The 105,166-nt window shown below is 70.1% G+C and carries 93 protein-coding genes, 1 tRNA gene and 4 pseudogenes; 62 read left to right on the top strand and 36 right to left on the bottom strand.

What is annotated here, in order from left to right:
- From D0D15_RS07080 to D0D15_RS07055, 6 genes are all read right to left on the bottom strand, one after another.
- Window positions 1-839 (bottom strand): TIGR04222 domain-containing membrane protein (locus tag D0D15_RS07080; RefSeq protein ID WP_244214938.1); only part of this gene is annotated, 839 nt, incomplete at its 3' end.
- Window positions 817-1,530: a TIGR04222 domain-containing membrane protein gene (locus D0D15_RS07075; protein WP_094007221.1), complete on the bottom strand. Its 714-nt coding sequence runs from the start codon at window positions 1,528-1,530 to the stop codon at window positions 817-819. The genes D0D15_RS07075 and D0D15_RS07080, both read right to left, overlap by 23 nt.
- A gap of 18 nt (window positions 1,531-1,548) precedes the next feature.
- Complete coding sequence (gene msrB / locus D0D15_RS07070; protein ID WP_094007222.1) at window positions 1,549-1,971, bottom strand: peptide-methionine (R)-S-oxide reductase MsrB; 423 nt, start codon at window positions 1,969-1,971, stop codon at window positions 1,549-1,551.
- Window positions 1,972-1,993: 22 nt separating this feature from the next.
- Window positions 1,994-2,284, bottom strand: coding sequence for a hypothetical protein (locus tag D0D15_RS07065; protein ID WP_094007224.1), 291 nt, complete (start codon window positions 2,282-2,284; stop codon window positions 1,994-1,996).
- 15 nt (window positions 2,285-2,299) lie between these two features.
- Window positions 2,300-3,841: a serine/threonine-protein kinase gene (locus D0D15_RS07060; protein WP_094007320.1), complete on the bottom strand. Its 1,542-nt coding sequence runs from the start codon at window positions 3,839-3,841 to the stop codon at window positions 2,300-2,302.
- Window positions 3,842-3,860: 19 nt separating this feature from the next.
- Entirely contained in the window at window positions 3,861-4,589 is a 729-nt protein-coding gene (locus D0D15_RS07055; protein ID WP_233157393.1) for a TVP38/TMEM64 family protein, read from the bottom strand.
- 54 nt (window positions 4,590-4,643) lie between these two features.
- Here D0D15_RS07055 and ligD point away from each other — a divergent pair, with 54 nt between their 5' ends.
- Together ligD and D0D15_RS07045 are read left to right on the top strand one after the other, a co-directional pair.
- Complete coding sequence (ligD, locus tag D0D15_RS07050) at window positions 4,644-5,663, top strand: non-homologous end-joining DNA ligase (protein WP_094007226.1); 1,020 nt, start codon at window positions 4,644-4,646, stop codon at window positions 5,661-5,663.
- Window positions 5,664-5,806: 143 nt separating this feature from the next.
- Window positions 5,807-6,820 (top strand): LLM class flavin-dependent oxidoreductase, encoded by a 1,014-nt coding sequence (locus tag D0D15_RS07045; RefSeq protein WP_115944314.1) that lies wholly within the window; start codon window positions 5,807-5,809, stop codon window positions 6,818-6,820.
- Here the strand turns inward: D0D15_RS07045 and D0D15_RS07040 are convergent.
- The 5 genes from D0D15_RS07040 to D0D15_RS07020 form a co-directional block, all read right to left on the bottom strand.
- Window positions 6,757-7,962 carry a glycosyltransferase 87 family protein gene (locus D0D15_RS07040; RefSeq protein WP_233157394.1) on the bottom strand — a complete coding sequence of 402 codons (1,206 nt, stop codon included), beginning with the start codon at window positions 7,960-7,962 and terminating at the stop codon, window positions 6,757-6,759. The genes D0D15_RS07045 and D0D15_RS07040 overlap by 64 nt on opposite strands.
- 149 nt (window positions 7,963-8,111) lie before the next feature.
- A complete protein-coding gene (locus tag D0D15_RS07035; RefSeq protein WP_208646167.1) occupies window positions 8,112-9,629 on the bottom strand; it encodes an alpha/beta hydrolase in 1,518 nt (505 codons plus the stop codon).
- Between the two features lie 83 nt (window positions 9,630-9,712).
- Window positions 9,713-10,273, bottom strand: coding sequence for a hypothetical protein (locus D0D15_RS07030; RefSeq protein ID WP_094007232.1), 561 nt, complete (start codon window positions 10,271-10,273; stop codon window positions 9,713-9,715).
- Complete coding sequence (locus D0D15_RS07025; RefSeq protein ID WP_094007233.1) at window positions 10,273-11,346, bottom strand: ATP-dependent DNA ligase; 1,074 nt, start codon at window positions 11,344-11,346, stop codon at window positions 10,273-10,275. The genes D0D15_RS07030 and D0D15_RS07025 overlap by 1 nt, the downstream gene beginning before the upstream one ends.
- A 9-nt stretch (window positions 11,347-11,355) precedes the next feature.
- Window positions 11,356-12,111, bottom strand: a complete 756-nt coding sequence (locus D0D15_RS07020; RefSeq protein WP_198958310.1) for a pyrimidine reductase family protein — start codon at window positions 12,109-12,111, stop codon at window positions 11,356-11,358.
- Window positions 12,112-12,166: 55 nt separating this feature from the next.
- Here D0D15_RS07020 and zapE point away from each other — a divergent pair, with 55 nt between their 5' ends.
- Complete coding sequence (gene zapE, locus D0D15_RS07015) at window positions 12,167-13,195, top strand: cell division protein ZapE (protein ID WP_115944312.1); 1,029 nt, start codon at window positions 12,167-12,169, stop codon at window positions 13,193-13,195.
- Here the strand turns inward: zapE and D0D15_RS07010 are convergent.
- The 3 genes from D0D15_RS07010 to rocD all read right to left on the bottom strand — a co-directional run bounded on the left by D0D15_RS07010 (window position 13,098) and on the right by rocD (window position 16,711).
- Window positions 13,098-13,733 carry a phosphatase PAP2 family protein gene (locus D0D15_RS07010; RefSeq protein WP_094007236.1) on the bottom strand — a complete coding sequence of 212 codons (636 nt, stop codon included), beginning with the start codon at window positions 13,731-13,733 and terminating at the stop codon, window positions 13,098-13,100. The genes zapE and D0D15_RS07010 overlap by 98 nt on opposite strands.
- A gap of 3 nt (window positions 13,734-13,736) precedes the next feature.
- Window positions 13,737-15,110, bottom strand: coding sequence for a DUF2252 domain-containing protein (locus D0D15_RS07005; protein ID WP_115944311.1), 1,374 nt, complete (start codon window positions 15,108-15,110; stop codon window positions 13,737-13,739).
- A gap of 395 nt (window positions 15,111-15,505) precedes the next feature.
- Window positions 15,506-16,711: an ornithine--oxo-acid transaminase gene (gene rocD / locus D0D15_RS06995; RefSeq protein ID WP_094007239.1), complete on the bottom strand. Its 1,206-nt coding sequence runs from the start codon at window positions 16,709-16,711 to the stop codon at window positions 15,506-15,508.
- A gap of 153 nt (window positions 16,712-16,864) precedes the next feature.
- On the opposite strand from rocD, the gene D0D15_RS06990 reads away from it, so the two are divergent.
- The 6 genes from D0D15_RS06990 (at window position 16,865) to D0D15_RS06965 (ending at window position 25,818) form a co-directional block, all read left to right on the top strand.
- Window positions 16,865-18,949, top strand: a complete 2,085-nt coding sequence (locus D0D15_RS06990) for a S9 family peptidase (protein WP_094007242.1) — start codon at window positions 16,865-16,867, stop codon at window positions 18,947-18,949.
- Window positions 18,946-19,896 (top strand): LLM class F420-dependent oxidoreductase, encoded by a 951-nt coding sequence (locus D0D15_RS06985; protein ID WP_094007244.1) that lies wholly within the window; start codon window positions 18,946-18,948, stop codon window positions 19,894-19,896. Before D0D15_RS06990 ends, D0D15_RS06985 begins: the two co-directional genes overlap by 4 nt.
- Window positions 19,897-20,055: 159 nt before the next feature.
- Entirely contained in the window at window positions 20,056-21,462 is a 1,407-nt protein-coding gene (locus tag D0D15_RS06980) for a pyridoxal phosphate-dependent decarboxylase family protein (protein WP_115944316.1), read from the top strand.
- The gene (locus D0D15_RS06975) at window positions 21,459-22,739 is read left to right on the top strand and encodes a lysine N(6)-hydroxylase/L-ornithine N(5)-oxygenase family protein (RefSeq protein WP_094007246.1); all 1,281 of its coding nucleotides are present in this window, start codon (window positions 21,459-21,461) and stop codon (window positions 22,737-22,739) included. The genes D0D15_RS06980 and D0D15_RS06975 overlap by 4 nt, the downstream gene beginning before the upstream one ends.
- A gap of 53 nt (window positions 22,740-22,792) precedes the next feature.
- Window positions 22,793-24,496 (top strand): IucA/IucC family protein, encoded by a 1,704-nt coding sequence (locus tag D0D15_RS06970; RefSeq protein WP_425266777.1) that lies wholly within the window; start codon window positions 22,793-22,795, stop codon window positions 24,494-24,496.
- Complete coding sequence (locus D0D15_RS06965; RefSeq protein ID WP_115944317.1) at window positions 24,490-25,818, top strand: type I glutamate--ammonia ligase; 1,329 nt, start codon at window positions 24,490-24,492, stop codon at window positions 25,816-25,818. Before D0D15_RS06970 ends, D0D15_RS06965 begins: the two co-directional genes overlap by 7 nt.
- Here the strand turns inward: D0D15_RS06965 and D0D15_RS06960 are convergent.
- Both D0D15_RS06960 and D0D15_RS06955 read right to left on the bottom strand, forming a co-directional pair.
- On the bottom strand, window positions 25,778-27,010 hold the full coding sequence (locus D0D15_RS06960) for a glycosyltransferase family 87 protein (RefSeq protein WP_094007249.1): 1,233 nt from the start codon (window positions 27,008-27,010) through the stop codon (window positions 25,778-25,780). The two genes, D0D15_RS06965 and D0D15_RS06960, sit on opposite strands and share 41 nt — an antisense overlap.
- 468 nt (window positions 27,011-27,478) lie before the next feature.
- Window positions 27,479-28,444, bottom strand: a complete 966-nt coding sequence (locus D0D15_RS06955; RefSeq protein ID WP_094007250.1) for a GlxA family transcriptional regulator — start codon at window positions 28,442-28,444, stop codon at window positions 27,479-27,481.
- Between the two features lie 90 nt (window positions 28,445-28,534).
- On the opposite strand from D0D15_RS06955, the gene D0D15_RS06950 reads away from it, so the two are divergent.
- Together D0D15_RS06950 and D0D15_RS06945 are read left to right on the top strand one after the other, a co-directional pair.
- A complete protein-coding gene (locus tag D0D15_RS06950; protein ID WP_094007324.1) occupies window positions 28,535-29,227 on the top strand; it encodes a DJ-1/PfpI family protein in 693 nt (230 codons plus the stop codon).
- 152 nt (window positions 29,228-29,379) lie between these two features.
- Window positions 29,380-29,453 (top strand) — tRNA-Pro (locus D0D15_RS06945).
- Window positions 29,454-29,868: 415 nt separating this feature from the next.
- Here the strand turns inward: D0D15_RS06945 and D0D15_RS36945 are convergent.
- Together D0D15_RS36945 and D0D15_RS36940 are read right to left on the bottom strand one after the other, a co-directional pair.
- Window positions 29,869-30,156, bottom strand: coding sequence for a site-specific integrase (locus D0D15_RS36945; RefSeq protein ID WP_233157395.1), 288 nt, complete (start codon window positions 30,154-30,156; stop codon window positions 29,869-29,871).
- Complete coding sequence (locus D0D15_RS36940; protein WP_143266222.1) at window positions 30,146-30,412, bottom strand: hypothetical protein; 267 nt, start codon at window positions 30,410-30,412, stop codon at window positions 30,146-30,148. Before D0D15_RS36940 ends, D0D15_RS36945 begins: the two co-directional genes overlap by 11 nt.
- A gap of 1,081 nt (window positions 30,413-31,493) precedes the next feature.
- Here D0D15_RS36940 and D0D15_RS06925 point away from each other — a divergent pair.
- The 12 genes from D0D15_RS06925 (at window position 31,494) to D0D15_RS06870 (ending at window position 45,021) form a co-directional block, all read left to right on the top strand.
- A complete protein-coding gene (locus D0D15_RS06925) occupies window positions 31,494-32,297 on the top strand; it encodes a hypothetical protein (protein WP_094007253.1) in 804 nt (267 codons plus the stop codon).
- The gene (locus tag D0D15_RS06920; protein ID WP_094007325.1) at window positions 32,294-33,505 is read left to right on the top strand and encodes a helix-turn-helix domain-containing protein; all 1,212 of its coding nucleotides are present in this window, start codon (window positions 32,294-32,296) and stop codon (window positions 33,503-33,505) included. The genes D0D15_RS06925 and D0D15_RS06920 overlap by 4 nt, the downstream gene beginning before the upstream one ends.
- Before the next feature lie 89 nt (window positions 33,506-33,594).
- Complete coding sequence (locus tag D0D15_RS06915; RefSeq protein WP_094007255.1) at window positions 33,595-34,227, top strand: hypothetical protein; 633 nt, start codon at window positions 33,595-33,597, stop codon at window positions 34,225-34,227.
- A gap of 335 nt (window positions 34,228-34,562) precedes the next feature.
- Entirely contained in the window at window positions 34,563-35,174 is a 612-nt protein-coding gene (locus D0D15_RS35860) for a hypothetical protein (protein WP_143266223.1), read from the top strand.
- A 249-nt stretch (window positions 35,175-35,423) separates the two neighbouring features.
- On the top strand, window positions 35,424-37,376 hold the full coding sequence (locus tag D0D15_RS06905; protein ID WP_094007258.1) for an ATP-dependent nuclease: 1,953 nt from the start codon (window positions 35,424-35,426) through the stop codon (window positions 37,374-37,376).
- On the top strand, window positions 37,373-39,271 hold the full coding sequence (locus D0D15_RS06900; protein ID WP_094007260.1) for a UvrD-helicase domain-containing protein: 1,899 nt from the start codon (window positions 37,373-37,375) through the stop codon (window positions 39,269-39,271). The genes D0D15_RS06905 and D0D15_RS06900 overlap by 4 nt, the downstream gene beginning before the upstream one ends.
- 166 nt (window positions 39,272-39,437) lie before the next feature.
- A complete protein-coding gene (locus D0D15_RS06895; RefSeq protein ID WP_094007261.1) occupies window positions 39,438-40,217 on the top strand; it encodes a transposase family protein in 780 nt (259 codons plus the stop codon).
- A gap of 12 nt (window positions 40,218-40,229) precedes the next feature.
- The gene (locus D0D15_RS06890) at window positions 40,230-40,640 is read left to right on the top strand and encodes an LLM class oxidoreductase (RefSeq protein WP_094007263.1); all 411 of its coding nucleotides are present in this window, start codon (window positions 40,230-40,232) and stop codon (window positions 40,638-40,640) included.
- Window positions 40,641-40,784: 144 nt separating this feature from the next.
- Complete coding sequence (locus D0D15_RS06885) at window positions 40,785-41,279, top strand: flavin reductase family protein (RefSeq protein WP_094007264.1); 495 nt, start codon at window positions 40,785-40,787, stop codon at window positions 41,277-41,279.
- Between the two features lie 116 nt (window positions 41,280-41,395).
- Complete coding sequence (locus D0D15_RS36935; RefSeq protein WP_094007266.1) at window positions 41,396-42,457, top strand: 3,4-dihydroxy-2-butanone-4-phosphate synthase; 1,062 nt, start codon at window positions 41,396-41,398, stop codon at window positions 42,455-42,457.
- Window positions 42,458-43,352: 895 nt separating this feature from the next.
- Window positions 43,353-44,249 carry an MBL fold metallo-hydrolase gene (locus D0D15_RS06875; protein WP_158224461.1) on the top strand — a complete coding sequence of 299 codons (897 nt, stop codon included), beginning with the start codon at window positions 43,353-43,355 and terminating at the stop codon, window positions 44,247-44,249.
- A gap of 4 nt (window positions 44,250-44,253) precedes the next feature.
- Window positions 44,254-45,021, top strand: a complete 768-nt coding sequence (locus D0D15_RS06870) for an SDR family NAD(P)-dependent oxidoreductase (RefSeq protein WP_094007326.1) — start codon at window positions 44,254-44,256, stop codon at window positions 45,019-45,021.
- 359 nt (window positions 45,022-45,380) lie between these two features.
- On the opposite strand, the gene D0D15_RS06865 is transcribed toward D0D15_RS06870, so the two are convergent.
- Window positions 45,381-46,085, bottom strand: a complete 705-nt coding sequence (locus D0D15_RS06865) for a TetR/AcrR family transcriptional regulator (protein WP_094007269.1) — start codon at window positions 46,083-46,085, stop codon at window positions 45,381-45,383.
- A 173-nt stretch (window positions 46,086-46,258) separates the two neighbouring features.
- Between D0D15_RS06865 and D0D15_RS06860 the strand changes: the two genes are divergently transcribed.
- From D0D15_RS06860 to D0D15_RS06840, 5 genes are all read left to right on the top strand, one after another.
- Complete coding sequence (locus tag D0D15_RS06860) at window positions 46,259-46,513, top strand: hypothetical protein (protein ID WP_094007270.1); 255 nt, start codon at window positions 46,259-46,261, stop codon at window positions 46,511-46,513.
- Complete coding sequence (locus tag D0D15_RS06855) at window positions 46,510-48,552, top strand: hydantoinase/oxoprolinase family protein (RefSeq protein ID WP_233157397.1); 2,043 nt, start codon at window positions 46,510-46,512, stop codon at window positions 48,550-48,552. Before D0D15_RS06860 ends, D0D15_RS06855 begins: the two co-directional genes overlap by 4 nt.
- Entirely contained in the window at window positions 48,549-50,489 is a 1,941-nt protein-coding gene (locus D0D15_RS06850; protein WP_094007273.1) for a hydantoinase B/oxoprolinase family protein, read from the top strand. The genes D0D15_RS06855 and D0D15_RS06850 overlap by 4 nt, the downstream gene beginning before the upstream one ends.
- Window positions 50,486-51,235 carry an SDR family NAD(P)-dependent oxidoreductase gene (locus D0D15_RS06845; RefSeq protein ID WP_094007275.1) on the top strand — a complete coding sequence of 250 codons (750 nt, stop codon included), beginning with the start codon at window positions 50,486-50,488 and terminating at the stop codon, window positions 51,233-51,235. Before D0D15_RS06850 ends, D0D15_RS06845 begins: the two co-directional genes overlap by 4 nt.
- 508 nt (window positions 51,236-51,743) lie before the next feature.
- Window positions 51,744-52,799: an LLM class flavin-dependent oxidoreductase gene (locus D0D15_RS06840; protein ID WP_158224462.1), complete on the top strand. Its 1,056-nt coding sequence runs from the start codon at window positions 51,744-51,746 to the stop codon at window positions 52,797-52,799.
- Between the two features lie 151 nt (window positions 52,800-52,950).
- On the opposite strand, the gene D0D15_RS06835 is transcribed toward D0D15_RS06840, so the two are convergent.
- Window positions 52,951-53,406 carry an aldehyde dehydrogenase family protein gene (locus D0D15_RS06835; protein ID WP_198958311.1) on the bottom strand — a complete coding sequence of 152 codons (456 nt, stop codon included), beginning with the start codon at window positions 53,404-53,406 and terminating at the stop codon, window positions 52,951-52,953.
- Between the two features lie 81 nt (window positions 53,407-53,487).
- On the opposite strand from D0D15_RS06835, the pseudogene D0D15_RS37745 reads away from it, so the two are divergent.
- Both D0D15_RS37745 and D0D15_RS06825 read left to right on the top strand, forming a co-directional pair.
- A pseudogene (locus D0D15_RS37745) lies at window positions 53,488-53,898 on the top strand (flavin reductase family protein).
- A gap of 911 nt (window positions 53,899-54,809) precedes the next feature.
- Window positions 54,810-56,591: a sigma-54-dependent Fis family transcriptional regulator gene (locus tag D0D15_RS06825; protein WP_143266224.1), complete on the top strand. Its 1,782-nt coding sequence runs from the start codon at window positions 54,810-54,812 to the stop codon at window positions 56,589-56,591.
- 103 nt (window positions 56,592-56,694) lie between these two features.
- Here the strand turns inward: D0D15_RS06825 and D0D15_RS06820 are convergent, their stop codons facing one another.
- A complete protein-coding gene (locus D0D15_RS06820; RefSeq protein WP_233157399.1) occupies window positions 56,695-57,408 on the bottom strand; it encodes a TetR/AcrR family transcriptional regulator in 714 nt (237 codons plus the stop codon).
- Window positions 57,409-57,549: 141 nt separating this feature from the next.
- Between D0D15_RS06820 and D0D15_RS06815 the strand changes: the two genes are divergently transcribed.
- The 12 genes from D0D15_RS06815 to D0D15_RS06760 all read left to right on the top strand — a co-directional run bounded on the left by D0D15_RS06815 (window position 57,550) and on the right by D0D15_RS06760 (window position 72,021).
- A complete protein-coding gene (locus D0D15_RS06815; RefSeq protein WP_341867293.1) occupies window positions 57,550-58,419 on the top strand; it encodes an SDR family NAD(P)-dependent oxidoreductase in 870 nt (289 codons plus the stop codon).
- A 130-nt stretch (window positions 58,420-58,549) separates the two neighbouring features.
- Entirely contained in the window at window positions 58,550-60,322 is a 1,773-nt protein-coding gene (locus D0D15_RS06810; RefSeq protein WP_094007282.1) for an acyclic terpene utilization AtuA family protein, read from the top strand.
- On the top strand, window positions 60,319-61,797 hold the full coding sequence (locus tag D0D15_RS06805) for an acetyl-CoA carboxylase biotin carboxylase subunit (RefSeq protein WP_094007283.1): 1,479 nt from the start codon (window positions 60,319-60,321) through the stop codon (window positions 61,795-61,797). The genes D0D15_RS06810 and D0D15_RS06805 overlap by 4 nt, the downstream gene beginning before the upstream one ends.
- A complete protein-coding gene (locus tag D0D15_RS06800; protein ID WP_143266225.1) occupies window positions 61,794-62,288 on the top strand; it encodes an acyl-CoA carboxylase biotin carboxyl carrier protein subunit in 495 nt (164 codons plus the stop codon). Before D0D15_RS06805 ends, D0D15_RS06800 begins: the two co-directional genes overlap by 4 nt.
- The gene (locus tag D0D15_RS06795; protein WP_094007285.1) at window positions 62,285-63,883 is read left to right on the top strand and encodes an acyl-CoA carboxylase subunit beta; all 1,599 of its coding nucleotides are present in this window, start codon (window positions 62,285-62,287) and stop codon (window positions 63,881-63,883) included. The genes D0D15_RS06800 and D0D15_RS06795 overlap by 4 nt, the downstream gene beginning before the upstream one ends.
- Window positions 63,884-63,893: 10 nt before the next feature.
- Complete coding sequence (locus tag D0D15_RS06790) at window positions 63,894-64,658, top strand: enoyl-CoA hydratase/isomerase family protein (RefSeq protein WP_094007286.1); 765 nt, start codon at window positions 63,894-63,896, stop codon at window positions 64,656-64,658.
- A 17-nt stretch (window positions 64,659-64,675) separates the two neighbouring features.
- Complete coding sequence (locus tag D0D15_RS06785) at window positions 64,676-66,295, top strand: class I adenylate-forming enzyme family protein (protein ID WP_143266226.1); 1,620 nt, start codon at window positions 64,676-64,678, stop codon at window positions 66,293-66,295.
- Window positions 66,292-67,332, top strand: coding sequence for an NAD(P)H-dependent flavin oxidoreductase (locus D0D15_RS06780; protein WP_198958312.1), 1,041 nt, complete (start codon window positions 66,292-66,294; stop codon window positions 67,330-67,332). Before D0D15_RS06785 ends, D0D15_RS06780 begins: the two co-directional genes overlap by 4 nt.
- 124 nt (window positions 67,333-67,456) lie before the next feature.
- Entirely contained in the window at window positions 67,457-69,154 is a 1,698-nt protein-coding gene (locus D0D15_RS06775) for an AMP-binding protein (protein WP_094007288.1), read from the top strand.
- On the top strand, window positions 69,151-70,218 hold the full coding sequence (locus tag D0D15_RS06770) for a TIGR03617 family F420-dependent LLM class oxidoreductase (RefSeq protein ID WP_094007289.1): 1,068 nt from the start codon (window positions 69,151-69,153) through the stop codon (window positions 70,216-70,218). The genes D0D15_RS06775 and D0D15_RS06770 overlap by 4 nt, the downstream gene beginning before the upstream one ends.
- A gap of 184 nt (window positions 70,219-70,402) precedes the next feature.
- On the top strand, window positions 70,403-71,182 hold the full coding sequence (locus D0D15_RS06765) for an alpha/beta fold hydrolase (protein ID WP_233157400.1): 780 nt from the start codon (window positions 70,403-70,405) through the stop codon (window positions 71,180-71,182).
- 5 nt (window positions 71,183-71,187) lie between these two features.
- On the top strand, window positions 71,188-72,021 hold the full coding sequence (locus D0D15_RS06760; RefSeq protein WP_158224463.1) for a mycofactocin-coupled SDR family oxidoreductase: 834 nt from the start codon (window positions 71,188-71,190) through the stop codon (window positions 72,019-72,021).
- Between the two features lie 929 nt (window positions 72,022-72,950).
- Here D0D15_RS06760 and D0D15_RS06755 read toward each other — a convergent pair.
- Window positions 72,951-73,505, bottom strand: coding sequence for a TetR family transcriptional regulator (locus D0D15_RS06755; RefSeq protein WP_094007291.1), 555 nt, complete (start codon window positions 73,503-73,505; stop codon window positions 72,951-72,953).
- Between the two features lie 109 nt (window positions 73,506-73,614).
- Here D0D15_RS06755 and bioB point away from each other — a divergent pair, with 109 nt between their 5' ends.
- The 6 genes and pseudogenes from bioB to D0D15_RS06725 all read left to right on the top strand — a co-directional run bounded on the left by bioB (window position 73,615) and on the right by D0D15_RS06725 (window position 79,929).
- Entirely contained in the window at window positions 73,615-74,676 is a 1,062-nt protein-coding gene (gene bioB, locus D0D15_RS06750) for a biotin synthase BioB (RefSeq protein WP_094007292.1), read from the top strand.
- Window positions 74,676-75,935, top strand: a pseudogene (locus tag D0D15_RS06745) (adenosylmethionine--8-amino-7-oxononanoate transaminase). The gene bioB and the pseudogene D0D15_RS06745 overlap by 1 nt, the downstream one beginning before the upstream one ends.
- Window positions 75,932-77,071 (top strand): 8-amino-7-oxononanoate synthase, encoded by a 1,140-nt coding sequence (locus tag D0D15_RS06740; protein ID WP_094007293.1) that lies wholly within the window; start codon window positions 75,932-75,934, stop codon window positions 77,069-77,071. The pseudogene D0D15_RS06745 and the gene D0D15_RS06740 overlap by 4 nt, the downstream one beginning before the upstream one ends.
- A 234-nt stretch (window positions 77,072-77,305) precedes the next feature.
- Window positions 77,306-77,851, top strand: coding sequence for a transposase (locus D0D15_RS06735; RefSeq protein WP_094007294.1), 546 nt, complete (start codon window positions 77,306-77,308; stop codon window positions 77,849-77,851).
- A 144-nt stretch (window positions 77,852-77,995) separates the two neighbouring features.
- The gene (locus tag D0D15_RS06730) at window positions 77,996-79,177 is read left to right on the top strand and encodes a thiolase family protein (RefSeq protein ID WP_233157401.1); all 1,182 of its coding nucleotides are present in this window, start codon (window positions 77,996-77,998) and stop codon (window positions 79,175-79,177) included.
- Window positions 79,177-79,929: an enoyl-CoA hydratase/isomerase family protein gene (locus tag D0D15_RS06725; protein WP_094007295.1), complete on the top strand. Its 753-nt coding sequence runs from the start codon at window positions 79,177-79,179 to the stop codon at window positions 79,927-79,929. Before D0D15_RS06730 ends, D0D15_RS06725 begins: the two co-directional genes overlap by 1 nt.
- A 617-nt stretch (window positions 79,930-80,546) precedes the next feature.
- Here D0D15_RS06725 and D0D15_RS06715 read toward each other — a convergent pair.
- The 4 genes from D0D15_RS06715 to D0D15_RS06700 form a co-directional block, all read right to left on the bottom strand.
- Window positions 80,547-81,320 carry an enoyl-CoA hydratase gene (locus D0D15_RS06715; protein ID WP_094007296.1) on the bottom strand — a complete coding sequence of 258 codons (774 nt, stop codon included), beginning with the start codon at window positions 81,318-81,320 and terminating at the stop codon, window positions 80,547-80,549.
- On the bottom strand, window positions 81,317-82,363 hold the full coding sequence (locus D0D15_RS06710; protein ID WP_233157402.1) for an enoyl-CoA hydratase/isomerase family protein: 1,047 nt from the start codon (window positions 82,361-82,363) through the stop codon (window positions 81,317-81,319). The genes D0D15_RS06715 and D0D15_RS06710 overlap by 4 nt, the downstream gene beginning before the upstream one ends.
- Before the next feature lie 116 nt (window positions 82,364-82,479).
- Complete coding sequence (locus D0D15_RS06705; RefSeq protein ID WP_094007298.1) at window positions 82,480-83,622, bottom strand: acyl-CoA dehydrogenase family protein; 1,143 nt, start codon at window positions 83,620-83,622, stop codon at window positions 82,480-82,482.
- Window positions 83,622-84,488 (bottom strand): 3-hydroxybutyryl-CoA dehydrogenase, encoded by an 867-nt coding sequence (locus D0D15_RS06700; protein WP_094007299.1) that lies wholly within the window; start codon window positions 84,486-84,488, stop codon window positions 83,622-83,624. Before D0D15_RS06700 ends, D0D15_RS06705 begins: the two co-directional genes overlap by 1 nt.
- Before the next feature lie 356 nt (window positions 84,489-84,844).
- Here D0D15_RS06700 and D0D15_RS35855 point away from each other — a divergent pair, with 356 nt between their 5' ends.
- The 3 genes from D0D15_RS35855 to D0D15_RS36925 all read left to right on the top strand — a co-directional run bounded on the left by D0D15_RS35855 (window position 84,845) and on the right by D0D15_RS36925 (window position 86,628).
- Window positions 84,845-85,000 carry a hypothetical protein gene (locus tag D0D15_RS35855; RefSeq protein ID WP_158224464.1) on the top strand — a complete coding sequence of 52 codons (156 nt, stop codon included), beginning with the start codon at window positions 84,845-84,847 and terminating at the stop codon, window positions 84,998-85,000.
- A gap of 310 nt (window positions 85,001-85,310) precedes the next feature.
- The gene (locus tag D0D15_RS36930; RefSeq protein ID WP_233157403.1) at window positions 85,311-85,592 is read left to right on the top strand and encodes a hypothetical protein; all 282 of its coding nucleotides are present in this window, start codon (window positions 85,311-85,313) and stop codon (window positions 85,590-85,592) included.
- A 142-nt stretch (window positions 85,593-85,734) separates the two neighbouring features.
- Complete coding sequence (locus D0D15_RS36925; protein WP_338024610.1) at window positions 85,735-86,628, top strand: alpha/beta hydrolase; 894 nt, start codon at window positions 85,735-85,737, stop codon at window positions 86,626-86,628.
- A gap of 230 nt (window positions 86,629-86,858) precedes the next feature.
- Here the strand turns inward: D0D15_RS36925 and D0D15_RS06690 are convergent, their stop codons facing one another.
- The 5 genes from D0D15_RS06690 to D0D15_RS06670 form a co-directional block, all read right to left on the bottom strand.
- Window positions 86,859-87,191: a MaoC/PaaZ C-terminal domain-containing protein gene (locus D0D15_RS06690; RefSeq protein WP_094007331.1), complete on the bottom strand. Its 333-nt coding sequence runs from the start codon at window positions 87,189-87,191 to the stop codon at window positions 86,859-86,861.
- Between the two features lie 47 nt (window positions 87,192-87,238).
- Complete coding sequence (locus tag D0D15_RS06685) at window positions 87,239-87,976, bottom strand: SDR family NAD(P)-dependent oxidoreductase (protein ID WP_094007301.1); 738 nt, start codon at window positions 87,974-87,976, stop codon at window positions 87,239-87,241.
- A 110-nt stretch (window positions 87,977-88,086) separates the two neighbouring features.
- The gene (locus D0D15_RS06680) at window positions 88,087-89,130 is read right to left on the bottom strand and encodes an NAD(P)-dependent alcohol dehydrogenase (protein WP_094007302.1); all 1,044 of its coding nucleotides are present in this window, start codon (window positions 89,128-89,130) and stop codon (window positions 88,087-88,089) included.
- Window positions 89,127-89,546 carry an NUDIX domain-containing protein gene (locus tag D0D15_RS06675; RefSeq protein WP_094007303.1) on the bottom strand — a complete coding sequence of 140 codons (420 nt, stop codon included), beginning with the start codon at window positions 89,544-89,546 and terminating at the stop codon, window positions 89,127-89,129. Before D0D15_RS06675 ends, D0D15_RS06680 begins: the two co-directional genes overlap by 4 nt.
- On the bottom strand, window positions 89,546-91,060 hold the full coding sequence (locus tag D0D15_RS06670; protein WP_094007332.1) for a class I adenylate-forming enzyme family protein: 1,515 nt from the start codon (window positions 91,058-91,060) through the stop codon (window positions 89,546-89,548). The genes D0D15_RS06675 and D0D15_RS06670 overlap by 1 nt, the downstream gene beginning before the upstream one ends.
- 148 nt (window positions 91,061-91,208) lie before the next feature.
- On the opposite strand from D0D15_RS06670, the gene D0D15_RS06665 reads away from it, so the two are divergent.
- The 9 genes from D0D15_RS06665 (at window position 91,209) to D0D15_RS06625 (ending at window position 99,633) form a co-directional block, all read left to right on the top strand.
- Window positions 91,209-91,796, top strand: a complete 588-nt coding sequence (locus D0D15_RS06665; protein WP_094007304.1) for a TetR/AcrR family transcriptional regulator — start codon at window positions 91,209-91,211, stop codon at window positions 91,794-91,796.
- Between the two features lie 93 nt (window positions 91,797-91,889).
- Window positions 91,890-93,761, top strand: coding sequence for a sigma-54-dependent Fis family transcriptional regulator (locus tag D0D15_RS06660; RefSeq protein WP_094007305.1), 1,872 nt, complete (start codon window positions 91,890-91,892; stop codon window positions 93,759-93,761).
- A 109-nt stretch (window positions 93,762-93,870) separates the two neighbouring features.
- Window positions 93,871-94,695, top strand: coding sequence for an enoyl-CoA hydratase/isomerase family protein (locus tag D0D15_RS06655; protein WP_094007306.1), 825 nt, complete (start codon window positions 93,871-93,873; stop codon window positions 94,693-94,695).
- Window positions 94,696-94,717: 22 nt separating this feature from the next.
- Window positions 94,718-95,899: an acyl-CoA dehydrogenase family protein gene (locus D0D15_RS06650; protein ID WP_094007307.1), complete on the top strand. Its 1,182-nt coding sequence runs from the start codon at window positions 94,718-94,720 to the stop codon at window positions 95,897-95,899.
- A 15-nt stretch (window positions 95,900-95,914) separates the two neighbouring features.
- A complete protein-coding gene (locus D0D15_RS06645; protein ID WP_094007308.1) occupies window positions 95,915-96,433 on the top strand; it encodes a flavin reductase family protein in 519 nt (172 codons plus the stop codon).
- Window positions 96,430-97,551: a 3,4-dihydroxy-2-butanone-4-phosphate synthase gene (locus D0D15_RS06640; RefSeq protein WP_094007309.1), complete on the top strand. Its 1,122-nt coding sequence runs from the start codon at window positions 96,430-96,432 to the stop codon at window positions 97,549-97,551. Before D0D15_RS06645 ends, D0D15_RS06640 begins: the two co-directional genes overlap by 4 nt.
- 23 nt (window positions 97,552-97,574) lie before the next feature.
- Complete coding sequence (locus tag D0D15_RS06635) at window positions 97,575-98,753, top strand: acyl-CoA dehydrogenase family protein (protein ID WP_094007310.1); 1,179 nt, start codon at window positions 97,575-97,577, stop codon at window positions 98,751-98,753.
- Between the two features lie 8 nt (window positions 98,754-98,761).
- Window positions 98,762-99,208: a hypothetical protein gene (locus D0D15_RS06630; protein WP_094007311.1), complete on the top strand. Its 447-nt coding sequence runs from the start codon at window positions 98,762-98,764 to the stop codon at window positions 99,206-99,208.
- Window positions 99,205-99,633, top strand: a complete 429-nt coding sequence (locus D0D15_RS06625) for a MaoC family dehydratase (protein WP_198958315.1) — start codon at window positions 99,205-99,207, stop codon at window positions 99,631-99,633. Before D0D15_RS06630 ends, D0D15_RS06625 begins: the two co-directional genes overlap by 4 nt.
- A gap of 65 nt (window positions 99,634-99,698) precedes the next feature.
- On the opposite strand, the gene D0D15_RS06620 is transcribed toward D0D15_RS06625, so the two are convergent.
- The 5 genes and pseudogenes from D0D15_RS06620 to D0D15_RS06600 form a co-directional block, all read right to left on the bottom strand.
- Window positions 99,699-100,004, bottom strand: a complete 306-nt coding sequence (locus D0D15_RS06620; protein ID WP_233157404.1) for a putative quinol monooxygenase — start codon at window positions 100,002-100,004, stop codon at window positions 99,699-99,701.
- A gap of 155 nt (window positions 100,005-100,159) precedes the next feature.
- Window positions 100,160-100,332: pseudogene (locus tag D0D15_RS06615) on the bottom strand (integrase core domain-containing protein); the annotation flags it as partial.
- Between the two features lie 280 nt (window positions 100,333-100,612).
- Complete coding sequence (locus tag D0D15_RS06610) at window positions 100,613-101,380, bottom strand: SDR family NAD(P)-dependent oxidoreductase (protein WP_094007313.1); 768 nt, start codon at window positions 101,378-101,380, stop codon at window positions 100,613-100,615.
- A gap of 2 nt (window positions 101,381-101,382) precedes the next feature.
- Window positions 101,383-102,319 (bottom strand): annotated as a pseudogene (locus D0D15_RS06605) (phosphotransferase family protein).
- Window positions 102,320-102,408: 89 nt separating this feature from the next.
- Complete coding sequence (locus tag D0D15_RS06600) at window positions 102,409-103,599, bottom strand: acyl-CoA dehydrogenase family protein (RefSeq protein ID WP_094007314.1); 1,191 nt, start codon at window positions 103,597-103,599, stop codon at window positions 102,409-102,411.
- A 114-nt stretch (window positions 103,600-103,713) separates the two neighbouring features.
- Here D0D15_RS06600 and D0D15_RS06595 point away from each other — a divergent pair, with 114 nt between their 5' ends.
- Together D0D15_RS06595 and D0D15_RS06590 are read left to right on the top strand one after the other, a co-directional pair.
- Window positions 103,714-104,286 carry a TetR/AcrR family transcriptional regulator gene (locus D0D15_RS06595; protein ID WP_094007315.1) on the top strand — a complete coding sequence of 191 codons (573 nt, stop codon included), beginning with the start codon at window positions 103,714-103,716 and terminating at the stop codon, window positions 104,284-104,286.
- A 263-nt stretch (window positions 104,287-104,549) separates the two neighbouring features.
- A complete protein-coding gene (locus tag D0D15_RS06590) occupies window positions 104,550-104,873 on the top strand; it encodes a hypothetical protein (protein WP_094007316.1) in 324 nt (107 codons plus the stop codon).
- Window positions 104,874-105,166: the final 293 nt, after the last annotated feature.

Genomic DNA, 105,166 nt, shown 5'->3' with positions numbered 1-105,166 from the left:
CCCCCACACGAACTGCTCCCGCACGAGCTGCTCGATCCGCAGCCGTAGCCGTACGAGCCGCTCGTCGCCGAGCCGGACCCCCAGCGGCGGCGCGGTTTCCGTGGCGGGGGCGGCGACAGCAGGGCCGTCGCGATGGCCGGGTCCGGGTACCGGCTCAGACCGCCCAGCGCCACCTCCTTCGCGGACCAGCCCGGGGTCACGCTCGCGGCGCGCAGCGCCGCCTCACCCGCCGTCGTCCGGGCAGGTCCGCGCGCCGGGCGGTCGGTGAGCGCCCAGAGGAGCCCGGCCGGCAGCACGGCGAGCACGAACGTGCCGTCCGGGAAGGTCACGAACGCGATGACCAGGACCGCGACGAGCAGGAGCATGGCCAGCCGCCGGTTGGCGCGCACCGGGCCCGGCTGGACCAGGAGCCCGTCGCCGGCGAGCCGGTCGCGCAGCCGGCCGGACTCGGCGTGGCCGCGCATCGCGGCACGCACGTCGTGCACGGTCCAGGTGCCGCGGCCGCCGTACACGCTGGCCCAGATCGCCGCGGCCAGGCCGCCGGCCGGGGGCCGGTCACCGGTGGTGGACAGCAGTCCGGTGCTGTTCACCCGGATCCGGCCGTTCGCGATCAGCTCGGCCAGCGCGGTGTCGGTCGCCCGCGCCGGACCGCCGGTCAGGAAGCCCAGCTCGACCGGCCCCGGCGGCTGGTGCGGTCCGCCGCCGCGCCGCTTCAGCAGCCACGGGCCGAGCGTGCGCACCACGACGGGAAGCACCGCCAGCACGGCGAAGACCGGGAGGAACGTGGACGCCGGCAGACCCCAGAACGCGGGCCCGTCACCGACCGAAAGGATCGCCACCCCAGCCACCTCCGAGTCCCCCACGGGCACGTTGGCGGTTCGACGACCGGTACGCGGCCGCGGTTCCCGGCTGCCGCGCAACCCGGCGCAGCAGGCGCGCCCCCGCGACCGTGCGCCGGGGCGGCGGCACGAGTTCGGCCAGCCCGAGGACGAGCACGCCGGCCAGCATCACCGGGATGGCCGCCATCGCGTAGCCGCCGGCGAACGTGCTGGCCACGACCCCGATCAGCAGGACCCGGGACGCGATCCGGATACCGGCGGCGTCACCGGGCGCCACCACCAGACCGCGGGCCACGAGGCCGTCGACGACCTGCTCGAACGGGGTGCCCGCCACCAAGTGGACGCGCAGGGTCCGCGCGGTCGCCAGGCCGCGCCAGAACGACACCGCCAGCATCACGGCGACGGCCAGCGGATCGGCCGGGGCCTGCTGGGTCGTCGTGGTCAGCCGTCCGGCGCCGTCCACGCGGATCCACCGGCGGGCGACCAGGCCCGCGAGCACCACGTCGACGGCGCGTTCCGGCCCGCCGGACAGCACGGCCAGCTCCACCGCGGTGACCGGTTCGGTGCCGATCCGGATCCGGCGGCACCGCAGCAGCACCGGGCCGAGCAGGCGCACCACCGGCGGCACCAGGATCAGCGCCGCGTAGAGCACCACCAGTTCCCGAGCGGACAGTCCCCAGAACGCCCCCATGCGCCCCGAGCGTAACCGCTACTCGGCGGGCACCAGCCGCAGGGAGATCGAGTTGATGCAGTACCGCTGGTCGGTGGGGGTGGGGTAGCCCTCGCCCTCGAAGAGGTGGCCCAGGTGGCTGTGGCAGGTCGCGCACAACACCTCGGTGCGCACCATGCCCAGCGACCGGTCCTCGCGCAGCAGCACGGCGTCGGAGGCGGCCGGGTCGAAGAACGACGGCCAGCCGCAGTGGCTTTCGAACTTGGTGTCGCTGCGGAACAGCTCCGCACCGCAGGCACGGCACTCGTAGACACCGGCGGTCCTGGTGTCGGTGTACTCGCCGGTGAACGGCCGCTCGGTGCCCGCCTGGCGCAGCACGGCGTACTCCTCGGGGGAGAGCTGCTCGCGCCACTCCTGGTCGGATTTGACCACCTTCGGGGTGGCTCCCACGACGGGTTCCATGCGAGGTTTCATATGCGTCAGGCTACTCGGCGAGCCACTGCACGGCCCGTACCACGATGTCCCAGGAGGCGACGATCACGCCCAGGACCAGCAGCACCACGATGGTCGCCGCGATCCACCAGCGCAGGCCGCCGGCCCGGGTGCTGGACTCGGCGAACTCGGCCACGTTGTGCAGGGTGCCCTCGACGGTGAACCCCGGCTCGCAGCGCTGCATCCGGTCCAGGTGCCGCGCGAACGCCTGGGCCTCCGGATCGTCGGGGTCGAGCCCGGCCAGGTCGTCGTCGAAGCGCGGGTTGTGGCCGCTTTCGGTCATACCGACCAGGGTAGGTCAGCCGATGCGGGTGTCGGCGTCGATGCGCATGCCCTGATCGGTGTTGACGACCCGCCACGAGATGCGGCCGACCCCCGCGATGGTCACGTACATGTCCGCCGAACCGTCGGAGTTGAGGCCCTTGTCCGCGAGGATCGAGTTGTAGCCCTGGATCTCGTGCTCGGACCAGTACTGCTGGAACGCCTGCTGGCTGCCGAACACCGCCTGCGCGGACGGCGTGAGCAGCGCCCACGCGGCGGCCGACCCCTTGCCGTCGAGATACCCCTTCACGACCTGCCCGGCCTGCCCGAAGTTCACCGAACCGGTGTTGGCCGTCTTGCCCAGGTCCGCCGGGGCGGCGCTGCTGGAGGTGCTGGACGGCGCCGACGTGGTGGACGTGGTGCCGCCGACGTTGGCCTGCGAGGTGCCGGCGTTCGGCTGGTCACCGCCGTTGAGCACGACCACCAGCACCAGGACGAGCACCGCGACCACGGCCACCGCGGACCCGGCCAGCACGCCCTTGCGCTTCAGCGGTGACGGCTTGGCCTGCTGGGGCGGCTTCGGTGGCGGGATGAACGCCGCCGTCGGGTTGCGCGGGCTGCGCTGCTGCGACAGGGCGGGCGGCGCCGCGGTGGCGGCGCCGGTGCGCTGCCACGGCGGCCGCTCGGCAGGCGCCGGGGCTTCGGCGGGCACGGCCGCGGGCCGCCGGCCGCCGTTGAACAGCGGCGGCGACACCAGCGTGCCCTTGGTGTCCTTCTCGCCGTTGGCGAGCGCGGCCAGCCGGTCGCGGGCCTCCAGCATGGTCGGCCGCTCCTCCGGCTCGACCCGCAGCAGGCTCATCAGCAGCGCGGTCGCCTTGCCGGCGCTGCGCGGCGGGATGACCTGCCCGTTCGCCGCCGTGTAGAGCAGGGCGAGCTGGTTGGAGCTGTTGCCGTAGGGCGGCTGGCCCTCCAGCGCGTGGTAGAGCGTCGCGCCGAGGGAGAAGACGTCGGAGGCCGGCGCCGGGTCCGAGCCGCGCGCCAGCTCGGGCGCGAGGTAGGCCGGGGTGCCGCCGATCAGGCCGGTCTGGGTGAGCGTGAGGTCGCCCGCCGCCCGCGAGATGCCGAAGTCGGTGATCTTCGCGGTGCCGTTCTCGTCGATCAGGATGTTCGCCGGCTTGATGTCCCGGTGCACGATCCCGGCGCGGTGCGCCACGACCAGCGCCGAGGCGACCTGGTGCCCGATGCGGGCGACCTCGGCCAGCGGCAGCGTGCCCTGCTCGGCGATCACCGCGGAGAGGCTGCGCGAGGGCAGGTACTCCATGACCAGGCACGGGTCGCCGCCGTGCTCGGCGATGTCGAACACCACGATGGCGTTCGGGTGCTGGAACCGTGCCGCGTTCTTCGCCTCGCGCATCGCTCGCTGGCGCATGCTGTTGCGCTCGGCCTCGGACATGCCCGGCTGGGCGAGGATCTGCTTCACCGCAACCGAACGCTCGAGGCGCTCGTCGACCGCGCGCCACACGACGCCCATGGCGCCGCTGCCGATGTGCTCAACGAGGCGATAGTGCCCTGCGATCAGCTGACCGGTGTCGATGGGACTACTCCTCGGAAACTCTCCGCATGTGCTGGCTTGGCTCAGCGCGAACGATCTCCTCGCGCACCGGGTCGAGTGTAGCGGGCTGCCTGATACGCCCGGCGTAAGCAGTCCCGCGGGCGATTCGCGCCAGGCCAACGGCACCCGCGAGCGCGAAGGCACCGTAGCAGGCCAGCAGCGCCGGCGGGGTGCTGCCGGTGAGCGCGTCGCCCAGCACCACCACCGCGATCGTGCCCGGCAGGCTGCCCAGCACGGTCCCGATCAGGTAAGGGCGGAACCGCACCGAGAGGATGCCGCAGCAATATCCCAGTGGCGCGAAGGGAACCACCGGGATCAGCCGCAGCGACGCGATCGCGACGACACCGCCGTCGGCGAGTCGTTCGTCGACCGCGCGCACCACTTTCCGTTCCAGGTGGCGGGACACGAGGTCGCGCCCGACCAGGCGGGCCAGGCCGAACCCGAGCGCGCCGGAGACCGCGGTCGCCGTGATGGCCACCACGATGCCGAGCGCGTCGCCGAGCAGCAGTCCCGCCGCGAGGTTGAAGACGGTGCGGGGGATGGGGGCGACGGTGAGCACCGCGTAGGCGGCCAGGAACACCAGTGCGGTCACCGCGCCCGCGCCGGCGGCCCAGTTGCGCAGTTCCGCCGGGCTGGGCACCGGAAGTGTGAACGCCGCCACCACCGCCCCGGCGAGCAGGACGAGCGCGACGATCATCTTCAGGCGGCGGGGCACGACGTCCACGGTAAGGCACGCGCGGAACCGGCCCGGCGGCGCTACGGTGATCCGGTGGCAGCACGCGGTGAGGCGGTCGAATACCAGGTGGGCGCGCGCACGGTGCGGGTGTCCAATCCGGACAAGGTGTACTTCCCGGAGCGCGGGATCACCAAGCGGCAGGTCGTGGAGTACTACCTCGCCGTCGCGGAGCCCTTGCTGCGGGCGGTGGGGGAGCGGCCGACGACGCTGAAACGGTTCCCGGACGGCGTTTCCGGTGAGCCGTTCTACGCCAAACGGGTACCTCGTGGAGCGCCCGAATGGGTGCAGACCGCGCGGATCACCTTCCCGTCCGGGCGGACCGCGGACGAGGTCTGTCCCACCGAGGCGGCGGTGTTCGCGTGGGCGGCCAACCTCGGCACGCTCGACTTCCACCCGTGGCCGGTCCGGCGGGCCGATGTGGACCATCCGGACGAACTGCGCATCGACGTGGATCCCCCGGACGGATCCGGGTTCGGCGACGCGGTCCGCGTGGCGCTGGTGGTGCGGGAGGTGCTGGCGGACGCCGGGCTGACCGGGTACCCGAAGACCTCCGGCGGGCGCGGCGTGCACGTGCTGGTGCGGATCCGGCCGGAGTGGGACTTCGTCGACGTGCGGCACGCGGTGATCGCGCTGGGTCGCGAGGTGGAGCGGCGCGTGCCCGATCTCGCCACGATCGCGTGGTGGAAGGAGGAGCGCGGCGGCCGCGTGTTCCTCGACTACAACCAGGCGGCGCGGGACCGGACGGTGGCGTCGTCGTGGTCGGTGCGCGGCACGCCCCGGGCCACGGTGTCCACGCCGCTGACGTGGGAGCAGCTGCCCGAGGCCGACCCGGACGACTTCGACGTGCTCACGGTGCCGGACTGGCTGGCCGAGCACGGCGACCCGCACGCCGCCATCGACGACCGGGCGTTCGGCCTGGAGACGGCGCTGGAGTGGTACGCCCGCGACGAGCGCGACCACGGCCTGGGCGAGATGCCGTACCCGCCGGATTATCCGAAGATGCCCGGCGAGCCGAAGCGCGTGCAGCCGAGCAAGGCGCGGCCGGGCACGTGAGGTGGCCGCGGGTGGCAGGTGTGCAGCGGATCGGTGCTCACCGGCCTCGCCCGGGCGATCTTCGTGCCGGTCCGGTCCGCTCCGAGTGACGCTGCTCGCGCCGGGACCGGAACACGTGGCGGGGCCGGCGTGTTGACCAAGGCGTGAAGCTGTCCGTGCTCGATCGGTCCCGTACCCGCGAAGGTGGCACCCACGCTCAGGCCCTGCGCGAGACCGTGGCGTTCGCGCGGGAGGCCGAGGAACTGGGCTACCACCGGTTCTGGGTGTCCGAGCACCACAGCGTGCCCGGGGTGGCCGGGTCCGCGCCCACCGTGCTCGCCGCCGCCGTCGCTGATGCCACCTCGCGCATCCGCGTCGGCACCGGTGGCGTGATGCTGCCCAACCACCAGCCGCTCGTCGTGGCGGAGCAGTTCGGTGTGCTGGAGGCTCTGCACCCGGGCCGGATCGACATGGGGCTGGGCCGCTCGGTCGGGTTCACCGGCGGCGTGCGGCGCGCGCTCGGCCACGACAAGGACGACGCCGACCGCTTCGGCGAGCAGGTCCGGCTGCTGCTCGGCTACCTCGACGGCACCCAGCGCGCGTTCCCCGGGGTGCACGCCTTCCCGGCCGAGGGGCAGCCGGTCCCGGCGTTCCTGCTGGCCACCGGGGCGGGCGCGGACCTGGCCGCCGAGCTGGGGCTGCCGCTGGTCATCGGCTCGGTGCGCGGCGAGGCACCCATGATCGAGGCGATCACCCGCTACCGCGACGGCTTCGTCCCGTCGTCCCGCTGCCCGATGCCGTACGTGATCGTCTCGGCGACGGTCGCGGTGGCCGGGACGCGCGCGGCCGCCGAGCGGCTGCTGGTGCCGGAGGCGTGGTCGTCGGCCTGGTCGCGCACGCACGGCGTGTTCCCGCCGCTGCGCCCGGCGGGGGAGATCCTGGCGACCCCGATGACCGACCGCGAACGACGCTACTTCGACGACGCCCGGCAGGGGCAGATCGCCGGCACCCCGGACGCGGCGGCCGCGGCCCTGGCCGGCCTGGTGGACCGCACCGGCGCCGACGAGGTCCTGGTGACCACGAGCACCTACGACCGCGCCGAGATGCTGGACTCCTACCGGCTGCTGGCGGAGGCGGTCGCCGTGGGCAGCGCCGCCGGGTCCTTCGGCGTCCGGTAGTACAGCGCGACCGCCACGAACACCGCGAACGTCAGCCACAGGTAGGCGTTCTGGAACAGCCACGTCAGCCCGGCCGGCTGGAAGCCCAGCACCGTGTCGGCCTCGAAGCCGATCAGCGGCAGCACCCCGCCGGAGGTGATGAGCGCGGCCCCGGCCAGCCCGATCCACCCCAGCACCGACCCGCGCAGCGCGACGTTCGCCAGGCAGATCAGCAGCATCGCCAGCCACACCCAGTGGTGCACCCAGCTGTAGGGCGACACGGCCGTCGTCGCCAGGCCGCACAGCGTCGCCGCCACCAGCTCCTCACCGCGGGCGGCCAGGCGGCGCGCCAGCAGCAGGCACACCACGGCGGTCGCGGCCGCGGCCAGCAGCCACACGAGTTGCATCCCGCCGGTCACCCCGGTCGCCCGCGCGAAGAACCCGCGCAGCGACTCGTTCGCCGGGTTCTCCGGCACGCCCACGCGTGTCGGGTCCATGAACGCACCGGACCAGAACGTCACCGAGTCGCGCCACAGGAACGCGAACCCGGCCGCCACGGTCACCACGAACGTGCCCGCGGCGACGATCGCCGCCCGGTAGCGGCGTGTCACCAGCAGGTACAGCACGAAGAACGCGGGTGTCAGCTTGATCCCGGCGGCGATGCCGATCAGCGCGCCCTTGACCTTCGACGAGTCCGGCAGCGCCAGGTCGAGCAGCACCAGCGTCATGAGCAGGATGTTGATCTGCCCGAACGCCATCGTCTCGCGCACCGGCTCGCACCACATCAGCAGCGCCGCGACCGCCAGGCTGACCAGCACCAAGCGCAGATCCCGCCGGAACCGCAGCAGCGACAGCGCCGCCCACACGCCGACGGCCAGCATCGCGTAGTCACCGAGCGCGCCCACCCACGTGAAGAGTTCACCCTTCAGTGGCGCCAGCGGCGTGAACAACAGCGCGGCGAACGGGGTGTAGACGAACTCCCAGTGCCCGCGGATGTTGCCCAGCAGCGGCGTGTCGTAGACGGACACGCCGCCGAGCACGCGCTCGCCCGCGATCCGGTAGACGCCCAGGTCGAGCAGGTGCAGCAGCGCGGGCAGGTGGGTCAGGACCTCTCTGACGTACCAGAACCCGGCGACCGCGCCCAGCACGAGGACGGGCCACACGGCGATCCAGGGAATCGGTCGTCGCGCGCTGTCCCGGGGCGCCGGCGTCACAGCCGGCGTCTCGACCGCGGAAGACGGCACAGTCACTCCCAGTACTCAGTGGTCCGGCGGATGGAGGACAAGCCTAAACGGGGGCCGCGCCGGGTCCCCTAAGCGGGGCAGAGGGTGCCGTCGGCCGGGACCTTGCCGTCGACGAGGAACGCGCGCACCGCTTCGGCCGCGCACGGCGAGCCGAGCGCCCCGTGCCCGGCGCCCTGCCACGCGACCCGCACCACGCTCGGGATCTGCTGCGCCGCGCGCACCGTGCCGGTCTCCGGGGTGACCGGGTCGGTCAGGGTGCTGGTGACCAGGATCGGCGGCAGCCCGGAGGTGCCCAGCGTGGGCAGCGGCTCGGTGCGCGCCGGCCACGGCAGGCACCACACGAGCCGCTGCGTCACCAGCCCGCCGAAGACGGGGTAGCGGCCGCGCAGCTCGGTGGTCAGCCCGGAGATCCGGTCGGCGGGCATCCGCTCGACCGTGTCGTTGCACTCGGTGGCGAGCGTGCCGTCCAGGCGGGACGGCGAGACGTCCGAGCCGTTGAGCATCGGTGCGACGAACCCGGCGAGTCCGCGGACGTCGCCCGCCCGGCCGGCGTCCAGAGCCCGGGCCAGCTCGGTCCAGCGGGTGCGGTCGGCGAGCCCGGTGACCACCGCCCGCAGCGCCGTGCCCGCGCCGACCTCGGCGCCGCCGGGCAGGACCTGCGGCGCCGCGCGCAACCGGTCCATCACGGCGTTCACTGTCACCGCCGCGTCCTGGCCGACCGCCCGGCCGTAGGCGTCGAGGGTGGCCTGCTGCGCGGCGGCCAGGTCGCCGAGCACGGTGACCGTGTCGCTGGAGGGGTCCGGGATGCCGTCCATCACGAACCGCCCGACCCGCTCCGGGAACCGGGCCGCGTAGGAGATCAGCACGTGCGAACCCTCGCCGTGCGCGAGCGCGTGCAGTTTCGGCACGCCCAGCTCGTCGCGGATCTCCTCGAGATCGCCCGCGGTGCGCCAGCTGTCGAACGCCTGCTGCGCGCCACCGAGGTCGATCGCGCACTGCTGCCCGGCCTTGCGGGCGGCGTCCAGCAGCGGTTCCAGGTCGTCGTCGGCCGGGTCCTGGTTGAGCAGCTGGCTGCGGGTGTCCTCGGGCACGCACGACAGCGGGTCCGACTCGCCGGTGCCGCGCCGGTCGACGCCGATCAGCGAGAACCGCTGTAACAGCGCGGGCGGCAGCGCCGAGGCGAGCCGCGCGGCGTGGAGGGTGCCGGGCTCGCCCGCGACGTCGTTGACCACGACCAGCGGAATCGCGCCGTTGCCCGCCTTGAGGACGGACACGCGGGTCTGCACGCGGCCCGGCAGGGCGGGGTCGTCCAGTGTGGACATCACGGTGCCGCAGCTGAACCGCAGGTAGCCGGGCGCTTCGGTGCCGAGCCGGCTGCGGGTCTGGGCGTCGCAGTCGGCCCAGTCCAGTGCGGGCGAGCGCGGTTCGGTCAGCGGCGGCAGCGGCACGTCCGTGGCGGAGCTGGCCGGCGCGGAGGACACCGGCTCGTCGTTCTCCACGACCGGCGGCCGTTTCGACGGCCCCGCCGTGCAGCCGGCGAGGAGGGCCGACAGCAGCACAGCGAGCACGAGACCACGGCGCGGCACGACGTTCCTCTTTCCCTGGGTGCGTGTTCGCCCCCGAGGTTCGCACGACGCCGGTGTGCCGGGGGTGAGCGGGGTCGGTGCGCTCAGACGCCGTGGACGGTGAACCCGCCCGTGCTGAACCCGCCGGAGCCCGCGGTCCCGGTTCCGCCGGGCCGGTAGTGGCCGGGCGCGGACGACCGCCGGGGAGCCGGCCGGGCCGGCTGCGTGGGCCCGCCGGGCAGCCGGTCCAGCGCCCGGCGGGCGGCGGCGACCACGTACGGGACGTCGGGCTCGCCCACCGCGCTCAGCAGCATCTCGCGCAGCTGGCGCTGGTCGTAGCGGGCGATGAGCCCGGGCCGGACGTCCACCAGCGCCAGGATGACCACCCACGGCAGATCCCGGCCGTCCCGGGCGTTGCGGTCCGCTTCGGCCGCCAGGACCGCCCGCATGGCGTGCCAGATCTTCTCCCGCCACAGCGGGCTGGTGTGCCACGCGCGCTCCAGCGTGGTGCGCGCCCGGTCGGCCGCCTCGTCGTTCCGGGCCTGGCACATCACCCGGACGAGCGTCTCCGGCGAGCGGCGGTGGCGGCGGCACAGGTGGGCCGTCGCGAGGACGGCCAGCCGTCCCGGGCTCCGCAGCGCGTGTCGTTCGATCCGGCCGGTCATCAGCGGGTCCGCTTGACCTCGCCGTGGAAGACCGCGTCCAGGTCGTAGCGGGCGACCTCCTCGAGCTGGGCGTAGGTGCACGAGTCCGGCTCGCGGTCGGGGCGCCAGCGGATGAACTGCGCGGTGTGCCGGAACCGGGACGGGTGCCCGCCCTCGGTGTGCTCGTAGGCGACCTCGACGACCCGCTCCGGCCGCAGCGGCACCCACGGCTGCTCGGTCGAGCGCCACCGCGTGACGCCGCCGGGCAGGCGCTGCCCCTCGACCGTGCCGTCCAGCCACGGGTGCCCGGCGCCGTCGGTGATCAGGCCGGCGAACTCCTCCGCCAGCTCCCTGCGCCGCTTCACCGGGAACGACCCCACCACACCCGGGTGGTGCAGCACGCCGTTGTCGTCGTAGAGCCCGAGCAGCAGCGATCCGACGGCCTCGCCGGGCGTGGAATCCTTGTGCCAGCGCAGCCCGGCCACCACGCAGTCGGCGGTGCGCGAATGCTTGTACTTGATCATGATCCGCTTGCCCGGCTCGTACCCGGCGTCCAGCGGTTTGCCGATCACCCCGTCCAGCCCGGCGCCCTCGAACAGCTCGAACCAGTGCCGCGCGGTGGCCGGGTCGGTGGTCGCCGGGGTGATGTTCAGGTCCTGCCCGGCGAGTTCCGCCAGGCGATCCCGCCGCGTGCTGGTCGGCTCGCCGAGGAACGCCTCGTCCCCCAGGGCGAGCAGGTCGAACGCGACGAACGTGGCCGGGGTCTGCTCGGCGAGCAGCCGGATGCGCGACTCGGCCGGGTGGATCCGCTCGGTGAGCGCGTCGAAGTCGAGGTGCCCCTCGCGGCCGACGACCAGTTCACCGTCCAGCACCACCCGGTCGGGCAGCAGCGGCGGCAGCTGCGCCAGGACCTCCGGGAAGTACCGGTTCAGCGGCTTCCCGGCCCGCGACTGCAGCGTCAGCTCGTCGCCGTCGCGGAAGACGAGGCAGCGGAAGCCGTCCCACTTGGGCTCGAACAGCAGCTCGTCGGAGTCCGGGATCGACTTCGCCGGTTTCGCCAGCATCGGCTGGATCGGCGGGGTCAGCGGCAGCATCTGCCCACCTTACGGGCGGCGGCGGTACCGCAGCATCGTGAAACCGTCTTCGACCAGGATCGATGCCAGGTCCATGTCGCGGGCCTCGGACGCCATCCGGCCGATCGCGATGCGGTCCGCGCCGCCGCCGGCCAGCAGCGGCGCGACCGTCAGGCACAGCTGGTCGACCAGGTCCTCGGCGACCAGCTCGCCGAACAGGTGCGGCCCGCCCTCGCAGTTGATGCGCATCAGCCCACGCTCGGCGAGCTGGTCGAGCGCGCTCCGCAGGTCGATGGTCTCCACGCCGGCGATGAGGAGGTCCGCGCCCGCGTCCGCGAGGGCGCGCCGCCGGTCCGCGGGGGCGTGCTCGGTGGTGATGATGATCGGCGGCACCGTGGTGTCGGTGAACAGCGGCGCCGACGGGTCGAGCCGGGCGCTGCCGGTGACCACCGCGATCGGCGGGACCTCGGCCAGCCCGAGCCGGGCCCGGCGCTCGCGGCGTTCCGGGCTGGTGCGGGCGCCGCGGTAGTTCTCCGCGCGGACGGTGCCGGCGCCGGCCAGCACGACGTCGGCCAGCAGGCGGCCGTGGAAGAAGATCCGCTTGTCCGCCGGGCCGGACAGGCCCTCGGACCGGCCCTCCAGGGTCGAGGCGCCGTCGGCGGAGGCGGTGAAGTTGGCCTGCACGAACGGCCGGTCCAGGTCCGCCGGGTAGCCGTAGATCCGGTCCAGGTCGTCGTCGGTCACGTCGTCGAGGGGGTCGGGCCACAGGCTGCGCACGATCTCCATCACATCACGCCGCCGCCGTCAGGGCAGGCGGAGCCGCCACCGTTAGCCTTGACGAATGCCCGCGCACCTCACCGACCGGCAGCCCGAGCTGGGAGCGGACGAGCTGATCGCCGCCCTGGTGCCGCCGCCGCGCTTCGACGCCGTGCGGTTCGCCACGTACGTGCCGAACCCGGACGAGCCGAGCCAGGCCCAGGCGGTCGAGTCGTGCTCGGCGTTCGCGGCGCGCATCGAAAAGGCGGCGCCCAGGAAGTCGAGGCTGCGGTCGCTGTTCGGCGGCGGGTCCGCGCCCGCGCCCGGCACGCAGGGCCTCTACCTGGACGGCGGGTTCGGCGTCGGCAAGACCCACCTGCTCGCCTCGACCTGGCACGACGCGCCCTCGCCCAAGGCCTACGGCACGTTCGTCGAACTGACCCATCTGGTCGGCGCGCTCGGCTTCGGCGAGGCGGTGCGGCGGCTGTCCGAGCACCGGCTGCTCGCCATCGACGAGTTCGAGCTGGACGACCCGGGCGACACGATGCTGGTCACCCGCCTGTTGCGGGAACTGACCGACGCCGGCGTGTACGTCGCGGCGACCTCGAACACGCTGCCGGACAAGCTCGGCGAGGGCCGGTTCGCGGCCGAGGACTTCCTGCGCGAGATCCAGTCGCTGTCGTCGCGGTTCTCCGTGGTGCGGGTGGACGGGCCGGACTACCGGCACCGCGGCCTGCCCGAGGCGCCGCCGCCGGTGGACGAGGAGACCCTGCTCGCGTCGGCGGACAGCCGGGAGGGCTCGACGCTCGACGACTTCGACGCGTTGTGCGCGCACCTGGCGAAGCTGCACCCGTCCCGCTACGGCCGTCTCGTCGACGGCGTGTCGGTGGTGCACATCCGCGGGGTGCGGCCGGCGCCGGACCAGAACGTCGCGCTGCGGCTGGTCGCCTTCGCCGACCGGCTCTACGACCGGGCCGTCCCGGTGGTCGTCTCCGGTGAGTCGCTGGCGGCGCTGTTCACCGAGGAGATGCTGCAGGGGGGCTACCGGAAGAAGTACCTGCGGGCGGTGAGCCGGCTGACCGCGCTGGCGCGAGACGCCGCGTCGGTGAGCTGAGCGCGAGCACCACGGCGACGGCGAAGCACGCGCCGCCCAGCACGTCGGTGGGGTAGTGGTAGCCCAGGCCGACGAGCCCGATGCCGGCGATCACCAGGACCACCGCGCTCACTGCGACGGTGACGGCTTTCGCCGTCCCGGGCCGGGCGAGCAGCACCAGCACGGTGAGCGTGGCGACCATGCTGACCGTGTGCCCGCTCGGGTAGGCGAGGTAGTCGGTCTTCATCCGGTCGAACAGCGGCTTGAGCACCCAGGTGTTGAGCGCGACCGGCACCGCGACCCCGAGCACCGCCAATGCCACGCCGTCCCAGCGGCGGCCCAGCGCGCAGGCGAGCACCACGATCGCCAGCAGCGGCAGCAGCACGACCGGTTCGGTGGGCAGCACGAACAACCGCAGCAGCGCGGGCTGCCCGCCGACCGCGTCGCCGATCCACGCGGTGATCGTCGCGTCGGGCCCGCTCGCCGTGGTGTCCCCGGCGAACGGGACGCCGATCGCCACCGCGGCCAGCAGGCAGACCGCCGCGAGGCCCCACCTCACGCGTCAGTCCGTGATCGCCGGGAACCGGCCGTTCTTGACCGCCGTGACCAGTTCGGCGTGGTCGGCCTCGGTCTGGTCGGCGTACCGGACGGCGTAGCGGCCGATCGCCTCGTCGAGCTGGTCGTCACCGTCGAAGTATCCCGCCAGCAGCCGCGGGTGGACCGAGCGGATGTGGGCGCGGGCGAGCAGCGCGCCGGCGAGGCGGCCGTAGTCGTCGAGGTCCTTGCCGCCCAGCTCGGTGGGTTCGATCTCGCCCTTGTAGTTGCGGAACTGGCGCACGATGAACGGCCTGCCCGCGACGGTGGTCCAGCCGAGCAGGATGTCGGTCTCGGCCTGCACCAGGCGGGCGCCGTGCACGATCCGCTGTCCCTCGTGCTCGGTGCGGTGCTCCGGCAGGTACGGCGTGAGCGCGGACGGCCGGGCCTCCTTGACCTGCAGCACCAGGTCCTCGTCGGTGTTGCCGTGCAGCAGCACGAGGTAGCTGCGCAGCCCGACGCTGCCGGTGCCGACCACGCGGAAGGCGACGTCGGCGATGCGGTAGCGGGCGATCAGGTTGCGCCGCGACTCCCGCAGCGTGTGCACATAGGACACCAGCCCGTCCGCGACGGCGTCCGCGGTGGCCTCGTCGACGTGCCGCAGCACGGGCGGGTCCTCGACGAACCGGTGGCGGCTCAGGCCGGTGGTGTGGTCGTCGATGCGCTCGGTCCACTCGGCGGAGACGCGGGCGCTGGTGTTGCGGCGGGCCTTTTCGGTGGCCTCGCTGAACTCGTCGGCGAGGTCGTGGGCCTTCACTTTGGACAGTGCGTCCGCGTCGCCGAGCGCGTTCCACGACCGCAGGAACGACGCCTCGCCGAGCTGGCGCACCACGCGCCGGTAGGACTTGACCGCGTCCTCGGCCGCGTCCCGGCAGTCCTCTTCGGACACGCCACCCTCGCGCCCGGCGAGGACCAGGCTCGCGGCGAGGCGTTTGAGGTCCCACTCCCACGGGCCGCGGATGGTCTCGTCGAAGTCGTTGATGTCCATGACGATCTGCCCGTCCGGTGTGCCGTACAGGCCGAAGTTCGCGGCGTGCGCGTCACCGCAGATCTGGGCGGACAGGCCGCTGTGCGGGGTGCCGGCCAGGTCGCCGACCGGCAGCCCGGCCGCGCCCCGGAAGAACGCGAACGGGGAGGCGATCATGCGCCCGATCCGCAGGGGGATCAGCTCGCCGAGCCGCCCTTCGTTGCTGCGCTCGACGAACTCGGCGACGCCCGGCCGGTGCTCCCCCGCGGCGGCGTGGTCGTGCGCGGTCGGCGGGGTGCGCTCACCCAGCTCCCGGCCCCGCGCGTGCAGCTCCTCCGGATCGCTCGCCTCGCCCGGCACCAGTGCCCGTTCCATCCCCTGCTCCCTCCGTTGCCTGCCCAACGTACGGGAGGGACGGAGGGTTTCAACCGCGGCACGCGAGTCCCACGCTCTCGCGCGCGAGTCCCACGCTCCCGCGCGCGAGTTCCACGTTCGCGCCCGCGGTGGCCGTGCTCGCGACGGCGAGTGCCACGTTCGCGACGGCGAGTGCCACGTTCGCGGCGGCGAGTTCCACGCTCCCGCGCGCGAGTCCCGCGCTCCCGCGCGCGAGTCCCGCGCTCCCGCGCGCGAGTCCCACGCTCCCGCGCGCGAGTCCCACGCTCCCGCGCGCGAGTCCCGCGCTCCCGCGCGCGAGTCCCGCGCTCCCGCGCGTGAGTTCCGCGCCCGCTGCGCCGAGTGCCACTTCGCGGCGGCGGGGTCCACGGCGGCGGTCAGCGGCCCAGGACCTCCGCCAGGATGTCCAGCCCCCGATCCAAATCGGCCTCCGTGATCGTCAGCGGTGGGGCCAGCCGCAGCGTCGCGCCGTGGGTCTCCTTCGCCAGCAGGCCCTTTGTAGCCAGGGCCTCGCACGCCTCGCGGCCCGACAACCCGCCCGGCGTGATGTCGATGCCCGCCCACAGGCCGCGTCCGCGCACCTCCGCCAGCCCGTGCCCGACCAGCTCACCGAGGCGCGTGTGCATGCGCGCCCCCAGCTCCGTGGACCGCCGCTGGAACTCGCCGGCGGACAGCAGCCCGATCACCGCCCGGCCGACCGCGCACGCCAGCGGGTTGCCGCCGAACGTCGAACCGTGCTCGCCCGGCTTGAGGACGCCCAGCACGTCGGCCCGGCCGACCACCGCGGACAGCGGCAGGATCCCGCCGCCCAGCGCCTTGCCCAGCGTGTACAGGTCGGCGCGCACCCCGGTGTGCTCCAGCGCCAGCAGCGTCCCGGTGCGGGCCAGTCCGGACTGGATCTCGTCGGCGATCAGCAGCGCCCCGGCCTCGTCGCACAGCCGGCGCGCCTCGGCCAGGTACCCCTCCGGCGGCACCAGCACCCCGGCCTCGCCCTGGATCGGCTCCAGCAGGACCGCCGCGGTGCGCTCGGTGATCGCGTCGCGCAGCGCCGCCGCGTCGCCGTACTTCACCACCGTGAACCCCGGCGTGTACGGGCCGAACCCGGCGCGCGCGGACTCGTCGGTGGAGAACGAGATGATCGTGGTGGTGCGGCCGTGGAAGTTCGACCCGGCGACCACGATTTCGGCCCGCCCGTCCGGCACGCCCTTCACCTCGTAGGCCCACTTCCGGGCGACCTTCAGCGCGGATTCCACCGCTTCGGCGCCGGAGTTCATCGGCAGCACCATCTCGGTGCCGGTCAGCTCGGCCAGCTCGCGGCAGAACGCGCCCAGCTGGTCGTGGTGGAACGCGCGCGAGGTCAGCGTGACCCGCGCCAGCTGCTCCTGCGCGGCGGCGATCAGCGCGGGGTGCCGGTGCCCGAAGTTCAGCGCCGAGTAGGCGGACAGGAAATCGAGGTACCGGCGGCCCTCGACGTCGGTCACCCAGGCGCCCTCGGCCTCGGCGATCACGACGGGCAGCGGGTGGTAGTTGTGCGTGCTCCAGCGCTCGTCGAGCGCGATGAACTCGGCCGCGGAGGTCGTCATGACATCAGGCTAAGGGCAGTTCAGGCTGGGAATCATCCGTCGATCGTTGTTTCGGCGGACTGATCGTTGCGCAGTTCCGCCGCCAGGTGGCAATTCGTTGTTCCCCCGTGCACGGGTCGCCAAGAGCGGTGCCGGTTTGACAGAGTGCGAGGCGTGACCGACGAGCTCTCCTTCCTTCGCCAGCAGGCCCGCACCCAGCGCTTCACCCTCGGCACCCCACGCGAGTTCCGCGTCGCGCCCGACGGGGCCCGGCTGCTGTTCCTGCGTTCGGAGTCCGGCACCGACCGGCGCAACAGCCTGTGGGAATTCGACCTCGCCACCGGGACCGAAACCAAGGTCGTGGACGCCGCGGAGCTGCTGCCCGGCGAGGAGGAGCTGCCACCGGAGGAGCGGGCGCGCCGCGAGCGCATGCGGGAGAGCGCGGGCGGCGTGGTCGGCTACGCCGTCGACGACGAGTTCCGCCTGGCCGCGTTCTCCCTGTCCGGCAAGCTCTACACCGTCGACCTGGCCAGCCGTGAGGTGTCCGAGCTGGTCGACACCTCGGTCGTCGACCCGCGGCCGAACCCGCCCGGCACCCACGTCGCCTACGTCCGGGACCGCCAGCTGCGCATCATCGACCTCGCCACACGCGAGGACACGGTGCTCGCCGGTGAGGACGGCGAGGACATCGCCTGGGGCCTGGCCGAGTTCATCGCCGCCGAGGAACTGGGCCGCGCCCGCGGCTACTGGTGGTCGCCCGACGGGCAGAGCCTGCTCGTCGAGCGCACCGACCGCACCGGCGTGCCCCGCTGGACCATCTCCGACCCGGCCCACCCCGAGTCCGGTGCGAACACCGTCGCCTACCCGGCCGCCGGCACCACGAACGTCGACGTCTCGCTGTCCTTCTGCGGTCTCGACGGCACCCGGGTCGACGTCGAGCGCGGCGACTGGGAGTACCTCGTCGCGGTGCACTGGACGGCCGCTGGCCCGCCGCTGCTCGCCGTGCAGCCCCGGGACCAGCGGGAACTCGCGATCTACGCGGTGGACCCGGCCGACGGCTCCACCAAGCTGCTGCACACCGAAACCGATCCGCACTGGGTCGAGATCGTGCCGGGCGTGCCGGCCTGGACCGCCGACGGGCGGCTGGTGCACGTCAGCGCCGCCGACGGCAGCTACCGGCTGGTGATCGACGGCGACCCGGTCACCGGGCCCGGCCTGCAGGTCCGCTCCGTGCTGCACGTCGGCGCGGAGGTCCTGTTCAGCGCTTCGGCCGAGGACCCCACGCAGATCCACGTCTACCGCACCGGGCCGGACGGCGTGACCCGGCTGTCCGGCACCGACGGCGTGCACGTCGGCGCCGGCACCGCGGAGATCACCGTCTTGTCGTCGTGGAGCCTGCGCCGCAGCGGCCCCGAGGTCAGCGTGCTGCGCGACGGCCGCCCGCTGGCCAACGTCGAGTCCTACCCGGTCGACCCGGGCCTCGAACCCGACCCGGAGTGGCTCACCGTCGGCGAGCGCGGCCTGCGTGCCGCGCTGCTCCTGCCCACCGGCTACCGGCCCGAGGACGGCAAGCTGCCCGTCCTGCTCGACCCCTACGGCGGCCCGCACGCGCAGCGCGTCCTGCAGAGCCGCAACGCCTTCCTCACCTCGCAGTGGCTGGCCGACCAGGGCTTCGCGGTCCTGGTCGCGGACGGCCGCGGCACCCCGGGCCGCGGTCCGGCGTGGGAGAAGGAGATCGTGCGCGAGCTGGCCGAGGTGACGCTCACCGACCAGGTGGACGCGCTGCACGCGGTGGCCGCCGACCACCCCGAGCTGGACCTGTCCCGGGTGGCGATCCGCGGCTGGTCCTACGGCGGGTACCTGTCCGCGCTGGCCGTGCTGCGCCGCCCGGACGTCTTCCACGCGGCGGTCGCGGGGGCCCCGGTCACCGACTGGTCCCTCTACGACACCCACTACACCGAGCGCTACCTCGGCGTGCCGGACGAGGAGCCGGAGTCCTACGAGCGCAACTCGCTGATCGCCAGTGCGCCGGAGCTGCGGCGCGCGCTGCTGATCGTGCACGGCCTGGCCGACGACAACGTGTTCGTCGCGCACGCGCTGCGGCTGTCCTCGGCGCTGCTGGCCGCGGGCCGCCCGCACGTGTTCCTGCCGCTGGTCGGCGCGACCCACATGACCCCGCAGGCCGAAGAGGTCGCGGAGAACCTGATGAAGGTACAGGTGGACTGGATCAACCGAGAGCTGGAGGCTGCTGCGCGATGAAGCGCTGGGGAATCACGATTCCGCTGACCGGGGTGCCGCTGATCGCGCACCGTGAGCTGATCGAGCGGCTGCCCGCGCTCGGCTACACCGACGCGTGGTCGGCCGAGACCGCCGGGACGGACGCGTTCTCGCCGCTGCTGCTGGCTTCACAGTGGGCGCCGGAGCTGCGGCTGGGCACCGCGATCGTGCCGGTCTACACGCGCGGTCCCGGCCTGCTGGCGATGTCCGCGGCGACCCTGGCCGAGGCCGCGCCCGGCCGGTTCGTGCTCGGCATCGGCGCGTCCTCACCGGTGATCGTGCAGGGCTGGAACGCCGCCGCGTTCGACAAGCCGTTCGCCCGCACCCGCGACACCCTGCGGTTCCTGCGTGCGGCCCTGGCGGGGGAGAAGGTGACCGCGGAATACGAGACGTTCTCGGTCAGCAAGTTCCGGCTGGAACGCGCGCCGGAACCGGCTCCGCCGATCATGCTCGCCGCCTTGCGGCCGGGCATGCTCAAACTGGCCGCCAAGGAAGCCGACGGCGCGATCACGAACTGGCTCTCGCCCGCCGACGTCCGGCAGGTGCGCGCCGAGGTCGGGCCGGACACCGAGCTGGCGGCCCGGATCTTCGTCTGCCCGACCACCGACCGCGACGCCGCGCGTGGCCTGGGCCGGATGCTGATCAGCAGCTACCTCACGGTGCCGGTGTACGCGGCGTTCCACGACTGGCTCGGCCGCGGCGAGGCGCTCGCGCCGATGCACGAGGCGTGGCGGGCCGGCGATCGCAAACGGGCGAACGAGGTGATTCCGGACGAGGTGGTCGACGACCTGATCGTGCACGGCAGCCCGGAGGAGTGCCGCGCGAAGATCCAGTCCTATGTGGACAACGGGCTGACCACGCCGGTGATCGCGCTGCTGCCCACCGGCGAGGACCCGGTGCGGCAGGTGGAGGCGCTGGCACCCCGGTGACCCGGCACACGCCGCTGTGACCCCTTTGGCGGCATGACTTGCGCTCCCCGGGCGGGCACTTTGGGAGGAACGTGCCCGCCGGGGGTGTGCCCGCGGCGCACGGTGTCCGTATCGTGGCTTAGCGTAGGCATACCTAAGGAGCGGTGAGTGGGCGAATCGATGCCGGAGGGCGCCGGGCTGGCCGGCGGCCGGGAGGGTCACCGGCGGCTGGCCGAGCTGATCCCGTTGGTCCTCGACGCGATGGGCGAGGGCGCGGCGGAGCGCGGGGGACCGGGCCCGGCGGGCGGACCCGCGGCCGTCGCGGCCGGGGTGGCGGCCCTGACCGGCGCGGAACCCCTGGCCGGGGCCACCGGCGTGGGCGCGGAGCAAGCGCTTACCGAGCTGTCCCGGCTGCTGGCCGCGGGCTCGGTCGACCCCGCCGACCCGGCGTGCGCGGCGCACCTGCACTGCCCGCCGCTCGCGGTCGCCGTCGCCGCCGACGTGGTGGCGAGCGCGCTCAACCCGTCGATGGACTCGTGGGACCAGGCGCCGGTCGCCAGCGAGATCGAACGCGAGCTGGTCACCCTGATCGCCCGGCTGTGCTACCCGGACGCGCCCGCGCCGGACGCCGTGGTCACCACCGGCGGCACCGAATCGAACCTGCTCGGGCTGCTGCTCGCGCGCGAGCCGGACCCGGCCGTGCGCCCGGTGTGCGGGCGCACCGCGCACCACAGCGTGGCCCGCGCCGCGTGGCTGCTCGGGCTGCCCGCGCCGGTTCCGGTGGACTGCGACGGCGAGCGCATGCGCCCGGCCGCGCTGGCGGAGACCCTGCGCGCCCTCGGCGGGCCCGCGGTCGTGGTCGCCACCGCGGGCACCACCGACACCGGCGAGATCGACCCGCTGCGCGAGGTCGCGGAGGTGTGCCGCCGCCACGGTGCCCGCCTGCACGTGGACGCCTCCTACGGCGGGCTCGCCCTGTGCAGCGCGCAGCTCGAGCCCCTGCTCGACGGGCTCGACCAGGCGGATTCGGTGGCGCTGGACGCCCACAAGTTCGGCTGGCAGCCGATCTCCGCGGGCCTGCTCGCGGTGCGCGACGCCGCGGATCTGTCGGCGTTGTCCGTGCGCGCCGAGTACCTCAACGCCGGTGACGACACCGAGGCCGGGCTGCCGGACCTGCTGGGCCGCTCGATCCGCACGTCCCGCCGTCCCGACGCGTTCCGGATGGCCGTCACCTTCCGCGCGCTGGGCATCGAGGGCGTGGGCGCGCTCGTGGAACACTGCTGCGCCACCGCCGCCGAGGTCGCCGAGATGATCGAGCGGCACCCCGCGCTGCGGCTGTGGGGCAGGCCGGCGCTGTCCACCGTGTTGTTCAAACCGGCCGACGCCGACGACGAACTGGTCGCCCGGGTGCGCCGCACGCTGCTGGAAGCCGGCACCGCGATCGTCGGCCGCGCCACCATGGCCGACGGCGTGTGGCTGAAGCTGACCCTGCTGCACCCGCGGGCGACCGCGGAGGACTACCGCCCGCTGCTGGACGCGCTGGCCGCGACCGCCGCCGCCCAGGCCGCCGAGGTGGTCCTGCGGTGACTCCGGTCGATCTGGCCGGGGTCGGGATCGGCCCGGCCAACCTGTCGCTGGCCGCGCTCGCCGAGCCGGTCGCGGACCTGACCGTCACGCTGTACGAGCGCAGCCCCGAGTTCCGCTGGCACCCCGGGCTGCTGCTCGACGACGTGACGCTGCAGGTGCCGTTCCTGGCCGACCTGGTCTCGCTGGCCGATCCGACCAGCGCACTGTCCTTTGTGAACTACCTGCACGCGAAGGACCGGCTCTTCCCGTTCTACTTCGCCGAGCGCTTCCACATCCCGCGCGCCGAGTACGACGACTACTGCCGCTGGGTGTCGCGGCGGCTGGGCAGCTGCCGGTTCGGCACCACCGTCACCGGGATCGAGTGGCGCGACGGGCTGTTCCGCCTGCGCGCGGCCGCCGGCGAGATCAGCGCGCGCAACGTGGTGCTCGGCATCGGCACCGAGCCGTGGGTGCCGGAACCGTTGCGGGCGCTCGCGGACGATCCGGACGTGCCGGTGATCCACTCCGCGGAGTACCTGTCCGAGCGGGAACGGCTGCTCGCACTGCCCGCGGTGACGGTCGTCGGCTCGGGCCAGTCCGGCGCGGAGGTGTTCCTGGACCTGCTGCGGCACCGCAAGCAGCCGGACGGCCTGCGGTGGGTGACGCGGACGGTGTCGTTCGCGCCGATGGAGTACTCCAAGCTCGGGCTGGAGCAGTTCACGCCGGACTACACGCGCTTCTTCCACCGGCTGCCCGAGGCCGAGCGCGACCGGCTGCTGCCCGCGCAATGGCAGCTCTACAAGGGCATCGACGCCGAGACCATCGCCGACATCCACGACGAGCTGTACCGCCGCACGATCGGCGGCGGCTGGCCCGGCGTCACGCTGACGCCCGGCGTGGAGGTCGTGTCGGCGCGGCGGGACGGCGAGCGGATCGCGCTGGGCCTGCGGCACCGGCAGGAGGGCAGCACGGCGACCTGGGTGACCGACGCGGTGGTCGCCGCCACCGGCTACCGCGAGCGGCCGATCGACGGGCTGCTCGGGCCGCTGGCGGACGCGGTGGCCCGGGACGGCAGCGGCCGACCGGTCGTCGAGCGCGACTACCGGCTGCGGCTCGCGCCGGAGATCGGCGGCGCGATCTTCGTGCAGAACGCCGAACGGCACACGCACGGCGTCGGCGCGCCGGATCTCGGGCTGGTGGCGTGGCGGGCCGCCTCGATCGTCAACGCGGTCTGCGGCCGCACGGTCTACCGGTTGCCGTCGCGCACGGCATTCACGCGGTTCGGGTTGGAGGAGTGAGCGTGGACTCAGCGCAGGCGTGGCGCGCGGCCGGCACGCTGATCGTGCACAAGATGCTCGGCGAACTGTCCTACGAGGGTCTGTTCGACCCGTCGCCGGCGGACGACGCGGAGCACCGGCTCTGGCGGCTGGCGTTGCCGGAGGTGACCTACGAGTTCCGGGCCCGGCGCGGTGCCTTCGAGTCGTGGACGGTGCAGCCGGGTTCCGCGTTGCGGGACGGCGAACCGGCCACCGACCCGCGCGTGCTGGTGGTGGACGCGCGCAAGGAGCTGGGCCTGTCCGGGCTGCGGCTCGCGGACGTGCTGGCCGAGCTGACCGCCACGGTCACCAACGAGGCCGCCCGCCTGCGCCGCGCCCCCAGCGCCGCGGAACTGTCCACGATGGACTACAACCTGGCCGACGGGCACCTCACCGGGCATCCGCGGCTGGTGCTGAACAAGGGCCGGGTCGGGTTCTCCGCCGGCGACCGCGCCCGGTACGCGCCGGAGGCCGGGGCCGACGTGCGGCTGCGGTGGTTCGCCGTGCACCGCGACCACGCGCGGTTCCGCTGCGTGGACTCGTTGTCGGCCGAGACGCTGCTGGCCGGGGAGGTCGTCGGCGACCAGCGCGCGGAGTTCGCCCGGCTCGCCGACCCCGCCGAGTACGTGTGGGTGCCGGTGCACCCGTGGCAGGCCGACGAGATCCTCGGCACCCTCTACGCCGGGGAACTCGCCACCGGGGTGGTGATCGAGCTGGGCGAGTCCCGGGACGCCTACCGTCCACACCAGACGGTGCGGACGCTGGCGAACGTGTCGCGGCCGGACCGGTACGACGTCAAGACCGCGGTGTCGGTGCGCAACACGCTCGTCTACCGCGGGCTGGCGGCCGGCGCGACGCTCGCCGGGCCGGCGGTGACGAGCTGGCTGAAGCGGGTCGGCGCGGCGGATCCGCTGCTCGCCGGCGAGTACCGGTTCGAGCTGCTCGGCGAGGTCGCGAGCGTGTCGGTCGAGCACCCGCTGTTCGGCGCCATCGAGGACCTGCCGTACCGGTTCCACGAAACACTCGGGGCGTTGTGGCGGGAACCGCTGGTGTCCCGGCTGGCCGAGGGGGAGCAGGCGATCTCGTTCGCCGCGCTGCCCTACCGCGATCGCTCGGGCGCGTCGGTGATCACGGGCCTGATCCAGCGGTCCGGCTGGGACGCCGAACGCTGGTGCGCCACGGTGTTCGACCTGCTGCTCACGCCGCTGCTGCAGTGGCTGCTGCGTTACGGCGTCGGGTTCTGCCCGCACGGCCAGAACCTGATCCTGATCGTCGACGAGCGCGGGCGGCCGCTGCGGGTGGCGATCAAGGACTTCGCGCAGGGCGTCGACCTCCTGGACGAGGACCTGGACTGCTACCGCCTGCTCGCGCCGGAGGCGGCCGGGGAGATGCTGCGCTGGCCGGCGCACCTGCTCGCGCAGTCGCTGTTCAGTTCGGTGTTCTCCGGTCAGCTGCGGTTCTGGGCGGAGATCCTGCTCGACGACCTGGCCTTCCCGCGGGCGCGGTTCTGGGAGCTGGTGCGCGAGGTCGTCGGCCGCTACCGGGCGGAGAACCCGGACGTCGCGCGGCGGTTCGACGCGTGCCTGCTGTTCGCGCCGGACGTCGAGCGGGTCACGCTGAACCGGGAACACCTGGCCGGGCAGGGGTTCGACAAGGTCGACCGCGACGACGAGTTCGACGTGCGGTGGGGGCGCGTGCCGAACCCGCTGCACGCCCCGGACCCGGCGGGGGCGTGGTGAGAGCGCCCCGCCCGGTCGGGCCGCGCACGCTCGCCGAGCGGGCCGCGGCCGCCCGGGGCCTGCGCGTGGCGCTGGCGCGCGGGGACGTGCCGCGGGTGCTGCTGCTGGTGCCCGATCCGCACGCCCGGTTCGCCGCGGTCGAGCTGTCCGGGCGGTTCGTGGCCGAGGAAGTGCTCTCCGGCGGTTACGGGGTCTGCACGTACGTGTTCGCCTGGGACGTGGAGCGGGAGGCGCTGCCGGCCGGGCCGGACAGCCCGCTCGCTCGCTACCTCGGCGGCTACGGGGACCTGCGGATGCGGCCCGATCCGGCGACGATGACCGCGCTGCCGGACGGGTTGTGCGGCATCGTGTGCGACGTCGAGTGGCCGGACGGCGAACCGGCGCGAGCGGCTCCGCGGCGGGCCCTGACCGAGCAGCTGATGGCGCTCGAATCGCTCGGGTACGTGCCGTCAGCGGGGTTGGAACACGAGGTCGTGTTCAGCGACGCGGACGGCCCGCTGAGCGCGCACGGCGTGGACTACGCGGTCGGCGGGACCGAGCGGATGCGGCCGGTGCTGCGTGATCTGCGGGTGGCGCTGGAGCGGTCCGGGCTGGGGGTGGAGTCCGCGCGTGCCGAGTGCCATCCCGGGCAGTACGAGATCGTGCTGCGGCACCGGGATGCGCTCGCCGCGTGTGACGACGCCTTGTTGCAGCAGATGATCGTGCGGTCGGTGGCCGCGGAGCACGGGGTGTCCGCGGCGTATCTGGCGGCGCCGGGGCCGGGGCAGGGGTGTTCGTGCCACGTGCACCTGTCGTTGTCTTCCGTCGCGGGGGAGCCCGCGTCGGGGAACGGGACCGCGCTGTCGCCGGTGATGGCGTCGTTCCTGGCCGGGGTGCTGCGGGACGCGGCGGCGCTGGCCCCGGTGTGGGCGCCGACCTGGAACAGCTACGTGCGGCTGCGGACAGCGCCGTTCTCGCCGCGGGAGCTGCGGTGGGGCGTGGACGACCGGACGGCGCCGGTGCGAGTGGCCGGGCGCGACGCGTCGCTGCGGCTGGAGTTCCGGTTCGCCGGCGCCGACGCGCAGCCGCACCTGGTGCTCGCGGCGCTGCTGGCGGCGGGCCGGGCCGGCATCGAGGAGGGGGTTCCGCTGCCGCCGGCGGGGGAGGTCGTGGGTGCGTCGCCGGGCACGCCGTGGGAGGCGTTGTCCGGGCTGGACCGGGTGGCGAAGCTGCTCGGTGACGAGGTCGCGGCTCAGCAGGAGGCGCTGCTGCGGGCCGAGCTGGAGGCGGGCTGCTCCGCGGTCACCGACTGGCAGCGCCGGCGGGGCGCCTTGCGGGCGTGACCGGCGTCAGCTCGCGATCCTTCTGACGGGGGATCGCGAAGGCCAGCAACAGGGCGACGCCGACCAGGACGTAGGTGGCGGCGGAGAGCTGCTCGGGGAACGTCCAGTCGCGGTGCACGACCGGGAAGTCGGTCTCCGGCAGGGTGTGGAACGGCGCCCAGACGAAGAACACCGCGGTCAGCGCGCCCCAGCCGAGCCACGCGGTGGCCAGCCACGAGCGGTCCTCGGCGCGGCGGACCGTGAGCCCGAGCATGACGACGAGCGCCGGCACCACCCACACGTAGTAGTGCGACCACGAGGTGGGGGAGACGAGCAGGGCGAGGCCGGCGCAGGCCATCAACGCGAGGGCCGGTTCGGCGCGGCGCATCGCGTTCGCGACCAGCGCCAGCAGGCCGAGCACCAGGACGAGCCACACGGCCTTCTCGGCCGCGCCGGTCAGCCCGGTGCGCACGACGACGGCCTCGATGGCCTGGTTGGTGGCGAACGCGGTGCCGCTGACGCCGCCGCCGCTCAGGCCGCCCTGGAACCAGTAGTGGATCGAGCCGCCGAAGTCCGCGACGAACCCGATGACGGAGGCCACGGCGAACGTGATCGCCGAGGTGATCGCCGACCGGTAGTCGCGGCGGATGAGGAAGAACAACACGAACGCGGCCGGGGTGAGCTTGAGGGCCGCGGCCAGGCCGATGCCGAAGCCACGCGGCCAGATCGTGCGCCCGGCCAGGCAGTCGACCGTCACCAGGGCCATCATGATGATGCTGACCTGCCCGAAGCCGAACGTCTGGCTGACCGGTTCGAGGAAGACGGTGAGCGGAAGCACCACCGACGCGACGGCGACCCCGCCGTCGCGCCCGAGCTGCGGCCGGACGGCGCGCGCGACCAGGTAGACGGTGACGAACATGCTGAGGCCGTTGAGGACGTACAGCGTGACGACGGAGGCGTCCCACGGCAGCATCGCCAGGGGTGACAGCAGCAACGCGGCGAACGGCGGGTACACGAACGGCAGCTGCGCGCCGTTGGCGACCTCCGGCAGCGCGCCGTACATGTCCCGGCCGTCCCACCAGGCCTGCACGCCGTGGCGGTAGACCTCGAGGTCGATCTGGGGGCGGGTGGGCAGGTAGTGCATCATCCCCTGCACCGCGAAGAAGAGCCAGACCGCACACGGCACCGGGACCAGCCACAGGTATTTGCGCATCGAGCCCTACTGTAGATATTCGATAACGACAGGTCGCGGCGTGGTACCGCTCCGCGCGCGGGTTCCACCGGCTCGTCCGGGGTTCGCCTCGGTGGTCGTGCGGCGGGCGGCCCGGCCCGCTGCTCCTGACGGTGCAGGCTCGGGGGGCCTGTCCGGTTCGCGCGGGTTCCCGGTCTCGTTCGACGGTCCGGTCCGGGGGTCGCTTCGGTGGTTGCGCGCGCCGGGTCGTGCGGCCGGGCGTTCGGCCCGCTGCTCAGGTCGTGCAGGTTGGGGCGTCCTGTCCGGTCCGCGCGTGTCCCCGGCGCCGTCCAGGCGGGCGCTCGCCTCGGTGGTCGTGCGTGCCGAGGGCACGCCCTGGGACGTTCAGCCCGCCCCGCTGCTCGCGCCGTGCAGGGTTCGGCGTCCTGTCCGGTTCGCGCGGGTACCCCGCCTTTTGGCGGTCGTGCGGCGGGCGGCGCGGCCCGCTGCTCAGGCGATGCAGGCCCGCCGGTGCAGGCGCCGATACGCCGACGGCGGGGTGCCGCACAACTCGACGAACGCCTGGCGGAGCGTCTCCGCCGAGGTGAACCCGCACCGCCGGGCCACGGCGGTCAACGGCAGGTCCGTAGTGGCGAGCAGCTGGGAGGCGGCCTCGGTGCGGGCCCGTCTGACGAACCGGCCCGGCGGTACCCCGGCGTGTTCCCGGAACAGCCTCGTCAGCTGCCGCTCGCTCAGCCCCGCCCGCTCCGCCAGCGCCCGGGTCGACAAATCGCCGCCGGGGTGGCCGGTGATGTACGCCGCCAGGTCGGCCACCTGGCGGTGCTCGGGCGGCGGCGCGGCGAGGAACATGCTCACCTGCGCCTGGTTGCCCGGCCGCTGCAGGTACGTGACCAGCGCGCGGGCCACCTCGCGCGCCAGGCTCGGCCCGTGGTCGGCCTCGACGAACGACAGCGTCAGGTCCAGCCCGCTCGTCACGCCCGCGGCCGTGTGCACGTTGCCGTCCTGGACGAACAGCGGCGCCGGGTCGATGGTGATCTCCGGGTACTGCCGGGCCAGCTTCGCCGCCCACATCCAGTGCGTCGTCGCCCGCCGGCCGTTGAGCAGCCCCGCCGCGGCGAGCACGGACGTCCCCGTGCAGACCGATGCGACCCGCCTGGCCGTCGCCGCCACCCGGCGGACGTGGGTGGTCAGCCTGACGTCCGCCGCGGCTCTCGCGTGGCCCGTCCCGCCCGCGACGATCAGCGTGTCGACCGGGCCGCGGAGCCGGTCGAGCCGGTCCTGCGCGGCGAGGGTGAGCGCGTTCTGGCAGCGGATCGGCCGGCCGTCGAGGCTGACCAGGGTGACCTCGTACGCCGGGGTGGCGCCGTACCGGTTGGCGGCGTCGAGGACGTCCGCCGGGCAGGCGATGTCCAGCAGGGCGGACTCCTCGTACCCGACGATCACCATCCGGCGCATGGCGTCAGCGTAGCCGTCCGTCCGACGACGATCCCAGGTTTTCGGACATCCCGTGCCCGGGCAGCCGTGGTGCCCGCCAGGCTGCGGTGCATGAAGACGATCGCTTTCGTGCTGTATCCCGGGCTCACGCCCCTTGATCTGATCGGCCCGCTGCAGGTCCTGGCGTCGCTGCGGCACGCGGACCCGTCCTTCGAGGCCACGGTGGTCGCGGAGAGCCTGGACCCGCTGCACTCGGACATCCCCCTGTCGCTGACGGCGGAGCGCACCTTCGACGACGTGCCCGCGCCGTACGCCCTGGTGGTGCCCGGCGGCCAGGCCGGCACACTGCGGGCCCTGACGAACGAGCGGTTGCTGGACTACGTGCGCTCGGCGGCCGCGCGGGCGGAGGTGACGGCCTCGGTCTGCACCGGTTCGCTGATCCTGGGCGCGGCGGGCCTGCTGGAGGGCCGGGAGGCCACCACGCACTGGTCTTTCCTGGAGGCGCTGCGCGCGTTCGGCGCGGTGCCGGTGAGCCGCCGGTGGGTCGACGAGGGCAAGATCCTGACGGCGGCGGGCGTGGCCGCGGGGATCGACATGGCCCTGCACCTGGCGGCTAGGTTCACCAGCGAGGACGTCGCGAAGTTCCTCCAGTTCGGCATCGAATACGACCCGGAGCCACCCTTCGGCGGCCTCGACTGGTCGGCCACGCCCAGGGAGCTGTTCACCACCATGGCGACAGCGTCGATCCGGGAGGAGCTGTCCGGCGCACCGGAGCTGGCGGCGCGGCTGGCCGCGCACCTGTGAGCGGTGGCCCGCTGGTGGGGTGGCGGCGCACCTGTGCGGGGTGGGGCCGGCCCCATCCGCCCAGGCCAGCGACTTGAAGGCACCCCGCTACCGGGCTGTGTGCGGTCCGTAATAAGCTATCCCCGTCGCCGAGCCTCACGGCAGGCGACGGCCGGGCTGTGGCGCAGTTTGGTAGCGCACTTGACTGGGGGTCAAGGGGTCGCAGGTTCAAATCCTGTCAGCCCGACGGTCTGATGGAGCCCGCTGGCTCTGGGTGGAAGCCCAGGTCAGCGGGCTTTTCGTGTTTCCTTCACGTTCGCTCAGCCTGGTCGATTTCAAGATCAACTGGAGTGTGCAGGAGCGATTCTGGAGTGGATCATGCTTCCGACGGCAAATGAAGTCGCCTAACCGCTCCTGCTCGGCCGCACTTTGACCAACTGACCTGAACCTGCTCGAACCGCCCGAAACCCGATCCGGGGTCGTGCCGGTTGCGGCGGGATCGGCGTCGTTGCGCCCGGCTGACGGCCGCGCTGGACGGTTGGGACCGGTTGGCGGTGGTTCGGGTGCGATCCGATCGTTTGGCGGCGCCAACGGCGCTCGACGAGATCCGGATATGACGGTGGCCCGCTGCCGGCCGGCAGCGGGCCACGTGTTGGAGCGTGTCAGGCGGCGAGGAGAAGTGGTCGCGTGATCGTCGGCCCGTGCTGTTCATGCACGGTGGCGACGGCGTCGTGCCAGCGGCGTTCGAGGCTGTCCAGCAGGCGGGTCTCGACTTCGGCGGCGACGTGGGAGTAGACGTCGCGGATCTCGTCGGGAATCCGGTGCCCCAGTCGCCGCGACTGTGCGACCTCGGGGATGCCGTCGGCGATCATCCAGGTTTTGTGGCTGTGCCGGAGGTCGTGGAAGCGCAGTCCGGTCAGGATCGGCTGCACCCGCACCTCAGGCCGCACCCGGTGTGCGATACTGCGCCAGCGTCGCGGGCGCGACGTCGATGGCGTCGAACCAGGTCACGATCCACTCCGCGAGTAGCAGCTTCCCGGCCTCCGGATCGAGGAACGTGCCCCGCCGCTTGTCGGCATCGATCTCGGCGGCCTTGTCCTGCGCCTCCTTCTTCGTCCGAAATCCGGACAACGACCCATGCGTCCCGTCGTCCCGCCAATAACGAACCCTCCACGAGTCTTTTCCGCTTTTCTCGACGAAAGCCATGACGAATCACCCCTCAATGTTTTGGGTGGATGAATTGACGGGCATATGGACGCTCGATGTCCGTCAATAAAGCAAGCCGCCATTGAAGGTTCTTTGAGGTCAGGAGCTCCTTCGCGGCTTCTGGGCACTCATTTCGGCGATGGTCTCCAGGTCCCCGCGAGCGAACCGCAGATGCTTGCCCACAAATCGACACGGCACCGCGCGTGCCGCAGCTTTCCGCCGCAACCACGACGGCCGCAACTGCAAGATCACCGCCGCCTGCTCCGCAGTGAACAGCATCGGCACCGTCGACTCGGACGGCTGAGCCGCTGGCGAAGCGCCGGAACTCTGCCCACCACGAGACAGCGCTCGATCGCCGCTCCGAGGTGCGGTAGTCGGACGGGTAAGCCGAGAATGCGACCCTGCCCGAGAAAAACTGCTCATCGGCGTCAACCTCCTTGGTGGCGACCGCGCCAGGTCGAGCGGTCGACCTGCCCCTAACTCCGGCGAATGGACCCGAAAGGGACAGGGGTGACCGGAAGGAGGCGAGGGAATTTGCTTTGTCGCAAGGCGCGCAGCTGCAGGTGCGTGGGTCCGCGGGGTGCATTGTTGTGCTCTACTGCTCGCGGAGGGCCACGTGCGGGGATCGCCCCTCTGCGTCAATTTCCCCGCAGGGAGCCAAATCGCTTCCTGCGGGGCCGCTTCTCCAGGATGAGCGATTCTCTCGGCGCCGATAAGCCCCGAAACGAGTGTGGGGAAGTGTGCCCCCGGCGGCTCCACCCAGATGCACACGGGTTCCTACCCGGCTAACGTGCGCGGCACCGCTGGATCGCGGTCGGTGGCACTGGGGGAGCGGCCGCTTGTTCTCGAGGCGCGGGTGCCACTGGTGATGGAGCGTCGGAAGCGCCCGAAGGAGGCAATACCGTCAGAGGTAAGACTTCGACCGGCCGGGCTTCTGCTTGGTCTTCGCCCAGACGCGGTCGCGCCCGATACGTCAGCTCCGACCGCAGCCGCCGGATCGTAGTGTGCTTGATGGCTCGAAACACGCCGATTTGGTTGAGTTTCGCGCAGTGATTACTGGTCATGCTGTAAGTTCAGTGCCGTGAGCGAACAGCATGATGTGATCGCGGAGCTCGGCGAGGCCGGGGTTCTCGCCGGCCTGCGCTGGGCGTACCTCTCGGCCACCACCCGTGCGCTGGAGACTTATGTCGAAAGCGATGGCCACGACGCCGCGTGGCTCGGCAACACCAGGTTCACCCTGTTCCGCGACCGGCTGGACCGCGTCTTCGCGTGCGAGCGGTACGCCGTGAGCTCGGAGAACGCCGACGCCGACCTCGACCTGCTGTACGCCGAGCTGTCCGACCGGGACATCGACACCCTGCCGCGGCTCGATCCCGCGTTGGTTCGCCGGTCCAACCTCAACGGTAGTCCCGGCTGGGCGCACGAGGGCCGTCGGTTCTTGCTCGCCTCGTGCGCGTTCGGCAAGCTCGACCAGCTGCCCTGGCCGCAGAAAAGCGCAACGAAGCAGCGGGTGGCGCAGCAGCGTAACCCGGAGCCGCCGCAGCCCTCGCTGTTCGAAGCGTTCACTGAGGAGGAGATCGGCGGACTGGAGGTCGCGCTGACCGCCGAGCGACAGCTCGACATGACGACCTTCGTGGTCGCGCACAGCCTCGACCCGCTCAGTCAGCAGATGGAGCTGGTGTTCGGCCGCGCGCGCCTCAATTCCGGCGGCAGCGAGGCCTGGCACTGGCGGCAGGACCTCCTCGGCACTCCGCCGGGACATGGCGGACGTCGAACCAACGACACGCCGCTGCCTACTGGGCCGAACACAGTGCCGGACGCGCCCGTCCGCCTACGCCGGCAGGCAGAAGAACAGCGTCGCGACCGTGCTAGTGGTGAGTGGTGAGCGCTCGAACCACTACTACCGACCGGGTAGCCGACGTTGCCGCCCTGTTCGACGGAGCTCGCCTCACGCTGGCCCGCCATCTGGCAGGACTGCGCAAGAGTGAGCTGGCGACCCTGGTTGACAAAAGCCCCACCGCCGTGGCGGCATGGGAGTCCGGAGCCAAGCGGCCCACGGCCGCCACCGTCGCGCAGCTCGCGCTGAGCTTGTCCGTCGAGCCCGGGTTCTTCGCAATCCGCCCAGAAGACGTCGCCGCCCTCAGTACCACCCCACACTTCCGCTCACTGCGCTCCACCAGCCAACTTGCCCGTGATCAGGCATTCGCCTACGGGCAACTGGCCGTGGACATCGCCACTAGTCTGGAGAAGCACGTTGAGTTCCCGGAACCCGACGTACCGAGCCTGCCGGTGGCAGTCGACGACCACGATGGCGACGGCCCGGAGCGTGCCGCACAGCTTGTGAGGGAGCAGTGGGGTATTGAGGCCGGACCAGTCGGCCACCTCGTCCGTATGCTCGAGAACCACGGCGTGCTGGTGGTGTTCAGCCCCGAGCAGGCCGCTTCAGTGGACGCCTACTCGTTCGACAGCCGACTGCGCCCGGTCGTGATCCTGAACCCAATCAAGCGCGACTACTACCGCCAGCGCTTCGACGTCGCCCACGAGCTGGGCCACCTGATCATGCACAGCGACGCAGAGCCGGGCGGCCGCATCGTCGAAGACCAGGCCCACCGCTTCGCGGCCGAGCTCCTGATGCCCACCGACCAGATCCGCGATCTGCTCCCGACGACCATGGGCGGCAACGTCTGGCGAACTCTCGCTCGCCTGAAGGAACAGTGGGGCGTAAGCATCCAGGCCCTGCTGTACCGCGCTCGCAGGCTCGGACGGCTCAGCGACGTCTCCTACCGCAACGCCATGACTACCATCTCCGCACGGGGCTGGCGGCGCAACGAACCCGGTCTGGTGGACGCTATCGAGCAGCCATCGCTCCTCCCACGCGCAGTCGACTTGCTGATGCAGGAAGGCATCGACGAGGCGCAGCTAATCGCACAATGCCGCGTGCCGGCCGACCTGTTCCGTACCGTCACTTCACGTACCCCCGTCGGCGACTCACCGCCGGTATCCCCCGGGCCGAACACGAACCCGCGCTCAGGTGGTCGCGTGGTGTCGCTGCTGCAACGGCGCGAAGCGGAGGCGCAAGGGGAGCGGCGATGAGCCGTGGGAAGCGAGATTGAAGGCCTACGCGGCGACACACCGGGTGCAGAGATCGTGCGTAGAGCCGCTTCGACAGGTAGGAGCGATTGATGATTGACAGCAGGGATGCGCGGATTGGCGGCTTCCAGTTCCTGGACTTCGTCCAGGCCGGCCCGCGCCGCTCGGCGAAGACGGTTGCCGAGCAGCGGGAGCTGTATCTGAACCCGCAAGGCCCTGCGTGGGCGTACTACGGCCCGCTCCACACCGGCTTCCGGCAAGCAATCAACTCCCCGGATCCTCGGAGTAAACTCGACAGCGTGGTCGACCGTGCGACGGCGACCGATAAGGCCCGCGGCGCATCCTTCGGCGAGGCGAGGGACGGCTTCCTCCGGCTTCTGCCAGCGGGTTCCACCGGAGTCCGAGTCAAAGAGGCCCGCTGGCAGGACGGAAACCTGACCGTCGAATTGCGCAGCATGCTCGGCCTGCGGCTGCGGAACGGGCAGCTGCTCTACGTGGCGCCCTACGTCAAGAAACCAAAACTGACGCAAGACAACGCCGATGTCCTGTTGTACCTGATGGAGCAAACAGTCGGAAAGGCACTGTCCGGGGCGACTCCGGTGATGTGGGATGTCCGGCGGGGTACGGAATTCAAGCTGCGCCGGAATACCAACCGACAGTCACTGGGCTGCCATGTCCGAGGGCAGGCCGCAGCATATATGGTGGCCTGGAATCAGGCGGCGTAGGGCTGACCAAGAGCTGAACGCTATCTCGGCCACCACTTGGATGGCCTCACCTGACTGGCCGGTTTAGTGCCACGGAAGTTCTACAGGTTAGGGCCATCGAGTCTTCCAGGTCATACGCAAAGTGAAGCCCACCCCGGCTCAAAATCGCAACCTAGGACGACTCGAGGTAGGACCATGCGACCCTTACCGCTCAGACGAGCAGCGCCTTGTCGGCAATGTGGCCCGCAGTGATCGCCTTGAGGAGTGACTGCCTGTCACGTACACCACAAGGGGAGTCAATGTAACGCGCAGGCGTCGTTGATCGAAAGGCAGACGTGCAGGTTACATCAGAAGGCGTGACGTGGACGGACGTCCTCAGCTCGGTATCGGCAGGAGTGTCCGCGCTCTTCGCAATAGCGGCACTCATCGTCGCAGCCGTTGCTGCGCGTGCTGCCTGGAGAACGAACGCCACACAGACGACGCAACTTGCACGCCTGGAAGAAGCTCAAGAATCACAACTGGCGTCGAACTTTGGCGTGTGGTTGAGCAGGGCTCCGAACGGGGTCCCCGGTGATCGGGTGTTGATGTACCACAACTCGGGAGCTCAACCCGTGTACGAGGTGCAGTTGCACATCACGATCGAGGGAAAACACATGGAGTTGATGCCGTTGGGCGACCTTGGGCCGACGACTGAGCCAGTCGAGTTGCAGGACGCGAGCCGTTGGCTGGGTGATGGGATCTCGGCGTGGGTGAGGCACCAGCAGGGCAAGATCACTACACCGCGAGACAAGAGCCAGATTGCGAAGGCGTGGAACGAAGCGGCTTCGTCGGTGAAGGTCGTGGCCACCTTGTTCACCGACGCGAACGGTGTGGAGTGGGTCCGGACCCGGGCGGGCAGATTGGTGAGAAGGCCTACGACCGAATATTTGCTGACATTGATTTCCGCACCCTCGGAAAGCCCGAACTAGCCTCATTTACGCCTGCTGCGCTTTCAAGGCGGCAGGCGCCGGTAGCGGATCTCCGTCGGGCGCGGGTTCGACGGGGTTACGACGTGAAACCTAGGCTCTCGGGGCTTGGTGGACAGGTCATGACACCCGAGCTCGACCGTTCAAGGGGAGACCTGTAGCACGCCGGGTGCAAGTTGCGATACAGAGAGCGAGCACTGGCCCGCGCGGGACGGGCCATGGGTGTGCCAATTCGAGCCGAAGGAGCCGCTAATGTTCCTCGAGCGCCTGACCCTGACCAATTTCCAGTGCTTCGGGCCCGTGGCGACTACGGTCCGTTTCGACCGGCAGTTGACCGCGATGCTCGGGGCGAACGCGGCGGGGAAGACTGCTGCCTGTCAGGCGCTCCTGCGGCTGTTTAGCGTCGTCGGGGATCAGCGGAGGATCCGTGTCGAAGATTTTCATGTTCCGAACGACGAGGACGAAGCGCCTGCGACTCGATCGTTGATGATCGAAGCTGTTTTTGCGTTTCCCGAACTCGATGATGACACCGACGCCGCAGTGGCCTCATCCAGCGTGCCCGAGTTCTTCCGGCAAATGACCGCCGACGACGACGGACAGCTGAAGCTTCGGATCGTCTTAGAAGCGTCCTGGTCAGCGGACGGCTCTGTTGTAGGCACCATTGACGAAAGCTGCCGTGTCGTCCACACCTTTGATGAGGACTATGGCGCTCAATGGGTTGAGTTCCGGACCCCCGACCGCAACCGAATTCAGATGGTGTACGTGCCCGCGAACAGAGACGGTGCGCGGCAGGTCGCCGCGTTCCTGCGTGGTCGCGTCTGGCGCGCCAGCCAGTGGTCCGACCCGTTCCGAGAACATGTAAGTAGCGCGGCCGCGGATCTCTCCGAGAAGTTCAAGGACGAAGCGGTCGTCGATACCGTGACCCGGGCGATCGCTGCGCGCTGGCAGGCGCTCCACCATCTGGTGTCGGAGCGGACACCGATGTTCGAGCCGATCAGCAGGGACGTCAGCGTGTTGGTCACCAACGCTGAGATGCTCTTCGAGCTATCCCCCACCGGTAGAACTCGATCTGCCCAGGAACTCAGCGACGGCCAGCGGTCCCTCCTTCATATCGCCCTGACTGCGGCAACCTTGGACCTCGAAGGAGCTATCGCGGCGGGCGAGCACGAGGACAAGTTCGACATCACCCAGACGGCTCTGCCGTCTTTGACTCTCCTGGCTATAGAGGAGCCGGAGAACAACCTTGCGCCGTTCTTCCTCTCCCGCGTCGTTGAGCAACTGCTCGACGTGACAGTATCCGGCCGGGCGCAGGCAATCATCTCCAGCCACTCGGCCAGTGTCATGTCTCGTATCCCGACCGAGAAGGTCCGGCACTTCCGCCTCGACGAGGCCACCAGGACAACTCGCGTGTGCGAGATCGTTCTGCCCGACGACACCACTGAGGCGGGTAAGTACGTCCGGGAGGCTGTGCGAGCCTACCCCGAGTTGTACTTCGCCCGCTTCGTTGTCCTCGGCGAAGGCGACTCCGAACAGGTTGTCCTTCCGAAGCTGGCGGAAGCGCGGGGCCTGTACATCGACCAGTCGTTCGTCGCGATAGTCCCTCTCGGTGGCCGGCACACCAATCACTTCTGGCGGCTTCTCAGCCAGCTCGGCATCCCCTACGCCACGCTTCTCGACCTCGATTGGGGTCGCGCCGGCGGAGGAGAAGGACGCATCCGCGACGCCTGCACCCAACTGCTGGCCGTCGATATCAACCCGTTCGACGGGTGCGAGGCGATCGACAGCTTCAGCTCGACCGCCGACATTGCCGACCTCACCGTCGACCAGTTGAAGGCCTGGCTCAACCATCTGGAGAAGTGGAACATCTACTTCTCCACTCCGCTTGACCTAGACATGCTGCTTTTAGCGCAGTTCAAGTCGGCCTATACTGACCACCTGGACGAGGGGCAGCGAGGGCCGAGCGACCAGGGCGACCCGCGTGATGCCGTTCTCGGTGATCCCGGGGTTCGACCCGACGTGGCCCATTGGACACGGGAGCAGATGACCGACGACTTACGCTGGTACCGATATCTGTTTCTCACGCACTCCAAGCCAAGTACTCACCTACGTGCCCTGTCCTACGTTGGCTCGGGCGATCTAGCCAACGTCAAGGGACGGCTCGCGCGACTTCTGGACCGGGTCGGGCAGGCGGTGACCCCAAAATGAGGGCTGACCCCGCTGATTGGCGTCCACTGGGTATCGACAACCTAGAACCCGCGGCATGGGATGCGCTGCGCGCTGGCACGGCCTCGGTCACTGCCGGACCGGGCGCGGGGAAGTCGGAGTTCCTCGCGCAGCGTGCTTGCTACCTGTATGAGACCGGCCTGTGCCGTTCCCCGCAACAGATTCTCGCGATCTCGTTCAAACGCGACGCAGCTGCTAATCTTCGCGAGCGCATGCGGACCCGACTGCCGGGACACGCCGACCGTTTCACCGCGATGACGTTCGACGCGTTCACCAAGTCCATCGTCGACCGGTTCAAAGATCTCTTGCCACTCGCCTGGGCGGTGCGCCGCAATTACCGGATCGGCTTTGCTAGCCGGGTAGAGGTCCGTGACTTCCTCGAGAACGTCGCTGCCGCCGCGCCCGAGGAGTTTCGCAGCGGAGTCTACGGCATCCGGCAGGACGAGTTCATCTCCAACGTTGTCGGCCTCTACGAGCTGGAGCCTGAACCGCGGGAACCCGCGACTGCAGGGGCTTACGCAGCCCAGCAGTGGTGGAACCAAAAGTATCGGGCCCGGGATGTCCCTACAGTCGACTTCATCATGCTGAACAGACTGGCCGAACTGATCGTCCGATCGAGTGGTCAACTACGGCGGGCCATCACCGCGACTTATCCCTTCGTGTTCGTCGACGAGTTTCAGGACACCACCTACGCCCAATACTCGTTCCTCAGGTCAGTGTTTGCGGGGGGAGGGACGACCGTCACGGTTGTAGGCGACCGGAAGCAGCGGATCATGGGCTGGGCCGGCGCCCTTCCCGACGCGTTCTCCCAGTTCGAGTACGACTTCGACGCGGCACCGTTCGAGCTCACCTGGAACTTCCGCTCGACCCGGGAGCTTGTCGAGCTGCAGCATCACTTCGCGACGCGACTCCACGCTCACACGCAGCGGCAGCTGTCACAGGTCGTCGACAAGGTCGGAGAATCTCCGGTACAGATCTGGTCGTTCTCTGATACCAGGCTCGAGGCCGAGTCGATAGCAGCATGGATCGCCGCCGACATCGAGCAGTCCGGGCGCCCACCAGCTGATTACGCGATGATCGCGCGACAGCGGGTAGCTGATCTCGAACCGGAACTCGCCCGGGCGCTCGCAGCTCAAGGACTCAAGCTCCGCAACGACGACGCCCAGGTCGGCGATCTGCGACTCCAGGATCTACTCAAGGATGACCTCGCGCGACTGCTCATCGGTCTAGTCCGCCTCGGTGCAACTCGCGCAGGTCAGCCTCAAACGTGGCGGGAGGTTACTGCCGCGCTCAGTCAATTAGCGCCCAGCGACAGGAACCGGGAAGTAGGGTCCAATGTCGACGACATGCTCTCGTGCTTTCTAGCCGAGCTACGTAGCTGGTTTGCCGCTACGCCACTGGGGGAAGCGACTGTGGGGAAGGCGGGCGGCCTCGCCGACGTCCTCGTCGACAAGGTCGCTAGATTCCTGAACTACGAGAACATCGCGCAGATGCGTATTCTGGCTGATAGGCCGGAGGATCTCGCGGTGACGCTCGAGGCTTTCAAAATCCGGCTCGTCGATGTTCTCAGACGAGTCAACTCCTGGGACAAGCTGGCCGGTGCGTTCACGGACGATGAAGCCGTGCCTCTACTGACCATCCACCGCAGCAAGGGGCTGGAGTACCACACGGTCTTTTTCATCGGACTGGATGGCGATCAGTGGTGGGCCCATGCCCGTGACACGGTCGAATCCACGATGACGTTCTTCGTCGGTGTGTCCCGCGCGTCTGAACGCCTCATTTTCACTCAGTGCGACCAACGCGGCTCCTCGGACCGGATCGCCGACTTGTACGAGGTGTTGCACGAGGCCGAAGTTCCCATTGTGCGAATGGGTTGAGATTCCGCGACAGTGAGCCGTTTTCATCCTGGTCTGGATATGTTGGTGGGTAAGGGTTGTAGGTCGGGGGCTGGGTGATCGTCCGGCGTGTCGATGCCGGGCACATGGCGAAGCCCTTGGTAGGACAGCAATCGACCAAGATCAAGATCCTACGCAAGGGCTTCGTATGCTGTTCTACCGTGCCGCGCTGCCGTTGTCACGTCAGACCCTGACGTTCGTGTCGGGCCTGCTCCGCGCTCACCGCCGGGAGATCGGCTCGGCGTGGCGCAAGCTCAACACCACTCAGCAGGCGCTGCTGGTGCTGGCGTACCTGCGCAAGGGTGAACCGTTTCCCGAGGTCGGCGCCGGGTTCGAGGTATCGGCCACCACGTGCTGGCGGTATGTGAACGAAACCGTCGAACTGCTGGCCGCGCGGGCACCCAAGCTGCGGGCTGCACTCCGGAAAGCCAAGCGCGAGGGCATGGCCTACGTGATCATCGACGGCACGCTGATCCCGATCGACCGCGTCTTCGCCGATCGTCCCTTCTACTCGGGCAAGCACACGATGCACGGCATGAATCTGCAGGTGATCGCCTCCCCGGGCGGCACGATCCTGTGGGTCTCGAGCGAACTGCCCGGCAGCACGCACGACACCGCGGCCGCACGCATCTGGCAGATCCTCGCCGCGCTACGCGACGCCGGGCTGATCGCCCTGGGCGACAAGGGCTACCACGGCTATGACGAGACCGGCCAACACGTGACCACCCCGTACAAAGGCCGCAACAAACCCGAATCCTACAAAGATGCCAACCAGGCCCACGCCCGCCTGCGCGGACCCGGCGAACGCGCCAACGCCCAGCTCAAACACTGGCGCATCCTGCGCAAACTCCGCTGCTGCCCCCGACGCGCCGGACAACTCGCCAAAGCCATCCACGTGCTACAGAACTACGAACTCACCACAGGATGAAAAAGGCTCAGTGTGCCCCTCGAGGCAGGGCTTGCCCGGCTGTCCGGTTCGCTCGGCATCGACTTCTCGGTCTACGACGTCGACGCGCTGTTCACCGAGCTCGAGACGGACGGATCGCGCGGGATGATGGAGGCGTTCGCCGCGCCGATCGACGGCAAGCCGCCGATGCTGCGCGACGTCGCCATGAACTTCGGGATGTCGGTCGGCGCGAAGAAGGTCGTCGGCACCCCGGAACAGATCGCGGACGAGCTGGAGACGTTGTGGCGGGAGTCCGGTGCCCACGGCTTCGTCCTGATCCCGACGATCAGTCCGGGCAGCGTCGAGGAGTTCGTCGACCACGTGGTCCCGATCCTGCAGCAGCGGGGGATCCACCGGCGTGAATACCTCCACTCGACCTTGCGGGGGAACCTCACGGAGAAGTAGGCCGGCGATCAGGTGGGCTGGTACTTGCATACCGCGGGCACCGTGTGAAGGGGACGGACCGTCCCAAAATCGAACAACCGTCGCGTCCTCGTGCAGGTACCGTCCACGAGATCGAGCATCGTTGCTCAAACTGAGGAGGCTCGGATGACAGGAATAGTGCCGGTCGCGACGGGCGACCAGCTCCGGCAGGCGTTCGGCTGCTTCCCCTCCGGGGTGGCCGCGGTGAGTGCCCTCATCGACGACCGGCCCGTGGGCCTGGCCGTCAGTTCCTTCACCTCAGTCTCCCTGTCGCCTCCGCTGGTATCAGTGTGCATGCAGCACACCTCCACGACCTGGCCCATCCTGCGCCAGAGCCCGAGACTCGGGCTGAGCGTGCTGAGCGAGGACCACCGCGATACCTGCATGCGGCTCGCCGGCAAGGCCACCGACAGGTTCGCGGGCACCGACTGGACTGCTGCCGCGGAGGGCGGTGTGTTCGTCCACGGGGCGACGCTCTGGCTCGACTGCAGCATCCACGCCGAAGTCCCCGCGGGAGACCACGACATCGTTCTGCTCCTGATCCATGGCATGCGCGCAGATCCGCGGACGGCGCCGCTGGTCTTCCACGGCAGTCAGTTCCACCGCCTGACAGCTGCCTGACACGCCGGGCATCCTGCCAGCCCCGATGCCGGGGACGACCGGGGACCAGTTCGGCGCACGGCGGAGCCCGACGAACGGGATTTCAGGGAGCCGGGCGCCATCTGAAGGGATCGATCATGCGCACACTCCTGGGTGAGGCCACCGTGCGAGACGCCATCGACGCGATCGCTGCAGGCAATCCTGTCGTCGTCAAGGACGACCTCTACGACGCCGACGCAACCCTCGTCTTCGCCGCCTGCCGGGCGACGGCGAACCTCGTCGGGTTCACCGTCCGCCACACCTCCGGCTTCATCCGTGCCGCCCTGACCGACGAGAATTGCGAACGGCTCAACCTCCCGCGGATGCACCGATTCGGTGATTCCCCGTACCGCGTCACCGTGGACCTCCTCGGCGCCGGCACCGGAATTTCCGGTGCCGACCGCGCCCGCACCATCGCGGCCCTCGCCTCTCCCGACTTCTCCGCAGCCGACTTCTCACGACCCGGCCACGTCGTCCCGGTCAGCGTTTCGCCCGGCGGAGTCGTGAACAACCCGACACCCGCCGAAGCCGCCGTCGATCTCGCGGTCCTCGCCGGCCTCCCACCGGCAGCAGCGCTGGGTGAGCTCGTATCGCGCGAAAACCCTTTGCACATGGCCGATCAGGCCGAGGCCTCCCGATTCGCCGCCGAGCACTCCCTGCCCGTCCTTGCGCTGTCCGAACTGGTGGCTCACCGGTACCAGGCCTCGTCACCAACGGGACGCGCCGAACACATGGAGGTGGGAATGGTTGCGAACAACGAGCATGCCTGGGAGACGGCAGGCGTCGTGGTCCGGGGCCGGCAGCTGGGCCGTCGTCTCGGTTATCCCACGGCCAACGTGGACCAGCCCGCCGGCGCCGCTCTGCCCGGCGACGGTGTCTACGCGGGAATCGTCCGGTTGGACGACGGGCGACTACGTGCCGCGGCGATCTCGGTGGGTACCAACCCCACGTTCGACCGGGACGAACGGACCTTGGAGGCCCACCTGCTCGACTTCGACGACGACATCTACGGGATGCGCGTCACGGTGACCTCCGTGCGGCGCCTGCGCGGGATGACGAAATTCAACGGCGAGACCGAACTGATCGACGCGATCGCGGACGACATCGCCCGGACGAATGCCCTCGTCGCGCACCTTGTCCCTTCGTCCGTTCAGCGCTGAACGGACGACCGAGCCGTAACACCGCCCCCGGTCTGCGGTGAATGCCCGGTCGCGGGAGCCGGTGACCAACGTCGCCGGGCGACGGCGATGCGCGGGTTTCAGGGCTGCAGCGCCGGTCTGCAGGACGGGTGCGACGTCCGAAAGGACGCCGACTCGGGTGCACGCCCGGTTCGCCGGCACGCACTGGCTCTCCGCCCATTGTTCCGGTGCAACGATGGCGGAGACGGCCCTCGCCAGGTGCACGTGAGTGCAGCCTGGTCACCGGCGACCGGCAGGACGTGGGGCGAGGCTCCGGCTGCGATCCACCGCTTCGGCGTCCCGCCGGAAGTTGACGGACGGCGCGCACGAGCCCATTGGCCACCCACGCGTTGCCCACGGAGGCGCTGGTCGGGCAGGTCTGCCAGGAGCACGGCATCAGCCGGGGCGGCGGGACTGTAGCGGAATGCAACAACGGTGCCGTGACGAGGATCGCTACCTTCGACGAAGCGGTGAACAAGCTCGAACCGGTCGAGCAGCCGTCGATCTCGTCCGCATTGTCGCGCCGTGGAGAACCCAGTGAACGATTTCGCTCTCGGTAGTAGGTCGTCACCTGCCGGCGAGAGCGGCCGGAACCGGCGATCGTTGAACGGCCACGCCGTGTGTTCCACCAACGCTTTCGAGCACCAGGGAGCGGAGCGTCAACGGTGTGCTACCAACGCCGGCGCACTCGGAGCGGTGATCGCAGGCCACGGCGAGCCGGGCGACCACTGCTCGCTCGCGAGGCCCGGCGGCGACGCAAGACACCCTCGCGTCGCCACCCGCCGCCTGCACGGCCGGGACCGTCGTAGCCGTCAACCGCGGCTTCCGGATGGGCTGAGCCGCATGAACACCTACAATGCACGCAAAGGAGCGCAGCATGCGCATCGGGGACATCGAGATCACCCCATTGATCGACGGGGAGGCGGTCGTGCCCGGCGCGGCGACCTTCTACCCCAACCTGAAGGAAGCCGACTGGGAGCCGTACACCGACCTCCTCGAGCCGGTCTTCCACGAGTGCCTGCACCTCAACACACTGGGCGGGTACCTCGTCCGCGCCGGTGACCGGGTGATCGTGGTCGACGGCGGGTCCGGCCCGCAGCCGAAGTGGCCGTTCGCGGGCGGCGGGTTCCGCTCGGCACTGGCGTCGACCGGCCTCCGGCGCGCCGACGTCACCGACGTAATCTTCACGCACCTGCATTTCGACCACATCGGGTGGGCGAGCGTGGACGGCAAGCCGTACTTCCCGAACGCGACCTACCACATCGACCGGCGCGACTGGGACTGGTTCCTGGGGCCCGACTTCTCTTTCTCCGAGACGGAAGTCGAGAAGAGCAAGGAGCGCCTGGAGCTCTCGGCGAACTACTGCTACCCGGACAACGACGCCCCGGCGGTCCGCCTGCGGCCGATCGTGAACCAGATCGAGTTCTTCACCGGCGAGCAGGAGGTCGAGCTGCTCCCCGGTGTGGTCGCGCTCGACGGGAGCGGACACACGCCGGGGCAGGTCGTGCTGGAGCTGCGGTCGAGCGGTGAGAAGGGCCTCATGGTCGGGGACCTGGTGCACGCCCAGCCCGAGTTAATCGACGACAACGAGCGCGGTCAGTGGAATTTCGTCAGCCACACCGACTACGACCGCGCCTACGCGGCGGTCGAGCACTACAGCAAGCGCATCTGCGACGAGAAGCTCCTGGTCGCCGGCGGACACTTCCCGGGCCTGCGCTGGGGCCGGGTCGTGCAGGACGGTGGCAAGCGAGTTTGGGAGGACATTCGTGGCTGAGACGATGCACCCGGCGGGTCGCCTCGCCGGCAAGGTGGCAATCGTGACGGGCGGTGCTTCCGTCGCGGGCCTGGGCTTCGCGACGGCCCGGCTGTTCGCCCGGGAGGGCGCGGCGATCTTCCTGACCGACGTGTCCCCTGAGGTGAAGGAGCGTGCCGGGGAGTTCCCCTCCGGTGCGCGCGTCGAAACCGCCCAGCAGGACGTCACGTCCGAGGAGGCGTGGGTCGCGACCTTCGAGGCCGCCCGGGCGGCGTTCGGCTCGGTGGACATCCTGGTCAACAACGCCGGGATCACGCGCCGTGACCCGATCGACGAGATGAGCTTCGAGACCTACCGCGCGGTCGTCGACACGAACCTCACCGGCGCGTGGCTGGGCTGCAAGCACGCCGTCCGGGAGATGAAGCGCAGCGGTCACGGCGGGGCGATCGTCAACATCGCGTCCATCAGCGGTGTGGTCGGGATGCGGTACAGCTCGCCGTACGGCTCGAGCAAGGGCGGTATCCGGAGCCTGACGAAGGTCGTCGCCCTGGAGACCGCGCGCGACGGCATCCGTTGCAACGCGGTCTGCCCCGGCATCATCGGGACGGACATCGTCACGCCGGTCGAGGCGAAGAACCCGGACGCGTTCCAGGTCCTCCTCGACGGCATTCCGATGGGCCAGGTCGGCGAGCCGAACGACATCGCGCAGGCCGCGCTGTACCTGGCCTCTGACGACGCCAGGTACGTGACCGGTGCCGAGATCGTCGTGGACGGTGGCTACACCGCCCAGTGACACCCCGCTGCAGGTGCCCGCTCGCCTGAACCGGGCACGTGCAGCCGCCGAAGGAGCAGCTGCCGGCCGGGTGCTTCGCCACATTGTGCGGCGAAGCACCCCGCCGGCGAATGCCGGTGCCTCGCGCTCGGCCGAGCAACAGAAGCTGGATCGGTCCTCCTGGCAGACCCCACCCCTCCCGTCACGTCGGTGTGTCGATCCCGAGGTTCGCGGGCGGGCAGCGACGGTGGCAGAGCGTCGCCGGACGTCGTTCGGCGCGCACCGGCGCCCGAACGCCTCGAACGTCCACCTCCCTGATGCGAGACGGTATCGGTGCGGTTGCGAAGTACGTCCGTCGAGCTTCAGTCCGTCATCCGCCGTCAGCTCGCCGTGGCTACTTCCTCGAAGTCGCCCAGACCGCTCAGGGACTCGCCCGTGTAGGAGGCGCGGAAGGTTCCCAGCTGCTCCTCGAGGGACGCGAACCGGTTGCTGTCGACGGCATGCCCACGGAACAGGGTGGTGCAGTACTGCTCGGCCAGCTGCGCCGAGCTCCAGCGACCCGGGCGCAACCACTGGAAGGTGTAGTTGTGCATGTTGAAGAACTGCAGCATGCACAGCCGCGGATCAAGCTCCCGGAACGTGCCGTCCCGGATCGCCTCCGCGTGCAGCTCGGTGACCATGTCCTCGAAACGGCGCCGCTCGTGGAGCATGCGCTTGCGGTTCTCTCCGGCCAGCCGGTCGATCTCGTGTTCGACCACCCGGATGTAGTCGAGCCGGTGCTCGATGACCTCGAGGAGCATCTGAGAAAGCAGCCGTAACCGCAGTTCGGGCGCGATCGGCAACTTGCTGATCCGCTCTGCGGCGGCGAGTAGTGGCGTCATGACGGCGCCGTGGATCTCGGCTAGCAACGCCTGCTTGGACCCGATGTAGTGGTACAGAGCTCCCTTCGCCAGGTCGGTCGCCTGGCAGAGTTCGGCGACGCCGGTGGCCGCGTAACCGTTGCGGGAGAACAGTTCTGCTGCGATACGGATGATCTCGCGGCGGCGCGCTTCGTACCCGGGGCCGTGCCCGGTGGGTCGTGGCATTCCTTTGTCTCCTCTGCTCCTCACCGGTCGACGCGGTGTGTCCCGACGTCTCTGGAGAGCGGGCTTGCGTAGGGGGGCGACAGCAGTCTAGTTTGAACTCGGGTTTAGTAGGGCGATCGGTCCATTAAACTTTTCCACCGCCCTAGCTCACGTTCGACGTGCAAAGGAGCACCATGTCGTCAGACACCACCGGCCCCCGTGTCGAACGGGAGCCGGTCACAGCCAGCGAGCTGGCCGACCTCGGGGTCGACTTCGACAAGGACTACCCCGGAGCGACGCCGGAGGAATTCCGGCGCTACCTCGTGCTTTCCGAGGGTGGCTGGTTCTCCGTGGTCAAGCACCAATCCACACTCCGCTCGGTCTCGCGCGTCCCGGCCGGCCTCCTCGGTCCGGTGCAGCTCGCCTCCGCAGGGCTGGAGCTGGGATGAGCATGATCGGAGTTGACGTCGGCGGCACGTTCACCGACCTGGTCGCCGTCAGGGACGGGCGGATCGTGACGGTCAAGGTCGCCACCGAATACGGGCGGACCGAGGAGGGCGTGCTCCGCGCCGCCGCCGAGGCGGGCGTGGCGGACGCGACGGTGTTCAACCACGCCAGCACCCACGGACTCAACGCGGTGATCACGCGCCGGGTACCCAAGGTCGCCTTCTTGACCACCCTCGGACACCGCGACATCCTCGACGCGGGTCGTGGCTGGCGCCCGGTCGAGGGGCTCACCGACCCGTCGTGGCGTCGCTCCTTCGGCGACGCCTCCCGCCCGCTGGTCCCGCGCTACCTGCGCCGGGGGATCCGCGAACGGAGGACGGCCGACGGCAACGTGCTCATCCCGCTCGACGAGCAGCACGCCCGCGAGGAGCTTGCGATCCTCCGCCGGTGCGACGTCGAAGGCGTAGCGATCTGCCTGATCAACGCCTATGTCGACGGTGCTCACGAGCAGCGGCTGCGGGAGATCGTCCGGGAAGAGCTGGGCGACATCCCGGTCTCGATCTCGAGCGAGGTCTCCCCGCTGGCCAAGGAGTACGCCCGGGCCTCGACCACCGTCATCGACGTCCTCATGCGGAGGATCTACGGGGACTACACCCAGCGCCTCGCCGCCGGCCTCGCCGACCTGTCGTTCACCGGCGACCTGAACTACGCGGACTGCTCCGCGGCGCTGGTGCCCGCCGAGGCCGCGATGGCCAACCCGTTCCGGATCGTGTTCGCCGGGCCTGCCGCCGGCACCGTCGCCAGCGCGCGGCTCGGCGACCTGCTGGGTACCGGGAACCTGCTCTGCGCCGACGTCGGCGGCACCTCCTGCGACATCAGCCTGGTCACCGACGGTCAACCGTACGTGGAGACGACGTTCGAGCTGGAGTACGACCTCGTCGTCAACGCCCTGTCCAACGAGATCTCCAGTATCGGTGCAGGCGGCGGGAGTCTGGTGACCGTCGCGTCCACCGGGGAGATGCGGGTAGGGCCGGGTAGCGCCGGATCGAACCCGGGACCCGCCTGCTACGGGTTGGGCGGCACTGCGCCGACGACCACCGACACTTGTCTGCTCATGGGAGTGCTCGACCCCGTGGGCTTCGCGGGTGGGCGAATCAAGCTGGACCCCGAGCTCGCCCGCCGCGCGTTCGAGGAGCTGGACTCCCCGTTGGACGTGGGCCAGCGCGTCGGACAGGCCTTCCACCTCGGCGTCGCCAACATCGCCGAGGGGCTGACCAACGTCGCCGTCCGGCACGGCATCGACCCCCGTGACTACAGCCTCGTCGCCTTCGGGGCGGCCGGGCCCATGCTGCTCCCCGCGGCCCTGGCCCAGGTGCACGCCGCGGAATGCATCGTGCCGCCCCACCCGGGCCTGTTCTCCGCGCTGGGGCTGGTGAGCTCGGACCTCGAGTTCGTCGAAAGCCGCAGCGCCTACTCGATGCTCACCCCGGAAGCCGCCGACCAGGTCGACGCGGTCTACCGCACGATGGAGGAGCAGCTGCGCTCACGGTTGCCGGAGGAGCACCGAGTAGGCGCCCGCTTCACCCGCAGCTTCGACGGCCGGCTCTACGGACAGACGTGGGAGACGCCGTTCGTCCCGGTGCCGTCCGGCACCATCGACGCCGACGGCATCGCGACCATGATCGAGGACTTCCACCGCGTGTACGAGGAGCGGTCGGGCAACCGCTTCCAGTTCGTCCCCGTCCAGGGAGTCACGTTCCGCGTGCGGGCCGTCGTCGATTCCGCGAAGGTCGAGTACCCGCAGCTGCCATCGCGCGACGGGGGTCAGCCGCCGGTCGCCGCGACCGTCGTCATCGAGCACCTGCTCGACGAGCCGGTCGAGGCGCGGGCCTACAACCGTGACGCGCTGCTGGCCGGAGACCGCATCCCCGGCCCGGCCCTCATCCGCGAGCAACTCTCCACCACGTTCCTCGTTCCGGGGCAGACCGCGACGGTCGGTCGCCTCGGCGAGCTGCGAATCCGCCAGGACGGAGCATCATGACCAGCAAGGCCTCGCTGCGGGATCTCGACGACGCCGAGTTCCGCGCGCGCTACGACTCCGACCGTTTCACCACGACGCTGCTCGGCAACCGTATGCGCTACATCGTCGAGCACATGAGCGCGGGCATCCTGACCAACACCTTCTCGCTCATCCTGCGTGACTGGTACGACTTCAACGCCACCATCTCCGGCCCTCCGGAGCAGAACTACCCGATGCCGGCGGTGGGCAACAGCCTCGCCGCGTTCTTCGGCACCATGTCCGAGGCCGTGCGGAACACCGTGGAGGAGTACGGGCCGGACGAGCTGGCCCCCGGGGACGTGCTGATCGCGAACGACCCGTACCGGGTGGGCAACCACGTCAACGACATGTGCTTCATCCGTCCGGTGTTCGTCGAGGGCCGGATCGTGTCGTTCGTGACGATCCGCGCACACCAGCTCGACATGGGCGGCATCGTGCCCGCCGGGTTCAGCTCGACCAAGCACAACGTGTACGAGACCGGGCTGTCGCTGCCGCCTTTGCTGCTCTACCGCGACGACCGCCCGGTGAAGTCGACCTTCAACCTGATCCTCGACAACTCGCGGTTCGGGCCCATCATCGTCCCCGACATGCGGACCATCCACCAGAGCCTGCGGTTGGGGGAGCGGCTGATCCAGGAGAGCATCGAGCGCTACGGCCTCGACGCCTACCTGGGCGCCATCCGGTACGCCGTGGACGCCTCGGCGGAGTCCATGGCCGCGGCGATCCGCGAGCTGCCCGACGGCGTTTACTCGGCTGAGGAGTTCGTCGACGCGGACGGTGTGGACGACTCGGTGGAGTACCGGGTCAGGGTCAGCCTGACCAAGGTCGACGACCGGCTGGAGATCGACTTCAGCGGATCGTCGCCCCAGGCCCGCACGTGCATCAACGCCTCGGTGCTGGACACCAAGTCGGCCGTGGTGATGGCGCTGAAGTTCCTGATCGATCCGGCCAGCCCATACACCTCGGGTGCGTTCCGCTCGGTCGACATGGTGTTGCCCGCGGGTACTCTACTCAGCGCCACCCCGCCCGACGGAGCGGTCTTCATGTACTGGGAGGCCACCCAGCCGGTGATCTGTGCGATCTTCCGCGCCCTCGAGCCCGCACTGGGCGAGCGGGCAGTGGGTGGCGACTACGGCTCGCTGGGCATCCACAACGCGAACGGGGTGCTGCCCAACGGCACCCCCTGGGTCGGTACCGCGCAGTGCGGCGCCGAGCACGGGCCCTGGGGTGCCACCCGGCACGGCGATGCGGACAGCTACCAGGTCTTCTACCAGGCCAACAGTCTCGACCCGGCGACCGAGGCGATCGAGTCGGACATTCCCGCAGTGGTGCTGCGCAAGGAGTACGTCATCGACTCCGCCGGTGTCGGCACGCATCGCGGCGGCGCCGCTGTCCGCAAGGACACGCTCTACCTCGCCGACGCCGAGCACTGGACGAGTCCGTTGTCGACCAAGCGCGCCGCCGGTATCGGCGTGCATGGCGGCGGTGACGGCGGCCGCAGCGCGGCCTGGCTCTTCCCGCCCGGGGCGACCGACGTCGCGAAGCGCGGCGACCTGGTCGGCACCGACGACTCCGTGTACTCGTCCACCACACCGGTCGCGGGCGTCCTCGATCCGCAGACGAAGACGCTCGACGCCGGCGGTGAGTACTTCTACTTCGCCAGCAACCCGGTCTGGCGCACAGACCCGGGCGCCATGTTCCGGTACCAGACCAACGGCGGTGGCGGGTGGGGCGACCCGCTTGAGCGTGACCCACAGCGGGTGCTGGTCGACGTTCGGGACGAGTACTTCAGCGTCGGTTACGCCGCGGAGAAGTTCGGCGTCGTGGTGCTGGGAGACCCGCATGCCGATCCCGAAGGGCTCCGGGTCGACGAGGCGGCCACCGAGAGCCGGCGCGGCGAGCTGCGAGCGGCTCGATGACCGCCCCGGCTCCGACCGGCGTGCTGCACCCCGAGGCACTCGCCGGCCAGATCGCGGTGGTCACCGGCGCGGCCCGGGGGATCGGCGCCGCCGTCGCCCTCGAGCTGGCCAGAGGTGGCGCGGACCTTGCGCTGTTCGACCTGGACGAGCCCAGCGCCACCGCCGAGGCGGTGCAGGCGATGGGCCGCAAGGCACACGCCGAACGGCTCGACGTCACCGACCGGGCCGCCGTCGAGACCTCGATCGGAGCTCTGTCCAGAGTGGACGTGGTCGTCACCTCGGCCGGTGTATACGGCGAGCCGACTCCGGTGGCAGACATCGACGACGCCGATATGGACAGAGTGCTCGGGGTCAACCTCAAGGGCGCGCTCTGGACAATCCGCGCGGCTTTGCCCGCCCTGCGCCGGGCGGGCGGGCGTGTCGTCTGCCTCGGCTCCGCCGCAGGGGAGGTCGGAGGGATCGCCTCCGGTCCGCAGTACGTAGCCAGCAAGGGCGCGATCCACGCAATGGTCAAGTGGCTTGCCCGAATGGAAGCCGCCAACGGTGTGGCGGCCAACGCCGTCGCACCCGGAGCGGTGGAGACGAACATGATCGCGGGCCGCGGTTACTCGGGCGACTACTGCCCGCTCGGGAGGCTGGCGACGGCGCAGGACATCGCGACCGTTATCGCGTTCCTCGCGTCGCCACACGCCGCCTACATGACCGGGACCGTCGTCGACGTCAACGGCGGCTTCCACATGGGCTGAGCCGCATGAGGTGTCGTCGACGCCGCGCGCTGCCCGGTCTCGGACGAGGCACGTCACGTGGACGGAAATCATGGTCGTCGGCGGCTACTGCGCCGATGACTTGTGGTTAGTGCACCGTCGAACTCGTGCCGTGCCCTTCCCCGTCGTGGCGGTGCCCCGCCGGCGTTCGGACGACGGCACGGATCCGCCGGTGGCGGCGGGGACTGTAGCGGAATGCGACACCGGCGCAGTGATCAGAATCGCTACCTTCGAGGAAGCGGTGAAACAAGGCTCGGCCACCGCGTCGGCCGGCTCCCGGCAAACGATTCCGAAACAGCGGGAACCGGTCGGGCGTCCCCTGCCGGGACCGATTCGGGAGGGACCAGGGATTCCGGCACCGCTCGGTCCACCACGAGCGCCGCCGGCTCCGGGACCTGATTCGACATCCCGCCCGTTCGCCGATTCCAGAACACCGCGGTCCATGCCGCGGTTGATCAACTGTCTCGAAGGAGGCCACGTGAAAATTCACATGACCAATCTCCTCCAGAACTACAACAACGCCCACAAGGACCACGACGTCTACCGCGATCATATCGCGCTGTCACTGCGGGCTGACGAGGACGGTTACGAAAGCATCGGCTGCGTCGAGCACCACTTCGACCCGGGCTACTCGATGTGTCCGGACAACACCCAGTTCCTGTCCTACCTGGCCGGCCGGACCAAGAACGCCAAGGTGCACACCACCGCGGTGATCCTGCCGTGGAACAACCCGATGCGGGTCGTCGAGAAGATCGCGCTGCTGGACAACCTGTCCGACGGTCGTGCCCTGTTCGGGATGGGCCGCGGCCTGGCACGTCGCGAGTTCGAGGGCTTCGGCATCGAGATGGGCGAGTCGCGCGAGCGCTTCGACGAGGCGGCGGAAATGATCATCCGCGGTCTCGAGGACGGGTTCGTCGAAAACGACGGCAAGTACTACCCGCAGGCCAAGGTGCCGATCCACCCGGCTCCGCTCGCGACCTTCAAGGGCCGCACGACCTGCGTGGCGATGAGCCCCGACTCCGCTGTCACCGCGGGACGGCTGGGCGTGACCATGATGGCCTTCATCCAGGGACCGATGGACACCATGCACATGCCGATGATCCAGCAGTACCGCGATTCCTACCGCGAGCACCACGGTGGCGAGGCCCCGGCGCCGTTGCTGATCGACCTCACCTACTGCCACCGCGACTCGGAGGAGGCGCGCACGGTCGCGTTCGAGGCGATCGCCAACTACTACATGTGCTGCGTGGAGCACTACGAGTTCGGCGGGCGTCACTTCGAGTCGACCAAGGGGTACGCCTCGTACGCCGCCGCCAAGGAGGCGATCGACGAGTACGGTCTGGACGCGGTCGTCGACACCTACGTCAATGCCCAGATCTGGGGTACCCCGGAGGAACAGATCGCGAAGCACGAGGAGCGCAAGGCGATCGTGGGCGACTACGAGCCGATCATGGTCTTCCAGTACGGCGGCCTGATGGGGCAGAAGGCCACCGACAGCTACGAGCTGTTCACCCGCGAGGTCATGCCTGTCCTTCAGAAGATGTGATCGCACCCATCCGAGGAGTTCAACCACCTCTTTTGCTGTGACCGCATAGTCTCGCCGGGGCCAGCCGCAGTCGCGAGAGGGCGTCCGCTTCAGCGGATGCCCTCTCGCTTCCAGGCAGTGTCCCTGCCGAGTTGGTTCTCCAGGCCCCCGCTCAGGCTTCGGATGGAGTCCCGAGAACCAGGCCGTAGGCGCGGCGGTCGACGCGGCCCGTGAGGTCGATGGTGATCGCCTTGGCCTCGGTGAACTCGTCGAGAGCGTCTGGCCCGAGCTCCCGCCCCATCCCGCTCTGCTTGAAGCCGCCGAACGGCATGTGCTGGGAGATGTTGTGCCAGTCGTTGATCCACACCGAGCCGGCCTGAAGCTGCCTGGCCACGTCCAGCTTGCGCGGGACGTCCCGGCTCCGCACACCGGCGGACAACCCGTACTCGGTGTCGTTGGCGATCTTGATCGCTTCGTCGACGGAGTCGTAGCGCGGCACGGAGAGCACGGGCCCGAAGATCTCCTCGCGCCCCGCAGCGCCGACTGGACCTCCCGGTGGCAAGCCATGGTCGAATATGCGGCCGGCAAGAGTTGGCTGGCACCCGGTGGCGATGCCGTTCAGGCGCATGTGGAAGCGGAACTGCGGGGACCCCGCGCCCGGTGACGCCGACAGGATGCGGGAGTTGCTGGGGCGTTCCGCGTCGGGGGAGTGGTGATCACTGCGATCGGGGACGCTGGTCGTGCGGGCTTCACTTGTCAGTCGTTCGCGTCCCTGTCGCTCGAACCGCCACTCGTCTCGTTCTCTCCGGCACGGACGTTCTCGACCTGGCCGAGGATCCGGAAGGCCGGTTAGTTCTGCGTGACATTCTGTGCGGGGCCAGCAAGGGCTCGGCGATGCGTTCGCGAGGAGCGGCACCGGCAAGTTCGCCGGGGTGATTGGTCGCCCGCGCCGAACGCAGCTCTTGTCCTCGGTGATATCAACGCTTGGATCGGCTGCATGCTCCGGAACGAGTATGACGGTGGCGAATACACCGTTGTCGTCGGCCAGGTCACCGCCCTGGGAGTCGATTCCGGTCGTTCGCCGCTGCTGTTCCATCGCGGAGGTTACGGCGTCAGCTGACGATCATGCAGTGGTTGCACCATGTGTGCACGCCGCACTCGACTGCGGGTTGGCGATGTTCCTTCACCTCGTGGTCCTCGACGATCGGAGCCTCGTCGGCGGGATTCTCCAGCTCGGTGGTCGCAGCTGAGGTTCCCGCCGCGCCTGATGGTCAACGACCAATCGGGCCGTGCCGACCGCGGCTGTGGCGCTTCGCGTGTCAATGAGCGGTCGCTGTGGGGCGGATCGTCTTGCTGATTGCCGGTCTTGGTGGCCCTCGCCGAGTACCTCGTGACGAGTGCATGGTGGATAACTAGCTGCGGTCCACCCTCGATCGTGAGGCGCCCTTCCCGTGAGGCGCCGAGTGCTCATGGCGTGCGATGATGCCACTCTCCCGTGATCAGGTGAGCCCTTTACAGGTTCCTGGCCGCGCCCTACTATTAGTGAATGAGCCATCTCTAGTAGCAGTTTCGTCCGGTTCACGCCTTCGGCTGCCGTTTGGTCACACGGCGGCCGGTCTCCTCCACGCGGGACATCGTTGTCCTGCCCCACGGATCAAGGGAGCACCGTGGTCGACTACCTGAGAGACGAATTCGTTCTCGGCGGACTCCGCACCGGCTTCGCGCCGGAGCCGGCCGTGTCGTGGGGGGTGCTGAGCTTCGCCGCCCAGGGCCACGCTTTCGTCGCCGCCGCGCCGAGCGGGTACCTGGTCAGCATGCGAGGTGTGCCTCCTCTCCGCGCCAGGGCACTTCGTGCCCTGACCTGCGACGCCCCGATGTGCGGTCTCGATTCGCCTCATCGTGGATGGCGACCCACCGGCCCATCGCGGGACTCCGCAGCGTATCCCCCGGGAATGGACCTGGGCGACGACGTCGCCCAGGTCCATGGTGGCGGTCAGCTCGCCGGCGCCCGTCGTGGTCCGGAGGCGGCTCGTGGATGACTGGGTCCGCAGCCTCCACCAGGCGCGTGAGGTGCTCGCGGAGAATCCCGACCGGATGCCTGTCAAGCTGGGACCGGTGCGGCCGATCGTCTACGAGTCGTGGCGGCGATCAAGGCTGCAGGGCCTCGACCCCGAGCGTCTCCGGCCCGCCTATTACGAGGACATCGAAACCGACTCGTACCTCACCAGGGTCGTCACGCCTCTGGTGGAGAAACGCCGCGCGGTGCTCGACCAGTCGTCCTGCGCACTCTCGGTCACCGATCACGAAGGCCGGCTGCTGCGGCGCTGGGCACCCGACGCCTCGTTCGCCTCGCGCCTCGATTCGCTCGATGTCGTACCGCGCTTCTCGTTCGCCGAAGGCCACGTCGGCACGACCAGCGTGATCTCCTTGTTGAAGGGAGCTCCCGTCCTCGTGCGAGGGCCGGAGCACTTCCCGCAGATGTTCCATTCCCTCAGCTGCGCGGGTGCGCCGATCGTGCATCCGGTGACTCGCCGCACGATCGGCAGTCTGGACCTGACCTGCAGGCTCTCCGACACGAGTCCGGTGATGCTGGCGTGGGTGATGGAGATGGTCGCCGAAATTCAGGACGCGCTGCGTGAGTCCGCGTCGCGACGGGAGCGGCTGCTGCTCGACGCGTACCTCACACACAACCGGGATGCGCGGCACCCCTTGGTCACCCTGGACCACAACACGATCATCACCAACGCGGCCGCGGCGCGACTTCTGGGCGCGGTCGACCAGGCTCTGCTGTGGGAGCACGCCTCCCGCGCCATGAGCGAGCACCGGTCCGGGCCCGCGGCCCTCACTCTCGCGAATGGGCGATCGGTGACGATCGAGACGCGGCCCGTGTCCAACGGACCGGACACCGTCGGTGCGGTTCTCCAGATCAAGGAGGCGCCGGCCCGGCCCGCGTCCAAGAGCCGGGGGCCGGCATCGGCACCTGCCGCGCGGCTTCCCGGCCTGGTCGGTCGCAGTCCCCACTGGATGGCGCTCTGTGAGCAGGCAACCCGGCTCCCCACCCGGGAACGGATCCTGATCGTCGGGGAGGCGGGGAGTGGCCGGCGCGCGGTGGCGGCTGCGCTCGCCGCGCCCAGCCCCGTCCGGATCGTCGATGCCGCGGACGTCTGGTCCCGGGGGATCGACCAGTGGCTGCAGGACGTGGAGAGCGAGGTCGGCGGGCCCGACGAGACACTCGTCCTCGCCCACATCAACTTGCTCGAACCCAGGGTCGCGCAGGCCACGGATCGTGCCCTCGGTCGCCGGGCCGGCGGCGGACGCGTCCTCGCGACGTCGGAGGCCGGCCCGGTCACGGCGGCCCCGTCCAACTCCCTGCTCGGCACCTTCAGTCACGTCCTGCACGTCCCCGCCTTGCGGGACCGGATGGATGACCTCCCCTTGCTGATCACCACGCTTGCGGAGCGGGTGGCCGGGCAGGGACCGGTGCTGCGGTGGATGCCCGACGCCATCCAGGTGTTGAGCCGCCTCGAGTGGTCGGGCAACGTCGCGTCGCTGGAGGCGCTCGTCCGGCAGTTGCACTCGCGTTGCCGGAGCGGGTATGTCGGTGCCGCCGAGCTGCCGGCGGACGTCGTCGCGCTGGCCTCGCGCAGGCCACTGGCCAGGCTCGAGCAGGCCGAGGCACACGCGATCATGCAGGCGCTGCGCGCGGCGAAGGGGAACAAGCATCGCGCTGCTGAGTCGCTGGGGATCGCGAGGTCCACGCTCTACCGCAAGGTGCGTGCGCTGGGCCTCGACCTGTCGACGACGGCGTACTGATTTCCTCGCCGCACCACGCCCGGCGGCGCTTCGGCCGTCAACCGGTCGATCCGGAGCCCGTGCCCGCGGAAACTCCGGTCCGGCCGGGGCGCTGCGGCCTCACTCACCCGACAAGCGGGTCGACGCGCTGCCGGGCGGGCGCAACCGCGTCGTCCTGCCCCGGTAACGGCTCGATGCCCAGCATCGAGCACGCGACCCGTTCGAGGAACCGGGCCATCTCGGGCTCGCTCAGGTGGTTGCGGTACCGGAGGGACGAGTGCACCGCCGAGATAGCGGCGTGCACGAGCACCTGCGCCTCGGGCGGCGTGAGGTCGTCTCGCACCGACACGAGGACCTCCTGCCACAGGTCGATGTAGTGCCGCTGCTTCCACCGCAGCCGCCTGCTGTCCTGCTCGGGCAGATTCCGCGCTTCTTGAAGGTAGACCTGGCAGAGAGCGCGTTCACCGATCGTGAAGCGAATTTGGCCGCGGACGAGCGCCGCCAGCGTCGTCTCGGGTGTCTCCGACGTCCGCAGAGCGTCCTCGGCGTCGACGATCAGGCGATCCACCACCCGGTCGAACAGGGCCACCAGGATCGCGCCCTTGTTGTCGAAGTGCCGGTACACGCCGGAACCGACGATCCCGGCCGCAGAGCCGATGTCGGTCAGGTTCACCCCCAGGTAACCATGGCGGGCGATGAGCTCTGCCGCCGCGGCGAGGATGCGTTCCTTGCGCTCAGGATCGCGGATCCGTCGCTCTGTTCCCGCCATGTCTCCTCCGTCCTCCGCGCCCGATGCCGGGATACCGCGATCGTACCGGTTGTGAATGACTGCTTCCATGGCCACTGATCCGACGCCGGCGTGTCCGCATGCGCTGTGAGCTCGCCCGATGCCGTTGCGCTGAGGGAGACCGGCGCGTGTGCTTGGTAGGGACGCTTTACACCCTCCGGACAGAAGGCTATTGTACGAGCTAATAAGTCAATGTCCATTCACTTGTATGGTGGCCGACGCAGTCGCGGTCAGGTGGGAAAATTCGCGGCTGGTCGGCGCCTCATGAACGAGGTGTCCATGACCGATACGCTTCCGGCGACGGGACTTCAGCGGGGCTTCGGGCTCGACGGCCGGGTGGCCGTTGTCAGCGGAGCGTCGGCCGGCCTTGGCGTGACCATCGCTCGCGGGCTGGCCGAGGCGGGCGCGGACGTCGTGCTCGCGGCGCGGCGGGCCGAGCGGCTGGCGGAGACCGCCGAGCTGGTCAAGGCGGCCGGCAGGCGAGCGCTCGTGGTGCCTGCTGACATCGGCCGCGCCGAGGACTGCGCGCGGGTGGTCGACTCGGCCGTCGACGAGTTCGGCAGGCTCGACGTGCTGGTCAACAACGCCGCCACCGGTGAGGTCGGTCCCGCACTGCGGCAGCCGCTCGAGGAGTTCGGTCGCACCCTGGACATCAACCTGACCGGGGCGTACCGGCTCTCGGCCGCCGCGGCCGGGGTGATGCGCGAGGGCGCCTCCATCATCAACATCGCCAGTGTTCTTGCGTTCACCACGGCGGGGATCCCGCAGGCGGCGTACGCCGCCAGCAAGGCCGGGCTTCTCGGTCTCACCAGGGATCTCGCTGGTCAGTGGACAGGGCGCCGGGGGATCCGGGTGAACGCCGTGGCTCCTGGCTTCTTCGCCACCGACATGACGGATGGCCACGATCAGGCGTTGGACCATCTTGTCGCACACCGGATACCGGCCCGGCGGCTCGGCCGCGCCGAGGACCTGATCGGGGCCGTTCTGTACCTGGCCGGCGATGCGTCGTCCTACGTCACGGGGGTGACGCTGCCCGTCGACGGCGGGTTCCTGGTCGGCTGATCCGAACGCCGCGCGCCGACCCCTTGTGGGCTTAGTGATTGATTGTTAACTTAAGTGAAGACGGCCGGGTTCCACCCCGGCCGTGGACCCGAGAAGGCGCGGCTCCCGCGGCCTTGACAGGAGATCGACCATGAAGGACACCGTCCGGATCGGCTGCTTCGCAGCGTTCTGGGGCGACACCAAGACCGCGATCCCGAACCTGCTGGACGGCGCCGAGATCGACTACCTGGTGGCGGACTACCTCTCCGAAATCACCATGGCGCTGCTGGCGCGCGCCCGGGCCAAGGATCCCGCGGCCGGGTACGTCGCGGACTTCGTCACCACCATCGAGCCCGTGCTGCCGCAGATCGCCGAGCGAGGCATCAAGATCGTCTGCAACGCGGGCGCCCTCAACCCGGTCGCCGCCGCCCGCGCGGTCCGGGCTGCGGCCGAGCGGGCGGGCGTACAGCTCACCGTCGCCGCCGTCGAGGGCGATGACGTGCTGCCGCGGGCCCACGAGCTCGCCGACGCCACGGACATGTTCACCGGCCGGCCGCTGCCTGCGAAGCCGGGCTCGATGAACGCCTACCTGGGGGCTCGCCCGGTCGCGGCCGCCCTGGCGGCAGGCGCGGACGTCGTGGTCACCGGGCGGTGCGTCGACGCGGCGGTCGTTCTCGGCCCGCTGATGCACGAGTTCGGCTGGAAGGACGACGAATACGACCTGCTGGCCGCGGGTTCGCTCGTCGGGCACCTGGTCGAGTGCGGACCACAGGTCACCGGGGGCAATACGACCGACTGGGCCGAGGTGCCGGGCTGGGAAAACATGGGCTACCCCGTCGCCGAGGTGCGGCCGGACGGCACTGCGGTGATCACCAAGCCGCGCGGGACCGGTGGCCTGGTCACACCGCTGACCGTCGGCGAGCAGATGCTCTACGAGATCGGCGACCCCGGTGCTTATCTGATGCCCGATGTCGTTTGCGACTGGCGCGAGGTCATCCTGACCCAGGACGGCGAGAACCGCGTTCTCGTGCGGGGGGCCAAGGGCAGCGCGCCGACCACCACCTACAAGGTCACCGCGACCGCTGTCGAGGGCTACCGTGCGCTGACCACCGCGATGTTCGCCGGCGTCGGTGCGGCCGGGAAGGCGCGGCGAATGGCCGAGGCCCTCATCGCGCGCACGGAGCGCCTCATCGCCGGGGCCGGGTTCGAACCACTCGCCGAGTCCTCGATCGAGGTGGTCGGGGCCGGCGACGTCACCGGCTCGCCCGAGCCCGGGCCGGGGACCGAGACGGTCGTGAAGATCGGCGTGAAGCACACTGACAAGGCCGCACTCGAGATCTTCAGCACGGAATTCGCCGCGTTCGCCCTCATCGCGCAGGGAATGACCGGTGTGTTCGCCGGGCGCCCACGCGTGGCGCCGTCGATCGCCGTGTACCACCTGTTGGTGCCGAAGGCGGAGACGCCCGTTCGTCTGGTGATCGGCGACTCCGACGACGCTGAGCGGACCGTCCCGGTTGACATCTCGCCGGGCACCGCGGACGCCGTGACCTCCACCGAGCGTCTGCCGGAGTCGACGGCACCGGCAGGCGGCCGGGTCGTGCCCCTCGTGGAGATCGCGGTGGCCCGCAGCGGGGACAAGGGCAACCTGGCCAACATCGGCCTGCTCGCGCGCAAGCCCGAGTACGCCGAGGTGTTGCGTACACAGGTCACCGCCGAGCGGATTGCCGCCCACTTCGCGCAGGTCGCGCCGAGTGAGGTGCGGCGGTGGGCCGTCCCCGGGGTCCACGGGATCAACATCGTGCTCGACGAGGTCCTCGGCGGTACCGGTGGCACGTCGACACTGCGCTACGACCCACAGGGCAAGTCATTCGGCGCGATGCTGTTGTCGTTGCCGGTCACGGTCTCCGAGGAGGCGTCGTCATGAGCCTGCCGGCCAAGGTGCTGGTCGCCAACCGCGGCGAGATCGCCGTACGGATCATGCGGACTCTGCGTGAGCTCGGCATCAAGTCCGTCGCGGTCCACCACGCTGTGGACGCACGTGCACGGCACGTCCGCGACGCCGACGAGGCGGTCGAGCTGACCGGACCGACACCGGTCGCGGCGTACCTGGACACCGAGCAGATCGTCGAGGCCTGCCGCGCCACCGGCGCCGAAGCGGTCCACCCGGGGTTCGGGTTCCTCTCCGAGCGGGCCGCGTTCGCCGAGGCCGTCGCCGCGGCGGGCGTCACCTTCATCGGCCCGCCCCCGGATGCGATCCGGGCGATGGGCGACAAGATCGAGTCCAAGCGCCTCGCGGTCATCGCGGGCGTGCCCACGCTGCCGGGCTCGGAGGACGCGCTCTCGGACACCGCCGAGGCCCTCGCCGAGGCCGAGCGCATCGGGTACCCCGTGCTGCTGAAGGCGTCCGCGGGCGGCGGCGGCAAGGGGATGCGCATCGCCCGCAGCGCTGAGCAGTGCCGCGAAGCGTTCGAGCGGTCCAGTGCGGAGGCGCTCGCGAGCTTCGGCGACGGCCGGGTCTTCCTGGAACGCTACGTCGACCGGCCGCGGCACATCGAGATCCAGGTGCTCGCGGACAGCCACGGCAACGTCATCCACCTCGGTGAGCGCGAGTGCTCGATCCAGCGCAGGTACCAGAAGGTGATCGAGGAGGCTCCGTCGCCGTTCGTCACTTCCGAGCTGCGCGAGGAGCTCGGACAGGCAGCGGTCGCTCTGGCCCGCAAGGTCGGGTACACCTCGGCGGGCACCGTCGAGATGGTCATGGACCAGGAGGGCAACGGATACTTCCTGGAGATGAACACCCGGCTGCAGGTGGAGCACCCGGTGACCGAGCTCGTCACGGGCGTGGACATCGTGGCCGAGCAGATCCGGGTCGCGGCGGGCGAGAAGCTGTCGCTCACCCAGGAGCAGGTCGAGCTGACCGGCAGCGCCATCGAGGCCCGGGTGTACGCCGAGGACGCCTACAACGGCTACGTCCCGGCGACCGGCCCGCTCCGGCTGGTCCGGTTCCCGGCCGGACCTGGTGTCCGGGTGGACCACGGTGTGCTGCAGGGCGACGAGATCACCACGGCGTTCGACCCGATGATCGCGAAGATCATCGGATACGGCGCCACCCGCACCGAGGCGATCGCACAGATCTCCGGCGCGCTGCGGGAGACCGTCCTGCTCGGGACGACGACGAACACGGCGTTCCTCGCCGACGTCGTCGAGCATCCGGATTTCGCCGCCGGGGACACCCACACCGGGTTCCTTGACGAGCATCCGGCCTTGACCGAACCTCCGCGCGCGGACGCCGAGACCGAGCGGTTGCTCATTGCCGCGGCCGCGCTGGCCAGTCCGCGTTTCGACACGCGGTTCGACGTTCCCGCGGCTCACGCGCGGATGGGGGAGTGGCGACCATGACACTGCAGATCAGCCTGACCGAGCCGCGGGACGTGCGGCTCGCCCGGAGCGGGGACACCGCGACGGTCTGGATCGACGGCTCGGCGTTCCCGGTTCGCACCCGCCCGGACGGTGGGGCGACGGAGATCAGCATCGACGGCCGCCGGGAGAAGGTCTGGGTCGTCGCCGACCGCGACACCGTGTTCGTGCACGCGCACGGCCGGTCCTGGGCCCTCGACGTGATCAACCCCGTCGAAGCCAAGCTGCGCGGAGGTGCCGGCGCCGACGCCGCGCTGGCCCCGATGCCCGGCGTACTGGTGGCACTCGCCGTTGCCGCCGGCGCCGAGGTCGCCCACGGCGATGTCCTGGCGGTGATCGAGAGCATGAAGATGCAGACCGAAATCAGGGCCCCGCGGGACGGTGTCGTCGAGCGGACCCCGGTCGCGGTCGGGGAGAGCTTTGGCCAGGGCGCGCCGTTGGTGGTCCTGGTGAGCGAGGAGGTGGACCAATGAGGCGCATCGTCTCGCAGATCGACACGAGCTCGGATGCCTACCGGACGAACCGCGAGCACAACCTCGGGCTGCGCAAGCAGCTGCAGGACGCGCTCTACGTCGCCCGCGAGCAGCGTCCGCAGCGGGCGCTGGACCGGTTGGCGGAGCAGGGCAAGCTGACTGTCCGGGCCCGGTTGCGGTTGCTGCTGGACCCCGGCACTCCCTTCCTCGAGCTGTCCCCGCTGGCCGCCTCGCAGGCCTACGACGGAGACGCACCGCAGGGCCTCGTGGTCACCGGTATTGGCGTGGTCAACGGCCGCGAGGTCATGGTGATCGCCGGCGACAGCTCGCTCAAGGGCGGTTCCTGGTACCCGCTGTCGGTGAAGAAAACCGTGCGCGCTTTGGACATCGCTCGGGAGAACCGCCTGCCGGTGGTGCACCTGATCGACTCCGGCGGCGCGTTCCTGCCGCTGCAGGACGAGATCTACGCGCTCGGCGGCCACACCTTCCACAACCAGTGCCTGCTCTCCGGCGCCGGGATCCCGCAGGTCGCGGTCGTCCTCGGGCACTGCACGGCGGGCGGGGCGTACATGCCGACGCTGTGCGACCAGTCGATCATGGTGCGCGGCACCGGTCACGTGTTCCTGGCCGGACCGCCACTGGTCAAGTCGGCGACCGGCGAGGACGTCACGGCGGACGAGCTGGGTGGGGCGGACATGCACACCTCGGTTTCCGGTACCGCGGACTACGCCGTGGACACCGAGGAGGAGGGCATCGCGCTGGCTCGCGACGTCGTCGGGACCTGGGCGCCCGCGCAGAAGGCGTTCGCGGACCTGCGGACCCCCGAGGAGCCCTACTACGACCCGGATGAGCTGTACGGCATCATCCCGGACGACATCAAGAAGCAGTTCGACATGCGCGAGGTCATCGCCCGCGTCGTCGACGGCAGCATGTTCCACGAGTTCAAGCCCGACTTCGGAGACACCCTGGTCACCGGCTGGGCCTACATCTGGGGCATCAAGGTCGGGATCCTCGGCAACAACGGCGTGCTGTTCAGCGAGGCCGCGAACAAGGCGTCGCAGTTCATGCAGCTCTGCGACCGGGACGGCGTGCCGTTGCTGTTCCTGCACAACGTCACCGGCTTCATGGTCGGCAAGGAGTACGAGCGCCGGGGCATCACCAAGGACGGCGCCAAGATGCTCATGGTCCAGGCCAACGTCACGGTTCCGAAGATCTCGCTGCTCGTGCACGCCTCCCAGGGTGCGGGGAACTACGCGATGGCGGGCCGGGCGTGGAGCCCGCGGTTCCTGTTCTCCTGGCCGAACTCCCGCTCCGCCACGATGGGTGCGGAGCAGGCGGTCAAGACGCTCACCCAGGTCAGGGTGGCCAGTTTGAAGCGCCAGGGCCGCGAGCCCGGCCCGGGTGAGCTGGAAAAGATCCAGTCCGAGGTGGGGGAGTACTTCGAGCGCACCGCGAGCCCCTTCTACCTGACCTCGGAGATCCGCGACGACGGGCTCATCGACATCACCGACACCCGCAACACGCTCGGTATGGCCTTCTCGGCCGCACTGAACGCACCGATCATCCGGACGCCCGGTGGCGTTCTCCGGATCTAGGAGGAAAGACATGGCTGACGAAGTTCTCTACGAGGTCCGGGACTCGGTCGCGTGGATCACCCTCAACCGGCCCGAGGCGCGCAACGCGCTGAACAAGGCGGCCCGCGACGGTGTCCGCGACGCCTTCGTCCGGTTCAACGGCGACGCCAACGCGGCCGTGGCCGTGCTGACCGGTGCCGGGGACAAGGCGTTCTGCGCTGGTGGTGATCTGAAGGAGATGAGCGACACCTCGCTCAAGATCCCGCCCCGCGACCACATGGTCTACCTCGGCCGCACGCTGAAGGTGGACAAGCCGGTCATCGCCGCGATCAACGGCCTGGCGTACGCCGGCGGTTTCCTGCTCGCCCAGCAGGTCGACCTCGTCGTGGCAGCCGACCACGCCCGCTTCGCGATCACCGAGGCGAAGGTCGGTCGCGGCTCGCCCTGGGCGGCGCCGCTGTCGTGGCTGATGCCCCCGCGCGTCGCCATGGAGATGCTGATGACCGGTGACCCGATCTCGGCCCAGCGCGCCTACGAGCTGGGACTGGTCAACAAGGTCGTCCCGGCCGAGGACCTGGTGGCCGAGACCCAGAAGCTCGCCTCCGCCATCGCGGGCAATGCCCCGCTGTCGGTTCAGGCCGCGAAGGCCATGCTTTACGCGTCCGCCGAGATGGGCTGGACCGCGGCCCTGGACACCGGCGACCGGATCTACGAGCGCGTCTACCTGTCCGAGGACGGACAGGAGGGCCCGCGCGCCTTCAAGGAGAAGCGCAAGCCCGTCTGGCAGGGAAAGTAGGGCCGTAGCGTGCAACGGTGCACTGGAGGTCGAACGCGATGAACCTGAGCTGGTGGCTCGAACGCAGCTTTTGGGAGTACCCGGACAAACCCGCGGTGGTCGACGCGGACGGCACGACGGTGAGCTACCGCGAGCTCCGTGCTCTGGCCAACCGCGTCGGCAACGTCCTCGCCAGGCACGGGGTGGGTGAGGACGATGTGGTGGTCACCGCCATGTCCGACAACCACCTGCACGTCGCGTGCCTCTACGGCACGCTGTCCGTCGGGGCGTCGTTCAGCGGTCTGAACTACAAGTTGCATCCCGGCAAGCCGGTCGCGGACGCCCGGCACTGTGGGGCGAAGCTCGCCATTGTCGCTCCGGAGCACGTGGATCTCGGCAAGCGGCTGCAGGCCGAGGCGGGCGTCGAGACCGTGTTGGTCACCACGGGCGACCACGGCCTGGCGCGGCTCGACCAGCTGCTCGCCGAGGCCGCCGACGAGCTGCGCATCGTCCCGCGCAATGCCGAGGACGTCGCGGCCATCAACTTCACCTCAGGCACCTCGGGCGCGTCGAAGGGGGTCACGTTCACCCACGGCACGCTGCAGAACTCGGCGTGGGGCGCGGTCTTCCTGGGCGGGGTCGACTCGCGTGCCAGGAACCTCTCGCTGGTCGGCATGTACCACTCCGGCGGGATCCACGACTCGATCCGGATGGTCATGGCGGGCGGGACGATCCTGTGGAGTGACGGCTGGGACGTCGACCGGGTGATCGACATCTTCCTCACCCGCAAGCCCAACTGGATGTACTGGATCATCCCCACGATGATGCGGGACCTCATGCGGCACCCGCGGTTCGGGGAGCTCGATCTCCAGGGTCTGCGCACCTACGTGGCGGGTGAGCCGGTACCGGTGGACCTGCGCAACGCACTGCTGTCCAAGGGAGCCCAGGTCGGCAACATGTACGGCCTCACCGAGGCCATGCCCGTCTGTGTCCTGGGGCCTTCGCTGTACTACGGCGACGAGGCTGCCGTGCCGATCGGTTCGTCCGGCCGCCCCAGCAAGGGCTTCTGTACCGCGGTGCTGAAGGACCCGTTCACCGGCGAGATCATCGAGGGCAACGACGTCGAGGGCGAGGTCTGCATCAAGGGCGACGTCGTGACGCCCGGGTACTTCAACGACCCGGACCGTACCCGGCAGGCGTTCGACGAGGGGGGTTTCCTGCACACCCGCGACCGGGCCTACCGCGATCCGGACGGCTGGTGGTTCATCCGCGGCCGGACGGACGACATCATCAAACCCGGCGGCGAGAAGCTGTCGCTGCTGGAGGTGGACGCGACCCTGCAGGCGCACCCGGACGTGACCGACGCGGCATGTGTCGGCGTTCCCCACGACCGCTTCGGTGAGGTGCCGGCCGCCTTCGTCGAGCTCGCCCGGCCGATGAGCGAGGAGGAGATGCGCGATCTACTCGACGCGCACTGCATCGCCACCCTCGAGCGGTGGAAGCGGCCGCGGCTCTACGTGCTCGTGGACGCCGTACCCCGCACTCCCGCCAAGCGCAGCAAGATGGCCACGGTGATGAAGGCCCAGCTGGAAGGCATGACAGTGCGCGATGCCGACGGCGTGACGACGTTCGGCGCGATGAAGGTGGGAGCCCCGTGACCGGGCCAGGATCGATCACCAGCCGTTTCGCCGACCTGCTCGGGATCCGGTACCCCGTCGTGCAGGAGGGCCTCGGTCCCTACAAGACGGTCAAGCTCGCCGCCGCGGTGTCGAACGCGGGCGGGCTCGGGACGGTCAGCATCCCCGGTTTGACGGACCCCGACGGCCCGGCCGTGTTGCGGGCCTACATCGAGGAGGCCTGCAGCCTGACCGACCGGCCGTTCGCCGTGAACGTGCCGGTCGGGCGGGACGCGACGGGCAAGGTGCTCCCATTCAGCGCGTCCTACGTCGGTGTCGTCGTCGACGCCGTGCAGGATCCTGAGATCGCCCGCAGGTTGCGGATGATCACCACGTCCGCGGGGGCGCCCGGAGTCGTGCGGGACGTGATCGCCGACAGCGGGCTGATTCACGCACACAAGGTGGGGGGCACGCGTCAGGCCGTGCGCGCGGCGCAGGACGGGGTGGACGTGATCGTCGCTTCCGGTTACGAGGCGGGTGGTCACACGCACGCCAGGCCGGTGCACACGATGGTGCTGGGGCCGAGCGTCTGCGCCGCGGTCGACGTGCCCGTGGTGCTTGCCGGTGGCATTCACAACGGGGCCGGAATGGCGGCGGCACTCGCCCTGGGGGCGGACGCCGTGGCGATGGGGACCCGGTTCGTGGCCAGCCATGACAACACCGACTGGCACCCGAACTACGCGCAGAAGATCATCGACACCGCGGAAGGTGACGACGTCGTGTTCTCGGCGATCTACGGTCCCTCGCGGGCGCTGCCCACCCGGGCGCTGCGCGAGCTCGCGGAGATCGAGGACCGGGTGGACATCGACACGCTGACCGCGTGGAAGGACGACCGGCTCATCCGCGGTCAGCGCGACGGTGAAATGGAGGCAGGGGTACTTCCCGCGGGCAACGTCAGCGGGGCGATCACCGATCTGATCCACGTCGCCGAGTTCATCCCCGCGCTGGTCGAGGAGACCATCGCCGTCCTGGACGGGGTCCGGTCCCGCGTGCGCACCCCGTCCCCCACATCCCCCTGATCGGCCGGGCCCGGTCCCGAAACGGCACCGGGCGGCTGCGGGGCCCACGGAACCTGTGCCGGGCACCGGCCGGCCGGCGCCGCCCGGCAACTCCCCCATCCCTTCGAACCCGAGGTAACCGACGATGACCTCCACGACCGAGACCTACCGCGCCGCGCGGGACCTCCTCCAGGACTTGTCCACCGACTACACGAAGGCGGTGGCGCAGTTCTCGTGGCCGGACTTCGGTGACCGCTTCAACTGGGCGATCGACTGGTTCGACGCCGTGGCCCGCGGGGTGGAGCGGACGGCGCTGTGGATCGTCGAGGAGGACGGCTCCGAGGCCAGGTACAGCTTCGACGACATGGCCCGGCGATCGGACCAGGCGGCGGCACACCTCGCCGCGCACGGTGTCCGGCGGGGCGACCGCGTCCTGCTGATGCTGCACAACCAGGTCGAGCTGTGGGAGTCGATGCTCGCGGTGATGAAACTCGGCGCCGTCATCCTGCCGACCACGACCGCGCTCGGCCCGGCGGAGCTGGTCGACCGCATCGAGCGGGGTGGCGCGCGGCACGTGCTCGTGAACGCCGCCGACACGGGCAAGTTCGAGGACGTGCCCGGGAGCTACGGCCGGTTCGTCGTCGGGGACGGCCCGCACGGCTGGGTCGCCTACCGGGACGCCTACGCCCTGGACGTCCCGCCCGCCCAGCACCCGGGGACGGCTCCGTCCGACCCGCAGCTGCTCTACTTCACCTCGGGCACCACCTCCCGGCCGAAGCTCGTCGAGCACACCCAGGTGTCCTACCCCGTGGGGCACCTCGCCACCTCGTTCTGGGCCGCCGCCGAGCCGGGGGACGTGCACCTCAACATCTCCTCGCCGGGCTGGGCGAAGCACGCCTGGTCCTGCTTCTTCGCACCTTGGATCGCCGAGGCGACGATCTTCATCTACAACTACTCGAAGTTCGACCCGGCCGCCCTGCTCGCGCAGATCCGCCGGGTCGGGGTGAACACGTTCTGCGCACCGCCCACGGTGTGGCGGATGCTGATCAAGGCGGACCTCTCCGGTGGCCCGGGACAGCTGCGCCAGCTCCTGTCCGCAGGGGAGCCGCTGAATCCGGAGGTCATGGAACAGGTCCAGAAGGCGTGGGGGCTGACCATCCGGGACGGGTTCGGCCAGACCGAGCTGCCCTTGGCCATCGGCAACGTGCCCGGCATGCCGGTGAAACCCGGCTCGATGGGGCTGCCGCTTCCGGGCGTGCCGATCGTGCTGGTGGACCCACTGACGGGGAAGCCGGCCGACGAGGGCGAGATCTGCGTCGACCTGTCCCGGCGACCGATGTCGCTGATGACCGGCTACCAGGGCGATCCCGAGCGCAACGCGGAGGCGATGGCCGGCGGGTACTACCACACCGGCGACGTGGCCTCTCGGGACGAGGACGGCTACATCTTCTACATCGGGCGCACCGATGACGTGTTCAAGGCCTCCGACTACAAGATTTCGCCGTTCGAACTCGAGTCGGTGCTGATCGAGCACCCCGCCGTGGCCGAAGCCGCGGTGGTCCCGGCACCGGACGAGTTGCGGCTGGCCGTGCCGAAGGCCTACATCGCGCTGGCGGCGGGGTACGAACCCAGCGAACAGACCGCCTTCGAGATCCTCAAGCACGCCCGCGAGAACCTGGCGCCCTACCAGCGCGTCCGCCGGCTGGAGTTTTCCGAGCTGCCGAAGACCATCTCCGGCAAGATCCGCCGGGTCGACCTGCGGGGCAGGGAGGAGCAGGCCGCCAAGGGCGGAACCCCGGTGGCCGAATATCGCGATGACCAGTTTCCGGACCTGCGCCGGTGACCGCTCACAGCGCACACACTCCCGCGATCGACGTCCTGGTCGACGCCATCACGTCCCCGGAGACCGTCAGCGAGCTCGAGGCAGCGGGCTGCGACGGGGTGTGGGTCACCGAGACCGTTCGCGACCCCTTCCTCGCCCTCGCCGAGTACGCCCGGGTCACGCGGACCACGGCGCTCGCGACGGGCGTCGCCATCGCGTTCGCCCGCAGCCCGATGACGCTGGCCATGAGCGCCCACGACCTGCAGCGGATCAGCGGCGGAAGGCTGACCCTGGGGCTCGGCTCCCAGGTCAAACCGCACATCGAGCGCCGGTTCTCCATGCCGTGGAGCGAGCCGGCCGAGCGCATGCGCGAATACGTGCTCGCCCTGCGGGCCATCTGGGCGTGCTGGAACGAGGGCGAGCCGCTCGACTTCCAAGGCAGGTTTTACCGGCACACCCTGATGACGCCGTTCTTCAATCCCGGACCCCACGGGTTCGGGCGTCCCAGTGTCGTGCTGGGTGGAGTCGGTCAGCGCATGACCGCCGTGGCGGGCGAGGTCGCCGACGGATTCCTCTGCGCGCCGCTGACGAGTCCCCGAAGCCTTGAGCAGTACACCCTTCCTGCGCTCGGTCGGACCGGCGAGGGTTTCACGATCACCGCGACTCCCTTCGTCGTGACGGGAGAGGACGCCACCGCCACTGCTCGCGTCGAGGATGCGACGCGGCGCCGGATCGCGTTCTACGCCTCGACCCCCGCCTACCGCACGATCCTCGAGGTCCATGGCTGGGGCGCTCGCGCGGAGGAGCTCACGCGGCTTTCCCGTGCGGGCGAGTGGAAGGCGATGGCAGGCCTGGTGGACGACGAGATGCTGGATGCCTTCGCGGTGGTCGCCGCGCCGGACCAGGTGGCGGCGGCGGTGCGCGAACGTTGGGGGGACACGGCGGACCGGGTGGCCTTGTTCGTCGCCGCCGACCCGGGCCCCGAAGCGGCGGCCGAGCTCGTGCGGATCGTCGGCCGGGTGCGGGCCGGCCGTGCACCCGGTGGCCTGCGCCGGCCGTCGTCGGAGTGCCCGGCGGCCACGTGAATTCCGTCATGCCCCGATGTGCTGTGGTACGGGCTCGGGTGGAGGAGGAACCCCGCACGGGGAGGAGCGAATGATGACATCGGAGTACCGCGTCGCAGTGGCGGCGGGGGAGCGCGTCGACTTCGACGGGCGGGCGGGACGTCTGATCGGAACCCGGTGGACGGCCGCCGGCGAACGTCGGGGCGTGGCGTTGCTGCTGCACGGTGCTGGGCAGACGCGCCACTCGTGGTTCGGCACAGCCGCATCACTCGCAGCGGCCGGGTGGGACGCGGTGGCCCTCGACGCGCGTGGCCACGGAGACAGCGACTGGGCATCGGATGGCGACTACGGCATGAGTGCCATGGTCGCCGATCTGCTCGCCGTCGTCGAGCAGATCGGGGAGCCGCCGCTGCTGCTCGGCGCATCGATGGGCGGGCTGATCTCGTTGGTGGCGGAAGGCGAGCACAACGGCACCGCGCGGGCACTCGTGTTGGTCGATGTCGTACCGCACGTGGAACCGGCGGGCGTCGCCAAGATCTTGTCGTTCATGAGCGAACACGCGAACGGCTTCGCTTCGCTGGACGAGGTCGCCGAGGCCGTCCGCGCCTACAACCCGAGCCGCCCGCGAACACCGTCGAAGGACGGCCTGCGCAAGAACGTGCGGCTGCGCGAGGACGGCCGTTGGTACTGGCACTGGGACCCGGCCTTTCTCGCCGTGCCCCACGAGCCACCGCCGTTGGTCGACGCGCCCCGTGCCGTGGCCGCAGCGCGCCGGACCGCGGTACCGACCCTGCTGGTACGCGGATCTCGGTCTGAGGTCGTCAGTACGGAGGGAGCTCACGAGCTGGTCGGCCTGATCCCCGGCTCCAGGTACCTCGATGTTCCAGCGGCCGGGCACATGGTGACCGGCGACGACAACGATTTGTTCACCTCGGCCGTGATGGACTTCCTCGCCGAGGTCGTCGTCGATCGGGCCCAGGACTGAGAGGAATGGTGACGATGCCAGGAAAACTAGCCGGCAAGGTTGCTTTGATCAGCGGTGTCGCGCGAGGTCAAGGTCGGTCGCACGCGGTCCGGCTCGCCGAGGAGGGGGCCGACATCATCGGGTTCGACCTCTGCGCCCAGATGGCGACCGTCCCGTACGCGTTGGCCTCCCCCGAGGATCTCGAGGAGACCATCCGTGAGGTCGAGAAGCTCGGCCGGCGCATCGTCGCCAGGCAGGCGGACGTGCGCGATCCCGCCGCGATCGCGGCGGTCGTCGCCGAAGGTGTGGCCGAGTTCGGGCGGATCGACATCGTGCTCGCCAACGCGGGCATCGCACCCATGTCCGCCCGCGACGACGACCCGGCCGCCCAGTTCCTCGACACCGTTGCCGTCAACCTCGCGGGCGCGTACCACACGGGCAAGGCGGCGATCCCGACCATGATCGAGCAGGGGCGGGGCGGAGCCATCGTGCTGACCAGCTCCACCCAAGGTCTGTCCGGGCGCGGCGGCAACGGCACCGGAGCCCAGGACGGCTATACGGCGTCGAAGCACGGTGTCGTCGGGCTCATGCGGACCTGGGCCAACTGGCTGGCGCCCCACCACATCAGGGTCAACACAGTGCATCCGACCGGCGTGGCCACTCCCATGGTCGAGAACGAGGTGATCGCCGAGTACCTGGAGGCGACACCGGGTGCCGCGGAGATCGTGGCGAACCTTCTCCCGGTGCCGGTCATCGAGCCGCGGGACATCAGCAACGCCGTCGCATGGCTGGTTTCGGACGATGCCCGCTACGTCACGGGAGTGGCGCTGCCCGTGGACGCCGGCTTCATCGCGAAGTAGCAGCAATCGCCTGCTGCCGACCGTGCCGTGCGGGTGGAAGTTCACCACCACGTGCGACAGTTCGTTCTCGGAAATCCCCGTCGAGGTCGATGATCATCAGACGCCTGCTCGAGTGGGCCAGCTCGATCGAGGTGCTCTTTCCGGTGGCGGACTCGCCTCCCGTCACCACGACGGTCTGTCCGCGCGTCCGGCCGGAGAAGGCTTGCCGGCGCGAACTGGTGTCCGGATCGTGTGTTGCCGGGATGTCTCCGGATGCGAGGTCCAGCCGTTCGATGAGGGCGTTGTCACCAGGCCGGTGCCGAAGGCCCAGTTTCGCGGTGTGGCCCGCGACCACGCCTTGGGGACCGAAGTGACGACGGTGTCGGCGGCCCGACGTAGTCGCGCCTGCGGAAGCCGGGGGGATGGCCGCAGGTGCGACTACCCCGCGCGGCCGCGCCGGGCGTCGAACTCGACGACCCCTTCGCTCGCGGAGTTTTGTGCGGCGGCCGAGGAACTCGGCGCGGCCGTGCTCAGCCACCCGTGGGGGTGTTCCCTCGGTGAGCGGTTGAACGGATGCCATCCGCACCTGAAGATCTGGGCTGCGGAACCTGGTGGAGAACTGGGAATGTCACGAGCCACCCTGGGTAGGAAGTCCCCTTTGGCGTATGTCGAGGACTCAGCCGGCCGGCTGCTCGCACGGTTACTGGGCGGCCTGCCGCACCCGGGTGCGGTGTGAGCAGCGGTTCCGCGAGGAGTGCCTCACCGGGGAGGCCCGGGCCGAAGCATGGTGGGAAAGACGGTCGACGGTCGAGGGGCCACGACGAGTCGGGTTGCCGGAGCCGATAGTGAGCACGGCGGTGACTTTGGTCGCGGCGGCCGCGGACGCCTTCGAGCCGGCCTTGGGAACGCGATCCGATCTTCGGCCGGCGCGTGGATGGGTCAGGCCGGTGTCATCGGTGCACTGTGGACCGGATGCCGTCGAGTAGCAGTTCGATGCCTGCCTCAAAATCCCCGGACCCGCCGGGCTCCCGGTCGATGGCGCCTGCGCTGGCGGCCTGGAGCGCTGCCTGTTCCTCCGCTGTGTGGCCGAAGACGAGGTGCAGCAGGGCGCGGGTGCCGACGTCGACGAGGTTGTCGGGCAGGTCGCCGTCCCGCAGGGCCGCGCGCAGTTCGGTGGCCGGTTCGGTGGCGCCGAGGCCGAAAGTGTAGGCCGTGGCGACGACGTCGCAGCCGTCGCGGTAGGCCAGCATCGCGTCGCGCAGTTCACGGCACACCTCGACCACTCGCCGGTCCCATTCCGCGGCCCGGCGTTCGCGCTTGCCGCGCGCCAGGATCTCGTCGGCGATCGCGGCCAGCAAGGTCTGCTTGTTGGGCACGTGGTGGTAGAGCGCGCTCGGTTGCAGGCCGAGTTCGGCGGCCAGCCGGCGCATGGTGAGCGATTCCAGCCCGTACTCGTCGAGGACCGCGATCGCGCGCTCCACGACATCGCGCCGGTGGTAGCGCACGCCGACTCCTCCCGTTGACCCGCCTGATGGGCCCACTGTAGCGTCAGCGCCACTCAACCGAACACCGTTCAGGTTGTAGTCTTGTCATTACACTGAGTCAGGAGTAGGGATGAGCTCCACGTTCGAGCAGCTCGCCGACGCGGTCCTCGCCGGGGTCGCCGCTACGCCCCGAGACGCTCTCGCCGTTCTGCGCGCCGAGGACTCCGAGGTGCTGTCCGTCGCCGCCGCGGCGGGCAGGCTGCGCCGCGCGCACTTCGGCAACACGGTGAAGGTGAACTACCTGGTCAATCTGAAATCCGGTCTCTGCCCGGAGAACTGCAACTACTGCTCGCAGGCCCTCGGCTCCGCGGCGCCCATCCTCAAGTACTCCTGGCTGTCCACCGAGGAGGCGCTGAAGCAGGCCGGCGCCGGGATCACCGGCGGCGCCGGGCGGGTGTGCCTGGTCTCCTCCGGCCGTGGACCGTCCAACCGGGACATCGACCGGGTCACCTCGATGGTCGGCGCACTCAAGGAAGAGCATCCCGGCGTCGAGGTGTGCGCCTGTCTCGGTCTGCTCTCCGACGGGCAGGCCGAGCGCTTGAAGGCCGCCGGGGTGGACGCCTACAACCACAACATCAACACCGCCGAGAGCAACCACCACACCATCGTCCAAACCCACACCTACGCCGACCGGGTGGACACCGTCGAGAAGGCGAAGAATGGCGGGCTCTCGCCGTGCTCGGGTCTCATCGCCGGTCTCGGCGAATCGGAAGAGCAGCTGGTCGAGGCTTTGTTCGCGCTCAAGAAACTGGACGCGGACTCGATCCCGGTCAACTTTCTGATGCCCTTCGACGGCACCCCGCTGGAGCACACCTGGGAGCTGACCCCGTTGCGCTGTCTGAAGATCCTGGCGATGGCGCGGTTCGTGTGCCCGAACAAGGAGGTCCGGATCGCCGGCGGCCGCGAGATGCACCTCCGGTCGCTGCAGCCGCTCGCCCTGCACGTCGCCAATTCGCTCTTCCTCGGCGACTACCTCACCTCCGAGGGACAGGCGGCTCAGGCCGACTTGGAGATGATCCGGGACAACGGGTTCGTCGTGCTGGGCTCCGAAGAGGACCGGGCCCGGACCGAACCGGTGGACCCGCCGATTCGCCGCCGCGGCGCCGGCACCGGCCTCGTCCCCAACGCCTGATGTCACCCGAGGACCTGCTCGCCTTCGACCGCGAGCACCTGTGGCACCCGTACACCTCGATGACCAACCCGGCACCGACCCGGCTGGTCACCGGCGCGTCCGGCAGCCGGATCACCCTCGAGGGCGTCGGCGACGTGGTCGACGGGATGGCGTCGTGGTGGTCGGCGATCCACGGCTACCGGCACCCGGTGCTCGACGAGGCGGTGCGCCGCCAGCTGGAGACGATGGCGCACGTCATGTTCGGCGGCCTCACCCACGAGCCCGCCGTCGAGCTGGCGTCCCGGCTGGTCGACCTCACGCCCGCCGGTCTGAAGCACGTGTTCCTCGCCGACTCCGGATCGGTGAGCGTCGAGGTGGCGATGAAGATGGCGCTGCAGTACCAGCGCGGCACCGGCCGCCCGGAGCGGACCCGGTTCCTCACCGTGCGCGGCGGCTACCACGGCGACACCTTCGACTGCATGAGCGTGTGCGATCCCGACGGCGGCATGCACACGATGTGGTCCGGCCTCCTGCCCGAGCAGGTGTTCGGCGAGCGCCCACCCCGCCTCGACGAGGACGTCGACGCCTGGTCCGCCGGCTTACGGGCGCTCGCGGCCGAGCACGCCGGCCGTCTCGCCGGGCTGATCGTGGAGCCCCTGCTGCAGGGCGCCGGGGGCATGCACCCGTACCCGGCCAGCTGCCTGCCGGTGTTCCGCGAAGTCGCCGACGCACACGGACTGGTGCTGATCTTCGACGAGATCGCCACCGGCTTCGGCCGCACCGGCACCCTCTTCGCCGCCGACGCCACCGGTGTGACCCCGGATGTGTTGTGCGTCGATAAAGCCCTCACCGGCGGCTATGTCTCGCTGGCCGCGACGTTGTGCACCGGTGAGATCGCTCGTGGACCGTCCGCCAGCGAGTCCGGTGTCCTCATGCACGGTCCGACGTTCATGGGCAACCCCTTGGCCTGTGCGGTCGCCACGGCCAGTCTGGACCTGCTGTCCACAGGGGACTGGACACGCGACGTCCGCCGGGTCAACGCGGGACTGCAGGCGTAGTACGACATCGAGGCCACCGATGTGCGGGTGCTCGGTGCGGTCGGGGTGGTCCAGCTCGACCACGAAGCGGACGTGGTCAAGGCGACCGAAGCGGCGCTGGCCGAAGGCGTGTGGATCCGCCCGTTCCGCGACCTGATCTACACCATGCCGCCCTACGTGTGCACCGACGACGACATCGCCCGTATCTGTGCCGGCATCGCGGCCGCGGCGGAGGCCGCATGAGCACCTGGGCGGACTGGTTCGCCGCGCAGCGAACGGCGCGTGCGGAAGCCGGGCTACAGCGCGCGTTACGGCCGCGGGCGGCCCGCGACGACCTCATCGACTTGGCGAACAACGACTACCTGGGCTTGAGCGGTCATTCCGGCGTCCGGCGGGCGGCCGCCGACGCCGCTCTCCGGTGGGGCGCCGGCGCCGGTGCCTCCCGTTTGGTGACCGGCACGACGACGCTGCACGCCGAACTGGAGCACGAACTGGCCGGGTTCACCGGTCGTGAGGCCGCGCTGGTGTTCTCGACCGGCTACCACGCCAACCTGTCCGTGGTGACCGCGCTGGCGGACCGGGACTCGCTGATCGTGTCGGACGCCCACGTTCACGCCTCGCTGATCGACGCCGCCCGGTTGTCCAGGGCGGTTGTCCAGGTCGTCGGCCACAACGACGTCGCCGCCGTCCGCGAGGCACTGGCCGCGGCCGGCAGCCGGCGGGCGCTCGTGCTGACCGAGTCGATCTTCTCGGTCCTGGGCGACGCCGCCCCACTGGAGGGACTCGCCGAGGCCTGTGCCGACCACGACGCGTTGCTCGTCGTCGACGAGGCGCACGGGCTCGGCGTGATCGGCCACGGCGGGCGGGGCTTGGTGCACCACCTCGGCCTGGGCGGTCACCCGCATGTGGTCATGACCGCGACCCTGTCCAAATCACTCGGCGCCATGGGCGGCGCGGTCCTCGGCTCCGCCACGCTGGTCGACCACCTCATCAACAGGGCGCGCCCGTTCATCTTCGACACCGGACTGGCGCCCGCTCCGGCAGCGGGAGCGTTGGCGGCGCTGCGCGCCCTGCGCGGCGAGCCCCACCTCCCGGCACGCATCCACGAACGGAGCGCCGCGCTCGCCCGCCGGCTGGGCGTGCCCAGCTCGGCGGGCGCGGTGTTGTCGGTACCGATGCCCTCCCCGCACAGGGCCCTCGCCACCCAGGCCGACGCCCTCACGGCGGGAGTCCGGGTCGGCTGCTTCCGCCCACCCTCCGTGCCCGACGGCGTTTCCCGGCTGCGGATCACCACCCACGCCGGACTCGACGACACCCGCTGGACCTACGCCGTCGACGTCCTGGCCCGCGTCGTCGAGGACCACCTGGCACGCGCGTGACCGTCCGCCCAGCCGAGTGACCCGTTCGGCTCCCACGACGTCCTTCGCGACAGGAGCCGCCGCCGTCTCGTTTAGTGTGTCCGGTTTCCCGAATACGCCCGCCGGGTCGAGGGTTTCCGCGATGCGGTCATTCCATCTGTGCGCAGGGACTCACGACGGGGGGATCCAGGCGCACCTGTCCGGCACCTATGACGCAAAGGTCCCGTGCGTTGATCTCGAAAATCAGGGACCGGGGTGGTTGAAGATCTGACTTCGCGGCAGGTGCGGCCGTTGGACCGCGTGTATCCCGTTGTGCTATTCGACGCTGGGGAGGTCAAGATTTGCGATGGTGCAGTGGCGAACCGGCCGGTCTGCGTCGCTGTGGGCATCACCCTCGGCGAGCGGGACGTGCTGGGCATGTGGGCCGGCGCCGGCGGCGAGGGCGGCAAGGGCTGGGTGAACCAGCTGCCGGGCCCGGGAAGCCGTGCCGTCGAGGGCATCCTCATCGTCGCCCGTGACTGGCTACCTGACGGGATCACCGCGTTGCGGCCGCGGGCGGAGGTGCAATTGTGTGTCGTGCACCCGGCGCGGGCGAGTCTGCGGTATGTGTCAAAGAAGTACTGGTCGGCGACCACAAAACAACTCAAGCTCATCTATACCGCATCCAACGTGAAGGTCGCGGAAGCGGAATTAGCTGGTTTTTCGCATACCAATATCACTGGAAAAGTAGTAGTGGTGTGGAAACGCGCGACAAACAGGAGCGCAATGCATAACGGCGACCGACTCGACGTACAGCGCTGACAAGGGCGATCACGCTGCCGACTCACAAGATGGCTGACACTCCCACCGGGGCGACGCGCGGTCTGTGACAAAGCTATCACGCCGCCAAATAGTCGGACGGCCTACTATTCTGCGAGACATCGCAGACGGGGTGGTGAGGTGCTGGTGAGCCAGGGCAGGATCGTGGTGCTGGAGGGTGCGCGTACTCCGGTGGGGAGTTTCGGGGGCGCGTTCAAGGACGTTCCGGGGTTCGAGCTGGGTGCGACCGCGGCGCGGGCCGCGATCGAGCGCGCCGCGGTCGACCCCGCGGACATTGGTGAGGTGGTGATGGGCTGCATCGGCCAGGTCGGGCCGGATGCCTACAACGCGCGCCGGGTGGCGCTGGCGGCCGGGCTGCCGGTGTCGACGCCCGCCTACACCGTGAACCGGTTGTGCGGTTCGGGGTTGCAGGCGATCTGGTCGGCGGCGATGCAGCTGCGCTGGGGCGGGGTGGATTTCGCTCTCGCCGGTGGTGACGAGTCGATGAGCCGGATGCCGTTCTACGATTTCGGCGCCCGCAACGGGTACCGGCTGGGCGACCGGACGCTGGCCGACGGCACGGTGATGATGCTGACCGACCCGTTGCACGGCGTCCACATGGGAGTGACTGCGGAGAACGTCGCCCGGGAGTACGGGGTTTCCCGGCAGGAGCAGGACGAGTTCGCGCTGGAGTCACAAGCGCGGGCCGCCTCGGTGGCGGCCAAGGAGGCCTTCGCGGAGGAGATCGTCCCGGTCGAGGTCGGGGGGCGGCGCCCGGTGACGGTGACCGAGGACGAGCACCCCAAGCCGGGCACGACCCTGGAGGCCCTGGCGAAGCTGCGGCCCGCGTTCCAGAAAGACGGCACGGTCACCGCCGGCAACGCCTCGGGCATCAACGACGGCGCGGCAGCGGTGGTACTGGCCCGTGAGTCGGCCGCGGCGGAGCGCGGCCTCACCGGACTGGTCAGCCTGGAGGCGGTCGCGACCGCGGCGATGGAACCGGAACTGATGGGCTACGCCCCGGTGCCGGCGCTCGCGAAGCTGTTCGAGCAGACCGGGACCACCCCGGCCGACATCGACGTGGTCGAGTTGAACGAAGCCTTCGCGTCCCAAGCCGTGGCGGTCATCCGTGACGCCGGGCTCGACCCGGCCAAGACCAACCCCTACGGCGGCGCGATCGCGCTCGGGCACCCGGTCGGGGCCACCGGGGCCATCCTCACGCTGCGGGCGGCCAAGCACCTCGTGCGCCACGACCAGGAACTCGCCGTGGTGACGATGTGCATCGGCGGCGGACAGGCGCTGGCCGCGCTGCTGCGGAGGATCGCGTGATGGCGGATGTGCGCTGGGAGACTGCTGGGGGAGTCGGGCGAATCACGCTCGACCGACCCGACGTGTCGAACGCGGTCGATCTGTCCACGACGCGGGCGCTGGCCGAGGCGGTCACCAAAGCCGAGGCCGACGACGTGCGCGTGGTGCTGCTGACCGGAGCGGGCGCCCGGTTCTGCGCAGGTGGGGACGTGCGGTCGTTCCTGGGCGCGGACGAACCGCCGAAGTACCTGCACGAACTGGCCACCGCGCTGGAAGCCGCGCTGCGGCGGCTGTCCGAGCTGCCCAAGCCGGTCGTCGCCGGGGTCCAGGGCGCGGTCGCCGGGGCGGGGCTGGCGTTCGTGCTCAACGCCGACGTGGTCGTGGCGGCGCGGTCGACGAAGTTCCGGATGGCCTACTCCGGCATCGGCCTCACCCCGGACTGCGGCGTGTCCTACCTGCTTCCCCGGACGGTTGGCACGCAGCGCGCGCTGGAACTGGCGCTGACCGGGCGCACCCTGACCGCCGACGAGGCGCAGGGGTGGGGACTCGTCACCGAGGTCGTCGAGAACGACACACTGGTCCACCGCGTGGAAGAGCTGGCGAAGACGATCGCCGCCGGGCCGGCCGCCGCGCTCGGGCAAGCCAAACGACTGATCCGCTCCGCGTTCGACGGCTCACGCGAAGGCAGTGCGGCCGACGAGGCCGACACCATTGCCCGGGCCGTTTCCACCGGCGAAGCCCAACTGCTGATCGAGCGGTTCACCGCACGCTGATCAGCGGTCGTGCCCCCATCGCGCACGCGCACAAGGCGGAGGCCTCGGCTGGCCCGCCGGGCGGGCCGGGCGCGCGGTCGATGCGGGGGGCCGGGACGACGTGCGGGAGTGGCTGGCGGCGAACGCCCGGCGGCCGGGGTTGCCGTCGACGGACGCGGCCGAAGGCTTCGCGGCGCACCGGAGTGGGAGGCCAAGCTCGCCGACGCGCGGTTGTCGGTGGTGTCGTGGCCGCGTTGGTACAACGGCCGGGACGCGTCGCTCCCGCAGCAGGTGCTGTTCGAGAAGGAGCCACGTCGCGGGCGCAACCTGGACGCGACAGCCGGAACGACTCTTCATCCTGAGACCGACAGCTGCTCGCCCGCTCCATGGCAGGCACGATCCGGTCCCGTTGCTCCTGACTTCCGCGGGCGCAGACGATGGCCCCTACCCGTCGGTTGGCGGTCTTCGAGTTGGGCGCGGCGCCGGGTCCGTCGCTGCAGCCGGAAGTTCGGGTGCTTCGCGGTGCTCGAACACGCCGCCGCCGGAATGATCCAGTTGCACGTCGGCATCGCGATTGCCTTCACCGGATACCGGACCGGAGCCGCTGGGGCGGCGGGCCTGGTGCCCGCCGCCCCGGTTCAGCGGTCTTGGAAGGAAGGTGACCGCTTGTCGATGAACGCGGCCATGCCTTCCTTCTGGTCCTGCGTGGCGAATGTGGAGTGGAAGATTCGGCGTTCGAACAGGATTCCTTCGGAGAGGCTCGTTTCGAAGGCGCGGTTGACCGCTTCTTTGGCCATCATGGCGGCGGGCGTGGACATACCGGCGATCTTGCGAGCGACGGACAACGCCTCGTCCAGGAGTGTGTCCGCGGGCACGATGCGGGAGACGAGCCCGGCGCGTTCGGCTTCTTCGGCGTTCATGGTGCGGCCGGTGAGGCACAGTTCCATCGCCTTGGCCTTGCCGACGGCGCGGGTGAGGCGCTGGGAACCGCCCATGCCGGGGATGATGCCGAGGGTGATCTCAGGCTGGCCGAACTTGGCGGTGTCGGCGGCGAGCAGGATGTCGCAGATCATGGCGAGTTCGCAGCCGCCGCCGAGGGCGTAACCGGCGACGGCCGCGATCAGGGGGGTGCGGACCCTGGTCAGTGCGTCCCAGCCGGCGAACCAGTCGGCGGCGTAGACGTCGCTGAAGCTGTGCGGCTGCATCTCCTTGATGTCGGCGCCGGCGGCGAACGCGCGGTCGGAGCCGGTGAGGACGATGGCCCCGATGGCAGGATCGCGGTCCAGTTCGGTGGCGACCGTGGTGAGTTCGGTCATCATGGTGGCGTTGAGCGCGTTGAGCGCGTGGGGGCGATCGAGGGTGATGAGGGCGATGCCGTCGTCGTTGCGCTCCAACCGGATCGTGTCGGTCATCGGGTTCCTTCGTTCGGTGCGGAAATGGCCAGGTCGCCGTGTGCGGGTGCGGTGAAGAACCGGTCGACCAGGGCTGGGGTGACCTCGTCGAGCGTGGCGGGGGACCAGCGCGGGTTGCGATCCTTGTCGATGACCTGAGCCCGGATTCCCTCGGTCAGATCCGGTGCGGTCAGGCTCGCGCACACGATGCGGTACTCCTGCATGAGTGCCGCTTCCAGGCTGGGCAGGGTGCGCGCTGTGCGCAGTGCGCGGAGCGTGACCTTGAGCGCGGTGGGGGACTTGGCGAGAACTTCCTTGGCGGTGGCGCTGTTCCCGGTCTCGTGCAGGCGGTCGAGGATTTCCTCGACCGTATCGGCGGCATAGCAGGCGTCGATCCAGGCCGTGTCCGCGGCGAGAGCGCTCTCGGGCGGTGTCTGTGCGAGCGCGGTCACCGCGTCGCGGGGGTCCTGGGTGGCGAGCGCGGTGCGGAGGTCCTCCAGCCGCTCGCTGGGCACGAAGAAGTCGGCGAGTCCGCAGTGGATGGCGTCGGCACCGGACAGGTGGGCGCCGGTGAGCGCGGCGTGCGTGCCGAGCTCGCCGGGGGTGCGGGAGAGGAGGTGGGTGCCGCCGATGTCGGGGCAGAACCCGATCCCGGTCTCGGGCATGCCCACCCGCGAGCGTTCGGTGACCACCCGCAGGGAACCGTGCGCCGAGACGCCGACGCCGCCGCCGAGCACCAATCCGTCCATCAGGGCCACGTAGGGCTTGGGGTAGCGGGCGATGTGGGCGTTGAGCCGGTACTCGTCGGCCCAGAAGGCGAGCGAGGAGGTGCCCCCGGCGCGGGCGTCGTCGTAGATCGAGCGGATGTCGCCGCCGGCGCAGAGCCCGCGCTCGCCGGCGCCGTCGATCACGACCGCCCGCACCCGCTCGTCGGACTCCCAGTGGGTGAGGGCGTCGTCGATCGCGCGCAGCATGGCGTGGGTGAGTGCGTTGATCGCGCGCGGCCGGTTCAGCGTGATCCAGCCGATGCCGTCCCGCACGACGGTGAGAACTTCCGGAGTCACCGGGCCACTCCGGGCAGACCGGCTGGTACCGTCAGCCCCGGTGCCGCGTCGACACCGCGGACGCTCTGGTCGTGGCCCGGCGGCCGGCGCAGGCATGCGCACACCATGGTGATCCCTCAGCCCTTCAGCAGCGCGCGGGCCATGACCATCCGCTGGATCTGGTTGGTGCCCTCGTAGATCTGGGTGATCTTCGCGTCGCGCATCATGCGTTCCACCGGGAAGTCGCGCGTGTAACCCGCGCCGCCGAAGAGCTGGACCGCGTCGGTGGTCACCGACATCGCCACGTCGGAGGCGTAGGTCTTCGCCGCGGAGGCCATGAAACCGGCGCGTGCGTCGCCGCGTTCGGAGGCTGCGGCGGAGGCGTAGACGAGGTGCCGGGCTGCCTCGATCTTCGTGCCCATGTCCGCCAGCATGAACTGCACGCCCTGGAACTCCGCGATCGCGCGGCCGAACTGCTTGCGCTCCTTGACATACGCCACCGAAGCATCGAGTGCGCCCTGCGCGATGCCCAGCGCCTGCGCCCCGATCGTCGGGCGCGTGTGGTCCAGCGTGCGCAGCGCCGTCTTCAAGCCGGTGCCGGGCTCGCCGATGATGCGGTCCGCGGGGATGGTGCAGTTCTCGAAGTAGATCTCGCGCGTCGGCGAGCCCTTGATGCCGAGCTTGCGCTCCTTGGGGCCGACCGAGAAGCCCGGGTCGTCCTTGTGCACCACGAACGCCGAAATCCCGTTCGACTTCTTCGGCGCGTCCGGGTCGGTGACCGCCATCACCGTGTACCACGTGGACTCGCCCGCGTTGGTGATCCACGCCTTCGTGCCGTTGAGCACCCACTGGGCGCCGTCGAGCCGGGCCCGCGTGCGCATCGACGCGGTGTCCGAACCGGCCTCCCGCTCGGACAACCCGTACGAGGCCGTCGCGCCGGCCGCGATCTCCGGCAGCACCAGCTTCTTCAGCTCGTCCGACGCGGACAGGATGATCGGCTGCGTGCCGAGCTTGTTGACCGCCGGGATCAGCGACGCCGACGCGTCGACGCGCGCGACCTCCTCGATCACGATGCACGCCGCGATCGCGTCCGCGCCCTGCCCCTCGTAGGAGTCGGGGATGTGCACCGCGTTGAAGCCCGCGCTGTTGAGGGCCTTCAACGCCTCGTGGGGAAAGCGTTCATCCTCATCGACATCTGCGGCATGCGGCGCGATCTCACGCTCGGCCATGGCGCGTACGGCGGCGCGGAGTTCTTCGTGCTCGTCGGGCAGGTGGTACATCAGGCGTCCTTCCGGTAGTCGTAGAAGCCGCGGCCCGATTTGCGGCCCAGCAGTCCGGCGTCGACCATGCGCAGCAGCAGCGGCGGGGGAGCGTAGAGCGGTTCTTTGAACTCCGCGTACATCGACTCCGCCACGGCCTTGGTGGTGTCCAGGCCGATCAGGTCGGCCAGCCGCAGCGGCCCCATCGGGTGGGCGCACCCGTGCACCATGCCGCCGTCGATGTCCTCGGCCCGGGCGAACCCGGATTCCAGCATGCGGACAGCCGAGAGCAGGTAGGGGATCAGCAGCGCGTTGACCACGAACCCGGCGCGGTCCTGCGCGTGCACCACGGTCTTGCCCAGCGTCTTCGTGGCGAAGCCCGCCGCCCGCTCGCGCGTCTCGTCCGTCGTCAGCAGCGACGGGATCAGCTCGACGAGCGGCAGCACCGGCACCGGGTTGAAGAAGTGGATGCCCACGACCTGCCCGGCACGCCCGGTCGCCATCGCGAGCTTCATGATCGGGATGGAGGAGGTGTTCGACGCCAGGATCGCGTCCGGCCGCTCGACGATCTTGTCCAGCCGCTCGAACACGCCGGTCTTGATCCGCTCGTCCTCGGCGACGGCCTCCACGACCAGGTCCCGGTCGGCGAAGGCGTCGAAGTCCACGGTGTAGGACAGCCGCGCGGCCGCCGCCGACGAGTCCTCGGCGGACAGCTTCCCGGCCTTCACGGCGCGCTCCAGCGACTTGCCGATTCGCGCGCGTGCCGCGTCGAGAGCCGTTTCACCGACCTCGGCGACCACCACGTCCAGGCCCGCCCGGGCGCACACCTCGGCGATGCCCGAGCCCATCAGCCCGCCGCCGACCACACCGACCTTCGAGATGTCCATGACGCCCCAGACTAGTAGGAAGCCCTACTGTTGGACATAGTACTGAAAGCGATCCGGCTCACGGTACGCCTGACCCGACTGAACCGTTGCCCCGTGGGAGGCGAGGGCGACTCTCAGCGGTAGTCACTGATGACAGTCGCCTCAGACGAGCTGCGGCCCAGCCACTCCTGCCCGCGACTACCGGATCGCCGGGCGCCTGCTACCGCACGGCGGGTTCCTGACGGCGGAGAAGGGTGTCACTGTCGGGCGGCGCGACTGCGTCGGGTCCGGGGCCCCCTGCGAGGATGTCAGCCCGCCCCACACGCGCCTGGCCGTCGTGAGCTGCCTCATGGATCGCGGACAGTGAGGTGGTCTCAGTGACTTTCTCGCGCAGTTCGGCCGTGCCCGAAATGGGTGAGGACGAGGGCGGTTTCGACGGCGTCGCCGATTGTGCGAGTGCTGGCGGTGAGGTGGCGCACCGACAGCCTGCGGACGGTGAGCAGCGCACCGGCCAGATCCTCGACGTCGCCTAATTCGACAAGGCCTGAGCTCGCCGCAGGTCCACGACACCGGCTCGAAACGTTCGTTTCAGGCCGGTTTCGCTGCGCTCTGAAAATAGCCTCATCCCGCTGGGACTGTAGCGGTTTGCGACAACTGCGCACCCCGTCGCACTGCGACTCTGTTCCTGTGCACCGCTGCCGTTTCATCACGATCGCACGGCCGGGTCGCCGGTGGAGCTCCCACCGCGACCGCACCCGCCGCCGTGGCGGACCACGGTCCTATTTCTCCGGAGAAACCGGCGAGCGTCGTCGGAAACGTGACGAGGAGGACACGTGACGGCCCATGACGGCGTTCATTCAGGGGCCGCTGGAGACCATGCACATGCCGATGATCGAGGAGTACCGCAAGACCTACCACGACACCCACGGTGGTGAGGCCCTGCGCGTCGCCTACCAGGCCTGCGTGAGCTACTACCTGGCCTGCCTGGAGCACTACGAGGTCGGTGGACGGCACTTCGAGCACACCAAGGGCTACCGTCTGCGGCGCCGACGTCAACGCGCGGATCTGGGGCACTCCCGACGAGCAGATCGCCAAGCACGAGGAGCGCAAGGCCGTCGCCGGTGAGTACGAGGTCATTTCGGTGTTCCAGTACGGCGGGCTGTGCGGCGAGACCGCCGCGGAGGGTTGCGAGCTGGTCACCCGCGAGGTCAAGCCGGCGCTCGAAAAAGATGTGACCGATCAACGACGATCGAACAGGAGAGATTTCATGGCGAGTTCCGAGGTGGGTCGCGCCCGCACGTTGCTGGCGCACCTGGTCTCGGAGCCAGAGGCCACAATGGACGACTACCGCAGGCTCTACGACGAGGTCCTGGCCAACTTCGAACTGCCAGGGGATGCCGAGGTCGAGGAGGTCGACGCCGGCGGCGCGGCCGCCATCTGGGTGAGCGCGCCGGGCACGGCCCGCGACCAGGTGGTCGTCCTGGTGCACGGCGGTGGCTGGTGCATGGGCAACGCCAAGGGCTACCGGGAGTTCGGGTACCGGATCTCCGCGTCGGCCGACGCCCGCGTGCTGGTCGTCGACTACCGCCTGGCGCCGGAGAACCCGTTCCCGGCGCCGGTGGATGACGTCGTCGCCGCTTACCGGTGGGCGCGCGAGCAGGAGGGCGTGCGGCGGGTGGCTCTCGTGGGCGACTCGGCCGGTGGCGGACTCGTGGTCTCGGCCCTGGTCAAGCTGCGCGACGATGGCGCCCCGCTGCCGAACGGGGCCGTCGTGTGCTCGCCGCTGGTGGACCTGGCGGGCGAGGGAGCCTCGCTCACCGACCGGGCCCACCTCGACCCGTTGCCGGCCAAGACACTGGTCGAAGCCATGGGCGGCGCGTACCGGGGCGGGGTGGACCCCAAAGACCCGCTCGCCTCACCGCTGTACGCCGACCTGAGCGGGCTCCCCCCGCTCCGGGTGCTCGTCGGCACCGACGAGGGTCTGCACGACGATTCGGTGCGGTTGGTGGACAAGGTCCGCGCGGCTGGCGGGGAAGCGGAGCTGGAGATCGGCGAAGGCCTGGTGCACATCTGGCCGGTCTTCAACTTCCTGCCCGAGGCGCAGGCGTCCACCGAACGGATCGGCGAGTTTCTGCGCAAGCGGTTCGCCAACCCGGCTTGATCGGTTCGTTTCCGGCGTCCGCCACGTTGTCGCGCATTGCGACATCCGGGGCGGGCGCCGTTTCCGTGGCGTCATGCCAGGTGCGGTGCCCGACTGCTGCGCACCAATGTGGACGGCGGGTTCCTCTGCACTCGCGAGGCCGCGACATCGGGAGGTCCACGGTGACCACGTCAGCGCCCGCCGCCGCGAGCCGTTCCGTGGTCGTCAGCCCGAGTCGGACGCTCCACCGATCACCAGCGCGACCGATCCGGTTGTCTGCATGTCTGTCCTTTATGGTCCAGCGAAGTAGCGGTACACCGGATGCGCCACACAGCCCGGTTCCCGGCCGGCACCGGGGCCGGGAACCGGACCCGGTCCAGGCCGTAGTTGACGACCACGGTGGTCTCGCGGACGGTGAGCAGCGCGGCGAACAGCGGTCCCACGCGGGACAGGGGGAGGCGGCCGTGGGTGATGGGCTCGCCGAACGGGCCGGCTTGCGCGCGCTCGACCTCGACGTGGGCCGTCCACTCGGCACCAGCCCTGGACCCGGATCGATCAGGACGACGCAACACCTTCGGTCGCATCACACATGACGAGCAGTGGATACTCCCCGGTGCGGTGGTGCGGTCGCCTACTGGGCGAGGTAGCCGCCGTCCACGGGAACGACAGCGCCGGTGACGAACGAGGCGGCCGGAGACGCCAGGAACGCCACGACGGCGGCGACCTCGGCCGCGGTGCCGAGCCGGCCGAGCGGGTGGGCCGCGGCCAGCTGTCCCCGGGTGTCGTTGTCCGGGTTGCGTAGCAGGGGGGTGTCGACGAATCCGGGAGCGACGGCGTTGACCCGGACCCCCGTGGTGGCGGACTCCAGCGCGGCCGTTTTCGTCAAGCCGAGGAGCCCGTGCTTCGACGCCACGTAGGGGCTCGCGCCGGGGGTGGCGACCAGGCCCATGACCGAAGCCACGTTCACCACGGAACCGCCCGGGGTCATCGTGGGAATCTCCGCCCGCATGCACAGGAAAGCACCATCCAGGTTCGTCGCCAGGACTCGCCGCCACTCCGCTCGGTCGGTGCGTCCGGTCGGTGCCCTGACGGGCATGCCCACCCCGGCGCAGTTCACCGCGATGTCGAGCGGCCCCAGCTCCCGTACCGCTGCGTCGACCATCTCGCGGACTTCGTCGTCCTCGGTGACGTCGGCGGCTACGGGCAACGCGCCGGTGAGCTCGGACGCGACCGCCTTGGCGGCGGCCGGGGAAAGGTCCGCGACCGCGACACGCGCTCCCAACGCGGCCAGTTCACGGGCACAGGCCGCACCGATCCCCGAGCCGCCTCCGGTGACGAGGGCGATCTTGCCGGTCAGGTCCACATCCATGTCCGCTCCTGTCGGGTTCGGGGCGCCGGGTCGTTCTGACAGCGCAGTGCGCGGTTTGACGCTAGGGCGAGGCCGTCTCGCGCGGATGTCGCTTTTCACTACACGCCGGTTCACCGATCGCGGCCTGGCGTCACCACTGCCCGGCCGCGGACCGCTCCCGACGCCAGCCGGTCGTAGGCCAGGGGTGCCTCGTCGAGCGAGCAGGTCTCGACTTCGATCCGGAGGTGGCCGACGCGTGCCAGTTCCGTCACTTCCCACAGCTCCGGGCGGCTTCCCCAGAAGGGCGCGCGGACCGTGGCATCGAAGGGGAGACTCCGGTAGCCGACCGGCAGCCGTCCCCGGCCGGCGCCCACGATGACGATGTCCCCTTCCGTGGCGACCACGCCTCCGGCCAGCTCGACGGTTCGCTGCGAACCGACGAAGTCGAAGATCGCGTCGGCGCCACCTCCTCCGGTGAGGTCACGAACCGTCTCCGCTGCCCGCTGATCGCCGGGGATCGCGTGGTGAGCGCCGACATCCACCGCGAAGCGGAGCTTGTCCTCGGCGATGTCGATGGCGATCACCGTCGCCGTGCTGATCGCCCGGAGGATCTGGATCGCGGCGTGACCGAGGCCCCCGGCGCCGATGACGACGGCGAAACGGCCGGCCCCGAGCTTCGGCGAGGACTGCTTGACGGCGTGGTAGGCGGTGAGCCCCGCGTCGGTGAGGGACACTGCCTGCACCGGGTCGAGACCCCCGAGCGGGATCAAGTGCCTTTCGTGATCGACGAGCAGGTACTCCGCCATGGCGCCGGGGCGAGCGATGCCGGGCGGGCGGACCCCGTCCGGGTGCGAGCAGTAGTTTTCCTTGCCCTGTGAGCAGTTCCGGCACTGTCCGCAGCCCCACGGGCCGTACACCAGTACCGGATCACCGACCGAGAAGTGGCCGGCACCGTCCCCGGTCGCGGCCACCACCCCCGCCGCCTCGTGTCCGAGTGTGAGCGGCAACGGGCCGTAGCGGTACTCGTGCTCGGAAACCGACATGATGTGCAGGTCGGAGTGGCACGTCCCGGCCGCCGTGACCCTGATCAGCACCTGACCCTTCCCGGCGACCGGTTCGGGCACGTCGACGAGTTCGGGACGGCCGCCGAAACGGCGGTACTGGAGCGCTTTCATGCTCCGTCCAGCAGGAGTCCGGGCCGGCCGACGGCGGAAAGCACGTCCCACAGCCAGGGGACGATGTCCAGCTCGTCGATGTCCGCCGGTCGCACCCACCGGTACTCGTCGTGCTCCCAGTTCAGTTCCAGCGCATCGCGCGCGGTGCGGAACAGGAACGGGAACACCTGCCACGTCGCGCCGCGCGGGCACAGCCGGACCAGCCGATCGCCACGGCGGGCCAGGACGACGTCATCGCCGCCGAGCCCCGTTTCTTCGACGAGTTCGACCCGCGCGTGGTCCAGTGGATCGGCACCGGCCGGGAGGTAGCCGGTGACGCAATGCCAGCGGCCGGCGTCGCCGGTGACCAGACGGCTGCGTTTGAACAACGCGACCCGGTCGCCGGCGAGCAGGACCGCCGCGACGACGTCCGGCATCAGTGGTAAGTCTTCTTCAGCGCCGGCCGGTCGATCTTGTTCGTCGCCGTCCGCGGGATCGAGTCGACGACCTCGATCCGCCGTGGGCGCTGCAGGCCCCGCAGGTTCGGGTCGCTCTCGCAGAAGGTGGCGATGTCCTCGGCGGTCACTCCCGGAGCGCGTGGGACGACGATCGCGGTGACCTGCTGGCCGAACCGCTCGTGCGGGGTGCCGATCACCGCGACCTCGCGGATGTGGGGGCAGGCCGCGAGGTGGGTTTCGACCATCTGCGGATAGACGTTCTCCCCACCGCTGATGATCATGTCGTCGGCGCGGTCGACGAAGTAGAGGTAGCCGTCCGCATCCGCTCGCACGAGGTCGCTGGTGCGGTACCAGCCGTCCGGCGTGAACCGCGTGGCGTTGGTGTCGGGTAGCCGCCAGTACCCGGGCGTCACCGCGTCACCGCGGACCCAGAGCTCGCCCACCTCGCCGGGGGCGGCGTCGCGGGTGCCACCCCCGGACACGATCCGGGTCTGCACGATCTGGTGGAGCGGGACACCCAGGGAACCCTCACGACGAGGTTGGTCCAGCGGTTCGGTGACCGCGAGTCCGCTCTGCTCGGTCTGCCCGTAGATGTTCACGGCGACGATTCCGGTCGCATCGGTGAGTGCCTTCAACTTCGTCTGGGGGAGTGCGGAACCACCGACGGCGCACACCCGGATGGAGTCGAGCGGGACGCGGTCGTCGCCGAGGAGGTTGATGATGTCGTACATCATCGCCGGGACGAGCGCGACGATGCTGGGCCGCAGACCGACGACATCGTCGAGCCATTCCTTGACCTGCCAGCGCCGCAGCGTGACGGTTCCACCCGCCAGGAGTATCGGCAGGGAGATCAGTTGCAGGCCGCCGACGTGGAACAGCGGCGTGCACACCAGAGCGTGGTCGTCCTCGGTCAGCGACCACACGTCGATGGTCGCCTCGCACGCGGCCGTGGTGTTGCGGTGGGTCTGCCAGACGCCTTTCGGCTTGCCGGTCGAACCGCTGGTGTACATCAGCAACGCGTGGTCGTCGTCCAGCCGCGGGACGATCGTCCCGGCCGGCGCGGTGGCGATCGCGGTCTCGAAGGACAAGGCGGCGTGGTCGGCGACGCCCACCGAGATGATCCGCTCGGCAACGGGCAGGCCGTCGAGCGCATCGCGCAGCTTGGGCACGTCGGCTGCCGGGGTGACGATCCAGGTCGTCTCGGAGTCCTCGGCGGCGTGTCGCAGGGCCGCCGGATGGAACAGGTAGTTGAAGGGCACCACGACCGCGCCTGCCTGCCAGATGCCCAGCAGGGCGACGATCCACTCGCGCTGGTTGTGCATGTAGATCCCCACGCGCTGGCCCGGTGTCACACCCTGGGACAGGAGGAACCCGGCGAACCGTGCTGCCTGGTCGAACAGTGCGCCGTAACTCAGGTCGGTGCCGAGGTGGCTCACTGCCACCTGGCCGGGGCGACGGTCGGCAACTCGTCGCAACGATGTCAGAACGTTCATCGTGACCTCCATCGGCCGACGCCGGCGATCGAGACCTCGGGGAGACGAGGTCGCTGTGGGGCGTCACGGTAAGACCCCGCGGGGCCGCCTGGTTGTCGCAAGGTGCGACAACCGGTAGCGCAGGAAGATTTCGCGCTACTGTCGGCGCATGACACGTTCCGAGGAGACGCGTCGCACTCGTCTGGACGCGGAGGACCGCCGCGAGCAGATCCTCGCCGCTGCCCAGCGGCTGTTCGCCAAGAGCGCCTACCACGCGGTGTCGACCTCTGAGCTCGCCGCGGCCGCGGGCACGACCCGGACGAACCTGCACCACCACTTCGGCACCAAACGTGACCTCTACCTCGAGGTGGTGCGGCGGTTCGCCCGCCTGCCCGATCCGCCCGCCGTCGTGGGACGAGGCGGTGACGCCGCCCAGATGTTCGACCGATGGCTCGACTCCGTGGAGCAGAACCGGGAAACCTACCTGAGCATGATCGGTGTCGGCTCGCCTCGCCGGGACCCCGAGGTGGAGGCGGCGCTCCACGCCGGGATGCGGGCCTGGGAGGACCGGCTCCTCGCCGCCCTGGACGCTCCCGGCACCGAACGCAATCGCGCTCTGGTCCGGGCGTTCCAGGCGATGGTGAGCGCGGCGACCGATGAGTGGCTCCGGTGCGACACGCTCGACCGATCCGACGTTCACGACCTGCTCACCCGCGGCCTGCTGGCACTTCGGACGGAGCCCGCGCGCTCATCTTGACAGTTTGTCAGTAGTGGGCGATGCTGGCGGCGCGATGAGCCGCCGGTTTCCGCGTGCCGTTCTGCTGCTGGTGTCGAGCCCAACGGAGGGTGCATGGTCGTGAACACGATGCCCGGCGACACGCGAGCGGACTCCAGGTCCGGGGCAGTCGTGCTGCCGGGGCGCATTCGCGGGAAAGACGGCCAGTTCGAGCGGATCCGCCGCGTGCGCGACACGTTCCTGGCCACCGGCACCGCCGCCGCGTCCGACGTTCAGGCCGCCGGCATCGCGCCCCACGTGCTCGACTCGTGGCGGCGCTCCGTGGGTTACGGTCTGACATCGAGCGACATCAGGCCCGTGTACGTGGGCGACATCGATCTGGACAACCAGCTGACCCGGGTCGTCGATGCGGTGGTCGGTCAGCGGGACGCGGTGCTGGAGCAGTCCATGTGCGGACTCACGCTCACCGATGCCGAAGGCACGATCCTGCGCCAGTGGGTGCGCGACCCCAAGCTCGGCCGCTGGCTCGAGCGTCATGACATCCTTCCCGCGTTCTCGGCCGATGAAACCGTTCTCGGAACCACGAGCGGTACTTGTCTCCTCAGCGGCCGGCCGACGATGGTGCGAGGGCCGGAGCATTTCGCCGAGGAGTACCACGAGGTGACGTCGGCCGGTGTTCCGGTGGTGCATCCGGTGACCCAACGTGTCGCCGGTTCGCTGAACGTGACCAGCCGCTACGAGGACACGAGTCCGGTCCTGCTGTCCTGGGTGATGGAGCTCGTCCGCGACATCCAGCGAGCGTTCCTGGAGGCCGCGACCCGGCGGGAGCGAGTTCTGCTGGACGCGTACCTGACGGAGAACCGGGATGCGCGCCACCCGCTGGTCGCGCTGAACGAGCAGACGATCATCAGCAACGCGATCGCCGCCAGGCTTCTCACGTCGGTCGACCAGGCGTTGCTCTGGGAACACGCGTCCCGCGCGATCCAGGAGCGCGGGCCGGACGCCAAGCGGCTGGTGCTGACGGACGGGACGGTCGTCTCGGTCGAATGCAGAGAGGTCGGCGACGTGACCGACACCGTCGGCGCGGTGCTCCGGATCCGGCCTGTGGTGGAGCGCGCGGCGCGGGTGGAGGCCGTGTCCCCGGTTCCCGGTTTGGGGCGGCTGGCGGGCAAGGGGCCGCGCTGGCGTGAGTTGTGCCGCCGTGCGCACCGGGTCGGAGCGGGTCCGGTGCTGGTGGTCGGGGAACGGGGGGCGGGCAAGCTGGCCGTCGCTACGGCCGTCGCGGGTGACGCTCCCGTCACCGTCGTCGACGCGGCCGATGCGGCCGCGAACGGCACGCGGGCATGGCTGCGTGAGCTCGAGAGTCACCTCGGGCGGTCGTCCGGCTCGGCCGTGGTGATCCGGAGGTGCGACGAACTCGATCTGCCGACCGCCACGGCGGCCGCCAACCTCATCCGGGCACATCGCAGCGGACCGGTGCGGATTCTCGCCACCGCGAAACACTCCGCGCGCCACGGCGCGGTCTCCCCGTTGCTCACCGAGTTCACCGAAGTCCTGGAAGCGCCCGCTCTGCGTGATCGGCTGGAAGATCTTCCGGTGTTGCTCGATGCGCTGACCGAACCCGCCTTCGAGCGGCTCGGCCGTACCCCAGGACCGGTCCGGTGGATGCCCGACGCGGTGCAGGCACTGTCCCGCCTGGACTGGCCGGGCAACATCACCTCGCTCGCCGCGGTGGTGCTCGAAGTGTTGCGCGGGAACAACAACGGCTACATCAGCGCGGGCGACCTGCCGGTCGATGTGGTGGCCAGTGCTTCGCGCCGTAAACTCGCCGGCCTGGAGCAGGCAGAGGCGACCGCGATCATCGCCGCTCTGCGCGGTGCGGGTGGTAACAAGAACAAGGCTGCCGGCGCCCTGGGCATCGCCCGCTCGACGCTGTACCGCAAGATGCGGGCGCTCGGCATCGACCTGTCGACCATGGCGTTCTGACTCCGGCCCCCTCGGCCGGTGGCATTGCGGCGGAAATGTGTGCCACGATGCGACAACCACGAGGGCCTCATCGCTCCTACGGTTCGTAGCGAACGAGGAGGTGAGGCCGGTGTCGGCCATCGACAACGGTTCGACCACCACGGCGGGGGCCCCGGCCGGGGTTGCGGAGGGCGATGTCGGTTACTCGGTGGACGGGCCGGTCGCGCTGATCACGCTGGACCGTCCATCCGCGCACAACGCGTTGACCATCCACATGATCCGGCGGCTGGCTGAGGCCACCGAAGCCGCGCGCCAGGATGACACGGTGCGGGCGATCGTGCTGACGGGTGCCGGCGACCGGGCATTCAGCGCCGGTGGTGACCTTGGTGAGCTGATTCCCAGGCTCACCAGGGGCGAGTTGGGCATCCTGGTCCCGGACCCGTCCAAACGCTTCTTCTCCGACCTGTTCAAGCCGGTCGTCGCCGCGGTCAACGGATTGTGCCTGGCGGGTGGCTTCGAGATCCTGCTGGGAACCGACATCAGGGTCGCGGCCGAGCACGCGGTCTTCGGTCTGCCCGAGGTGCGGTGGGGGCTGGTGCCCGGAGGTGGCACACACGTCCGCCTGCCCCAGCAGGTTCCCTGGGCGATCGCGATGAAGCTGCTGCTCACCGGTGACCACATCTGCGCGGTGGAGGCCGCTCAGCACGGGCTGGTGACCGAGGTGGTCCCGGCCGCCGTGGTGCGCCAGCGGGCGACGGAGATCGCGCACGGCCTCGCCCGCAACGCGCCGGTAGCGGTCCGGACGGCGAAGGAGATCGCCGTGCGAGCGCTGGGAAACGAACCGCGCTTCGCTCTGGAGCTGGCACTCAACGAGCGAGTGCTCCGCACCGGGGACGCCGTGGAAGGACCGCGCGCGTTCACCGAAAAGCGCGCCCCGAGTTACCGGAACCGCTGAGTCGCCAGGAGAGATACACACCATGAACATTGATGACATGCCGACCGTGCATCCCGGCAAGCGTGAGCTCGTCGCGTCGGTCTTCGAGGCCGTCGAGGGGGTGACCGCGGCCTTCCCGCGGTCGTTGTTCCTGCAGCGAGCCCGCGAGGGCGGCCACGCGCGGGAGCTGTGGGACGCGCTGGTGGCCGCCGATCTGCTCGCCATCGGGGTACCCGAGGAACTCGGCGGAGCCGGAGGCGGGCTGACCGGCACCACCGCCGTGATGGAAGCGCTGGCGCGCGCCGGTGTGCCACCGCTGCAGTACTCGCTCACCACGTTCTCGCGAGAAGCCATTCTCCGGCACGGATCCGAGCAGCAGGTCAAGGACCACGTCGTGGCGACGATGTCGGGCAACCGGAAGATCTGTTTCGGCGTCACCGAGCCGGAGGCCGGCACGAACTCCTTCGCCGCGCGGACGGTCGCCCGGCGCACTTCGGAGGGGACCTACCGCATCTCCGGTCAGAAGGTGTTCATCTCCGGCGCCAACGAGTCCGACCACATCCTGCTGCTCGCCCGGACCGCCCCGCCGGGCGAGAAGGTCGGCCGCAGGCAGGGGTTCGGCCTGTTCATCGTGGACATGTCCCTCCCGGGCATCGAGCTGCGCCGGCTCGACATCGAGTGGTACGCGCCGGAGAACCAGTACGAGGTGTTCTTCGACGACGTCTTGGTTCCCGCGGCGGCGTTGGTCGGGCAGGAGGGGCTCGGGTTCGACCACCTGCTGTCCTGCCTCAACCAGGAACGTGTGACGGTCGCCGCCTGGGCCCTGGGGCTGGGGGAGTACGCGCTGCGCAAGGCTGTGGACTACGCGAAGGTGCGCGCGCCGTTCGGTACGCCGATCGGTGCGCACCAGGCCGTTCAGCATCCGCTGGCCCTCGCCAAGGCCGAGATGGAAGCCGCTCGCCAGGTCATGTACTCGGCCGCTGCTGCTTACGACAACGGGCAGGATGCCGGTGACCAGGCCAACATGGCGAAACTGCTGGGAAGCCGGGCCGCGCTGGGAGCGGTCGAGGCCGCGATCCAGACGCACGGCGGTTCGGCCTTCGTCTACGAGACCGATGTCATCACGGTGTGGCCGATGGTCCGCATACTGCAAATCGCGCCGCTGAACAACGAGTCGATTCTGAACTACATCGGCGAGCGCGTGCTGGGCCTGCCGCGTAGCTGAGACCGGAGGAGTGTCGTGATCACCGTGGATTCGATCGAGCAGCGCCGGACCGTTCTGTGCCAGGCATTCGCCTGCTTCCCCACCGGTGTGACAGCGGTGTGCGCCCTGGCGGAGGAAGGGCCGGTCGGGATGGCCGTCAGCTCCTTCACCTCGGTGTCACTCGATCCGCCGTTGCTGCCGGTCTGCATGCAGAACAGCTCCAGTACCTGGCCCAAGCCGCGGTACCGGCCCAAGCTGGGGTTGAGCGTGCTCGGGGAGGACCAGGCCGCGGCGGGGCGCCGCCTGTCCCTCAAGAGCGGTGACCGGTTCGCCGGCCTGGAGTGGCAGTTGAGCGAAGAGGGTGCGCTGTTCGTGCTGGGCGCCACCGCGTGGTTCGACTGCTCGGTGCACACGGAGGTGGCTGCCGGCGACCACACCGTCGTCCTGCTGGAAGTCAACGATCTCCAGACGAAGCCGGACGTCGCTCCGCTCGTCTTCCACGGCAGCCGTTTCCGCAGGCTGGACGACAACGACCTGGTTGTGGAGGCATCATGACGCTTCACCTTCCCGGCGGCGCGACATCCACCGGAACCGGGGTCGAACGCGCTGTGGCCGCGATGGTTTCCGGCAAGCCGGTCGTCCTGGCCGACGACCGGACTGCCCGGGCGAACGGCTTCCTGGTCATGGCTGCGGAGACGGTGACGACCGGTTCCGCGGCGTTCTTCGTCCGGCACTCGTCCGGTCTGCTGTGCGTGGCACTGCCGGGGGCCGAATGCGATCGGCTGGACCTGCCCGCGATGACCGGGGCCGCCAACGACCCGGACGGGCTGGCGGCATGCGTCACGGTCGACGCGGCAAGCGGTATCTCGACGGGGATCTCGGCACATGATCGCGCTCGAACGGTGGCGCTGCTGGCGAACCCGGAGTCGTCCGAAGCCGACTTCATCCGGCCGGGCCACGTGATCCCGGTCCGCGCCGCCGAGGGCGGCGTGTTCCGGCGCGATGGAGTCGCGGAGGCGGCAGCCGACCTCGCGCGTGCTGCCGGACGCCGCCCGGTGGCACTGTTCGCGGCCCTGGACAGCGCGCTCACCCCGACCGAGCTCGCCCACGGAGCGGAGCTGGACGCCTTCGCCCGCGCTCACGGTCTCGTGACGGTCTCGATCAGCGACGTGATCGCGCACCGCCTGAGTACCGAGCCCCTGGTGTCGCGCAAGGTGACGGCTCGCCTGCCGCTGCAGGCAGGAGTGACCCGGACGGTCGGCTATCACGGCTTGGTCGACGGGGCGGAACACCTGGCGCTGGTCGTCGGCCGGCCCCGGGATGGCGAGGACGTGCCGGTGCACATCCACCTGGAGTGCCTGACCGGCGACGTGTTCGGGTCGTTGCGCTGTGAGTGCCGGTACCGCTTGGACCGGGCCCTGGCGACGATCACCGCGGAGGGTACCGGCGTGGTGGTCTACTTACGGCCCAGTGGAACTGCCGGTCATCGCGGCTCTGCCGTGGGCCGGTTCGACACCGGCCGGATGTTGTCGTCGGTCGCCGCGCACATCCTTCGGGACCTGGGCGTACGTTCGGTGCAATTGCTCACGGACAACGTGGGACACCGGGCGGCACTCCAGGACAGGGGCCTGCCCACCCGTATACACGGCCTGGCCGTTGCGGCGATCTCGTGAACGCGAAGGAGAGACTGGAATCCATGAGCCCTGCAGGGGTGTCGCTGCCGCTTCGGCCGAGCGACGAGGAAAAAGCACTCCGGTCCACGGTCGCGAGCATCGTCGCCAAGTTCGGGCACGAGTACTACCAGAGGTGCGCCGCGTCGGGCGAACCCATGGCGGACCTGTGGGACGAGCTGGGCCGCGGCGGGTTCCTCGGCCTCAACATCCCCGAGGAGTACGGCGGTGGCGGCGCCGGCCTGACCGAGCTCGCGATCGTGCTCGAGGAGTTGTCCGCCGGCGGGTGCCCCGAGCTGGCCATGGTCCTGTCACAAGGCATTGGCGGTAGCGTCCTCGCGTTGCACGGAAGCGCCGAACAGAAACAGCGCTACCTGCCTGGAATCGCCAGCGGAGCCGAAAAGTTCGTGTTCGCGCTCACCGAACCGGACGCCGGCTCGAACTCCCACAACGTGTCGACGTGGGCCAAACGCGACGGCGACACCTGGGTCGTACGCGGCACCAAGTACTACATCTCGGGCGTCGACCACTGTGACCACTTCCTGCTCGTCGCGCGAACCGGCACGGACGAACGCACCGGACGGGGACGGCTCACCCTGTTCATCGTCGACGACCCGAACACGCCGGGCCTGAGCCGGCAACTCATCCCCACAGCGCTCCAGGCCCCGGAACGGCAGTTCACCCTCTTCTTCGACGACGTTCGCCTGCCGGCCGACGCCGTGGTCGGCGAGGCCGGACAAGGACTGGTGGCGCTGTTCGACGGCCTCAACCCAGAACGGGTGCTCAGCGCCGTCATCTGCACCGGTGTCGCGCGATACGCCCTCGACAAGGCCGTCCGCTACGTCAACGAACGCAATGTCTGGGGCGTGCCGGTCGGTACCTACCAAGGTGTGCAGCACCCCCTCGCCGAGGCGGCTATCGAACTGGCGGCGGCGCGGGAGGTGACGTGGCGCGCGGCCGCCGAATTCGATGCGGGCCTGCCGGCGGGAGAGGTGGCGAACATGGCCAAGTTCCTCGCGTCCCGGGCGGGGCACAAGGCGCTGGACACCGCGATCCAGATGCACGGCGGCAACGGCATGGCGCACGAATACGGGCTGGCGGACCTGTGGGGCATCGTGCGCCTGCAGCAGGTGGCACCGGTCTCGACGCAGATGGTGCTCAACTACATCGCGCAGCACACGCTCGGGCTGCCGCGGTCCTACTGAGGGACACGATGACGGCAACACTGGAACACGTCAAATCCTTGGCGGGCACACCGCTGCCCGGCGGCGAACTCGTGATCGAGCCGCACGAGAACGCGATCCTGGAACACGCGGTGCGCGCCCCGGACAGCGATTCGGAGCTCGCCCACCCGATCTGGTTCTCGGTGATCTCCCTGCGCTGCCTGGGCGTGAGTGTCGACGAGCTCTGCGAGATGGCGGGCAAAACCGAGCAGGACACGCTGCTGTTCGGGCAGTGCGTCATCGACCAACGGGAGCCACTGGTCGTCGGGGCTCGCTACCGGGTGGAAGCGAAGATCACCACCACGGGGTCGCGGACGACCCGGGACGGGTCCCGATTGGACAACCTGGACGTGCGCACCGACCTCGCCGCCGAGGACGGCACGGTCGCCGGATCGGTGACGGCCACGTACCTGTTCAAGCGAGGAGCCGGCCGGTGAACGCACAGGACATCCAGGTCGGGGCCAGGCTTCCCGAACGCCACATCACCGCGGTGAACGCGGAACACATCAAGCAGGTCGCGCTCGTGCTGCGCGACTCCAACCCCATCCACTTCGACCTGGAAGCCGTGGCGAAGGCAGGGCTGGGGGACCGTGAGGTCAACCAAGGTGGTTCGACCATGGCTTACGTGCTGGATCTGCTGACCGAGTGGGCTGGTTCGCGGGCCGCACTGCGAACCGTCTCGTGTTCGTTCCGGTCGAACGTGTTCGCCGGCGACGACGTGGTGGTCGGCGGGGAGGTCACCGCGATCACCGAGGACGCCGCCGGGGCACTGGTCGAATGCACGGTGTGGGCGAAGACGAACGGACGCCGCGCGATCCAGGGCAGTGCGACCGTCGCCGTGCCGCGCCGGTCGGCGGGCTGAGCGGCGACGCCACAGACGAAGGCGGCGTTCCGGGGCCAGTGGCCGAGCCCCGGAACGCCGTCTTCTCACAGGGCGCCGAGCTTGTTGTCGCCGGCGGGCAACGGCTGCAGGATGGTGACGCCCAGCGGCTCGGCCAGCAGCGCCTCGACTTCCGCGTTCAACGCGGCGAAGGCCGACCCGGCGCCGTGCGCCCGCAAATCGTCGGACGAGGACCACTTCTCGATCATGACGAAGCCCTCCTTGCCGCGGACACTGCGATGCGCGGCGTACAGCTCGCACCCGCGATCGCGCTGATGGGTGGCGTCGACCGCCTTCAGCAGCGCGGCCTCCACCTTCGCTTCGTGTCCGGCAGCGGGCACGAAGGTCGCCACGACCACAACCGGTTCGGGCTTGTTCACGAGAAGGTCTCCCCTCATCTGAGCCGCGAGCGAGGCGGCGGTGTTGCGCTCGGCCCGAGAGTATCCAGCCGGCGGGCCGGGTGATGTCGCATTCCGCTCCACGAGCGTTCAGATGTACCTGGCCACCAGCTTGGTGGCAGGCGGCTGATGAGCGGTTTCCTCCGAGTGCGCTGTGGTGGCGGACAGTGTTGTAGTGCTCGAGCCAGGGAGCAAAGGCGGCGGCGCGGTCGGAGTTGCTGGTGGTATCCCATTCGGTGGCGAGGGTGCGGTTGAGGCGCTCTTCCTTCCCGGTTTGCCAGGGCCCCGTGACACACCCCGAGTACCGCCCCGGTCACCGCAATCCGATCCGGCCTCGCGCGCCCCGCGGCTGACGGTCAGCGGTTGCCAGATCGGGTCCCCGTGTCCCGGGTTGGAACCGGGTGGCGGGTTCGCGAAAGATGTCACCGGCCGCCCCGATGATCCCGCAAATGGATCGGCCAAGCGATCGTCGTCCCTCAGCCAGTGCTGGAACCATCATCCGTCGCGGGGTCCGGCGCCGGGGCTGAGCTGGACGGGTGACGGCCGCAGCTGACGACAGTCGCTCAGTGGCCGGACATGCCGCCGTCCACTGCGAGGGTGGTGCCGGTGATGTAGGAGGAGGCGTCGCTGGCGAGGAAGACCATCGCGGCGTCGAGTTCGTGCTGCTCGCCGAGCCGCCCGAAGGGGCTGTGCTGCTGGATGAACGGCAAGAACTTGTCATCGGGGATCTCGGCGGTCATCTCGCTGGCGAAATAGCCGGGGGCGATCGCGTTGACGCGGATTCCCTTGCGGCCGCTCCACTGTTGCGCGAGGTCGCGCGTCAGACCGAGGACGCCGGCCTTGCTGGCGGCGTAGGCGGCTTGCGGCGCGTAGGACTTCATCAGGGCGAGCACACTGCTGATGTTGACGATGCTGGCCCCGGGCTGCATGATCCGTCCGCACGCCTGTGCGGCCCAGTAGGCGCCGTTGAGGTTGACGTCGATGACGCGCCGGAAGTCGGCGGGCGACTCGCGCGCGGCGGGGATCGCGGTGCCCACGCCCGCGTTGTTGACCAGGATGTCGAGGTGCCCGAACTCGGCGAGCGCGGCCTGGGCGAGGGCCTCGCAGCTGTCCGGGTCGGCGATGTCGGCGGTCACCGCCAGTGCGTGCCGGCCGAGTGCGCGGACTTCCGCGGCGACCGCGTCCAGACGGTCGGTGCGGCGCGCGGCGAGCACGACGTCGGCGCCGGCTTCGGCCAGCGCGCGGGCGAATCCGGCGCCCAGGCCCGAGCTGGCGCCGGTGACGACGGCGACCTTGCCGTCGAGGCGGAACAGATCCAGCACTCCGGTCATGCTCACGCCTGTCCGATCCGGGCCGCGGCGCGCATCCCCGCCGCGGCGAGGGGGGCGACGGCCTCGCCGACCGAGTCGAAGCCGGACCCGCGGGTCAGCCCCTGCTGATGGCGGGCGTGGATGCCTTCGGCGATGACGGCGATCTTGAAGTAGCCGAGCGCGAGGTAGAAGTCGAGCCGGCTCAGGTCGCGCCCGCTCACCTCGGCGTAGCGCTGGGCGAGGTCGTCGACCGGGGGCAACCGGTCGCTGGTGGACGCGGCGGCGCCGTCGAGCACGGGCGCGAACGCCGGGTCCGAGTACACCAGGTGCAGGCCCAGGTCGGCGAGCGGGTCGCCGAGGGTGGCCATTTCCCAGTCCACCACCGCGCGTGCGGTGGCCGGGTCGTCCGGGTCGAGCATGACGTTGTCGATGCGGTAGTCGCCGTGCACGATGGACGCGTCGCTCTCCTCCGGACAGGCGTCGGTCAGCTTGGTGTGCAGGGCATCGATGTCCCCGCAGCGGGCGGGTGCGGACCCGCAGCCACTGGTCGTGCCAGCGGCGGACCTGCCGGGCCAGATATCCCTCCGGCCGTCCGAAATCAGCGAGCCCCACGGCAGCCGGGTCGGCCGCGTGCAGCCGCGCGAGCACGTCGATCAGCCCGTAGGCGCAGCGCTGGATGTCCCGCTGCGGGTGGGCGTGTAGCTGTTCGATGGTGCGGACGACCACACCGTCGACGTGCTCCACGACCGAGAACGGCACCCCGAGCACGTCGGCGTCGGCGAGCGCCACGGCACGCGCCACCGGCACACCGGAGTCCCGCAGGGCCGCGACCACCCGGTACTCGCGGCCCATGTCGTGCGCGGACGGGGTGAGGCCGCCCAGCGGTGGGCGGCGCAGCACCCACCGGCTCTGCCCGTCGGTGAGCGAGTAGGTGAGGTTGGACCGGCCACCCTGGAGCATCTCGGCGGACAGGTGCCCGGCGAAGCCGGGAACGTTGCGGGTGAAGAACTCTTCGAGCGCGGGAAGGTCGAGTCCGTCCACTGTGGAGGTCATCGAGCGCTCTTCTCGTGGCGGCGCAGCACCCGCCGCGCGATGGCCCAGCGGTGGGTCTCCGAGGGGCCGTCGTAGATGCGGAAGGGCCGGACTTCGCGGAGGAACCGGCTCAGCAGGACGTCGCCGGAGATGCCGAGGGAGCCGCAGATCTGGATGGACCGGTCGACGACGCGCCAGATCGCTTCGGCGCAGAAGGTTTTGGCGATCGAAGTGGATTGCGAGGCGTGCTCGCCCTGGTCCAGTTCCCAGCAGGCCCGCAGGATCAGGCCGCGGGAGGCGGCGATGTCGATCTCGTTGTCGGCGATCATCTGCTGCACCATGCCGAGGTCGCCGAGCCGGGACCCGAACAGCTGCCGTTCCGCGGCCCGCGCGACGGCGATGTCCTGCGCGCGCCGGGCGATGCCGAGCCAGCGCATGCAGTGGGTCATCCGGGCGGGGCCGAGGCGGACCTGCGCGTAGCGGAAGCCCTGGTCGACCTCGCCGAGGACCGCCTCGTCGGGCACCAGGCAGTCGTCGAAGACCAGCTCGATGTGCCCGCCGTAGAGGCTCTCGTCGAGGGTGTCGATGTGCCGGATGATCTTCAGCCCGGGGTTGTCCTCGTCGACGAGGAACATGGTGGCGCCGCCCGCGTCACCGGGCTCGCCGGAGGTGCGGGCCATGCAGATCGTGAACCCGGCGCCCTCGGCGCCGGTGATGAACCACTTGCGGCCGGTGATGCGCCAGCCGCCCTCGATGCGTTCGGCCCGCGTCGTCAGCGCACCCGGGTCGGACCCGGCGCCGGGGGCCGGCTCGGTCATCGCGAAGCACGACCGGATCTCCCCGGTCGCCAACGGCCGAAGGTAGCGCTCCTTCTGCACGGGAGTCGCGATGGCTTCGAGCATGTGCATGTTGCCCTCGTCGGGCGCGGCGATGTTCAGGGCGAGCGGGCCCAGCAGCGAGTACCCGGCCTCCTCGAACACCGCGGCCCGGCCGCGCATGTCCAGCCCGTGGCCGCCGAACTCGGCGCCCACGTGCGGGGCGAACACGCCCGCGTCCTTCGCGGCGCGCTGCAGCTGCTCGCGGACCTCGTCGGAGTGCACGACGCCCCGGTGCTCCTCCTCGACGGGAATCACCACGTCGCGGACGAACTCGGCGGTCCGCCGGGCGAGCGCGGCGACATCGGGTTCCGGCGTGAGGTCGACGGCCATGACACCTCCAATGGCTAATGAACGTTAGCCGCGACTATAGGGGCTTTCCCTGCAGATCGCGCGTGTTCTGGCTCACTTGGCTATGATTAGTTAGCCGTCGCGAGGGAGGTAGCTGTGGACCGGCTAGGCCACATCAGGGACGCCGCGCTCGACCTCTTCACCCGCAAGGGGTTCGAGGCCACCACGATGAGTGACATCGGCGCGGCGGTGGGGATCCGCGCGCCCAGCCTCTACAAGCACGTCGCGTCCAAGCAGGACCTGCTCGCACAGATCATGGTCACGACCATGGGGAACCTGCTCGCGGCGCACCGCACGGCCGTCGCGAACGTGAGCGACCCGGTCGAACGGCTCCGGCGCGCGACCGAGGCCCACGTCCGCTACCACGCCCGGCACCGCTTGGAGGCCTTCGTCGGCACGCGGGAGATCCGCGGCCTGACCGAACCGCACCGGGGCCGGGTACTGGAGCTGCGCGCCGAGTACGAGGCCTGTTTCCGCGCCGTCGTGCAGGCCGGCGTCGACGCGGAGGTCTTCCACGTGGACTCCGTGCGCCTGGCCTCCTACGCGATCCTCGACCTCGGGATGGGCGTCGCGGTCTGGTACCGCGCCGACGGTGAACATCCCGAGGATGCGGTGGTCTGGCAGTACAGCGAATTCGCCCTCCGCCTCGTCGACGCCCCTCGGACCTGACCCGACTCACCGAAGATCAGTTTTCCTCCTGAGGACCGCCGCATCGCCCGGAGTCGATGTGCCCCGAGAATCTCGGACGCGGTGACAGACCACTCTGATTCCAGGGAGGATGCAGAGCATGCTGACACCGAAGAAGTACAGCGATGGGTTGCGTGAGCGGACGACGCGGATGGCGCTGGAGGGAATCGCGGCCGAGGGTCAGCGGATGGCGGTTATCCGTCGGGTCGCGGGCCAGTTGACGTGCACCCGAAGGCCTTGCGGGCGTGGGTCAAGCGCGCCGGGATGATGCGGCGTGGATTGCTGAGCTGGAGCGCGAGGTGCGTGAGTTGCGGCGGGCGAACGAAAACCTGAAGACGGCCTCGGCGTATTTCGCCGCCGCGGAGCTCGACCGATTTATCATCCGATCGTTGGTGGCCGCGGTTGGCGATCAATCGGGGGATGTCGAGATCACCGTCGCCGAATACGTCGCCTGGTGCAACCATCGCCGCATCCACGGTGAACTCGGTCAGCGCACCCCGGCTGCCGTCGAAGCCACCAACCGGCCCTCACACTACGATCAGTCCCGCGAGCCCGCCCGGGCCCGATGACAGACAACGGAACCTGCACCAGACCTGGGGCGCATCGCCGAAGCCGGTCCCTCACCCGTGACGGTTCAGACACCAGCAGACCCTTGGCGCCACCACAACCACCTAACTACCCGGCCTTGTCTCTAATGCGGAAAACCTCCGCCATCCTGGACGAGGCATTGGCCGGGGGTCTATCCCGTGATCGGTGTTTCTGGCGGTTCGGTTAGTAGGTTTCGGCGGCCGGCCAGCGGTCACCGAAGGTGATGGCGAAGGCGTTGAGTACGGGTTTCCAGCGCATCGTCCATCGGGCGCGG

It is taken from the genome of Amycolatopsis thermalba (assembly GCF_003385215.1).
GTDB lineage: Bacteria > Actinomycetota > Actinomycetes > Mycobacteriales > Pseudonocardiaceae > Amycolatopsis_E > Amycolatopsis_E thermalba.
This window is presented reverse-complemented; position numbering and strand designations above follow the sequence as displayed.

Bases quoted from the DNA above. Each gene is read 5' to 3' on its own strand.
- D0D15_RS06805 (WP_094007283.1), top strand. From the start codon at position 60,319: ATGAGCCTGCCGGCCAAGGTGCTGGTCGCCAACCGCGGCGAGATCGCC.
- D0D15_RS06860 (WP_094007270.1), top strand. From the start codon at position 46,259: ATGTCGTCAGACACCACCGGCCCCCGTGTCGAACGGGAGCCGGTCACA.
- D0D15_RS06840 (WP_158224462.1), top strand. From the start codon at position 51,744: ATGACCAATCTCCTCCAGAACTACAACAACGCCCACAAGGACCACGAC.
- D0D15_RS06795 (WP_094007285.1), top strand. From the start codon at position 62,285: ATGAGGCGCATCGTCTCGCAGATCGACACGAGCTCGGATGCCTACCGG.
- D0D15_RS06660 (WP_094007305.1), top strand. From the start codon at position 91,890: ATGGTCGTGAACACGATGCCCGGCGACACGCGAGCGGACTCCAGGTCC.
- D0D15_RS06960 (WP_094007249.1), bottom strand. From the start codon at position 27,010: ATGCGCAAATACCTGTGGCTGGTCCCGGTGCCGTGTGCGGTCTGGCTC.
- D0D15_RS06610 (WP_094007313.1), bottom strand. From the start codon at position 101,380: ATGACCGGAGTGCTGGATCTGTTCCGCCTCGACGGCAAGGTCGCCGTC.
- D0D15_RS06740 (WP_094007293.1), top strand. From the start codon at position 75,932: ATGAGCACCTGGGCGGACTGGTTCGCCGCGCAGCGAACGGCGCGTGCG.
- D0D15_RS06790 (WP_094007286.1), top strand. From the start codon at position 63,894: ATGGCTGACGAAGTTCTCTACGAGGTCCGGGACTCGGTCGCGTGGATC.
- D0D15_RS06985 (WP_094007244.1), top strand. From the start codon at position 18,946: ATGAAGCGCTGGGGAATCACGATTCCGCTGACCGGGGTGCCGCTGATC.
- D0D15_RS06775 (WP_094007288.1), top strand. From the start codon at position 67,457: ATGACCTCCACGACCGAGACCTACCGCGCCGCGCGGGACCTCCTCCAG.
- D0D15_RS06850 (WP_094007273.1), top strand. From the start codon at position 48,549: ATGACCAGCAAGGCCTCGCTGCGGGATCTCGACGACGCCGAGTTCCGC.
- D0D15_RS36935 (WP_094007266.1), top strand. From the start codon at position 41,396: ATGCGCACACTCCTGGGTGAGGCCACCGTGCGAGACGCCATCGACGCG.
- D0D15_RS06870 (WP_094007326.1), top strand. From the start codon at position 44,254: ATGCACCCGGCGGGTCGCCTCGCCGGCAAGGTGGCAATCGTGACGGGC.
- D0D15_RS06970 (WP_425266777.1), top strand. From the start codon at position 22,793: ATGCTCGGCGAACTGTCCTACGAGGGTCTGTTCGACCCGTCGCCGGCG.
- D0D15_RS06955 (WP_094007250.1), bottom strand. From the start codon at position 28,444: ATGCGCCGGATGGTGATCGTCGGGTACGAGGAGTCCGCCCTGCTGGAC.
- D0D15_RS06760 (WP_158224463.1), top strand. From the start codon at position 71,188: ATGGTGACGATGCCAGGAAAACTAGCCGGCAAGGTTGCTTTGATCAGC.
- D0D15_RS06705 (WP_094007298.1), bottom strand. From the start codon at position 83,622: ATGTACCACCTGCCCGACGAGCACGAAGAACTCCGCGCCGCCGTACGC.
- D0D15_RS06875 (WP_158224461.1), top strand. From the start codon at position 43,353: ATGCGCATCGGGGACATCGAGATCACCCCATTGATCGACGGGGAGGCG.
- rocD (WP_094007239.1), bottom strand. From the start codon at position 16,711: ATGACGACCTCCGCGGCCGAGTTCATCGCGCTCGACGAGCGCTGGAGC.
- D0D15_RS06650 (WP_094007307.1), top strand. From the start codon at position 94,718: ATGAACATTGATGACATGCCGACCGTGCATCCCGGCAAGCGTGAGCTC.
- D0D15_RS06640 (WP_094007309.1), top strand. From the start codon at position 96,430: ATGACGCTTCACCTTCCCGGCGGCGCGACATCCACCGGAACCGGGGTC.
- D0D15_RS06715 (WP_094007296.1), bottom strand. From the start codon at position 81,320: ATGACCGACACGATCCGGTTGGAGCGCAACGACGACGGCATCGCCCTC.
- D0D15_RS06630 (WP_094007311.1), top strand. From the start codon at position 98,762: ATGACGGCAACACTGGAACACGTCAAATCCTTGGCGGGCACACCGCTG.
- D0D15_RS06700 (WP_094007299.1), bottom strand. From the start codon at position 84,488: ATGGACATCTCGAAGGTCGGTGTGGTCGGCGGCGGGCTGATGGGCTCG.
- D0D15_RS06810 (WP_094007282.1), top strand. From the start codon at position 58,550: ATGAAGGACACCGTCCGGATCGGCTGCTTCGCAGCGTTCTGGGGCGAC.
- D0D15_RS36925 (WP_338024610.1), top strand. From the start codon at position 85,735: ATGGCGAGTTCCGAGGTGGGTCGCGCCCGCACGTTGCTGGCGCACCTG.
- D0D15_RS06635 (WP_094007310.1), top strand. From the start codon at position 97,575: ATGAGCCCTGCAGGGGTGTCGCTGCCGCTTCGGCCGAGCGACGAGGAA.
- D0D15_RS06905 (WP_094007258.1), top strand. From the start codon at position 35,424: ATGTTCCTCGAGCGCCTGACCCTGACCAATTTCCAGTGCTTCGGGCCC.
- D0D15_RS06690 (WP_094007331.1), bottom strand. From the start codon at position 87,191: ATGCGACCGAAGGTGTTGCGTCGTCCTGATCGATCCGGGTCCAGGGCT.
- D0D15_RS07005 (WP_115944311.1), bottom strand. From the start codon at position 15,110: ATGGAACGGGCACTGGTGCCGGGCGAGGCGAGCGATCCGGAGGAGCTG.
- D0D15_RS07075 (WP_094007221.1), bottom strand. From the start codon at position 1,530: ATGGGGGCGTTCTGGGGACTGTCCGCTCGGGAACTGGTGGTGCTCTAC.
- bioB (WP_094007292.1), top strand. From the start codon at position 73,615: ATGAGCTCCACGTTCGAGCAGCTCGCCGACGCGGTCCTCGCCGGGGTC.
- D0D15_RS36930 (WP_233157403.1), top strand. From the start codon at position 85,311: ATGACGGCGTTCATTCAGGGGCCGCTGGAGACCATGCACATGCCGATG.
- D0D15_RS06815 (WP_341867293.1), top strand. From the start codon at position 57,550: ATGTCCATTCACTTGTATGGTGGCCGACGCAGTCGCGGTCAGGTGGGA.
- D0D15_RS36940 (WP_143266222.1), bottom strand. From the start codon at position 30,412: ATGGCTTTCGTCGAGAAAAGCGGAAAAGACTCGTGGAGGGTTCGTTAT.
- D0D15_RS06665 (WP_094007304.1), top strand. From the start codon at position 91,209: ATGACACGTTCCGAGGAGACGCGTCGCACTCGTCTGGACGCGGAGGAC.
- D0D15_RS06980 (WP_115944316.1), top strand. From the start codon at position 20,056: ATGCCGGAGGGCGCCGGGCTGGCCGGCGGCCGGGAGGGTCACCGGCGG.
- D0D15_RS06895 (WP_094007261.1), top strand. From the start codon at position 39,438: ATGCTGTTCTACCGTGCCGCGCTGCCGTTGTCACGTCAGACCCTGACG.
- D0D15_RS06685 (WP_094007301.1), bottom strand. From the start codon at position 87,976: ATGGATGTGGACCTGACCGGCAAGATCGCCCTCGTCACCGGAGGCGGC.
- msrB (WP_094007222.1), bottom strand. From the start codon at position 1,971: ATGGAACCCGTCGTGGGAGCCACCCCGAAGGTGGTCAAATCCGACCAG.
- D0D15_RS06900 (WP_094007260.1), top strand. From the start codon at position 37,373: ATGAGGGCTGACCCCGCTGATTGGCGTCCACTGGGTATCGACAACCTA.
- D0D15_RS06820 (WP_233157399.1), bottom strand. From the start codon at position 57,408: ATGGAAGCAGTCATTCACAACCGGTACGATCGCGGTATCCCGGCATCG.
- D0D15_RS06680 (WP_094007302.1), bottom strand. From the start codon at position 89,130: ATGAAAGCGCTCCAGTACCGCCGTTTCGGCGGCCGTCCCGAACTCGTC.
- zapE (WP_115944312.1), top strand. From the start codon at position 12,167: ATGCCCGCGCACCTCACCGACCGGCAGCCCGAGCTGGGAGCGGACGAG.
- D0D15_RS06950 (WP_094007324.1), top strand. From the start codon at position 28,535: ATGAAGACGATCGCTTTCGTGCTGTATCCCGGGCTCACGCCCCTTGAT.
- D0D15_RS06600 (WP_094007314.1), bottom strand. From the start codon at position 103,599: ATGGCCGTCGACCTCACGCCGGAACCCGATGTCGCCGCGCTCGCCCGG.
- D0D15_RS06835 (WP_198958311.1), bottom strand. From the start codon at position 53,406: ATGCGCCTGAACGGCATCGCCACCGGGTGCCAGCCAACTCTTGCCGGC.
- D0D15_RS06845 (WP_094007275.1), top strand. From the start codon at position 50,486: ATGACCGCCCCGGCTCCGACCGGCGTGCTGCACCCCGAGGCACTCGCC.
- D0D15_RS07020 (WP_198958310.1), bottom strand. From the start codon at position 12,111: ATGGAGATCGTGCGCAGCCTGTGGCCCGACCCCCTCGACGACGTGACC.
- D0D15_RS06725 (WP_094007295.1), top strand. From the start codon at position 79,177: ATGGCGGATGTGCGCTGGGAGACTGCTGGGGGAGTCGGGCGAATCACG.
- D0D15_RS06915 (WP_094007255.1), top strand. From the start codon at position 33,595: ATGATTGACAGCAGGGATGCGCGGATTGGCGGCTTCCAGTTCCTGGAC.
- D0D15_RS07030 (WP_094007232.1), bottom strand. From the start codon at position 10,273: ATGACCGGCCGGATCGAACGACACGCGCTGCGGAGCCCGGGACGGCTG.
- D0D15_RS07025 (WP_094007233.1), bottom strand. From the start codon at position 11,346: ATGCTGCCGCTGACCCCGCCGATCCAGCCGATGCTGGCGAAACCGGCG.
- D0D15_RS06885 (WP_094007264.1), top strand. From the start codon at position 40,785: ATGACAGGAATAGTGCCGGTCGCGACGGGCGACCAGCTCCGGCAGGCG.
- D0D15_RS06800 (WP_143266225.1), top strand. From the start codon at position 61,794: ATGACACTGCAGATCAGCCTGACCGAGCCGCGGGACGTGCGGCTCGCC.
- D0D15_RS06855 (WP_233157397.1), top strand. From the start codon at position 46,510: ATGAGCATGATCGGAGTTGACGTCGGCGGCACGTTCACCGACCTGGTC.
- D0D15_RS06670 (WP_094007332.1), bottom strand. From the start codon at position 91,060: ATGAACGTTCTGACATCGTTGCGACGAGTTGCCGACCGTCGCCCCGGC.
- D0D15_RS06865 (WP_094007269.1), bottom strand. From the start codon at position 46,085: ATGCCACGACCCACCGGGCACGGCCCCGGGTACGAAGCGCGCCGCCGC.
- D0D15_RS07065 (WP_094007224.1), bottom strand. From the start codon at position 2,284: ATGACCGAAAGCGGCCACAACCCGCGCTTCGACGACGACCTGGCCGGG.
- D0D15_RS06675 (WP_094007303.1), bottom strand. From the start codon at position 89,546: ATGCCGGACGTCGTCGCGGCGGTCCTGCTCGCCGGCGACCGGGTCGCG.